The sequence below is a fragment of the uncultured Treponema sp. genome (genome assembly GCF_934725225.1).
Classification (GTDB): domain Bacteria; phylum Spirochaetota; class Spirochaetia; order Treponematales; family Treponemataceae; genus Treponema_D.
The window spans coordinates 1-102,857 of record NZ_CAKVAM010000007.1 but is presented as its reverse complement, the minus strand read 5'-3'; the positions used below and the strand labels follow the sequence as shown (position 1 = coordinate 102,857).

Sequence of the window (102,857 nt, the reverse complement as noted above, 5' to 3'; positions counted from 1 at the left end):
ACCCGCATAGCGGGTGGTTATCTGTGAAAATATTCCGCTTCGCTTCATATTTTCACCGGCTCACGAGCCGTAATAATCGGATTAGTGCGGTTGTGTCAACCGCACTAAGTGTATACACTTAGTGCGTGAAAATTTTGGCTTTAAAATTCTCATTTGTATAGAAGAAACTCAATAATAGGTCAAAATTCGAGTTTTGCAACAGATGAACAAAACGGAAAGAACCACTTCTGTGCTGATTCGAAATTTGACCTATTAAAAAAAAGTATTTATATTACAGGGAGAGAAGAATCAAATTCTCTCAAAACAATTTATAATTTCATCTTTGAGGTAGAAAAAAAAATGAAGAGCTTGAAAAAATGTTTTATTTTGGGTGGCGGCCGCAAGAGCGGACTTTTTTTTGCAAAGCTGTTTTGCGCATTTGCTATGCTTACAGTTCCGCTCTATATTTCGTGCGGAGGTTGACGTACAGAAAGTTCTTGAAAAGGGAAACTACAAGGCAAGAGATTTGATGATTGCAGTTCCTGGACAGAATTTTTCTATTCTTGCAACAGAAGTTACGCAGGAGCTTTTCGAATCTGTAATGGGATACAATCCAAGCAAGTTCTATGGAGAAAAGAACCTTCCTGTGGAAAGTCTTCACTGGATGGAGGCTGTTATGTTCTGCAATAAACTGAGCAAAAAGGAAAACTTAAAACCGTGCTACTCATATCGGGGCGACACAGACGCTGATAAATGGGAAATTGAAGACGGCGAGTGGGTTCATTACAACAGAAACCTTAACTGCGACACAACAGCCAACGGCTACCGCCTGCCAACACTAGAAGAATGGCAATATGCGGCAAAAGGAGGACAGGAATTCAAGTACGGCGGCAGCGACAATCTGAATGACGTAGCCTGGATCGACGAAGAGAGAACGCATCCTGTAGCACAAAAAGCACCTAACGGCTATGGTCTGTATGACATGACCGGCAACGTATGGGAGTGGTGCTGGGACATCGCTATTACCGGAGAATACTACATGAGTGGCATGCTTCGCTATATCTGCGGTGGCAGCCTCAACTATGGAGGTAACGACGTATACTACGAGGTGGATCATAAGAATTGGTTCGAGCCCACAAAAAGATTCATAGACATAGGCTTCCGCGTTGTCAAATCTAAATAAAAAAAAAAAGAACAACGAGTCTGCCTAAATACCCGTAATAATATGCTGTATTTTTGGCAGGCTTCAAAAAAGTAAAAACTAAGCAGCATGCGCTTCATTATGATTAAGGTATGGGCATTCCTCTTTCATAACATTTTTTTAATATTTTCTATTGTTGAAAGAAGAATTATGAGTTATTATTGATGTATGGCAATCGTTACAGCTCAGGTTATCAATCGCTATTACGAAAATTACAAAGACACAGAAATCACCTTTTCAAAGGAAATAATACATACTCTAAAAATGGATCCGCGTCAGGTTTATATAAAATGCAGCGGACTTCAATGGCCTTGTATTATAAATTCAACGTCATTCAATCAGGCAAAAATAATCCTCGGAACTAAAAGCGGAGCCTATGCAGTGCTTTCAAACAAATCCGCGCCGCCAGTAAGCTTAAGATTTTGCTTTTACCAGCCAGACGGTCAGCTGATGAGTTTTTTTGTTACGGCGAAAGTCTGCTTAATCGAACCGTACATGAACAGCACGGATCTTTCTATTATTACGATTCAGTACACGCAAAGGCCGCCGGACGACTTGATTCTGATGATTGGCAACATTCTTGATGCTAATTCCAACGCGGCAAGAAGAAAAGAAGAGCGTATTCTCATAACTCAGGAATCAATGCGCAAGCTCGGGCTTCAGAAAAAGGAAATTGTAATTTACATACAAAATGTTCCGCGCCATTGCATTTTGCAGGACTTGTCATTTGGAGGCGCAAAAGTCGTTCTGCTTGGGCTTGCAAAATTCCTTATAAACAAAGAAGCTCTTATTCAGCTTGAATTTGAAGATCCTCACGAAACAATTTCAATCCGCGGAATTATCGTTCGGACAGATTTTATAGAAGGCAGAAAAGACATTATTTCAGCAAGCATAAAATTTGCGGAAGATTCCATAAGCCTTGCGTATAAAGTCCACATAAACAAATACATTGCAAACACCAAGCGCAAAGAGCTGGACAATAAATTCACAGCCGGAGAACTCGAAGATATTCAGCCTGCGGAAGAGCAAAAGCCCGCAGCTCCTGTTCAGCCGGAAAATTCAGCAACATAATTTTTACAAGGAAAAAAATGGTTTCTACAAATTCACTGGATTCTATCTATTTTATAAAGCTGCCGGAAGGTTCGGTGCTTTCCCCAAAGGCAATGAAAATCGACCCTGAAATTCCACTGCCTGTTCAGAAAAAAAATCCGGAAGATCCAGTTGAGCAAGACGCGGCAAAACTTTCAGAAGAGCAGATTCTTTCTGGCATTTTAACAGTTCTTGCTTACGATAAAAAAAATGAAAATTCAGAATATTACCGCAAACTGATTACAGATGTCCGCCCCGGAATAAAAAAGGAGCTGGCAGAAGCCGCAATACTAAAAGCCCGCAACGAAGACTGGGATTTGGCAGAAGAAATTTGGCTGGCTGTAAACGGAATTGACCCGCAAGACAAGGCGATAATTCTGAACATGGCGATTTTCTTTGACCAAAAAGCGGACAGCTACCGGCGCAATTCCCTGAACGAAGACGCAGATGCCTACGATGAAGCCGCGCTTGACTACTACAAGCAAGCAATGGACAGCGACGAAGAAATTCCAGACGCATATTTTAACGCAGGCTTTTTTTACTTGAAAAAACGCGACTACGGCGAAGCGAAAGGCTGCTTTGAAAGCTACCTTGGACTTGTCGCAGATGCAAAAGACGAAGAGCTTGGTGAAAACGGAATTTACAAAAAAGAACGCGCTCAGGAAATCATCAATAAAATTTCAAACCGCAATTTGGAAAACGACAGATTCCGCGACGCATACAAACTGATTTCTGAAGGTCAGGAAGAAAAAGGACTTGAGGAAATCCGAAAATTCATAAGAGACAATCCTGTTGTCTGGAACGCATGGTTTTTGCTTGGCTGGGGACTCAGGCGGCTTGGACGTTTTGAAGACGCAAAGCAGGCATTTCTAAAAGCAAGAGAATGCGAAGGCGGAGACGAAAACGCGGACACATTAAACGAGCTTGCAATCTGCCAGATGGAAACAGGCGAGCTAAAAGAAGCAAAAGAAACTTTGGTAGACGCGCTTTCAATGGATTCAGAAAACACAAAAATTATAAGCAACCTAGGCTGCCTGTGCCTAAAAATGAATCAGAATGAAGAAGCAAGAAAATATTTTGAAGTTGTCCTTGAAATCGACCCGGATGACAAAATTGCCGCCGCGCAAATAGCAAAGCTAGACGCTGAGATTTAGCACACTTTAATCCACAGCAACTTTATCGCCAGTTTTTATTCCGGCTTTTTCAAACCAGCCCTGCGGAACTTCCAAAGCATATCGTACAGAACGAGTGCTTTTTACAGGCGCAAGACTAAAAGGCGTCATGTCAAAAATATTTTGAATTGCTCCAGTTCTGTCAATGTACGCAATTGAAAGTGGATGCGGCGTGTTTTTCATCCAGAAACTTAAAACCTGATCTTTTTCAAAAACAAAAAGCATTCCGGTTCCTTCTGGAATATTCTTGCGGTTCATAAATCCGTAATTGCGCTCTTCTTCTTTTTGGGCAATCTCGGCTTTTACAAAAACGGAATTTCCTGCGGAAGTCAAGATTTCAATTTCTTTTACAGGAAGATTAAATTTTTTATTCTGACACGAAACAAAAACAGGAACAAAAGCACAAACTGCAAAAATCGCAAAAAACTTAAATTTTCTCATAAATCAAAGTCCTTCAAGAAATTCATCCCGCGCCATTTCTTCCGCGCTTTTATTTACAAGAGCCTTTGACTGTAGCTCCTCAAAAATTTTCCTGTCAGTATATTTTAAAGTCAGCGGACGTTCCAGCGACATAATCACGTTGTCGTCCTTCCATTCGGATTTTTCAGGATTAAGCGAAGACGGATTCCCATATTTTTCAGTTAATGAAGAAAAAACAGAATAATGGTCAATTTTCGAGCGGCGCAAGTTCAGTGTAATTGTGTAAAGTTTGTCTTCGTAAAACTGAAACCAGCAGCGGTCAAGAAACGAATACGGAGCATTTTTTGAAGTGTCGGTTTCTATTAAAGTTCTGTTTTCTCCAGGCAAAAGCGAAACGTCTCTGTCGCCACGGTAGCCAAAATTCAAATCTTTTTTCAAAGCCTCTTTTACCTGATCCACAGACATTCCAAGCTGGATTCCGCGGTAGCCAAAAGGAAGCGAATCTTCGGCAAAAAAAGGAAAAGTCAAAAGCAATGCAAAAAGCCAGATAAAAAAAATTTTAATTCGCATGTTTTGAACTCTGTTTTCTATAGAACGCGGCTTGTTTTATAAGCTCCTCAACGTCAGGCACATCAATTTTTCCGCCAACAATTTTTATGTTCTGGTCATACTGAATCTGCCGGCAAGCTTCACCTTGCTGTTCACGCGGAATTGCGCAAAGCTTAAACACATCCGTCAAAGAAAGCCCGGAATGGTAAACGCTGCCCTTCACCAAAGGAACTTTTTGCTTTTCAATCTGAAGCGAAATCATGTCGATAAGTTTTTCTCTCAAATCGCCGAGCTGAGTATTTGCAAGCTGACGATGCATTGCCCAAAGTCGTTCAGCAAACATCATCGTAAGTTTTGAAATCATCTGCGGCTGGGTTGTTACCATCTGATTAAAGTTCGCCATGTTCACAACCATAAGTCGGCAAGGCTCGTGGGCAATCGCACTTGCAGAACGCGGCTTGTTTTCTAGCAGCGCCATTTCACCAAACATATCGCCTTTCTTTAAAAGCGCAAGAGTAACTTCGTTTCCGTCTACAACTTTTGCAATTCTTACAGAGCCTTCCTGAATTATAAACATATCCGCGCCTTTCTGGCATTCAGAAAAAATCATTGAGTCGGCAGGATACTCTCGGAAAGTTTCATTCGACGGCTCCAAGTAAGCAGCTTTTGCTCTTTGTCGCAAAGCAATAAATTTTCGCTTGGCATTTTCAATGTTGATTCCAGTCGGGCACTGCTTTAAATACTGATAATATCCGTACAAAGCTATATTGTAATGACCTGATTTTTCGTAATATTCCGCTATAGAAAAAAGTGACTCCGGAGAATCCAAAATAATATTTTTGAGCGTAAGTTTTGTAAGCTGGTCATTTACAATTCTCATGTCGCGGGCAAAAGAACGCACAATTTTCATAGCAACTGGCGTGTTTTTCATAATCAGCTCTGGATACTGGCTTTTATGAACCATGATTGCAACAACAGGAGTCAATGCGACAACATTTTTAGTCTGCCCATGCCCGGACATACAGGAAACAACCCCAATAAAGTCACCCGGACCTAAAACTTCAGGAGCCGCTCCTGGAATTGCAACCTCATTAAAGCACTTTACCCTTCCGCTTTGGATAATAAAAAATCTGTCATTTGCAGAAGTTCCTTCAACAAGGATATATGAGTTCTGCTTAAAATTCACAAATGAAAGCTGAAGCAATTTCGAACCACCTTCTAAACAAAAACAACTTCACATTCCAGCATAAAACCAGTCCGCTCTTTCACTTTTTCTTGCGCAAGCTGAACAAGTTTTTTTATATCGGAGGAAGTTGCGTTTCCTGCGTTGATAATTATATTTCCATGCCAGGGAGCTATTTGCGCCCCTCCGATTTTTGCACCTTTCAAGCCGGCTTCATCAATAAGTTTTCCGCTCGGCTCTCCAAAATCCCGGTTATTTTTAAAAACACTTCCAGAACTTGGAGCTTTAAAATGTCCTTTTTGCTCTCTGTCTTTTATAAAGCTTTCGCACGCAGCTCTAAGCTCAAAAACTTTTTCAGGCTGACATTTTTCCGCTTTAAAGGCAACTTTTGTTATAACAGCGGATTTTTCCATAAACGGCGAATGTTTATAAGCCCACTGCGCACAATCGTTGTTATTATGATACATTTTTATATGTTTCTCAAGAAATTTATAGGAATTTTCATCAAAATTTTCCAAGTCAAGATATTCAACAAATTCAATTCTTGAGCTTATATCGTTTGAATAGCACCGGGCATTCATGTAGCAAGCTCCGCCGCAAGTTCCGGGAAGCCCCGCAAAAGATTCCATTCCGGAAATTCCATTTTCCGCAAAAAATTCCACGGCGCGATTGGTTTCAACTCCAGAACCGCAAACTACAATCCCGTTTTCAAATTTAATAGAAGAAAACGCATTCATTGAAATAATAACGCCGCAAAATCCTTCATCGCTTACAATCAAATTGCTTCCGCCGCCAAGAATAAAAAAATCCACGGAATTTTTCTTGCATTCTGAAATAACAAGCGCAAGTGAAAAAACATCTTCCGGCTCAGCAAAAAGCTCAGCATTTCCGCCGACTTTCATTGTTGTGTGAAGGCTCATCGGTTCGTCAGGCAAAAGCCGCCCTTTGTACAAGTTCTTGATATTTTCAACTATTTTGCGTATTCTGTTAGTCATTGCATTTCATTTTATAGAAAAAAAATAAAAAAATCGATAGTGAAAATCAGGCACTTAATATAATGCGCATAAGATTTTTCAATGGAGGAAAAAAATGGCGTTGAGACTGTACAACACAATGGGCCGCAAGATAGAAGAATTTGTTCCGATTCACGAAGGTTTTGTGGGATTTTACGGATGCGGACCGACCGTCTACAACTACGCGCACATCGGAAATCTCCGCGCCTACGTTTTTCTTGACACGCTTGACCGCACACTCACTTTCCTCGGATACGACAAAAAGCACGTGATGAACATAACAGACATCGGGCATCTTACCGGAGACGCAGACGAGGGCGAGGATAAAATGCTCAAGACGGCTCAGGAACGCCACCAGTCGGTTCTTGAAGTTGCCAAATTCTACACGGACGCATTTTTCAAGGACATCGACAGACTGAACATAATCAGGCCGGATGTCGTCTGCAAGGCAACTGAGCACGTCCAGGACATGATTGAGCTTATCAAGAGAATCGAAGCGAACGGACACACCTATATGTCCGGCGGAAACCTCTACTACGACGTTACGACTTATCCAGACTACGGAAAGCTCGCCAACCTGAACCTTGACGATTTAAAAGCCGGAGCAAGAATCGAAGTTGACCAGAACAAGCGCAATCCTTATGACTTTGTACTTTGGTTCACAAAATCAAAATTTGAAAATCAGGCCCTAACTTGGGATTCACCTTGGGGAAGAGGCTATCCGGGCTGGCACATTGAATGTTCCGCAATGAGCATGAAATACCTCGGCGAGCATTTTGACATCCATACAGGCGGAATCGACCACATCCCGATTCACCACACAAATGAAATCGCCCAGTCAGAAGGCGCAACCGGCCACAAATGGGTGAACTACTGGCTTCACAATGAATTCCTTGTAATTGCAAAAGACAAAAAAGCCGCAGAATCTGGTCAGGCTGAAAAAATGTCAAAATCCCACGGTAACTTTTTGACGCTTCAGTCATTAACAGACAATGGCTACGATCCGCTCGACTACAGATTTTTCCTTCTGGGAGGACATTACCGCAAGCAAATTTATTTCAGCTGGGACGCAATGGATTCAGCAAAAAATTCAAGGGCCGCTCTTGTTCAGCGTGTTGCCCGGCTTGCTCAAAATGCAGGCGGCGCAGATTCTCTGAACTGTTCCAAAATATATGCAAAAGGCGAAGCTTCAAAAACTGAAAATCTGTCTGAAAAAGCAAAAGAATACATGGAAAAATTCCAGGCCGCTTTGGAAAACGACCTTTCAACTCCAGTCGCATTGAGCTGCATTCAAAAAGCAGTTAAAGACGGCTCTTTAAAGCCTGAAGAATCACTTGAACTTGTGCGCAGAATGGACAGCGTAATTGGCTTGAATCTTGTAAAATCTGCCGCGGAATTTCTTGCTGAACAGGAAAAAGAGCAGAAAGCTTCTGTTCCAGACCATTCAGGAGACCCGGAAGCACAGGAAATTGACGCGCTTGTTGCAGAAAGAGTTGAAGCGAAAAAAGCAAAGAATTTTGCAAGAGCCGATGAAATCCGCAATTTGCTTTCAGCGCGCGGAATCGTCATAACAGACACGCCAAATGGAGCAGTTTGGAAGCGTTCTTAAAAAGCAGAAAAAAATGTAACTAAACAGGACTTATTGTGTTTTCTTTTAATAAAAGTGAATCAGGCTCGATAAATTGCGCGGATTCAAAAGACTTTAGAAAATTATACGACTCTGCAATGGAACTTTTGTTCAAAGTTTCGTTTAAAATTGTAGAAGATGAAGAAGCCGCCGAAGATTTGGTTCACGACTCATTTATAAAGGCAAACGAAAAAGCAATGGTTTTTCCTTCTATAAATGACGCAGTTTTCTGGCTAATTAGAGTTGTAAAAAACGCTTCGCTGAATTATGCAAAACGGAAAGTCAGAGAGGCGAACGCTTACCACAAGGCGCTTTATGAAGGCCGTCAGCAAATGGAAAGCGGCGAAACTGAACTTTTAAAAAAGGAAGCAAAAAAAATTGCGCTCGAAGCCTTAAACAAGCTTCCTGGCAATTTAAAAGAAGTGCTTATTCTAAAAGAATATGCCGATATGAACTACAAGGAGATTGGCCGCCAGCTCGGAATCACAGAGGGGAATGTAAAGGTGCGGGTTTTCCGGGCAAAGGCACAATTACTAAAACTGATAGGAGAAGAAGATGTTTACTTGTCCTGAAGATGACATTCATTCTATCTATGCGGACGGAGAACTTCCTAAGAATTATGTTGCAGAATATGAAGCGCACGTAAATTCCTGCCCCAAATGCTCCGCCAAGCTAAAAAAATTCCTCGCGATTAATTCGGTCTTTGCTGAAGACAAAGAGGCCTTTCATTTTTCAAAGGAAGATTTGGATTCTAGTTTTCAAAGGCTTGAAGCACGGCTTTCCTACAAAAAAGTTACTCAGGCAGGAAAAAACACATTTAAATTTCCAAAGCCAAGCAGCGGCATAAAATATTTCGCAGCTGGAATTGCGGCGGCGGCAGTTTTTGCATTTGTTGTTCCAGGCGCAAAAAAAGGAAATCCGTTTGAAGGACAAGTTTCCGCATTTCAGCCTGTAGCGCGCACTTCAATTTCGTCAACGGCAAATCAGGTTAGCTCCGACGGAAATATCGATGTTTCAGTTTTGAATTCGATTTTGGCTTCCGACAATTCAGACAAAAACTTTTACACGTTGCCAGTTTCTTCAAATTCAGTTTCGGCAGTTCCTGTTCTAATAATCGGCGGTTCGAATTTCAAGAAAATCGCAGTCATTCCTTCGTTAAAGAACTACGATGTTTTTTGTCCGCAGGGCGAAAATTCAGAGCAACAGGACAGAAACAACGGATTTGCATTTCATGTTTCCTACCCTTTTTCAAATTTAAACTCAGGAAAATGAATTGGCAATTTTAAAATCTTATGCGAATCTCCTTAGAAGTTCTCCGCTGGCAAGAACGATAAGCTGGATAATTGTTGTTGCTTCCGCAATTTTCATTTTGGGAATTTTAGGACGCAATGTAAAACGCAAGCCGGTGATAGATTCAATAACTCCGATGATTGGCTCGCCGGGCGATGAAATGACAATAGAAGGCAGCGGCTTTGGAGATTCAAGAGGAACTTCAAGCGTAGAAATCGCAGGCTCAAAAATCACTGCAAGCGGATATTCGCTTTGGTCGGACAAAAAAATCAAATTTATAATTCCATCAAATGCGCAGGACGGACTTGTAATCGTAGGAACTTCCGCAGGAAAATCTGAGCCGGCATTTTTTGCAAATGAAAACGGAATTCCAGTCGCGGCAATCACATCGCCTGTAACTTCAGTTCCTGTAATCGCATCAATTTCCGCAGAAAACGCAGTTACCGGGCAGACAATAACAATCCGCGGTACAAATTTCGGACCTTCAAAAGGAAAATCAAAAATTTATTTTACCGCGAACCGGGACGAAACTTCATCTTTGCACAGCTCAGAGCAAAATGAAAATCAGGACAAAAACAATATTTTTATTCCGGCAAGCGAAACTGACTTTGACTACATCGCCTGGACAGATTCTGAAATTTCTGTGAAAATTCCAGACGGAGCTTCAAGCGGTTCGATTTTTATAGAAACTCCGCACGGAACAAGCGCGGCAAAAAAAATCAATGTAAATTTTCCCTACGGAAAAAAACAATATTCAAACAGAAGAACTTACGTAATTCAGATTGCCGCCGATATTTCAAATCACGTTGCTTCTCAAGAAAGCTCGATTTTGCTTTACATTCCAAAGCCCGCGGTTTCTTCGTTCCAGCCTTTTGTCGAGCTGAATGAAGTTTATCCTGAGCCGTTTATAATTGACGACACTTTTGACATAATCCACAACAAGCAGCTGAACAAAATCACAAACAACAAGCAAAGATTCAGCCAGACTTTTATTGTGAGCACTTTCGGAATAAAAGGAAATTTCAATCCAAGAAATTTGGGGCAATACAAAGACAAAGGCGGAATTTTGTACACAAAAAATACTTCCGCGGATGCCTGTGTTCCGTCGGACTCAAAAGCAGTTTCTTCGCTTCTTGAAACAATTGTCGGACGCGAAAAAAATCCGTACAGGCAGGCAAAACTTATTTACGATTTTATGACGGAAAATTATGAAGTTTCTGAAAAAATCCGCACTGGAAATATTTCACCGCTTGATTTAATCCGCAGAAAAAAAGGCGACGCTTACGACTTTGCAATTCTTTACACGGCTTTGTGCAGAGCGGCTGGAATTCCTTCAGTTCCAGTGGCGGGAATTCTTGCGCAGGACAAATCGAATGTAACGCCGCATTGGTGGACAGAAATTTATTTTGAAGGATACGGCTGGCTGCCTGTTGACGTTTCGCTTGGAGCCGGACTTCCATTTTCTTCATTTATTGAAATATCTGATCCAAAAGAATTTTACTTCGGAAATCTTGACAATCAGCATATCGCGTTCAGCAGAGGCTGGCATCAGATAAAGCAGTCGTCTTTAAACAGCAAAATTGTTTACAGACCGCGCACTTATGCTTTACAATCTTTATGGGAAGAAGCTGGAGACAAAACTTCAAGCTACAGTTCTTTATGGAACAATCCTGTTATTCAAGGAATTTACTAAAATATACGGAGAAAAAAATGACTACAAAAGTTTTAAGCGTAGGCGGTTCAATAATCGCGCCGGACAAACCAGATGAAAATTTTCTTTTTGAATTCAGCAGCATGATTTGCTCCTGGCTTTCTGAAAATAAAGATGCTCGACTGATTCTTGTAGCTGGCGGCGGCGGACCCGCAAGAAACTATCAGAATTCATACAAAGCGGTTTCTGCAAAATTTGATGAAAACCAAAAGAAACTTTCAGCGTTTGAAGATTCAGAAAAACTCAACTATGCCTGCGACTGGATTGGCATAATGGCAACCCGGCTAAACGCTCAGCTTTTAAAGACTGTATTCGGCTCTTTGTGCAGCCAAGATGTTGTAACAGATCCTACAAAAGTCAGCGACTTTACAGGAAGAATTCTTGTTGCTTCCGGCTGGAAACCTGGATTTTCAACAGACAATGACGCTGTTCTTCTTGCAGAGAGATTTGAAGCAGACACAGTTGTAAATCTTTCAAACATCGAAAAAGTTTACACAGACGATCCGCGCAAAAATCCTGACGCAAAACCAATCGACAATATTTCTTGGAGCGACTTTAGAAAAATGGTTGGAGACGAATGGGTTCCGGGAAAAAACTGTCCGTTTGATCCAATCGCTTCAAAAAAAGCACAGGAGCTTAGCTTAAAAGTTATTTGCGCAGGCGGAAAAAACATCGGGAATATAAAAGCTGTTCTTGATGGAAAAAATTACATAGGAACAACAATTTCGTAAACATGAAAAAATTTCAATTGCCGATTTTTATATTTTGCATTTTGCTGACAGCAGTTTCGTGCGTTTCAACAAAAGGACAAAAAGAAATTTCAAGGAATCTTTCTGGTCAAGGAATAAAATCAGAAAAACAGCTTTACAATTTTTTTATGAGCGCAAATCCTTCAGCAGACAAAAAAGAAGTCGCACGGCTCGCAGCTCTTTACATTGAAGAAGCAAATGCGGAAGGAATAAACAGCGACTGCGCTTTTGTCCAGATGTGCCTCGAAACCGGCTTTTTAAGATTCGGAAATCTTGTTACGCCGCAAATGCACAATTACTGCGGACTTGGCGCAATCGATGCAGAACATCCGGGAGAAACTTTTGCAACGGAACAGCTCGGAGTAAGAGCGCACATTCAGCACCTTCACGCTTATGCGACAAAAGATATTCCGCTGAACAACGAATGTATTGATACTCGGTATAAGTATGTGAATCCGCGCGGAAAATCCCCGACAATAGAAGGGCTTGCAGGAACTTGGGCAGCAGACAAAAGCTATGCAGTAAAACTTGAGCAGCTTTTAGTTCGCCTTGAATCTTTTTAAGCACTGAATTCTCGTCCGCCAAAAATTCTTCAATGTTGTAACTTTTTGATTTTTAAACTATCATAGCAAGCATGAAAGTTATTGTTGTAGGAAACGGCGGACGAGAGCACACAATCGCATGGAAATTAGCACAAAGCAATTTTGTTGAAGAAGTAATTTGCGTTTCAGGAAACGGCGGAACAGCCTTTGAAAAAAAATGCAGAAACATTGATTTTTCAAAATGTGAATATCTTAATGGCATCACTGGAAACGACGCATACATAAAAGTTGCCAAAGAAAACAATTGCGACCTTGCCGTTATCGGGCCGGAAAATCCGCTTGCGGAAGGACTTGCAGATTTATTTTGGAACGCAGGAATTCCAACTGTAGGACCAAAGTTTCAGGCGGCGCAACTTGAAGCCAGCAAAGATCTTGCAAAAGAATTCATGCACAAATACAACGTTGCCTGCGCAAAAAGCAAAACTTTCACTTCAAAAGAAGAAGCTATTTCGTACATAAAAGAACAAGGCGCGCCGATTGTCGTAAAGGCAGACGGACTTGCAGCCGGAAAAGGCGTTGTAGTTGCAAAGACTTTGGAAGAAGCAGAAAACGCAGTTGAGCAACTTATGGACGGCTCTATCGCTGGTGAAGCCGGGAAAAAACTCGTAATCGAAGAATATCTTCGCGGAACTGAAATTTCAATTCTTGCGGCTGTAAGCGTTACAAAAGAATTTTCTGAGCAAGGAAAATCCTGCATAGTTCCATTCTTGAGCGCAAGAGACCACAAAAGGCTTTTCGACGGCGCAAAAGGTCCAAACACAGGCGGAATGGGCGCAATCGCTCCTGTTGATGACGCAACTCCTGCAATAATTTCCCAGTTTGAAAAAAATATTCTTGAGCCAACATTAAAAGGTCTTGAGGCTGAAAATTATGACTACCGAGGATTTATTTTCTTCGGACTTATGCTTACAGAAGACGGACCGAAATGCCTTGAATACAATGTGCGCCTTGGAGACCCGGAAACTCAGGCTGTACTTCCGCTCATGGACTTTGATTTTGCAAGCCTTTGCAAATCTATAACTGACGGCTCTTTAAAAGATTTCAAACTTGAATGGAAAAAAGGCTACCAAGTTGCACCAGTTGCAGTAAGCGGCGGTTATCCAAAATCCTACAAAAAAGGATACAACATAGTAATTGATGAAAAAAAAATAAACAAATCAAATGCAAAAGTTTTTATAGCCGGAGCAATGGAAAACAGAAGAATCCGAAGCCCAGAAGACACAAAACTTGTAACTAGCGGTGGACGAGTTTTAGCTTGCTCTGCTTACGGAACAACTTTTGACGAAGCCTGGAAAAACGCTTATGAAGCAATGGGCGGAATAAAATTCACCGATATGTTCTACAGAAAAGACATAGGACTTCCGGGAGCTGCTGAATCTAATTAGCTTTGATTTTTACCTACTGTCATTATCAGGCTTGACCCGATAATACTTTTCTTAAACTTTTATTCCCGCATCAAGTGCGGGAATAACAATGAAAATAGTTCTAATCAAGCTGGAAATTCAAAATGTCAATGAAGGAAAATCATTCCCAAGATTCCAACCGGAATTAAGTAGCAGGCAAACCATTCAAGCCTGCCTTTTTTTATAAGCTTCATAAGCCAAGAAAGCGCAATGTATCCGCTTGCAAAAGCCGCCGCGCAACCAGCAATGACAGGCTCTGCTCCAATTGAAGAGGAAACTTCGCCCAAATCTTTCAGTTCAAGAATAAACGCGCCCAAAATAGCCGGAATAGAAACAATAAATGAAAATTCGCCTGCAACATCTCGTTTGACTCCGCAAAAAAGAGAGCCCGCAATTGTTGAGCCGCTTCTTGAAATTCCAGGCAAAGTTCCAATTCCCTGCGCCAAGCCGATTACCAAAGACTGCTTCCAGGACGGAGATTTCAAAGAAGTTTCAGAATAAGATAAATGTTTCTTTTCAATAAGTGAAGAAAAAATCAAAAGCAAGGCTGTAACAACAAATCCAGCGCAAACAAGTTTTACAGAAATCTCAGAAATGACTTTTGAAGAAAAAATTCCAAGCACACCGGTAACAAAAGTAGCAAGAATAATAGCAACAATGTATTTTGTGTCTTCGTCTTTTTTTTCAATCTGGACGGCGGAAGGATTTTTTACAGGAACAAAAATTCTTGCAAAACTGCAAATCAGCTCCCATATTTTTTTCCTAAAATACAAAACAACGGCAAGCAAAGTTGCAACATGAAGAAATACATCAAACAAAAGAGGCACTTCTTCAAGCCCAAATAAATTCTGCGCAACAATCAAATGTCCAGAAGAAGAAATCGGCAGAAACTCAGCAATGCCCTGAAGAACTCCCAAAACAATTCCTTGAAAAATTGACAATTTAAATCTCCAAAAATAAATTTTTGATACTCCAGCATTTTAGTTCATCTTGATTTTTCTGTCTATAAAAAACAGCTTTTACTTTCCGCCATTTTCTTAGATTGAACACAGCGCGAAGTTTCATGTATAATTAAAAAAATGAACATAATGATAATCGGCGCAGGCTTTACTGGAGTTCAGCTGGCAAAACGCCTTATAAACGAAGGCAACATTGTAAAAATAATCGAAAGCAACGAAGACATTGTTGAGCACGTAAGCAATCGTCTTGACTGCGAAGTTATAAATGCAGACGGAAACAACCTTCAAGTTTTGGAAGAACTTGAAATCGGTAAAATGGATGCGCTTGTAACTTTGACTGACAGCGATGAAATCAACATGATTACCTGCTCTCTTGTGGACGCAGTTTATCCAGACGTGTTGAAAATTGCGCGTGTAAGAAACTACGCCTACTATGCAAACACAAACACAACAGCGCGCCAGCATGCGGAAACTTTCAAGGGAAATCATCGTCCGCTTTATGGAATTGATTACATGATTCATCCCGATGTAGAAGCGGCGCAGGCAATTGTAAAAGCTGTTGAGCACGGGGCAATAAGCGACATAGTTGATTTTGGCGAAAACGGTGATTTTGAAATCATTGCTCTTCAAATTGAAAAAGGAAGCAAACTCGATGGAGCCGCATTAAAAAACATCCGCTCGCTTACAGACAAAAAATTTCTTATAGTTTATCAGGAAACAAAAGAAAAAGATTCAGACAACATGATTTCAGCCTTGCCATCCGGCGAAACGATTTTAAATGCAGGAGACAGAATCGGAATCATAATTGAAAAAGAAAACATTCCGTTCATACTTGAGCTTTGCGGAATCAAGACAGACACAATAAAAAAAATCGCATTAGTTGGAATCGGAAGAATCGGAACAATCGTAGCAGACAAAATTATTGAAAAAGACAAAGTTTCGTTTTTAAGAAAAATTTTCAGCGGAACAAAAAATATTTCTCAGACATTCACAATCATAGACAGCGACAAAAATCTTTGCAAGGAAGCTGAAAAAAAATTTCCGCAGGCGCAGATTTTCAACGCAGACATCACAGACGATGTTTTTATAGAAGAAGAAGGAATTCAAAAGTACAACCTTGTAATTTGCGCCACGCACAATCACGAGCTGAACATGGTTGTTTCCGCTTACCTTGAATCTCTTGGCGTGGAAAAAACAATCGCGCTCGTTGCCCAGTCTCAGTTCGGAAACATTGCAAGAAAGCTTGGAATCGATGTCGCAATTCCTATGAGAGACACTTTGGTTGATTCAATCATAAGCCATCTGCACGGAAAATCAGTAACTGGAATTCATACAGTTTCAAACGGCGCATTTGAAATCGTGGAATGCGATTTGCCTTCATCAAGCAAATTTATAGGCAAGCAGCTGAAAGACATTGCAAGTCCAGGCGAATATCTGATTCTTCTTGTAAAAAAAATTGGAAGTGAAAAATTTGAACTTCCGCAGGGAAACACGACATTTTCCGTGGGCGACCATCTGGTTATAATAGAAAAAACTGGAGACAAAAAAATTCTGGAAAAATTCAGCAAATAGGAACTTTCAATGACATTTACAGTTTGCAGAATAATTTTTTTTATAATTTCAATAATCGGACTTTCATTTTCAATTCCAATCGCAACGGCAATTTTCTGCCATGAATATTTTGTACTTCCATCTTTTTTAATTCCAATGGTTGCAAGCTTGATTCTAGGTTTAATGACGATATTTTTTTTCCGCAACAAAAAATCAAGGCTTACGATAAGATCAAGTTTTGCAGCTGTCGCTCTCGCCTGGATTTCCGCAAGCGTATTCGGAGCAATTCCGCTTTACTTTAGCAAGGCAATTCCAAATTTTACGGATGCGTTTTTTGAAAGCGTAAGCGGATTCACAACAACAGGCGCAACGATTCTTTCTGAAATTGAAAAACTTCCGCGCAGCATAAATTTATGGAGATGCCTTTCGCACTGGATTGGCGGAATGGGAATTGTGGCACTTACGGTTGCGCTTATGCCAGTTCTTGGAGTCGGCGGATTTCAGCTTATAAAGGCGGAAACTACAGGCCCTGAAAAAGGAAAGTTCACGCCTAAAATAACAACCACCGCAAAAATTCTTTGGTTCATTTACCTTGGAATGACGCTTGTTCAAACTGCTCTTTTAAAAATTGCGGGAATGGATTTTATAGACGCGCTTTGCCACGCATTTTCAACTTTGGGAACAGGCGGATTTTCTACAAGAAATGCAAGCATCGGCGCATACAATTCCGCTTCAATCGAATGGATTTGCTTTGCGTTTATGTTTTTAGCAGGAATAAATTTTTCACTTTATTATTATTTTTTCATACGGAATTTCAGCGAAATAAAATGCAACTCGGAGCTAAAAGCGTACATCTGGATAAACGTCATTTCAATCGCCGCAATCGCAATTGTTCAGTCTTCTTCTTACGGCGGATTTTTTAAGTCGCTCAGATTTTCTGCATTTCAAACAGCAAGCATTTTAACCACAACAGGCTTTTCCACAGCCGACTACACAAAATGGAAAAGTGCAAGCCAAATTGTAATTTTGATGCTTTTGTTCATAGGCGGAATGTCCGGTTCAACTTCCGGCGGAGTAAAAGTCATAAGATGGGTTGTTCTTTACAAGCAGTTCAAAAATGAAATACTAAAAATGATTCATCCGCACGGAGTTTTTTCAATCAGGCTGAATCAGCAGGCAAGAAGAAAAGATGTTGTTTTTTCAGTTTCGGCTTTTTTCTTTTTGTATTTTTCTTTTGCGATTTTAACAGCTTTCTTTACATCACTCTTTGGACTTGATATGCAAACTGCTTTTACCGGAGCTGTAACAATGGTCGGAAACTGCGGACCTGCATTTGGAGCGTTAGGACCAAGCAACAATTGCGGCTGGCTCGCTGCCCCTGTAAAATGGTGGTACAGTTTTGCAATGATTGCCGGCCGTCTGGAACTTTTTACGCTCTTTATTTTTCTTACACCAGCTTACTGGAAAAAATAAAGACCGCAACTTGGTCGGCGTTCGTTTCGGTACTCGGTTCATGTTTTACATAAAAAAATAAAGACCACACTTCATTTTAAGTGCGGTCTTGTACTTTAGCCAACTCCCGGACTTGAACCGAGTACCTGCTCGTTACGAGGGAGCTGCTCTACCAGGTGAGCTAAGTTGGCAAGTGAAAGAATGTTAGCAAAAATGAATAAATCAGTCAACAGAAAATCCGTAGCCCGGCAAAGCGAGCCACGGATATTTTTTATTAGAGCGGAATATTTCCGTGTTTTTTTGCAGGAACTGAATGCTGTGTTTTTTGAGCAAGGAATTCAAGGCTGCGGGCAACACGTTGTCTTGTTTCTTCAGGATTTATAATTTCGCTGATGTAATCACGCTGAGCCGCAATTGTCGGAGTCATAATTGTATCTTTGTACTCCTGAGACTTCTGGGCAACAAGAGCAGCCTGAGCAGGGTCTTTCATTTCCTTTGCATAAAGAATTCCAAGAGCGCCTTCCGCACCCATAACTGCAATTTCAGCCTTTGGCCAAGCATAAACAAAGTCCGCGCCAAGATGTTTTGAGCACATCGCAATGTAAGCTCCGCCGTAAGCCTTGCGTGTAATAACTGTAACTTTTGGAACAGTCGCTTCGCTGTATGCGTAAATCACTTTTGCACCATGGCGGATAATTCCCTTTTGTTCTTCATCAGGACCAGGTAAGAATCCCGGAACATCAACAAAAGTAACAAGCGGAACATTATAGGCATCGCAGTAACGAACAAAGCGCGCAATCTTGTCGGAAGCATCACAGTTCAAAAGTCCGCCCCAGACAGCCGGATTGTTCGCAACAACGCCAACAGATTTTCCTTCAATCTTTGCAAAGCCGACAACTGCCATCTGAGCAAATTCTTTCATCACTTCAAAGAAACTGTCATCGTCAACAACGCAGTCAATTACATTGCGGATGTCATAGCCTTTTTTGCTTTCTTCTGGAAGAACTTCCGCAATTTTCTTTGCCTTTTTCTTTTCGTCAAACTTGAATTTGGCTTCAGCGACAATTTCCTCGCCGTAATAATGCGGAATGTAGTCCAAAAGTTTTCTTACAGCTTCATAGCATTCAGGTTCTGAAGAAGCCCTAAAATGAGCAACGCCGCTTTTCTGCGCATGAATGGAAGCGCCACCCAAATCTTCCGCGGAAATATCGAGCGAAAGAACGCTTTTTACAACTTTTGGTCCGGTGATAAACATCTGACTGATTGTGTCAACTGCAAAAATAAAATCAGTAATTCCCGGCGAATAAACCGCACCACCAGCGCAAGGTCCTACAATAATTGAAATCTGCGGAACAGTTCCAGACGCGCGCACATTCTGATAAAAAAGCTCGCCGTAACCGCAAAGAGCATCAACGCCTTCCTGAATACGCGCTCCGCCTGAATCGTTAAGACCAATAACCGGGCATTTTGCCATAATCGCCTTGTCGATAAGCTCCGCGATTTTCTGTCCGTGAACTTTTCCAAGAGAGCCGCCCTGAACTGTAAAATCCTGAGCGTAAATGGCAACTTTTTTTCCGTTGATTTTTCCAAAGCCAGTAATTACGCCGTCATAAGGAATTTCCTTTTTGTCCATTCCAAAGCTTGTGCAAGTATGACGCGCAGCTGAATAAATTTCATAAAATGAGTCTTTGTCGCAAAGATTGTTGATTCTTTCAATAGCGTGAAATTTTCCCTTTGCGTGCTGTTTTTCAAGATTATAATTAGAAGCCATATTTCCTCCAAAAAACAAAACGATTCTTTATTTGCAAGCCAGTTACAAATAGCAAACTTTTGCAACCGGCTTCTTATAATATCGTGAAAATTTTCTAAAGTCAATATGACAAAAAACGTAAAACTGTCATTTCATTTGCTGACAGGCTTCAAAAACACAAGGCTCTGCTCTTCCACATATTTTTCAGCATCTTTGATTTCTTGGTCGGAAGGAATAAAATCGTACTTTTGGCGCAAAACGGAAGCGCAGGCAAAAACATCGCCGCCGCAGTTTTCCATTGCAAAAGAATATTCCGCCTTTATCTCGCTGAATTTTAAAAAGCGGCTTTCAATTTCAGTTTGAATATCAAAAATAATCCAGCGGTCTTTTTTAAATTCCAAGGAAACTTTTTCCTTTTGAAGCGAAACGCAAAGGCTGTCTTCTCCAAGCGAATCAAAAATAAAAAATTCAACGTGATATTCTTTTTTTTCGCCGGGGAAAATTTTCTGTCCATTTTCTTCCGTAATAGCAGCTGGATTTTCTTTTCTGCGCTGCCCCTTAAAAAAAGTTCTGCAAGGATTTCCGTCAACCGTAAAATTGGAAATTCCGTAAATATTGTGGTTAAGCTGATTTTTTACAAGCCAGACAGAAGGCGGAACAAGGTCGTTGCCCGCGTTGTACATCGAGCTTGTTTTTCCTGTAACAAAAATATTTGCAAGTCGGTCTACTCTTCCGCCAAGAGATTTTGCGGAACTTGCCCGGGCAGAATCTATGTCCAGCAAATTCACCGCGCTGTAGTACATTTCCAAAGTTTGAAGCGAAGTAAGCCCTTTTGTCGTCCGCTTTTCCAAAAAAGTCCTGTAAAGCGAAACAAAAACCGCAATTGCAAAAACAAAAACCGCAACGCAAATTTTTATCGCCGTGGATTTTGCCCTAAGCCACCTTTTTAAACGAACTTTTTTTTCTTGATGCAAAAGAAATTTTTGAGATTCAGCATTGAATTTTTCCAAATCCGAAGAAGAAGGCTCTTTTAATTCAAGTGTGGAAACTTCTTCTTTAGGGAACGCGCAATTTTTGCCTGCAAAAGCGTTTTCAGTGAACAGAAGAATTTTTTCATCAACTCCAAAAAACGCATAGCGCAACGGACAATAATTCAAATCCCGGATGTCAGTTTCCCTTGCAGAAGAAGATTTTTCAGCAAACGGAACTTTTCCGCAAATAGCCTTGTAAACAATTGCCGCCTGCAAAAAATGAACCGCAGCTTTTCCAGAAAACACAGGATTCAAATAGCTTCCATATAATTCCAAAAAATTTTCCTCTCCAAGCGAAGACAAAGAAATTTCAAGCAGATTCTTGGGCAAAAATAAAACTTTAGAAAAATCCTTGGAAACAATAATTCCTCCTGCGCCAACTAAAGAAAGAACTACTTTGCTTTCATCCAAAGCATCAAGCGCATTGCAGACAAGTGAACAGGCTTTTATGGAATCTTTTTTCTGCAAGGATTCAAAGCATTCACTAAGCGCAAGACCGTCAAAGCAAGAGCCTTCAAGAAAAACAGTTTCATCTTTGCCTTGTGCAAATTCTTTTAAATCCTCAGAAGAAACTGTGCCGTCAAAGTTCCATAAAGAAAAATTCCAAGCTCCGTCATTTAGCTCAGCAAGCAGTCCGTTTTCTCTGATTTTTCCGGCAAATCCGGCTTTTACAAAAACATTGCTAGCCATCCGGCTGTCTAAAAAAATCTTTCCTTTGTAAAGAAAAACTGTTTTGGAACTCATTGACGCTTTCCATCTGAACTGTACAAATATTTAAAGTAGTCCATTTTTGTGCTGTACGTAACATCAAAATTGCCCATTGTATTTTTGTACGACTCAAGACTTTTCCAGAACTCATAGAACTTAGGATCGCGCGTGTAAGACTGAGTGTAAATTGCCGCAGCTTCCGCATCCGCCTTTCCTTTAGTTTCCTCGCTTTTTCTGTAGGCTTCTGATTCGATTGTGCGCTTTTCGTTTTCAAGTTTTCCAAGCCATTCGGACTTTTTTCCTTCGCCAAGAGAACGGTACGCCTGAGCCACCTGGTTGCGCTCCTTAATCATTCTGTTGTAAACGCTTTCTGTAAGCTCATCCGAATATTTTATCTGGCGCGGAACAATGTCAATCAGCTCAATTCCGTATTCGCCCACCATTTTTCTTGCGTCGTCAGCCATTTCCTGGCAAAGCGCGCTTCTTCCCTTGGAAACACTCTCGTTGTTTGAATTCACATTTACCAAAGCCTCAATTTCCGCGCTGTCCTCGCCTTCGATTCCTGCAAGCTGATTTGAATCCGCAATGTCCTTTTCCTCATTTATAAGATTGCTGCTTCTTACAATTTCGCTAAGCCGGTTGCGCGTGATAATCGTCCTAGTTGAAGAATCAATCACATCGCTAAGCTTGTTGTACGCCGCATCCAAAGTCTTGAACGACTGATAAAACAACGCAGGATCTGAAATTTTCCAGCGGCTTGTAGTGTCCACAATTATAAACTGATTTTCCTTTGTGGGAATGCGGGCCTGATCTCCTTCAAGCGAAAGAATTTTTGCAGGATAAAAAGTGACGACATCAAGAAACGGAACTTTAAAATAAAGCCCTGTGGAAGTGCATGACTTTACAATCTGACCGAATCTCGTAACAACAGCCTGATCGCCTTCATTCACAATATAAAAAGGACCTGCCGCAAGCAAAATCACAATGACGGCAACAAAAGCCACAAGCCTAAGATAAAATTTATTCTGCTTTGCCATTTTTTCCTCCAAGATTCTTAAACGGAAGCACATTGTCAAGACCGCTGTCTATTAAAGCCGGATTCTTGTCTGCGCCGGAAGCAAAAATTTCTTCCATAGTTTCAAGATAAAGACGTTCCCGGGTAACAGCAGGAGCTTTTCTGTATTCTTCATAAACTGAATTGAACCTTGCCACATCGCCCTTTGCCTTGTTAACACGCTCAGCCGCATAGCCTTCCGCCACTTGAATTTTCCGGTCAGCCTCGCCTTTTGCCTTTGGAATTTCTGAATTGTAGCTTTCTTTTCCTTCATTTATAAAGCGATTCATGTCCTGAATAGCCTTGTTCACGTCCTCAAACGCATCCTGAACTCCTTCCGGCGGAACAATATTCTGAAGCTTAACCGCAAAAACGTTTATTCCAAGTCCCAGCTGCGAAAACTGCTCGTTCATCATGGAAACCGCAAGATTTTCAATGTTGCTTCGCTCGCTGCTCATAACATCCAAAATCGCACGGTCGCCAACCAAAGTATTTATTACAGAACGGCTAATGTCGCGGATTGTCTGATCTTTTTCCTGAACTGTAAAAAGCCAAGCGCGCGGATCAACAATTCTATACTGAATAATCCATTCAACATCCACGATATTCAAATCGCCGGTCAGCATAGTTGATTCACGCGTAATATTGTTCTGATACTGATTCATAGAGCCGCTTTTTGTGGTTTTAAATCCGAACTGCTCCGTCTGGACGACTTTATTTCCCGGAACAATAAATTTCTTATCTATAAGCGGAATTTTATACTGAAGCCCCGGTCCCAAAGTGGCATAATATCTTCCAAATCGAGTGATTACAGCCTGCTCCGCCTGATCAACAACAAAAAGACTAGAGCCAGCCGCCGCAAGCAAGACAACGCCAATAATAGCCGCCACAACATAAGATGGCTTTTTAAAAAAGTTCCTGATTTTTACTTCCAAATCTGACATAACTAATAAATTAATGCAAATCCGCTTAAAAAACAACGGTATCTAGCAGCAAATCTTTTATATTTACCGCGTTGACTTTGATTTTTTCATCCTTGGCATAAACCTTTAATGGAAAATTCTCACGGCTGTTGCATATAATATATGAAGAAAGAGGCTCTAGCTCCGCAGGAATTTTTGGAATTGAAAGCACTCGCTCATAGAACTTTTTTATTCCGGCGGCATCATCAGACTTTGGATTTTCTGTAAGCTTGGATTCTATCAAACGGCAGCCTGCGCCAATCTCAAGAAAATCAATTTCTGTCTGAGAAACATCACGGTAATAATAAAGCTGCTTTTTGCTTCCATTCAGCTTGTTGTTTTTCCTTAATTCAGCAAAAACCGCAGTTTCAAAAATACTTCCTGCAAAAGGAGAAGTTTTCAATTTGTCTTTTTCAATTCCCAAAAGCCAGCACAAAAGCCCGGTGTCATTAAAATAAACTTTTGGAGTTTTTACAATTCGTTTTCCAACATTGCCAAACCACGGCTGCAAAAATGTAATTTGCCCTGAAGTTTCAAGTACGCTAAGCCATGAAGCAACCGTTTTTGAACTTATGCCAAGTGAATTCCCTATTTCAGCCATATCCAGCATTTGAGCATTCCGAATTGCAAGCAGACGAATAAACTGTTCAAAAGTCCGCAAATTTGAAACATTGACAAGCTGGCGCACATCGCGCTCAAGGTAAGTCGCAAGATAACTTGAAAAAAACATATCAAGCGGAAAATCCGGTTCACGTGTAAGTTCTGGAAATCCACCGCGGAAAATAAAAGTTTCAAAACTAGCCGGATTTTCATCCGAAAAACACGGAGCATTTTTGTATTCCGCCCAAGAAAGACCTTCAAGTTCCATTACACAAGTTCTTCCAGCAAGACTTTCTGAAATATTTTTCATCAGTTCGAACTTTTGGCTTCCAGTAAGAACAAGCTGTCCCATATTATGCCGCTCGCTATCAAGCCGTTCCTTCAAAAACCTGAAAAGTTTAGGCGCATACTGAACTTCATCAACAATAAGAGGACTTTTGTATTTTTCAAAAAAAATTTCAGGAGTTTCATCTGCAAGAGCCGCAATGCTCGGCAAATCAAGAGAAACATAATTGTATTCCGGCAGCAGAGAACGCAAAAGTGTTATTTTTCCTGTCTGACGAGCACCAGTTAAAGTTACACACGGAAAATACTCCAATGCTTTTTTTACTTGAATTCCAAATTTTCTGTCAATCATACTTCGGATATTATGGAATTCAATTCCCGATTTGTCAATAAAACAGTTCCTGAATTTTCGGTTTCTCTCTAATAACTTAAATCTGCAACCTACTCTTCCCTGTACACGTCAAGCCTCCTGCTGTGTCCTTGCAACCCCCTCTGCCTAACGCTGGGCAGACCCCTTGACGTGTGCATGTCAGCACCCCTTGCAAAGAATTTTAGGCAGGCTGTCTGAAAAAACAGCAAAAATCATGCAATTTCTGCCTGAAACAGAGTCCAAAACCTCCTCCTCCCCAAGATTTAAACATAAGGAGGCTAAGAGATGAAAAAGACTCTTATCGCGGTCGCAGCGGCTGCCGCACTTACAGCAACTTCTGCTTTCGCAGAAATCACATTCGGAGCATGGCTTCGCAGCATCACAGGCGTAGCGTCTAACGGCGAGGACATTCTTACTGGAACTTCCAACTCTTGGGGCGGAATGAGACCTTCAAGATTGAACGTTGCAGGCACATCGGAAGACGGAAACGTTGGATTCAAGCTTGATATGTACTACAACACTGGAGACAACATTCAGGTTGGCGACAATGCATACATTTGGGTAAAGCCTGCCAGCTCAGTTCAGATTGCTCTTGGTAAATTCGATGGCGGCGAAACAGGACTCCGCGGCGACTTCTGCTACGGCTCATGGAACTGGCTCAGACCGGGCAACTGGATTGCAGATGGCGAAGGACTTACTTTCAACGGAAGCCACACAAACGGTCTTATGGCAAAAATCACTCCTGTTGACGGTCTTGTAGCAGTAATCCAGCTTCCTGTATACAATGCTAAGTGGGGTGGAAACAACGATTCTTATGTTGCTAAAACAGCCACAGAAGATGCAAAAAATACTATTGAAGACACATTCAAGAACGGTATGTATGCGGCGGCTTACACAATCGAAGGTCTTGGTACTCTCAAGGCTGGATATTTCGGAAGCTATGCTGAGAAAAACAAGAAAGACACAAAGAAAGTTTATGATCCTTCAAAATTGAGCGGAACTTATGATTCATGGGAAAAAGCTCTTGAAGCAATGGAAAAAGAAGTATCTGCCGAAGTTACAAAAGACAGCAAGCAGATTGGAACAGTAAACGTTGCATTCGACTTCAACGCAGTTGAGAATCTCTTTGTAACTGTAGGCGCAAGATTCGGAATCGCAGACAAGGAATTCAACACCGACAACGAAAAGATGAAGTTCACAGCTGGCGCTTCTTACCAGGTTTCTGACGCTATGAAGGTCTCTGTTTCTGGTGGATATGTTCAGTATCAGGACAAATGTGTTGGAAAAGCTGGTGATCAGAAAGACAACGCATTCGGAATCGGTGCTGGTGTTGACTATGTAATCATGGACGGTCTTAACGCAGCAGCAGATGTTCGCTACAAGAACATTGGATACGGAAAAGACAAGGATGACGGAGCAATCAGCTTCCTTGTTGGAGTTACAAAGAACGTATCAAGCAACGGCTACATCGGAATTGGCTTCCAGGGCGCAACAAACGGCTGCGGACTTGCAGGAATCTCTGCTAACGCAGGCGATGACTTCGTATGGGCAATCCCTGTAGCATTGCAGGTTGGTTTCTAGTCAATCGCGCATAGCGCAAATGCTGGCGAGTTTGCCTTGCAAACTCGGTCGAATCTGACAGTTTTGTTAGCAAGACTGTCGGGGCAATCACACGTGTACGGCGCACTAGATGTGCTGGACAAGCAGAAAGCCTCCCTTATGGGAGGCTTTTTTTGTGTGTTTAAGACAAAACTCTGTGAAATCAACAAGTTTTTGCAACAGAATGCAAAAACTTGTTGATTTTTACGCTTTCTTGCATTAAAGTGAAATTACTATGGAAGAACTGCCTGATATACAGAGAGAGAGCTTCTTAGACCGCCTTCGAACCTTTAAGGATAAGCAGCTCATAAAAGTTGTTACAGGAATAAGAAGATGCGGAAAATCCACACTGCTTGCCCAGTGGCAGAGAATCCTGCTCAAGGAAGGCGCAGAGGAAAATCAGATTGTCTCAATCAATTTTGAAGACTATGAATTTAAAAATCTTTGCAACAATGACTCGTTCTACGCCTATGTAAAGGAACGTCTGATTCCCGGCAGGCGAATGTATCTTTTCTTTGACGAAATTCAGCGCGTGCCGCAGTTTGAGGAAGTTGTAGATAGTTTTTTCATAAATCCTCTTTTGGACATATACATCACAGGCTCCAATTCAGGCATTCTGTCCAGCGAGCTTGCAACCTATCTTTCCGGCCGCTATGTGGAAATAAAAATGCAGCCTCTTTCATTTAAGGAATTTGTGCATGCCAAAAAACTTGAGCAGAATCTTCCAAATGCCTACAGGCAGTATCTGGAAAACAGCTCTTTTCCTTATTCGCTCTGTATTGAGAGGGCTGGCATAAATGACTACTTGGAAAGCCTATACAATACAATTCTTGTGAAAGACATTATCTCAAGAAAAAAAATCACGGATGTCTTCCAGCTCCAAAGCGTTGCTGAGTTTGTCTTTGACAATATCGGTCTCGAAGTTTCCAGCAAGAAAATCGCAGACACAATGACAAGCAGCGGCCGCAAGACTGACTCGCGCATGGTTGAAAACTATCTTTCGTCCCTCGTGGAAACATATATCGTCTATAAGGTCAAACGCTATAATATCAAGGGAAAAGAATACTTGAAATCACTTGAAAAATATTATGTGGCGGATATTGCCCTGCGTTCAGCCTTGATAGGAAAAAAGTCAATGGACGCCGGTCATATTCTGGAAAATATAGTTTATCTTGAGCTTGTCCGCCGCCGCTACAATGTATATGTAGGAAAAATTGACGAGGCGGAAGTTGATTTTGTAGCCCAGTCGCAGGACGGAAACACATATATTCAGGTAGCTGCCACTGTCCGCGATGAGCAGACTTTGGAAAGGGAGCTGCGTCCGCTGAAGGCAATAAAAGATAATTATCCTAAAATGATTTTAACTTTGGATGACGATCCGCAAGGTGATTATGACGGAATTATCCGTAAAAATGCATTGGAATGGTTAATGGAAGATTTATAATAAAAGTATTGCAAACTGCATTTTCTGCAGGATAATGACCAAGCATAAGGAATGGCTTTTTGCATTCTTTTTCCGCAAGAAGAGTAGAAGTTTCAGCAGTTTGTCTTTATTGGCGAGAAGGAGATGTTCAGATTATACCCTATGGACTTTGCAATTTTAATCAATGTGTCTATTGTCGGGTTTCCGTCCGGAGACAGGGCTTTGTAAAGTCCACTGCGGGAAATTCCTGTTTCCTTTGCGGTCTTGGACATTCCTTTTGCCCTTGCGACTGTCTTTATTGCTTCGATTAGCTCTTCCGGCGTGCCTTCTTTTGCCACATAGTCAAGGTAGCCTTTCTGAAGCTTCTCTGTGTCCAGAAACTCAGCCGCATTGTAAGCTGTAAGCTTTATTTTTTCCATAATTCAGACCTCCTTTGCCAATTCCTTAGCCTTCTGTATATCAGTTTCTTGTGTGGATTTGTTTCCGCCTGCCAAAAGGATAATAATTTCCTTGTCCTTGTTTGTAAAATAAACTCTATATCCTTTTCCTGTGTCAATTCGCAATTCAAAAACTTTTTCACCAACGCTTTTAGAATCGCCGAAGTTGCCGTTTTTAAGACGTTCTATTCTTAAGATGATTGCATATTTTGCCGTGCTGTCGCGCAGCTTCTTGAACCATTTTAAGTAGTTTTCCGTTTTAAAAATTTGATACATATTTTTAATGTACACTATAATAAACACATGGTCAATATTAAAACAAGGAAGCGTCTGTTTAATAAAGCTGAAACAAATTATCAATTGGCTTTTTTTAAACATCGTAGACCAAGCCGGACAATGACTGGGAGCATTGTATTCTTGTATTTTCATTTAAACACAAAAAAGCCTCCCTTTTGGGAGGCTTTTTGCCTTGTCCAGCACATCCACTGTGCCGGACACTCGCATTGCGTGTGATTGCCCCGACAGTTTTGCCGTGCAAAACTGCCAGATTCGACCGAGTTTGCAAGGCAAACTCGCCAGCATTCGCGCTATGCGCGATTGCCTAGAACCAAACGCTTACAGATACTGGGATTGCCCAAACAAATGCGTCTGAATCACCATTAGCTTCGCCAGCTGTATAAGACTGACCTGCAACAATTCCTGAACCGTCATTTGTTACAAGACCGCATCCGTTTGTTGCACCCTGGAATCCAATTCCGAGAGAGCCGTTGCTTGATACAGACTTGTTAACTCCAACGAGGAAGCTGATAGCACCGTCATCGCCATTCTTTCCGTATTTGTTGCTCATATAGCGAACATCTGCAACTGCGTTGAGTCCGTCCATTACAGCGAAGTCTACACCTGCTCCTACAAAGAAGAGGCTGTCGTCATCAGCATTGAACTTGTCCTGATACTGAACATATCCACCATCTGCAGAGAACTTCATCTGCTCAGAAACCTGATAAGAAGCGCCAGCTGTGAATGCCATCTTAAGGTAGTCAGGTGCGAGATCTTTATCTGCGATACCGAAGCGTGCGCCAACTGTTACATAAAGGTTTTCAACTGATGTAAGGTCGAATGCAACACCGATTTTTCCTGTTGTCTTGTCTTCATCTTTCTTGCCAGCAGCATTAGGAGTTGTATCATGACGTACAACATCACCATCATCATCGATGTACCAATCTCCAAGTTTGTCGTCTTTCTGAGTATAGCTGTAGTCACCGATGAACTGAGCCTTGAGCTTACCAACGCCCTCGATTGCATATCCGAAGCCAGCCTGAATATTGCGGTAAACTTCCTCTGCGCTTGCATAGCTAGAAGACATTGGAATAACTGCGAATGCGTGGAGTCCTTCCATTGGATCAGCCTCTAACATAAGACCGTTCTTTGAAACTCCGTCAAATGTAAGTCCTTCGCCGTCGAATGCCCAGTTGAAAGGTCTGAGCCAGTTCCATGAGCCGTAGCAGAAGTCGCCGCGGAGTCCATTTGTAGGTGAGTCAAACTTACCTACAGAGATTTTTACAGTGTCAACAGGCTTAACCCAAAGGTATGCGTCGTCGCCCTGTCCGAGTCCGCTCTCGAAGTCGTTGTAAACGCCCATTACGAATCCGGCCTTTCCGTCCTCGGAAGTTCCGTTGATGTTGATGCGGGCTGTACGTGCGCCCCATCCCCATGAGTTCTCAACGCCGGCGATGATGTCCTCGCCTGTTGAAGCTACTGGCGAAGCAAGAACACGAAGCCATGCTCCGAATGTGATTTCTGCGAAAGCAGAAGTTGCTGTAAGTGCGGCAGCCGCTGCGACCGCGATAAGAGTCTTTTTCATCTCTTAGCCTCCTTATTTTTTGCGATACCATACGATATCATATCGTTATTCTACCCCAAGACAATCTATAAGTCAACAAAAAAAAATAAAATTTTTGTAACCTTTAGAAGTGCCTACGGTTTGTAGAAGCAACGCTATATTTTCGGCAAATTCCGCGGAATTCTTTAGTGGAATCTACGCTTCGCTGGCAAGCTTTTTCACCTGTTCCAGCGAAAGGCCAGTGCACCTTGCAACCACTTCCGGCGCAATCTTTTCCGCAAGCATATTTTTTGCAGTCTCCTCAACTTTTTCAGCTGCCTGTTCTTCTGCTATGGCAGCAGTTTTTTCTTCCACCATTTTTTCGGCCATTTCTGTTGCCATAGACTTTGCCATTTCCTTGGCTTCTTTTTCCATATCTTTTCTTATGACATTAACTCTATCTTCCGCAATTTCATTTGCCATTTCTTTAGCTTCTTTTTCTATATCTGCCCTCATAGCATTAACTCTGTCTTCAAACATTTCTTTTGCTAAATCTTTAGCCATTTCTTTTGCAAGCTGTTCGGATTTTTCTTTTACTTGGATTCGCATTTCCTGTTCCCACGTCATAAACTTATGCCTCCATTGCGCATTTGCCTTGGCGTACCTCACTTTCTGCTCAAGCTGGTCTGTAAAGTCCGAGGCCGCGTTCAGTCCGTTAAGGAATTTAAAGAATTCCCTTAGGCTTTCCGTGGGCATTTTATCATATTTTGAAGCATTGAAGAAGACTTTGTGAGTTCCGTCGTTAAATAAAATGTCAGAATTCTGCTTGCAAACCTGATGAAAATCATACACAGGCAGTCCGTTTCCAAAAGCGTCTTCCATGCACAGAAAAATCACGTAGCTTTCATTAAGCTCGCTGTAATCCGCGCCGGAAACAAGGCTGTCAACGTCCATAAGCCCTTGGTAGTACCTTGCGCGCTTGGCAAGATTTGTTCTGTTTGTAGTCTGAATTTCAATATCAAAGCAGCGGCCGGTTCCGTCCTTTACATAGACATCAAACCGGATTCCCTTTGAATCGTAGTCAACTTTAAAGCTTCTTTCAGCCACAGGAATTTCAATCCGCTCAATTTTTATGTTGAGCAAAAGTTCCAGAAGCTCCTTGCACAAGTCAGGGTTTGCCGTCATAACTTTGCAAAAGATAAAGTTGTCTGCCAGTGTCGCTTGCTCCCATTTTTCCGCGGGAGTCAGTTCATGCATTTCTTTCATAAATCCTCCGCATATTTATTGCAGAAAATTATCAAAAAATGCACGTTTTCAGCTGAAAAGAATCAGTTTTTTAGCAAGGCAAGAATTATTGTTGAACAGGCGAGCAATGTCAGGAACACAGTATAAACTGCGCTAAACCATTTTTTCTTGCCTTTGTTGACAATCAGCATTACAAATCCAAGCAAAGTTGCAATGCAAGTAAGAAGACAGAGATTTACGGTGGCAATTAGATTTTTAGAAATGGTTTCTCTTGCAAATGCCTGAATGTTCACGCTTACAAGTGTAAAAATTGAAACAAAAACGCCCATTATTGTAAGAACATTTCCGTAAATCTTTTCTTTTAAAGATTCAAGGTCTTCTTTTGCGTCTTTGTATTCTTTCATAAGTTTGTCGTATTCAGGCTGATATTTTCCAACTCCTACAAAATCCTTTTCGTTTCTGAATGAAGCGTTGTGCTGCTTATCATAAGTCTGCTCTGGAATTTCACTTAGCTCCTCAAAGGCAATCTGAGCAATTCCGAATCCTTTTGCAATCGTAAGAACAGAGTCAGAAATATTTTGAACGCGCAAAAAGCAGAATGTTCTGTGTCCCGGAATATACTGCGGACCGTCAACTTTAAGTCCCATTCTCATAACTGAATTTCTTTCAATAATCCGAGCAGTAAGCTGAGGCGGAAGTTCTATTTCTTCATTTGTCTTTATGTAAACCACATCTCCAGGTTTCATTTCAAAAGACAAAACGCTGTTTTTTTGAGAGTCATATATGCAATCAACAGAAAGTTCGTAAGCAATTCCTTTTAGATTTTCTTCTTTATAGCCTGAAACAATAAGTTTTCCCTGCGAAACCAGTTTTTTTATATTTTTGTCAACTAAAAGCATAAAAACCTCTTTGATATGGATTCAAGTATATTCCCTATCGTTTTTATTTTCAACAGTTACGCGTTCTTTCAGTTTTTTAGTTTCCGATTTTCCATCTGTTGCCTTCGCGGACAAAGCGTTTGGCGTTCACTTCGATTATGCGGCCGTCTTCGCCAAGCATTTTTACCATGGAAGTTATTGGATTCACTTCGATTACGCGGAAATTTGTGTCGTCGTAAAAAAGCCTTATGCCTTCGTTCGGGAGTTTTTTGCGCGCTTCGGAATACCAGTCGTACTCATAGCTTAGGCAACACAAAAGGCGTCCGCACTGTCCGCTGATTTTCATGGAATTCAGGCTTAAGTTTTGTTCCTTTGCCATTTTTATGCTTACTGGCCGGAGTTTATCGCTTATGCTGTTGCAGCAGTAAGGTCGTCCGCACACGCCAAGTCCTCCAGTAATCCGGCATTCGTCGCGCACTCCAATCTGGCGCAGTTCAATTCGCATTTTAAAGATTGAAACAAGGTCTTTTACAAGCTCGCGGAAGTCAACCCGGTTGTCGCTGGAAAAAAAGAACAAGGCTTTTTGCTCGCCCACAAGAAAATGCACGGAAATAAGCTTCATGTCCAAATGATGATGCTCAACTTTTTCGCGGAATACTTTGAATGCGGACTTTTCAGTTTCCGCAAGAGAAGAAGCTTTTTCAAGGTCGTCATTGTTTGCCTTGCGAGCAATCTGCACAACGTCGCCGGGCTTTATTCCAACAGGAACTTTAGAAATTCCAAGGTTTTCTGCAAGGTCAAGTCCGTAGCGCGTGGGAACAATAACTTTGTCGCCGCCATTCAGTTTTCCACCAGGAAACGTTGCGTAAATTCCTTCAAATGAATAGACCAGCTTAAGCTTGTAAAGTTCCTTGGGAAAAACAAAATTCCTTGAGTCGGTGCTTTCTGATTCCTGCGAATCTTCAAGAGAGGCAAGATCTTCATTTTCTTCATATATATCGTTTTCAAAAATATCAGACATAAAAACTCCAGTTGTCTTAGTTTATCAATTATGACGCCATAAGGTCTACAAGCAGGCCGCTGATTTCATTTACTCGGGCAAGCATTGCGAACGCTTCCTTGTGCGAACTTAAAAGCCAGTTTGCCATTTCGTCCAGTTTCTGATTTATGACGACAATCTTGAACTGCGGATCAAGCGGTTTTCCTTTTCTTGTGAATCCGCGCCGTTCTCTTTTTTTTACTTCAAAGTTGTTTTTTGCAAGGTATCTTAAAAACTGCGAAACTTTTTTTCTGTAGTCAGCGAATTCTTCCTGGGTCTGTTTTTCCTTTAGACGGTCTGCCGCCATGTCAGCCTGATCTTTTAAGTAGATTGCCGCATCTTCCGTGTCCAACCCCGCAATTTCTTTGGGAAATCCGTCTTTTTGCAGGGCGAATTCTTCCCGGGCCTTTTCCATTGCGCTGGAAAAAAGCTTCCGCCTTGCTTTGTCTGTCTTTTGGGATTTTTCGTCTTTTTGGGCTTTTTGAGCCTGAGCGTTCGCTATGGAAGCCGCCGCGGAAAAATACAGGCTTGAGGATGTGCCTTCAACTTCCATTTTAAATCCTTATGGACATTGAAGAGATTGCCTTCATGTTTTCCTGCCGTGAAACTGCGGATGCAAATTCCGCACTGTCAGAAAGCGAAATACAGTGGCCGTGCAGCACAACGTCTTCTTCTGAGACAAGTTTTTTTGTCTGCAAGTCTCCGATTACTACGCTTGAAGAAAGAAGCTTTATAAAGTCCGGAGCAACAATGTCGCCTAAAACAATTCCGCCTATGACTGTTATGGATTTTGCTTTTATGTTTCCGCGGATTCTGGCATTTTCGCCGATTATAACATTTCCGCTAGCTTCTATGTTTCCGTCAATATCGCCGTCAATACGAGCAAATCCGTTTATTTTGACATCGCCTTTTACAGAAGAGCCTGCGCCAAGGATGCTGTTAATGGAAATATTGTCGTTAAAAATAGCCATATTATTTTACGTTGATGTATTTTGCAGGATCTACTACATCTGAACCTATGTGGACTTCGTAATGAAGGTGAGGTCCTGTTGTGATTCCTGTGTTTCCGATTGTTCCAATTATCTGGCGCTGAGCAACCATGTCGCCTTTCTTTACGCGTGTTGTGCCAAGATGGGCGTAGCGTGTGTAAATTCCGTGCTTGTGCTTGATTATTACATTAAGACCAAAGCTGTCATCGTAGGCAACTGTAACAACCTGACCGTTTGCAGTTGCAATAACAGGATCTCCCTGCCTCCAAGTACTAAAGTCAAGGCCTTTGTGAATGTACCATTGCTGTGTGATTGGATGGATATTCTGTCCAAATTCCATGGAAATATGTCCAATTCCATTTTTTACAGGCCAGACATTCGGAATGTCAGAAAAAAGCGCGCCTTGGTTTTCAAGCATTTTTCCAATCTGCTCAACTGGGCGAACTGCGCTTTCCAAATAAGCCGTAAGCTGCTTTATGTCGGAAGTTTCCTTTAAAGAGCCTGAAGTTATATCCTGCGTGTCAAACAAAGATGAAAGATCTGAATTTTTTCCGGCTGATTTTGAAGTTCCTGTGTTCTGGTTTATTCCCAAAAGTGAAAGGGACTGGCTTAAAGTTGACTGGAATTTTTTTGCAGTCTGAAGAAGATTGTTGTTTTCGTCCCTAAGCTCGTCAAGGCTTGCAAGAGTTTCTCTGTTTTCGTCCCTAAGCCGTGAAATTTCAAGTCCGGAAGAAGCGTTTTTCTGATTAAAGTAAACAAATGAGCCTGTAATTCCGACTGCGAGGATAATTCCAAGAACAAGCGCAAAAACATTTGTCTGCACGCTGAAAACTTTTCCCTGCGAATGCGGAACAATCATCAAAGTAAGTTTTCCGTCAAAGAATTTTACGACATTTGTGCAAACTCTGCCTATAGAAACAAAAAAAAGTCTAAAGGCATGCATAATACGGGAAACTATATTTTTTTCTAATCTCTTGTATTTGCGAGAACGCGCCACAAAAATCTCCGTAAAAAACTTTATCCGAAAAGTAGCAAAAGAGCTTCAAAACTTGACTTTTAAAACCACTTCCGAATTACCGAACAAACAGTATATCAAAGGACGTGTATGCTGTCAAACGGACTGCGCTGGCAAAAAAATCCAAGGCAAATTATGTTTGACTTCAAAGCGTTCCTATGTTATCTTATTAATAATATATCGGATAGTTAATTAAAAAATATTAAAATTTTCTAGGGAATCTTCTTTAGAAAAGTCTTTCAAGTTTTTAAGGAAAAGCCATGCAGTTTTTTGATACTCACGCCCATATAGGGTTGATTTACAACGACCCTGTAAGACAGATTAGCGTTATTCAGCAGGCAAAACAAGCCGGCGTTACAAGAATTATAAGCATAAACAACAGCATTCTCGACTTCAAAAAAGAATATGCGTTCCTAAAGTCGCAGAAAGGCGTTTACCATGCCGTTGGAGTCGGTCCGTCGGAAGTAAACAATCCGGGTGCAGATTGGATTAAGATAATAGAAGAAAGTGTTTCGCTTCCGAATGTTGTTGCAATCGGAGAAACTGGACTTGACTATTTTAAGCAGTACGGAGACAAACGCCGCCAGATTGAGCTTTTTATAACTCAGCTTGAACTTGCCCAAAAACACAATCTTCCTGTAATAATCCACAATCGCGACGCAGGAAAAGACATTTTTGAAATTCTTCAGGACAGATTGCCGGAAAAAGGCGCGATTTTCCACTGCTACAGCGAAGATGCTCCTTATGCAAAAAAATGCCTTGACGCAGGAATGAATGTCTATTTTTCTTTCGCAGGAAACTTGACTTACAGAAACGCCCGCAACCTGCATGAAACAGTTCTTAACATTCCGCTAGACAGAATTCTTTTGGAAACAGAAAGTCCTTTTATGATTCCGGCTGAATTCCGCGAGCGAAAAAGAACAATGCCTGCATATTTGCCTTCAACTGCAAGATTTTTGGCGGAAATGCTTGAAACGGACTTGGAAAAACTTTCTGCCCAGCTTTGGACAAACAGCTGCAAAGTCTTTAACTTGCCGGAAGAATGAGCCTTTATCATCCAGTAGACATTGGAACTCTTCATTTAGACGGAAATCTCTTTTTGGCTCCGATTGCAGGCTATAGCGACATGGCGTTCCGTTCGCTTTGTGTTGAATACGGAGCATCGCTTTGCACCACGGAAATGGTTTCTGCGGAAGCTCTTGTGCGCGGAAATAAAAAAACAGAGCTTCTTATGCGCCGTGCCCCGAATGAAAAAGTTTACTGTGTTCAGATTTTCGGCGGAAATGCGCAGACAATGGCGGAAGCTGCAAAAATTGTCCTTGAAAAAACAGACTGCAACTGCATAGACATAAACGGCGGCTGTCCTGTTCCCAAGATAACAAAAACCGGAGCAGGCAGCGTGCTTACAAAAGAGCCGGAACGACTTTATTCAATAGTAAAATCCGTAAAAGAATCTTCTATAGAATACACTTCATTGCATCCAGAACGCGGCAATGTTCCTGTAACAATAAAAATCCGAAGCGGCTGGGATTCTTCCAATATAACATGGAAAGAATGCGCAGACGCAGCTTTAGAAGCCGGAGCAGACGCAATAACGATTCACGCGCGGACAAAAGCCCAAGGTTATTCTGGAAAAGCCGACTGGGAAATTCAAAAGCAGCTGGTTGATTTCGTTGCAAAAAGAATTCCTGTTTTTGGAAGCGGAGACGCATTCAGCCCGGGAACCGCAAAACTCATGCTTGAGCAAACTGGCGTAGATGCCGTAATGTTTGCAAGAGGCGCAATGGGAGATCCGTTTTTATTCCGAAGGACAAAACAATTTCTTACAGAAGGAAAATACGAAACAGAAACTCCAAAAGAACGCCTTGAAGCAGGACTTCGCGAGCTGAAAATGAATGTCGCAGAACACGGAGAACGAGCCGCCTGTATGCTGATGAGAAAAAAATTCTGCGCGTACAGTTCAGGAATAAAAGGCGGCGCAAGGCTGCGGGAACAAATCGTGAATTCTGTTTCTATAAAAGATTACGAAGAACTTTTCCAGCAATTTTTGTGAAAACCATTGCGCAAAACGCATTTTTACTGCACTTGAACAAATCCTTGTTTATCCATAAAATAAACTATTATGGGGCTTTTTCAAATAATTGCAGAGTTTTTCAAAACAATATTTTCTCCTACATCGCCAGAAAGCCTCCAGAGACAGGCAGTTAGAAAAATCGAATCCGAACTGAAAAATCTTGCGCCGGGACTTTACAAAAATGGTCTTGTAATGCCTGACTTTGCGGAAGCCTTGCGCGTGCTTTTTGTAAATACAACTCCAATTTTTGATATTCTTTCGGAAACTTACTGCTCCACAGATTTAGATACAAGCCGCCATTTTGAAGAGCAGCTTATTTTTACCGGATTTGACAACGAAGCCCGGGAAATTCTTGAAAACCTTCTTTCGTACGAAAATAGAAAAAAAAGCGCGATGGAAGCTCAGTCGCTTATCCGGCATTTTGAAAGCGAGCACAGGCAGCTTGAAAAAGTTAAAAAGGAACTGAATTCGCCTGCATTTATAAAAATTGAAGAAACTTTGGACAAAATAAAACAGCTGAATGACATTTGCAAATTCAGCTACATAACTGCCCTTAAACTTTTTGATCCTAGCTACAGCACAAAAGATTCCTACACGCCGGAATTCCAGCCAGTGCCAATTGAATTGCTGGAAAATTCCTTGCTGGACTTGTATTTTGTGATTGCGGAAATGGACGTTACGAATTCGCTTTACAACGCGGTTCTTGCTCTTTTCAGGCTGAAGAAAGGCGGAAAAATTTCAGACAGGGAACTTCAAAGCTTAAAAGAAAATTTCAAAAAAATTCAGTACATTGTAAAGCATATTTTTACCAAGGAAATTCTTTCCTGCATGATTAGAATTTCAAAGAAAAACTACGAGCTTGTTCCAGAACGCGCGGTTTACAACGGAAATTCGCGGCAAAAATACGCTGAATATCTTGAAACAAGATTCCGCACAGACGAAGCCCGATTAAAAGGCGAAATTCAAGACGCGGCAATAAACAATGAAATAAATCAAATTTTCGGAGGCGCGCCGCTTGCAGCAGTTCAAGGCTACAGCAAGGACTTGGATTTTCAGCTTAGACAAAGCACGCCGTTTTCTTTTGCTTGGATTACGCCGCTTCAGCTTTTAAAGAATTTTATTTCGGTTTTCTATGAAGAGCACGTAAAGCCGCTTTTAAATGACATTGTAATAGAAGGTTTTTTCAATAATCCTGCGTATAAATCTGAATTTTCGTCTTCCGTGTTTACTTGCAATGATTCCCTTGAACGAATAAGCGCGTTTGAGTCCAAATTTACGCGCGGAAATGAATTCGACGAAACAAACATCACTTCGCTCATAAGAGACAGCCATAAAGACGCGACATTTGAATCAACGCTGAAAAGCCTCATCGACAGAATCAACAGGCAGGCAAAAGAACTGATTCAGACTGAAACGACGAATATTTTTCAGCTTTACAAAAAAATAAACGATATTCTTATCGAATCCAAAAAACCAAGTTCCGAGGTTATAACGAATTTAAAAGTTCTTATGATTTCTTCAAGAAACAGAGACAATTCCGACTGCATGGAAAACCAAAACGGCCAGTGGAAAGTTTTTCTTGAAATAATGAAGAATTATGTTATAATCGGAAATATAGAGAAGAAATAAAATGGCTAAAAAGAAAGCGGTTTCTGCAAAGACTCAAACTCCAGCGGCAAAAGAAAAACAAGTCATTGCCGAGTTTGAAAAGCATATTTACGATTTACAGCAGATGCTTGAAATTTCAAAGTCATTTTGTTCAACAATCGAATTTTCTCCGCTCATTGAATCGATTCTTTATGTGGCGATGGCTCAGATGCGCGTTACAGGAGCTGGGCTTTTTATTTCAGAAGAATTCGGCAGCGAATATTTTAAGCTTTCAGAAAATTATTCGGGAATCGCAATAGACCCGACAATCGAATACAAAATCAGCATAGATTCTCCGCTAATTGAATTTTTGTCCAGCTCTTCAGCCGTTTTTGACTTGCGCGAGCTTTCTGAAAAATTCCCGGAATCTCAAGAAATAAAAGTTATAGAGTCGCTGAATCCGTCGCTGATAGTTCCGCTTATGCTGAAAAATCACTTGAACGGAATTCTTGTTATGGGCGAGCGGATTTTCGTGGAAAATCTTTCCGCCGACTACACAACTTATGAGCGAAACGAAATTCAAACAATTGCTTCTCTTGCTTCGGTTGCGGTTCATAATGCGTCTTTGATTGACCAGTCCACAACTGACATGATGACAAAGCTTCGACTTAAATTTTACTTTTATAATATTCTTGAAGACAAGCTTGATTCAGCCTTTTCGAACGAGCAGACACTAAGCGTTATAATGTTCGACATCGATTTCTTTAAGAAGTTCAACGACACTTACGGACACGCCTGCGGAGATTATGTTCTAAAAAAAGTTGCGGAAATTATAAGCGACAGCATCAGGGAAGGAGACCTTGCTTCAAGATACGGCGGAGAAGAATTTACAGTTCTTTTGTGCAATGCCGGAAAAGATGAGGCGATGCTTGTTGCAGAACGCATAAGAAAACGGATTGAGCAGACAACAGTTTTCTATGAAGGCCACAATATGCAGATTACAATTTCCGGCGGAATTTCTGTTTTCAATGTGGAAACAAATCCTGTGCGCTCTGCAAAAGTTTTAGTGGACCAGGCAGACAAAGCTCTTTACGTTTCTAAAAGAACTGGAAGAAACAGAGTTACAGTTTTTGATCCTTCTTCTCAAAATGAAAATTCCGCAAAAGAAACAGAATCCATTTTAGAAAAAACAAATTCATGAACATAATCCGCAAACCTTTCCGCTACACTTTTTTTAACGCAACCTCTATAATAATTGCTTTAAATCTGATTGTTTTTTTCTTGACAATGATTTTTCCGCGGCTTCAAGTTTATCTTGGAATGTCGTATTTTGGAATTTTGCTTCATTATTATTGGCAGCCGCTTACTTATCTTTTTGTGCATTCAGGCTGGAGCCACATTCTTTTTAATATGCTGGCTTTGTTTTTCTTTGGAATTTCCGTTGAACGTGCGGTTGGCTCTAAGGAATTTCTGCTTTTTTATTTTTTGTGCGGAATTCTTGACGGAATTATTTCTACGGTTTTGTACCGTCTTCTTGGAATCACTGTTCTTCTTGTGGGCGCGAGCGGAGCTGTTTACGCGCTGCTTTTTGCCTATGCCGTTATTTTTCCGCGGAATGTGATTTATATTTGGGGAATAATTCCAGTGGCTGCACCGCTACTTGTTTTTGTTTATGCGCTGATTGAAATTATAAGCCAAATTTCAGGCGGTTCAGGAATTGCACATCTTGCGCATTTGGCAGGATTCGCTGTCGCTTGGATTTACTTTATTGCAAGAATGGGAATTCATCCTTTAAAAGTATGGAAAGACGCATGGAGATAAAAAAGCCGCTTTTTTTTTGCGTTCTGTTTTTATTCAGCTTGAATATTTTTTGCCAGGCTCCGCTGCAGAATGAGCAGATTAGAATTCAGGTTTGGGCGGAACTGGATTCTTTCCCCGGAAAATTTGAAGAAGAAAATTCAGTTCAGGAGCAAAAATTTTCCAAGCAGGAAGAAAAATCCGACTTTGAAAAACTTTACGGATTTGCAATTGAGAGGACAAAGCAAGTTGCGCCTTTTTTAATGGAAGGACTTTTGTACGGCTGGAATTTTGACTACACGCCTTATGACAAAAAACGCGGAGTTCAGGAATACTGGGAATTTTCCGAAGTCAGAAAATTTGATTCTTCTATAAATCGCCTTGAATATCACAATCCAGTTCCCAAAGACGGAAAACTTTTAAGCTGGGTTTACTGCGACAGAACTTCAGCCCAGCAACTCGAATACAAAAGATGGACTTCTATAATTCACCCAAAAGTAAAAGGCTGCGGTTCAGCTTCGGTTCAAGACGGATTTGAAGGAATAAAGCAGGCGTGCAGCAATGCGGCGAAAAATGCAGTAAGAGAATATTGGCGCACAATGGAAAAAAACAAGCCCAAGGAAATTTCCGGGACTTTGCTTTTAATCCGCGACCCAAGAATTTTCATAAAAAACGGACGCTATGAAGTTGACCTTGATTTTTTCTTGGAAACTGATAGAATAGTTCCGTATACTTACTATTGACGCTACTTGAAAGGAGGTATCGCATGAAAAAGATATTTATATTGGCAACAGCAATTATGCTTGCAGCAGGAACAGTTTTTGCACAAGAGGAAGAATCATTAGAAACTAAAATGGCTTTAGATCCATTGGAAGCCGCAAACAGCTATGCGGATACAAAAACAAAAATTCTTCCTATAGAAGACAAATATTCTAGCTTGCATCCAAAAGCTAAAAGTGTAACTCTCCAGCTTGAATTTACTCCGCTCACTGGCGAAGTTATTTTCACTTATACTTGTATGCAGTCCAGCTTTGATTTGGGCGAAGCAATGAATGTTGCAATTGCAGTTTATGAAGATTTTGCCGTGCAGAATCAGTTCAAGCATTATACTTACGCGCAGAAAGACAGAAAAAAATATTTCAAAGATGACAAAGGCGTAAGAATGGCAACATACACTTCAAAAGTTATCTTTACAAAATAATTTTTGCTGAACAGTTATTTTCACTTGCCTGTTAGGTGATTTTCATTTTGCTCCGGTTTGCAGTACAGGTTTTGCAGCCGGAATTTTTTGGTGCATATAAAATTGGCAGACTTAAAAACTTTAATTAAAAATCTTCATCCGCTTGAAACAAAAGTTCTTCTTCACTACAGCTTAAAAGACGAGCTTACTTCAACAAGGCTTCAGACTGAATTGGGATACAAGGAAGGCCACGCAAATCAGGCGTTCAGCTGGCTTGCCGGAAAAAAACTTTTGGCAGAAACTTCCCGAACTCCGCACACATATTTTGAGCTTACAGATTTTGGCCGCAAGATTTTTAAAGACGGTTTTGCAGAAGAAAGAATCGTTTCTTATTTGAAGGAAAACGGTCCAAAGCGTCTGCCGGAAATTGCAACTGCCCTTGGAATTGAAAACAAAGATGTTGGCTCGGCATTCGGTTCACTTAGCAAGGACAATGTTCTTGCCATGAATGCAGAAAAAAAAGCTGAATACACAGGCGCGCCGATTCCAGAAAGATTCGCAGTTGCAAAATCACTTATAAAAAAAGCTTCCGAAGCGGAAAACTGCCAGCTTGATGCCGCAAATCTTACAAAGTCCGAAATTGAAATAATGGGCGGACTTACAAAAAAACGCGGAATTTCAGAAACACCATTTAAAACAATTGAACGCGAAACTGTAATTTATAAACTTACAGAAGCATTTAAAGGCGTGGCTGATGCTCTTAGAAATTCAGGAATCACAGGAAATGAAATTGGAGAAATAACTCCGTCAATGCTTGCTTCAGGTGAATGGAAAAAAGGAACTTTCCGCGGATACAATATTTCAATTCCGCCGGCACGAATAATTCCGGGGCGCACAAATCCTTATGTTCAGTTTTTGGAGTCAGTAAAGGACAAACTTTGCTCGCTCGGATTTCAGGAATTTGACGGTCCGCTTGTAGAAACTGAATTCTGGAACGGAGACGCTTTGTTTATGCCTCAGTTCCATGCGGCGCGCGATATTCACGATGTTTACAGATTGAAATATCCGACGCACGCAAAATCAATTGAAGAGCCGTATCTTTCAAATGTTGCGGCAGTCCACAGAAACGGTGGAAACACAGGAAGCCGCGGCTGGAACTACAACTTCGACAACGAATTTACACGCCGCCTGATTATGAGAAGCCAGGGAACAGTTCTTTCTGCGCATCAGCTTCACAAGGCAGAAGTTCCTGGAAAGTATTTTGGAATTGCAAGATGTTTCCGCTATGATAAAGTTGACGCAACTCATTTGAGCGACTTTTACCAGACAGAAGGAATTGTTCTTGGAGAAGAAGTAAATTTAAAGACACTTCTTGGATTCCTTGAAATGTTCGCGGTGGAAATTGCAGGCGCAACAGATGTAAAATATGTGCCGGGCTATTTCCCGTTCACAGAGCCTTCAATTGAAGTTCACATAAAGCATCCGAAACTTGGCTGGTTTGAGCTTGGCGGTTCGGGAATTTTCAGACCGGAAGTTACAAAGGCAATGGGCGTTGATGTTCCTGTTCTTGCTTGGGGAATCGGAATTGACCGAATGGCTTTGATGGCTTTGGGACTTAACGATTTGCGCGAGCTTTTCTGCGAAGACATAGAAAAAGTAAGACTTAGAAAAGCAAAGTTCTAGTTTTAATAATTGCAAAGTAATCCTTCAGGCAAAACTGAAGGATTTTTTATTATATAGCCTAAGGAACTAGCAAGTAGGTAAAAAAAATAAATCAAAAAAAGCATTTTTTACAGGCAAACAGTCTATTTACCCTAGGTAAACAATATATTTACCTGTGGTAAATAGACTATTTTCCTAAGGTAAATAAGCTATTTGCCAATGGAAAATAACGTATTTACTCAAGGAAAATTCTTTTATTTAGCCCAAACTTCTCTAAGACTCGAAATTCGGGCTATTTACTTTCCGCAAAAAGGCATTTTATAAGGTCTTTTATAGTTTCTACTTGAGTTGCTCCGGCTTCGGATTCAGGAACAATAAATTTCTGAAAACCAAGATCACGCGCAGCTTTTATTCTTTGCTTTTGTTTTGTAACAGGGCGGATTTCACCGGCAAGGCTTATTTCTCCCACAATCGCAGTTTTTTCCGGGAGCGAAATGTCTGTTCTTGCTGAATAAAGTGCTGCCGCCAAAGCTCCGTCAATCGCGCTTTCTGAAAGTCTTATTCCGCCGGCAACATTTATATAAATATCCTGATCGCTGAATTTTATCCCAATCCTTTTTTCAAGAACCGCGGCAACTCTGCTCACTCTCGCAGAATCGATTTTTTCTGAATAAACACGGTTTACAGCCGCCTTTGCCGGAACAGTCAACGCCTGAATTTCAACAATGAAAACTCGGCTTCCTTCAAAAACACTGGCGCAGGCAATTCCAGCCGGAGTTTCTTTTTTTCTTCGGGTTATAAAAAGCGAACTTGGATCTGCAACGCACTTGAGGCCTTTTTCATCCATTTCAAAAAGTCCAAGCTCATCAACAGAACCAAATCTGTTTTTTTGCGCACGCAGAAATCTAACTTCATCGTTCGTCCGTTCAAAAGACAAAACTGTGTCAACCATGTGCTCAAGGCTTTTTGGCCCGGCAATGTTTCCGTCCTTTGTAACATGAGCGGTCATAAACAAAACGCTGTCTCTTTCTTTTACCCAGCCAATCAGTTCGTTGCTGCAATATTTCAGCTGCGTTATAGTTCCCGGCACAAGTCCTGCTTCCACGGAATAAACAGTCTGAATCGAATCCACAATGACGACCAGAGGATTCAGCGAGTCAAGCGCATCAAGAATGTCTTCAAGGCGCATTGTGCATAGAATTTCCAAAGAGCCAGCTTCAAGGTTCAAGCGGTTTGCGCGGCTTTTTATTTGTCCTGCTGATTCTTCTCCGCTGACGTAAAGAATTTTTCCTTTGGGAAGAAGACTTGCCGCCGCCTGCAAAAGGAGTGTTGACTTTCCGATTCCGGGTTCGCCGCCGACAAGAATTGCGCTGCGTTTTGTAGCTCCGCCGCCAAGCACTCGGTCAAATTCCTCGTTGCCAGTTGAAATCCGTGAATTATTTTGCTGCGAAACTTTTTGCATTGGAACTGGCTTTGCTTTTAAAACTGTTCCGTCAGATTTTAAAGACGACTTTGGAGCATTTGAATCCAAAATACATTCTTCAAGGGAATTCCATTCGCCGCATTCAGGACATCTTCCAAGCCAGGCAGGTTGCGTGTAGCCGCACTTTGAGCATTTGTAAACAACAGATTTTTTCGCCATATTTTTCCTACTATATTCAAAATCAGCCAAAAAGTCATTACCGAAAAACGGCGCAGATTTTCAGCATGAAAAATACATTTATTGCTAAAACAGCAAAAATCTTCTATAATAAATTTATTATGAGAATTTCAAATAAATTCACACTTTCCAGAATTATTTTAGCGCCGATAATTTTTATAATATACAACATTCCACGCTGGTTTGGACTTGAAAACGGAAGTCCTGCCGCCATCGCTTCGGTTTGCATTGCGATTCCTGTTCTTGCTTTTGCGGAACTCACGGATTATTTTGACGGACACTTTGCGCGCAAGCTGAACGATGTGAGCGACTTTGGAAAAATGTTCGATCCTTTTGCCGATGTTTTTCTTCATCTTTCAATGTTCACCTGCTTTGTTTTTTCTGGATATATGCCGGTCGTTTGCTATGTTCTGATTCTTTACCGTGAATTCAGCCAGAACTTTTTAAGAATGGTCGCAGCAAAACAAGGAACTGCAATTGCGGCAAGAAAAGGCGGAAAAATTAAAACTGTATTTTATGTGGCTTCGTGCTTTGTGGCTTTGATACAAGAAGCGTTGATTCGCACAGAACTTGCTTCAATTTGGAACTTAGACATGAAACTTTTGCTTCATGTAGGCCAGGCATTTTTTGCCGTGTGCGTAATTTTGGCTTATGTTTCGTTTATAGATTACTTAAAAAATTTTGGAAGCATACTGAAAAAGGCAATGTAAATTTTACAAATATTTTTTTATTGTAGGAGGAAATATGAAAAAAATTTTTGCAATTGCGGCTGCTCTTGTTATGGGAACTGCGGGAATGTTCGCTCTTGACTTGAAGGATATTCATGGAACTTGGCAGGATTCAAACTGGGATGCAAACTGGACTTTTAATGCAGACGGAAGAATTGTTCTTACAAAAGCTTCCAGCGGAGAAACAGTTTTCACTTTTGATGATTCAAATGTAGAGAACTTTGAAATTCTCCCAAGCGCTTCTGGTGTAAGCATTTCTTTTGATTGTGAAGAAACAGAACGCTCGTACAAGTTTACAAAGCCGATTACTCTCAATGCGGATTTGGATATGCACATTGAGCCAAAGTGGACTTCTGAAAGCTACGACGTTAAAATTAAATTTCAGAAATAAAATTTAACAGTCATTTCTCAAAAAATAAATGGCATTCTCTAAAATGGGAATGTCATTCTGTTTTTAAAATCACGATAAATTCTTCTTCGTTTCCTGTGAATTCGGATTTGTCAAAGTCGGCAAAAAATTCCGCGCTTTTAAAACCAGCGTCTTCTGCAAAATCTTCTATTTCGGAAGGAAGCAAAGGATAAATTGGAATGTCTTTTACGATTGGAAGAAGCTTGCCGTTACCAGTTTCAAGATTCATGGAAAAAATCTTGGAATTATCTTGCGCAGTCATTATTTCAGAAAAAAGTTTGGCTCTCATGCTTTCACGGCATTTAAGCTGAAAAAATGTTTCATCTTTTTTGTTTTCAAAATTGATGCACTGAATTACAAGAAATCCGTCTGGCGACATGAGTTTTTTGCAGTCAAAGAAAAACTGCCGGATTTTTTCCCGTCCGCCTAAAAAAAGCAAGCGGCTGTTTAAAATGGAAACAACGTTGTAAAAATTCTTGCCCAAGAATTTCGTCATGTCCTCAACTTCCATCTGAAAAAAACGGATTGACATCAGCTGATTTCTTCGGCGTAAATTTGCTGTGTGCAAAAGTTCATCGCAGTTTTCGATTCCTGTTACATCGTGTCCTTGCTTGGAAAGCGAATTTTCAAAAAGTCCGGAGCCGCAAAAAACTCTCAAGAATCTGACAGGCGAATTAAAATTTTCGCACAATTCCGTATATAAATTTTTTTGAGCTTCTGAAACTTTAAAAAGCTCATCGTAATATTCAACAAGATTCTGAATAAACTTCATTCTTCTATTATAAAAGCAGTTTTGCTATTTTGCAAATTATAAATAATATGATACAATGTAAATAATATTTTTATTAGGAGAGATTATGAATCCAAGAATTTTTTTAGGAATTTTAAGCGCGGTTGTCGGACTTTTGGCTGTTATAAATCCCAAGTCAAGCATTGAGGCAATTGTAATTCTTATCGGAATCGGCGCAATCGTAAACGGAATCAATTCCATTTTAAAAGTGAAAAGATTTTCGCTTTCGCCTTATTTTGAGCGCACTGTAATTATAAAAAGCGTCGCAGGAATTTTAGTCGGAATTCTCGCGGTAATTCTTCCGTTTGCATTTTTCAGCATGATTCAAAAAATTGTGCGGATTTTTCTTTATATTCAGGCTGCGTTTTTGCTTTTGTCGGCGATTGCACAATTCATTTTGGTTTGCGGCACTGAAAATTCCGCTCCGTTCATAACAGAAGCCATTTGCTCAATTTTTATTGCGGTTTTGCTTTTTATGCTTCCTGCCGACTTTGGCGTAAAACTTGTAAGAGCAGCCGGAGTTCTGATTTTAATTTCCGGAATAATTTTTGCGTTCAGGGAATGGAAGCATTCTCCAACTGAAGTCGAAGCAGAAATAATAGAATAGATTTTTTTAAAGGCTGCCCAATAAATTTTGAACAGCCTTTTTTATTTTAAAGCTGAACGCCTGTTTTGATTTTTTCGTTGAACCTTTTCAGTTTCTTTTCGTCCTGAATTGGATTTTCCTCGCCGTCCAAAATTTTGCGCAAGGCTTCCATTTCTTCGCCGTTAAACGAAACAGCTTTTTCCATTGTGTTTTCAAATGAATTTACTGCCATCGGACAAACGGTTTTTATAATCTCAAGAATTTTTTCTGCGTACAAGCGGATTTCATATTGGGCGTGGCTGTCGAGCCTGAGCTTTAAAAAGTGGAACAAATTGTGCAAATCCATCTGCCAGTAAAATTCCGTGTACAACGCAAGCGGAAGATTTATGCGGGCAATTTCCCTTGCAATTCCTTTTTCAACCATGCCTTTGTAAACTTCGTAGGCTTTTTGCTGGCCTTCAATAAATTCAGCCTGAAATTCTTTTGCCTGCTGCTCTTCAAAAACTTCTCCGCGGCCCTGCTTGTTATTAGTTGACTGCTTTGAAATGCACGAATTTTCCGGAACATAAAATTCATCTTTCATAATGCTGTATCTGCCGGAAACTTCATTCATTCTGCCCATTCTATGCCGAACCCACTGGCGCGCTACAAAAATCGGCATTTTCAAGTGGAATGTAAAAACAACCTGCTCAAAAGGAGAAGTGTGCTGATGGCGCAAAAGATAATCTATCAACGCTCCGTCCTGGCTTACAGTTTTTGTTCCTTCGCCATAGGAAACGCGGGCCGCCTGTACGATTCTTGAGTCGCTGCCATAATAGTCAACCATGCGGACAAAGCCTTTATCTAAAACCTGAAATTCCTTGTCCAAAATTTCTTCTGCGGCAGGAACAATGCAATGTGCCATAAATACCTCTTTTTATTAAATTTTTATTTGCTGCGTTTTGCTTCGATTGCTTTTTTTACGCCTTCTGCAAAAAGCTGATTTTGGTCTGAACGCTCTGGAACAGAAAATAAAGGTCCGCCGTCTTCTTCTGAAATGCGGTAAAGCTTTGAAGAGTTCGCATCGTAAGCCGGACTTGAAGGATTGTTTATCCACCAGTCCAAAACTGAAACAACACAAAGCGTGTACTTTATAAGATTCGCATTTGTGGCGGCAGTAACATCGTCATCTCTTTTTGCGCCAAGAAGCACATCAATTCTCTTTGAAACCGCATTTGGCAAATCGAACGTGTAACGGTCCCACGGATTCAAAACTCCAAGCACAGTTTTCTTTCCGGCGGAATTCTCATCGATTCTGCGGACAAGAGTTGTAAGAACACTTCTCATGTAGTCGGTGCGAGCGGCAAGCGGTCTGTACTTTGAATCGTTCACAGGCTTCTGCAAAACCGGCGCATTGAACTTGTAATTTGGAAGAAAATAAAATTTTATGCGCCACAAAATATTGTTCAAGTTTTCCTTGCCGAATTTACTTTGCGCGTATTCCTTCTGCGAGTAAATCGAATTCACATAGGAACGCAAATAATCTCCAAGTTTTTTTGCAAACAAATCTTCATAATAAGAAGCCCAGTCTTCCATTGCAGAATCAAGCTTGTCTGGATAAGATGCAAGTTTTTCGTCCGCTTCAATATTGAATTTTATGTTCCGGCAGCCTTTTAGGAAATCCTCGATAATCAAAATAAGAACAATTGTTACCTGCAAAGGATTTTCCGGCGCAATAACGTTGAATCCGTCTTCAAAGTTGTAAATCGGATTAAAGTACGGGAACAAATCCGGATGCCGCTCCAAGTGAAGAAATCCTGCCTGCGGAAAAAGCTGGTCAAGAATTCTAAGTCCCATATTTACAATTTCGTTTTTTTCGCCCGCAATATGGTGAGTTTCCTGCTTTTTCTTTTCCTGAGCTTCCTCCTGCTTTTTTTCTTTTTTCTTTTTTTCGGGAAGAAGAAGGTCGAACTTTGAAATTCCAAGGAACTTAAGAATTTCCACAATCTTGACTTTAAAGAAATCCGGGAACTCAACAAATTCATCGGAAGACATTCTCATCAAAAGCGGATACATTCCCTGAATAATCTGGTCATGCACGTAAAGCCATTCCGTAACGCCCTGCTTTACCAAAGTCTGAAGCTTCGCCTTGTCCGCGTTCGGAAATTCTGCAAGATCCGTGTAAATGTCTTTGATTAAAAGTGAAACCTGCTGCTCGCCAATGTAGTAAACGGTAAGAAGCTGCCTGTAAACCGCCCGCACAAAAGGAATGAGCATTGGAACAGTCAGATAGTCCGAAGCGTTTTCAACATCCATTGCAAGAAGCTTGATGTCGCGTAAAGTCCATTTGCCCACGGTTCTAAGAAACTTGAACTTAAGGTCGGTTTCCGTGGCAATTTTGGCTTTGTATACGTCCGGGGAAATCTGAATGAAAGTTTTTATTGTGCCAATAAAAGACTGAATGTGGTCAACGTGGCGGCGCACAATGTACTCGCCGAATTTTTTCTGCACACGCTCGCGGTTTTTGGCGGACATTCTATAGAAGAAATTGAACAAGCCAAAGTCCGGCTTAATGTCGCAGCCAGGAGCCATCATGGTTTTGTCCATAAGCTTTAAGTCATGCGCGGAAATCTCAGGCAAATCTTCGTCCGTGCGGATTTTTTTTGCAGAAGCCTTGATTCCGCCCACAGCAGCCGAAGAAAATGACGAGCCGAACGACGCGCTTTGGGACGAAATATCCGAAGCAGATCTTCCAGACGCTTTTACCACAACATCCTGCCTTCTTTTGTTTGCCGGCATATTTGAATAGTCCGCTGGAGATAATTTTTCGCGGAGAACTTCCCCGCCAAGTTTTTTCTGCATAAAAAGAGCCTCATTTGCATCTATTGGTCCGATATTTTTCCGGGTTTTGTCAAGCGTGCCGGGTTCAAGCGTCCGCTTTGGGCGGTTCTCATTTTCCATAAATACTCCATTTTGCCTTCAAACTGAAATACTCCTCAAGAACTGAAAAAAGTTAAAGACGTATCAAGTAATTTTCGGAAATTCCTGCAAGAGATTTGAATGAAACTTTTTCACCGCTGGCAGTAATTAGAGTTCCTTCAAAGTTGCCGTATATTGTATGGTACACGCTGCGCACAATCAACGCATTCACATTGTTAACGCAGATTGAAACAGGCGTAAAAGTAAGGTCAACCATGTTTTCCGTGTCTTGAATGACCCACTTTTTGTCCATGCCTGAATAATGCGAAATTACAACAGGCGGAAGCGGTGTGGCTTTTCCATCGTAAAAAAGAACATTGCAGTTGTATTTGTCCGTGTCCACGCTTTCATGCGACTCGGAAGCAAGCTTGAACGCAATTTTCTTTCCATTAATTTCCCCGAATCCAAGCACAGATTTTCCATGCGAACGGAATTTCATGTAAGTGCGCGTCATGTCGAACGAGCAAACTCCGTCAGATTCCGACATGGTTTTAGTTTCGCCGCTATTGTAAGAAAGTGTAAGAGAGCCGTGCAAAGGAAGAACAGAACTGTAGCTTGCATAGCTTCGCCTCAAAGTAGGATTTGGACGAACAGAAGTAAGTTCTGCAAACTGAACATCGTTGAACACTGCGGAAAAAGCTCCACGCGCGGAAGGACGCACAGAATCTCCCTTCAAGTCGAATATAACCGAAAGCCTGTTCTGCTCTCTGTTCCAGCTGATTCTTGTGTAGCGCCGCTTGCTGTAGTTTGAAGTTGAAGCCGCTTCAAGGCTGTGCGGAATAAGTCTTTTTCTTGGTCCCATGAGCGAATGGTAGGCAAAACGCTGCGAAGTATTTTTGTTCCAGAACACAACTTCAGAAAATCCGGCAATTTTTGCATCTATAAAACTGATTCGCCCGATGTATTCCCCGATATTAAACGAAAATATAAGGCGGCTCTTTATGCGAAGGTTTGTTATAAAAGTCGGAAGCGGAATTACTCCATAAGGCCTATAAACTCCGCGGATGTCAAAACGCTTAGGATGCCCCCGGAACGTGCCGAACACCGGCCGCCCATTCTGAACAAATGACGGAGGAATTTCCTGCAAATCTCGTGTGTACATATATGTAACTATTTTAACATTCCGTGCCGCTAAAGTCTATGGAGGGAGGAAAACCAACTAATTCGTAAGCGAAGCGATGTAATCGCCGTTTCTTCCCTCCATACCACCCTCCTTTCCTTGCAACGCTTAGGGCTGCCGCCCTAAGAACCCGCTTTGGCATTTTTATAAATACCTGTCATTGCCGTGCTTGACACGGCAATCTATTCAAATACGACAGTTGTATTTTTACCGGGCTTTTAGGGCGGCTCTTGCTATGCGACGGGAACTTCTTGCTGTTATGGCAGGATTTATGCAGAGCATCGGGCTGTAGTCTATGTCGTTTTTTAAGACTGTGTAGATTATGTTAAGCAACTTGTGGCAGACAAAGCCCATTGACTGAAAATGCGTTTTTCCCTTGGAAACCTGCGACTTGTAAACAATCGTTATTTCACGGCAATGGTTCACGGAAACAAATGAAGCCATCCAAAGGCATCGGCGAAGATAGCCGGAACCGCGCTTGGACATGTGGTTTTCGTTCCCTAAAAACTGGCCTGACTGCTTTACCGAAGGGTCTATTCCAGCATAAGCGCACAGTTTCTTTGGATTTGCAAAACGGCTTATGTCGCCAATTTCGCTTAGAATAGAAGCTCCAAGAACTGGTCCAATTCCGGGAATCTGCGTAATTTTTGTTCCGAACGACTTAAAATGCGACGATATGTGCTTTTCAAGGATTTCAATCTGATTTTGAAGAAGTTCCATCTGCTCCATCATCTGCTTTACAAGAAGCGAAAGTGTCTTTGAAGAAAGCCGGGCGGCAAAAGAATTGCGGGCAAGGCTTATAAGTTCCTGGGCTTTTTTTAGTCCGAACTTTCCGTTGGAAGCCACCTGAAGAAGCTGCGCAAGATTGTCTTCTCCGAACAACGTGATTTCTTCCGGGGTTGTGCAGTGCTTGAGGATTGCAGTAGAAGATTTTCCGAACGTGTCTGAAAAAAATCCTTGGTATTCCGGGAAAATTCTATCCATCATCACGATTATTTTGCGCTTTAAATTTGCAACCATGTCCACAAGGAAAAACCGCTGGCGGCACAAGTCGCGCATCATAAGCATACGGTCATCAGCAAGCTTGGTTTCTGAATATTGCCCGATTCTGATTACCTGCGCGATTATTTTTGCGTCCACGGAATCTGTTTTTGTTTTTCTGATGTAAAGATTTCGGAGCGCGTCTGACTGGAGCGGATTTATTACATGAACTGTTGCGTTCTTGTCTGCAAGCCAAGTGTACAAGTTAAGCCAGTAGTGCCCCGTGGCTTCCATTCCGAATTCAAAATTTTCAAGATTGGAATCTACCGCCGCAAGCTTGTCCATAAGAAACTCAAACCCTTGCTTTGTGTTTGTGAACCTGAATGACCTACCCACAAGAGTTCCGTCCGGCTTCATTATTGCCGCCTGATGTGATTTTTTTGCGATGTCGATTCCAACTATGTACATATTTGCCCCTTGAGTTTAAAGATTGAAGTTTGAAACGGGACTATCCTGCCCGAAAGTAGCCGAGCTAAAGTCCTATTCTTATGTGCGGGCTCAAGTCCCAAGGAGGCGATTAGGATTCTTCCTGGATAATCCAGTTCAAACAGTTTCATAATATACCAAAACGCCCGGGCAAAACAATAACGCAATCGCTTTTCTTCTATATAAAAGATATTTTTTGTTTAGTTTTGGTATGCACATCCTTTCGCCAAGAGATATACACAGTATTGATTCATGCTTATTCCTTCACTTTTTGATTCTTCTGCAAGGCGTTTGTGAAGGCTTTTTGGCAATCGCAGCTTGAATTGTCCTGAATATTTTTCAACAGGCAAAGGTTCGTTTATTGAAATTCCGTCTTCAATTGCAGCCTCAAGCCATGCTTTTGCGCATCCTTTGCATTTGCCACAGCTTGCTGAATATCGCCGCCTGACGAAATGCATCCGGGAAGCTCAGGAAATGAAACAACAAATCCTCCCTCATCTGAATCCGGTTCAATTTCCATTCTATATGGAAGCGACATATATTCTTCAATGCTTTTTATTTTATTTTCCCACTTCGACATAAAAGAATCCCCCTACAAACAATATAAAAGGTGTCTCCAATGGTGTCAACTCTCTATGAATTTTTCTGAAATTCTCGCTGGGGAACCCCAAGATTTAAACATAAGGAGGCTAAGAGATGAAAAAGACTCTTATCGCGGTCGCAGCGGCTGCCGCACTTACAGCAACTTCTGCTTTCGCAGAAATCACATTCGGAGCATGGCTTCGCGTCCTTGCTTCGCCAGTAGCACACAATGGTGAAGATGCAATGGTTGGCGTTGCAAACTCATGGGGATGGGGCGCACGTACAGCCCGCATCAACATCAACGGAACTTCTGAGGACGGAAAGACCGGATTCGTAATGGGCGTTTACAACGACTTCGAGAGCGGACTCGGACAGGGCGATGATGCATACCTCTGGGTTAAGCCTGTTGACATGGTTAAAATCTCTGTTGGTAAGTTCGACTCACCTACAAACGGACTCCGCGGCGACTTCTGCTACGGCTCATGGAACTGGCTCAGACCTTACAACTGGGCATTCGACGGCGAAGGACTCACATTTGACGGAGTTTCAAAGAACGGTCTTATGTTAGAGGCTGACCCAATCGAAGGACTCCACGCATTCGCAGTTATTCCAATGTCTTCTACTTATGCAAAGGCTGAAGATGTATACAAGAACATTCAGGTTGGATTTGGCTACACAATTGAAGGTGTAGGTAAATTCAAGGCACAGTACATCGGTGATTATAAAGATACAAAAGCTACAGCTGATTCAGTATCATGGTCATTGGGAAACAAGTATGACAATGACGGAAACTGGGTTCTTGATAACGAAGTAAGCACAGTACCAACTTACAACTTAAATGATGTTGACGGTGAAGTAGCAAGAAAGACAACAGGACAGATTGGAGTTGCATTTGATCTTAATGCTGTTGAGAACCTTTCTGTAACAGTAGGTGCTCGCTTTGGTATAGCAGACAAGGACTATGCTCCTGACTACCTCAAGATGGCGTTCACAGCTGGCGCTTCTTACCAGGTTTCTGAGCAGATGAAATTCTCTGTAGACGGCGGATATGTTCAGTATCAGGATGACTGTGTTGCAAGAGACGGTGAACTTGTTGACAATGTATTCTTTGTTGGTGCTGGTGTAGATTATGTAATCATGGATGGTCTTAGCTTGGCTGCAGATGTTAGCTACATGAGCAACGCAAAATCTGCTGAAAAGGCATATGACATAAAGTCATACGGAAAAGACGGCGATGAAGGCGCAATCAGCTTCCTCGTTGGAGTTAACAAGTCTGTTGGAAGCAACGGTTCTCTCGGAATCGGATTCCAGGGCGCAACAAATGGCTGTGGATTCACATGGGGAACACCAGGTGAAAAAGGTGATGGCGTAAGCGGACTCAAAGCTAACGCAGCTGATGACTTCGTTTGGGCAATCCCAGTATCTGTAAGCGTTTGGTTCTAGTCGATAAAACGAAGCACGCTTCGTTTTATCTCTGCTAGTTTGCATGGCAAACTAGCGGTGAAACAGCGCGTAGCGCGAATGCCCGGTGCACTGGATGTGCTGGACAAGCAGAAAGCCTCCCGAAAGGGAGGCTTTTTTGTGTTTAAATAAAAGAACAGTCTGCATAAAATATTTTTTTACGGCAATAAAATACATAGAATATGCAAGGAGGCTCTATGTATTTTATTAAGCCGGTGGAGGAACTGAGGTTCACAGATGATTTTATGTTCAGCTATGTAATGAGAAACAAGGATATTTGCCGCGAGGTTATAAGAAGGCTGCTTAAAATCGAGGCAAGGGAAATAAAATTTCCTGAGGCGCAGAAGACAATATCTCCAATTTACAGCGGAAAGGGCATAAGGCTGGATGTCTACACGGAAACTCCAGACGAAGTGGTTGACATTGAGATGCAGTCTGGAAGCTACGCCGCAATTGCTCAGAGAATGCGTTATTATCAGTCCATACTGGACTCAGACAGCCTGCTGAAGGGAGCTTCGTATGCAATGCTTAAGAAAAGCTATGTTGTGTTCCTGTGCATAGATGATCCCTTGGGACACGGTCTTCCAATATATACATTTGAGTCATTTTGCAGGGAAAACAAAGACATTCAGCTTGAAGACTTCTCTCAAAAGATAATCTTTAATGCGGCAGCATGGGAAAAATGCGGTGATATTGAAATCCGGGCGTTTCTGGAGTATCTTAAAAGAAGCAAGGCAACGGACAAATTTTTAAGGAGGCTCGACATGACGGTGGACAAGATTAAAGAAGTGCAGGAATTTGTAAATTCATATTTGGCATACAACCTTCATGAATACGATGTTCAGGAAAAAGGCAGAATTGAAGGCGCCGCAATGCAGAAAGCCAAGGACGAACGCCTGATTAACCAGCAGGCAGAAGAAATAGCTCGCTTAAAAGCTCTTCTCGCGGAAAAAGACGCACTGAAATAACACACAAAAAAGCCTCCCTTTCGGGAGGCTTCTGCATTACTAAGTCAAACGCAAATTGCAGCTAGAATTAGAATGAAAGGTTGAACATAACTGGAACGCACCATGTGAATGCGTCTGTCTTTGCAGCGTCAAATGTTGAGAATCCGCCGCCGTTTGTTGCTCCTTCAAATCCAACTCCAAGAGAAGCGTTGCTTCCAATAGTCTTTGCAGCTGCAACAAGGAATGAAAGTGAATCATCTTCACTACCATTGCCGTTAACTTTTGTTTCGCTCATGTAGCGGATGTCAGCATTAACTGTAAGACCGTCCATAACTACATAGTCTACACCAGCACCGATTCCCCATTTTGGATCATAGTCATCGTTCTTGAAGAGTTTTATACCGCCAACCATGTTGAATGTGATAGCGTCTGAAACATTGTAAGAAGCCTTTGCTGCAAAGTAAGCCTTGTTGCCATCAGGATCAATTTCTTTGTCGGAAATATCGAACTTAGCGCCAATTGCCAAGTTAAGATTTTCTACAGCAGAAAGATTGAAAGCGATTCCAAGATTTCCTACATCATTATATTTCTTTGTGCCAACTTCTTCTTCTTCGCTTACATTTGTCCAAAGAACTTTCAATTCTCCAACACCGTCGATTGTGTATGCTGCGCCAATCTGTGTCTTCTTATAGATGTCGTAAGCGTGCTTTACATACTCAACTTCTGTTCCTTTATCATCTTTCCAAGTTTTTGCTTCACTGTCGTAAACCCAGTTATGAACTTCCTTTTTGTACTGAAGGAATGGAACGTTTACCATAACTTTGAAGCCTTCAATCGGGAAGATTTCTGCCATGAAGCCGTCTCCGCCAATAGAATCCATGATTCCGTCATCACCATTGAAGAACAAAGATGTTGTTCTAGATGGGCGTACATAGTCCCAAACACCAAATCCTGTTCCCTGTCTGAATCCGTTGTCTCCGCCGTCAAACTTACCAACAGAAAGCTTGAGCTGCTCAATTGGCTTGAGCCATGCCACTGTGCGGTCACCCATATTGATTCCTTCGCCAGCCTGGTTACGGATTTCAAATGTGAATCCAGCCATTCCGTCTTCAGAAACGCCGTTTACACCAAGAACTGCAGTACGCGCTGCTCCGCCCCATGACTGTGTAAGTCCTCCAAGGTAATCCTCGCCATCATAAGCTACAGGAATAAGAGCAGAACGAAGCCATGCTCCGAATGTGATTTCTGCGAAAGCAGAAGTTGCTGTAAGTGCGGCAGCCGCTGCGACCGCGATAAGAGTCTTTTTCATCTCTTAGCCTCCTTATGTTTAAATCTTAGCGGTGCTTCAGCATCGATAAGATTTAAACAGGCTGTTTTGCAACGCAGTGAAAAAAAAGCAGTCAATTGAACAAGTTTGCCACCGGGCAAACTTGCAGTGCAGTTTTTGACGCTGTTTAAGGCAGAAACTGCACAACTTATGCTTTAAATCTTGGGGAGGCGGCAGTTTTTGACGCTATTTTAGGCAGAAAATGCACAGCTTATGATTTAAATATTGGGGGCTAATGAAATGTTTTCTGAGTTAAAACACAATATTTTTTACTTTAAAACAAAGTGTTTTTTGGGAAAAAACAAAATGTTTCTTTTGGAAAAACAAGTCATTTTCAAGCTAAAAACGAGCTGAAATTAATTTAATTGGTTAAAAATCAAGACTTGATAGAGACAATCGTTTTAGTGTCTGCTACCTTTTTTTTGTTCTGCATTTTCCTGCAATGGTAATCTAGCAAGTCTTTCAACATAAAAGAAAAAAATTGAGAAAATCGCAAATCAGGTTTATAATTAAAGACAGGCAGTTTTTTAGCATTACATCAGGAGGCTTTTATGGCAGTTACAGCATATTCACTTGGAGCGGCAGAAGAAGTTACAGGAAGCCGGCATATACTTGAAATTGACGGACGCAGCATAATGGTAGACTGCGGAGCTTTTCAGGGGCGGAGAGCGGAATCAGATAAAAAGAACAGGGAATTCAGTTTTCCGGCGGATAAAGTTGAAAGCGTTGTTTTGACCCATGCGCATTATGACCACTGCGGGCTTCTTCCGGTTCTTATGAAAAACGGATACGACGGAACAATTTACGCAACTCCGGCAACACGGGATCTTGCAAACATCGTTATGATGGACAGCGCGCGCATTCAAGCTCGAGACGCGGAATTTCTTGCAAAGCAGGCAAAAAAGAAAGGCGAAGCTTTTACCTGGAAGCCTCTGTATAACGAAGCGGACTGCGTAAAGGCGGCAAATCAGATTGTTACGCTGGGCTACAACCGCAAAATGTACATTGCCCCGGACGTTCAGCTTGAATTTTTTGATGCAGGGCACATTCTTGGAAGCTCCCTCGCCTACTTTACAATTACCGGGCAAAGAAAAAATCAGCAGGGAACAAAAGCAACCACAGGAAGCGGCATAAAACCAAAACTTTGGCACAAGCTGTTCGGCGCAAGACTTTCTTTAAAAAATGAACCATCTCAAAACGCAGACGGAGAAAACGAGCTTAGAGTTCTTTACACTGGAGACTTGGGAAGACGGAACAAGCCAATCATAAAAGACCCGGCAACAAATATGCCCGCTCCTGACTATATCTTCATGGAAAGCACTTATGGCAACAGGCTTCATGCGGAAACTTCAAGCACAATGTACGAGCTTGAAAAAGTTGTGCGCCAGGCAATCGACTCAAAGGGAAAAATAATCATTCCAACATTTGCAATCGAGCGCGCGCAGGAAATTGTCTATTATCTTCATCTTTTAGTTGACCAAAAAAGAATTCCGCAGATTCCTATTTACATGGACAGTCCTATGGCGGTAAACGCAACCGGAATTTATCAGCTTCATCAGGAGTGCTACGATGCGGCAACACAGGAAGCGTTCCTTGCGCACCACAAAAATCCGTTCGGCTTCAACTCGCTTCAGTTCATTACGAGCGTCGATGAATCCAAGGAGCTGAACAAGAAAAGCGGTCCGATGATAATTTTGAGCGCAGACGGAATGTGCGAAGCCGGACGCATTCTTTACCACTTGGCGAACAATATTTCAAATCCGAACAACATAATTCTGATTGTAGGCTATATGTCCGAGCATACTTTGGGACGCAGAATTCTTGAGGGCGAAAAAGAAGTGAAGATTCTTGGCGACTGGTACAAAGTGAACGCTCAGATAAAGCAAATTGACTCGTTTAGCGCGCACGCCGACTATAAGGAAAGCACCGAATGGCTCAAGCTCATAGACACAAGCAGGCTCAAAAAGATTTTCCTTGTGCATGGAGAAAAAGATGCGCAGGCACATCTTAAAGGCTATCTTGCAGAAAACGGATTTCCGAATGTTGAAATTGTAAAGTACGGCGAAACATACGATTTGGAATAGTTCAAATGGAAAAAGAAATTGAAGAAAAAATAATCAGCCTTGAAACAAAGCTTGCCTATATGGAAGACTTTGTAAACCAGCTTCAGGCGGTTTCTGTTGAGCATACAGAAACAATCGAGCGGCTCAGAACTGAAAACAAACTTTTGTCTCAGAAGCTACATGAAGTTTCTGACATTCTTGAAGGCGACATTCCAAACAGAAAGCCGCCGCATTATTAAAAAATTCCCCGGTTGCAAAAACAGCCGGGGATTCTATTTCTAGTTTTATATTTTACTGTCATTATCCAGCTTGACTGGATAATCCTCTGCAATAGCGAAAGTATCCAAATTCAAAGATTGTTGTACCAAGTATGACAATGACATTCCGATTTATTGAATGACACTTAAACTGATATTTTTATCAAAGAATTTCAGTTTATATAAGGTTATAAATTCCAAAGAAAACCAGAACCGCGGCTCCAATCGCAAACAGATGGAAGATGCTGTGAGTCCATTTGAAATTCCGCATCATAAAGAATGCAAAGCTTATTCCGTAAGCGGCCGCTCCTGCAAACAAAAATACTTTGCTTGAAAAATTTAATGCAACAGCTCCAGAGGCTGCAAGACCCACAAGAATCGCCGCAAAAACTATGTATGTAAAAACAGAAAACGAATGAAGCCTTGCGCCGAACACCGCGTACAAAACCAAAAGGAACGCAAGAATTCCCCAAAGAACAGCGCAGGCAGTTGTGGCAGGTCCAGACATTTTGGTAAGCAACAAAGGTGTAAAGATTCCGCCTATAAAAAGATAAATCGCGCAATGGTTAAAAATAGAAAATACTTTTTTTGCCTTTGAAGGTGAAATCGCATGGTAAAGCGTCGCCATAAGATGAAGCACAAAAAGGCTTGAGCCGAACACCGCGAATGTTGAAATATAAGTGCTTTTCTGCGCAGCCGGAGCATAAAAATACGCGCGGATAACCAGAAGAACAATAGCCGAAACACTAAGCCCTGCTCCGATTCCGTTTGCAATTGAACTAAGGACATCTTCGCCAAGTGTAAATGGACGCGGCTGACGTGCATTGTAAGACAAGCGGGCGTTTGCTTTTTGCGCTCTAAGCTCACGCTTGCGCTCTCGTTCAGCCGCCTTTTCCTTTTTCTTTTCTGCATCCATAGAATAGTCAACTTTTATCTGATGGATTTTTTCCTTTGCCTGCGCCTTTATAGTTTTTATGGCTGCTTTTCTTTTTGCCTTTAAGGATTTTCTTGTGATTCTGCGGGTAATATCGCCCATGACAAACCTCGTTAAAATTAATTGAAACCTCTAAAAACTTAAGTTCTTTTGAGGAAATTCTGTGCGTGTATTATACAACATTCCAAGTCTTTTTTAAATACATCAATTCAAAGTGAAATCAGCGTTAAAGCTTCAATATAAAAACACCCGGCATCTTTTTGGACACCGGGCAAAATGAAAGGAGGAAAAAATGAATAAGAATTAACTTATTTTGAGCTGCTTCTTTTCTTTGAAACAACATCAAAGATTACAGCAAGCAAAAGAACAAGACCTTTTACCGCGCGCTGCCAGTTAGCATCAACACCAAGGATTGACATACCGTTATTAAGGATTCCCATAAAGACAGCACCGATTACAGCACCGCCAACAGTTCCTGTTCCGCCGTAAGCAGAAGCTCCACCGATAAAGCATGACGCAATCGCATCCATTTCATAGCTTGTTCCAACTGTAGGAGCGGCAGAGTTCAATCGAGCGGCGCAGACAAGTCCGGCAACAGCAGCAATGAATCCCATGTTTGTGTAAGCAAAGAACATAACGTTGTCTGTGTTTACACCGGAAAGACGGGCAGCTTTTTCGTTTCCGCCGATTGCATAAAGATAGCGGCCAGGAACTGTATTTTGTGTGTAGTAAGAATAGATTCCGACAATAACCGCAAGAATCACAAGAATAAGCGGAAGTCCTTTGTCCTGGGCAAGAAGCCAGCCAACAAGCATAATCACAGCACACAAAACAACCTGCTTTCCGATAAATGAGCCTGCAGAAGACACAGAATATCCCTTTCTCTTTTTTGAAGCGCGGCTATAAACTGCGGAAGCAACAGTAACAAAGCAGCAGATAACGGCAATAATCAAAGTTACAATCAAAGTAATCTGGGCATTCTTGTCAACAAGAGCATAATAGGCATCTTCTGAAGCTTCAAAAAGCTCGTCTGTAGCCTGCTCAAGCGCAAGGTCCGGAAGATAGCTGTTGAAGATGTTCATGAACGTTGAAGGGAACGGAGAAATTGTCATTCCGCCAAGAAGAATCAAGGCAACTCCGCGCCACAAAAGCATTCCAGACAAAGTGCAGATAAACGGCGGAATATGCACATAGGCAATAAAAAATCCGTGCCATGCGCCGATTGCTGTTCCGACAATAAGACATACAATAATTGAAGGAATAACTGGCCAGCCAAGGTTTACAATTAAAATTCCTGCAACTGCACCAACAAGACAAATTACAGAACCAACAGAAAGGTCAATGTTTCCGCCGGTAAGAATACACAGAAGCATACCAGTTGCAAGAATTACAACCCAGGCGTTCTGGTTTATAAGGTTTGTAATATTTTCCGGAGCAAAAAGCGAGCCTTTTCCGAATCCAACAATCAAAGCCTGAAAAAACAGCATGACTGCCAGAAGAATAAAAATCATCGTGTTGCCCTTAAGCATTTTCTTTAAGCTGTTTGTGTTAACTGCCATATTTACACTCCTAATAAAGTTTGGCTATTTATTTTCCGAGCTGATGATGCATGACATGATTTTTTCCTGGCTTGCATCCTTAGCGTCCATTTCTGCAATCATGCGGCCTTCATTCATAACATAAATGCGGTCGCTCATTCCAAGTACTTCCGGCATTTCAGAGGAAATCAAAATTACTGATTTTCCTTCTGCAACCATACGGTTTATAATGCAGTAAATCTCGTACTTTGCGCCAACATCGATTCCGCGTGTCGGCTCATCAAGAATCAGAATATCCGGGTCGGCAAAAAGCCATTTTCCAAGAAGAACTTTCTGCATATTTCCGCCCGAAAGATTTCCTACAGCTTCATCTACAGTTGCGCATTTTGTACGCATTTCCTTTGCTGAATTCTGGGCAACGCGTCTGCATTCGTCAAAGTTGTAGATTCCGTGCTTAGAAACTTTTTCCGGCTTTGCTGAAACTGTGTTCTGCGTGATTGTTTCCGAAAGAATAAGTCCGTTGCCTTTGCGGTCTTCTGTTACATAAGCAATCTTGTGGTTGATTGCCGACTTTACATTCGGAAGATCAATTTCTTTTCCGTTGAGAAAAATCTGCCCGGAAATATTCGCGCCATAGGAATGTCCAAAGATGCTCATTGCAAGTTCCGTGCGTCCGGCTCCCATAAGCCCCGAAATTCCAAGAACCTCGCCTTTGCGCAAGTTGAAATTCACATTGTCGCAAACCTTGATTCCATCGAAAACAGGATGGTCCACGCACCAGTTCTTGACTTCAAAGCAGACATCTCCAACTTTTGAAGCGCGCTTAGGAAATCTATCTGTAATATCACGGCCAACCATCGCCGCAATAATTGTATTCTCTGAAAAATCGTCTTTGCTCTTGTCGAGCGTTTTTATTACAGCGCCGTCGCGGATAACTGTAATTTTGTCAGCAACATAAGAAATTTCATTCAGCTTGTGGGAAATAATAATTGAAGTCATTCCCTGCTTTTTGAATTCAAGGAGCAAATCCAAAAGATGCTTGGATTCGTTTTCGTTCAAGGAAGCAGTTGGCTCGTCCAAAATCAAAAGCCGAACTTTTTTTCCAAGTGCCTTGGCAATTTCTACAAGCTGCTGCTTGCCAACGCCAATGTCCTTTATAAGTGTATGTGATGATTCTTTAAGACCAACTTCCGCAAGAAGGGAATCAGCCTTGTCGAATGTTTCTGCCCAGTCAACCTTGAATTTTGAGCCGCGCTCATTTCCAAGGAACATATTTTCTGCAATCGTCAGAAGAGGAACAAGAGCCAGCTCCTGATGAATAATTACAATGCCCAGCGATTCGCTGTCTTTTATTGTCTGGAATTTGCAGAGTTTGCCGTCATAGATAATATCGCCGGAATAAGAGCCGTATCCGTAAATGCCGCTTAAAACATTCATAAGAGTAGACTTTCCAGCTCCGTTTTCGCCGCAGAGAGCATGAATCTCGCCTTCTTCCACAGAAAGCGTAACGTTGTTCAGAGCTTTGACGCCAGGAAACTCTTTTGTAATATTCCGCATTTCCAATAATGCTTTTGCCATTGGAATCTCCTATTTTAAGCCGATTATAAACTTCTAAAAAAGACGGGGCTTTTGACCCCGCCTTGACCATTTTAGCTTTTGCTATTTAAGCTGAGCTTCTGTGTAGTATCCAGAATCAACAAGGAGAGCCTTGTAGTTTGAAACATCAGCATAAACTGGATCACAAAGGTATGAAGGAACGATTCCTTTTCCATTGTCGTAAGTCTTTGTGTCGTTGATTTCTGGTTTTGTTCCCTGAAGAAGAGCGTCAACCATTCCAACAACTTTTTCTGCCAAAGTGCGAGTGTCCTTGAATACAGACATTGCCTGAGTTCCCTTGAGCATGTTCTTTACAGAACCAATGTCGCAGTCCTGTCCAGTAACAATCGGGAAGTTTGCCTTTGTGTAGCCAGCCGCAACAAGAGCGTTTGTGATTCCCATTGCAACAGAGTCGTTTGAAGAATAAACAGCGTCAAGTTTTGTTCCGCGTGGACCGTATCCGTTTGAAGTGATAAGGTTTTCCATGCGTTTCTGTCCTTCTTCTGTAGACCAGTTCAAAGTTGCGCACTGTGCTTTTGAAGTCTGTCCTGAACGGCAAACGAGAACTCCGCTGTCAAGGTAAGGCTTGAGTGTGTCCATTGCTCCGCCGAAGAAGAAGTTGATGTTGTTGTCATCTGGAGAACCTGTGAAGAATTCGATGTAAGCAGGATCAGATTTTGTGCGGTTCTTAAGATTCAGCTTGTCAACAAGATATTCACCCTGAATTGTTCCTACTTTGTAGTTGTCGAATGTCGCATAGTAAGAAACTGAATTTGTGTTCATAATCAAGCGGTCATAAGCAATAACCGGAATTCTCTTTTTCTTTGCACCGTCAAGCGCGTTTTTAAGAGCTGAACCATCGATAGAAGCAACAACAAGAACGTTGCATTTTCCAGTAATCATGTTTTCAATCTGGGAAACCTGAGTTGCAATGTCATTGTTAGCATACTGCAAGTCAACAACATAGCCTGCTTTTTCCAGCTGAGCCTTCATGTTTGCTCCGTCCTGGTTCCATCTCTGCAAGTCTTTTGTAGGCATAGAAACACCTACTTTTGTTCCTTTCTTTTTTGCTGCGAAACATGGAAGCACGAGCGCGCAAGCCAAAAGAACAGCGATAATTTTTTTCATAAGATAAACCTCCTTAAAAATGCATATCTTATTTTTTTTAGTTAACAGAACTCCAAAAATGTTCCGTTACTTTCTAACTTGATTAAAGTATACAATATGAAACGTTTTCTGAATTCCCGATTTTCTTGATTATTTTGTTAATTTATGTGATTTTTTGAATAAATCTATAAAAAATAAAAGAAAACTATTAGGATTTTTTTGTTGTAAGAAAAATGCAGAATGGAAAAACGCAAAATATTCCCTGAAACAAAAAACTCCGGGCAAGGAGGCTTACATTCCTTTTCCCGGAGCATATTCTACAAAGGTCTCGAGGTTGAACCCTATTGTATAAAAATTAGTTTTGTCATTCCCATGCATGACACTTTGTCATTCCCCGACTAATCGGGGAATCTTTTATTTCATTATCAAGCCAAGCCCAACAATGACATTCCAGCTATTTCACTCTCTTGTAGCCGTAAACCGCCAAGTCTCCAAGTTCTTCTTCTATGCGCAAAAGCTGATTATACTTTGCCATGCGGTCTGAACGAGATGCAGAACCTGTTTTAATCTGTCCTGAATTTGTTGCAACTGCGATGTCGGCAATTGTTGAATCTTCAGTTTCGCCGGAACGGTGAGAAGTTACGCTTGTATATCCGTGGCGGTGAGCCATTTCAATTGCATCAAGAGTTTCTGTAAGAGAGCCAATCTGATTTACTTTTATAAGAATTGAATTTGCGCATCCAAGCTCAATTCCTTTCTTAAGATATTCAACATTTGTAACAAAAAGGTCATCGCCAACAAGCTGGCATTTTGAGCCGATTTTATCAGTAAGAAGTTTCCAGCCTTCCCAGTCGCTTTCTGCCATTCCGTCTTCAATTGAATCGATTGGATATTTTGAAATAAGATCCGCAAGATAATCAGCCTGCTGTGCCGAAGTAAGTTTTTTTCCGTCCGCGCCTTCTTTCCAAGTATAATCGTAAATTCCGTTTTCATAGAATTCAGATGAAGCGCAGTCCATTGCGATTTTTACATCTTTTCCAGGCTCATATCCAGCTTCTTTTATAGCCTTTACGATTGTGTCAAGAGCGTCTTCTGTTCCGTCAAGCTTTGGAGCAAATCCGCCTTCATCGCCTACAGCAGTTGAAAGTCCGCGTGCCTTTAAAACAGCCTTCAAGCTATGGAAAACCTCTGTTCCCATGCGGATTCCTTCTTTAAATGAAGAAGCTCCAACCGGGCGAATCATAAATTCCTGGAATGCGATAGGAGCGTCTGAATGCTGGCCGGCATTTATAATGTTCATCATTGGAACTGGCAATGTGTAAGTATTTGTTCCGCCAATGTAACGGTAAAGAGGAATGCCAAGGTAAGCTGCGGCTGCTTTTGCCACTGCAAGTGAAACTCCAAGAATTGCATTTGCTCCAAGCTTGGACTTTGTTTTTGTTCCGTCAAGCTCAATCATTTTTTTGTCAATCGCACGCTGCTCAAGTCCGCACATTCCGATAAGAGCCGGGGCAATTACTTTGTTAACATTTTCAACTGCCTTGAGAACGCCTTTTCCCAAGTAGCGTTTTTTGTCTCCGTCGCGCAATTCAAGAGCTTCATTCTCACCAGTAGAAGCTCCAGAAGGAACTGATGCTCTGCCAAACGCGCCGCTTTCCAAAGTAACGTCAACTTCTACTGTAGGATTTCCGCGAGAATCAAGAATTTCACGTCCGACAATTTTCTGAATTTTACAACCGCCCATAATTTCCTCCTGGGATAAAAAGAATAGTTAGCTATTGCTAATTTCTTTAAATATAATAAAATCTATTAAATTTTTCAAGTTAAATTCAAAAGATTTTCAAGAACCTTCATTTTTGTGCCACGACACTTGTCATTCCCTAACTTGATCAAGGAATCTAGCAAAATTTGTAACATAAGATTATCGGATCAAGTCCGATAATGACATATCAAAATACAAAACTCTACATTTATCCTGCAACTCAAAATTATTGAAACAAACAGGCAAAAAAGCTATAATTTGCAATCATGATAAACCCATTAGCACAAGAATTAAATGACGCGCTCAAAGGCACAACGCCAGGCGAGCTGCTTTCTGATGTTGGAACAAGACTTTACTTTCCAAAGGGAATAATCGCACAAAGCGCAGAAGCCAAAAAACTTGGTAAAACTGCAAACGGAACAATCGGAACCACAGTTGTTGAAGGCAAACCTATTATGCTTCCTTCTATAAAAAAATATGTGCCGGACTTAACTTCTTCAGAACTTGTAGGATATGCGCCGACAGCAGGAAATCCGGATTTGCGTGCAATGTGGAAAGAATCAATTATCCGCAAAAATCCGCTTTTAAAAGATAAAAAATTCTCATTGCCGGTTGTTGTTCCTGGCCTTACAGCGGGAATTTCCTACCTTGCAGACCTTTTCCTTGATGAAACAAAGCCGCTTGTTGCAGCAGATCCGTCTTGGGACAATTACGTTCTTATTGCCGAAGCAAGACGAAACGCAAAATTCGTTCAGTTCAAGATGTTCAAGGATGGAAAATTCAACATTGAAGGATTGAAAGAAACTATGCAAAAACAGGCTGAATCTGGCTCTGTCCGCATTCTTTTGAATTTTCCGCAGAACCCTTCAGGCTACAGCCCGACTTCCGACGAAGCAAAACAGCTTGTTTCAATTGTAAAGGAAATTGCGGAAAAAGGCGCAAAAGTAATGGTTTGGTGCGATGATGCGTACTTCGGACTGAACTATGAAGACGATATAGAAAAACAGTCGCTATTTGCATATCTTTGCGACCTGCACGAAAATGTTCTTGCCGCAAAAATCGACGGACCTACAAAAGAAGATTTTGCCTGGGGATTCAGAACTGGATTTATAACTTTTGGCTGCAAAGGACTTTCTGACGCGCAATACGAAGCTCTTGTAAAAAAACTCATGGCTGCAATCCGCTCGTCAGTTTCATGCGCGGCAACTCCATCTCAGTCGCTGATTTTAAAAGCGGCATCAGACGGAAAACTCGAAGAAGAAAAAGCTGAATTCCGCAAAATTCTTGAACGCCGTTATAAACTTGTGCGCGAATTTGTTTCCACACACGAAAGCAAATTTATAAAGCCGCTTCCATTCAATTCAGGCTACTTTATGTCTTTTGACACAATGAGCATTGACGCAGAAAAATTAAGGCAGAAACTTTTAAACGACCGCGGAATCGGAACAATTTCCATAGACGCAAAAACTTTAAGAGTTGCCTTCTCAAGCCTTGATGAAGAAAAAATCAACATTGTTTATCAGGCGATTTACGACGTTGCGGATGAACTTGGAAAATAAAAAATTTCTTGCAATTATAACCGCGCTGATTTCTCTTTTGCTTGCCTCCTGTAAAAATTCGGGAAGCAAGCCGTTGATTATCTGGACAGACAATGCGGAAATTGTTTCTTACGTTGAACTTTTTAACGCCACGCACGAAAACATAAGCGCATTTGCAGTCTACAAAGAGGAAGCGGCGCGTTCACTTCCGCCTGCAAAAGACGAGCTTACCCCGGATTTGGTTGTAGGCTCTTGGCTTAAAAATTCCGCAACACGAAAATATTTTCAGCCGCTGGATTATCTTTTTCAAGAAAAAAGCCTGAACCGCACTTTGTTTTACAAGCAGTTTCTTGAATACGGACAAATAAACGACAAGCAATATCTTATTCCAATAAGTTTTAATTTGCCCGCAATGATTTTCAGCAAAAAAAATGAAAGCTTTGTAGAGTCAGAGCATTTTTTAAATCTTGAGCAGATAAGGACTTTTTCAGCAGCATTCAACAAAAAAAATAAAAACGGAACATATACAGCGATGGGATACGCGCCTTCCTGGGACACAGACTTTATGTATCTTGTAACAAAACTTTACGGAGCAGCCTACCACGAAAAAGGAACAAGCTTTATATGGAACGAAAAAGCGATGGAAACTTCAATTTCCGAAATGCGCCAGTGGACAATCGCACGCAATTCCAGCACTTCCGCAGAGCAAAACTTTCAGTTCCGCTACCTTTATATGCCGGGCTACAAGCAAATTGCCACAACACGTTGCCTTTTTTCGCACACAACCAGCGACAAGCTTTTTACACTCACGGATGCGCAGATTACAGATCTTTCATTCAGGTGGATTGAGCAGGACAATAAAATTCCAGTTGAAGACAATATTTTAAGCATCGGGCTTTACAAAAAATCCGAGCATTCGGCGCAAGCCGAAGAATTTATTTCTTGGTTTATGAAAATTGAAACTCAAAAGCTTTTAATTGAGCGCACGGAAAAAATGAAGCTGGACACCGTAAATTTTGGAATCGCAGGCGGATTTTCTACATTGCGCGAAGTAAACGAAAAATTTTACCCGGCATTCTACAGACATCTTTTGGGAAATATGCCGCCGGAACAATTTATAACATTGCCGAATATTCTTCCGTATAGATGGAACAGCTTAAAATCAAACGTAATAATTCCGTATTTAAAAGACAGCACAAAAACAGAAAATTCAGGCGCAGTTCAGTCGCTTGAAGAACGAATTGCTGAATGGACAAAGCAGTTCTACTAACAGCAAAAGCCGGCTAAACTTTTTATTTTAAATTCCGATACATAAGATAGTGTAAAGAAAATTGCTTGCACTAAACTGAGGGTAGACTTATGTATTCAAACGGAATCAGCCTAAACGCGGCATCTTATAGAACTCTTTTCTCTACTTCTTCAGGCTCGCTCTGTGTTCCAGTAAAGCCTAGCGCGGTTATATATTCTCAATTTGACTACGTACATGGAACTGCAACCGAACACGGACAGCGCGGAGTTCCAATAAACCGCCTGCGCATTTTAAACACACTGATTTCACAGCTTGTTTCCATGAAGCAAAAGCCAGCCCTTTCCGAAGAAGAAGCCACAGGACTTTCCGAAGAACAAAAAGACGAGCTTATAAAAAGCTACCAGCAGCAAATTAAAACTGCAATTGCCGCTAGTAGCGCACAAGGACAAGCAGCTTACGGACTTGCAGGTCTTATGCCGGAAGCAGGCGCAGTTGTTTCAGTTTCAGCATAAAAATTACGCCCAGATAAACCAAAGCAAAGCAGATGCGGCGGCCGTTGTAATAAGCGTGAACGGAACTCCGATTTTAAGCCAGCCAGAAAATTTCATAGGATAATTTTCTTTCTTTAAAATTCCCATTGCAACAATATTCGCGCTCGCACCAAATGGCGTAAGGTTTCCGCCGAGGCAGCTTCCGACCAAAAGCGCAAACATAAAAAGCTCCGGGTTTATTCCGATTTGTGCCGCCATTCCGCCAGCAACAGGAAGCATCGCGATTATATAAGGAACATTGTCAACAAATCCGCTTACAATAACAGAAATCAAAAGGATTATAAAAAAGCCCGCAACTTCGGAACCGCCTGTAACATTCACAAGCAAATCAGCAAGGTCATTCAAAAGCCCAGTCTCTTTTATTGCGCCGATTACAACAAAAATTCCAAGCAGGAAAAAAATAGTTTCCCAGTCAAGTTCTTTTACAACTTTTGCAGTTTCGGCGTTTGTTTTTTTCTGAAACAACTTGAACCAAAGCAAGCACAAAATTCCAATCGACATGACCAAAGTTCCGCTCAAATACTCAAACCGGGTATTCACAAACGAAACTCCGGCAAGTCCAAAAATCATAAGCAAAAGGCAAACAAAAGGAACCCAGGAAATTACTTTTTCACTTTCAACCTGAACTTTGTTTTTTCTATTTTTCGCAAAGAAGAAATAAAAGAAAACGCATCCGGCAAGCATTCCAGCCTGAATTATAAAGAAAATTGAAGGTTTCCCCAAATAAAAAAAGAAGTCGTTGAAATTGTATCCGGCGTAGCTTGCAAAAATCATTGAAGGCGGATCTCCAACCAAAGTCGCAGTTCCCTCAAGGTTGCTCATAACGGCAAGTCCCATCATAAAAAATGTAGGATTTATTTTCAGCTTTGAGCAAAGCGCAAGTCCAATCGGAGCCATAACAAGAACCGTAGCGACATTTTCAACAAAAATTGAAATTATTCCCGTCATCGCAAGAATCGCAACCATCGCAATGCAAGTGTTCCGGCTGCTGTTCACAATTTTGTCAGCGATTTTTACTGGAACTTTTGAATAAATAAAAAGCGAGGCAATAATCATGCTGCCAAGATAAATCATAATAACGTTCCAGTTTATGATTTCAAATACAGAATGATAAAGCGCGTATATTCTCTGCGGAAACTGTCCTTCAAGCGCAACTACATCCTGCGGAAGCGGAAAAATCTGCCCCGGAAAAAAAGTCGCAATAATAACAACAAGAACTGCCGCTCCAGTTGTAAATAAAACTTTTTTGTTCTGAAATAAAATCACAAGCGCATACATCAAAAACGCAATAAGCGCAACCAAAGTTTTCATATTAAGCATAATTTCTCCAACTATCTATTTAAAATATCTTGCAGTAAGAGCATCAGCAAGACAGCGTGCTTTTCGTATTGTCTGAAGAACGAGCGGCACAAAAACTGGAATTATCGATTTTAATTTTTTTATTCCTTTTGCGCTGCCAAATGTTCCGCGGATAATCTGTGTTTTTATAATGCCCGAAAATTCATCTAAAAGCAACGGTATAAATCTAAAAATAATTCCAACTATCAAGACAACGCATCTGACAGGAAATTTAAAGAAATTCAGCGGCTTCAAAATAGCGGCGATTCCGTCCATAACCTGCCGTTCATCCGCAGTAAAAATATAAGTTCCAATCGCAAAAATGGCGCAGATTGAATGAACAAAGGAAGCTGCAAAAAGCAAAAGTTTCCGCGGCGTGACGAAAATCATTTTCCAGCTGAAAAGAATTTTGTCTCCTTCATAAACAGGAAAAAGAATAATTCCGAGCAAAGAAAAAATCACAATCCAAGGAATGAGTTTCGCAATTATTTTAAAAGAATTTTTTAGCGGCGATTTTGCAAGAACGGAATACAAAATGTTTATAAAAATCATCGCAATGCAAGCCGGAAACGGAAGCAAAATTGAAACAAAAAACAGAATCAAAAATAAAAATGTTTTCTTGCCTGCGGAAAGCGAATTTACAAACGAAGGCGGAATTTTTTCAGGCGCAGAAAAAACTGAAGCCGCTTTGGAAATTTTTTCAAGAAGTGAAGCATTTTCAATTAGCTCCATTTCCTTTAAATTGCCCAAATCTGAATCTGAATTTTTTTCAGGCTTGGAAATCAAATCTTCCCAGCGAAGTCTGAAATCAGCAGCTTCCGCTTCTTGAAATCTATGCGTGCTAAACAAAACAGTTTTTCCGCTTTCAGTGAGTTTTCTAAAAGATGCAAGGAGATTTTTTCTTGAAACCGGATCCAAGCCAGCAGTCGGCTCGTCAAAAATCAAAATGTCGCTGTCAAGTGCAATAAGCCCCGCAACAGAAAGTTTTCGTTTTTCACCGCCGCTAAGCGAAACAACCGGAAGATTTCCGTATTTTTTGTAATCAAGCCCAGCAAGTTCCATGGATTTTTTTACACGCTCAAAAAGTTCCTTGCCTTTTATATTTTTATTTTTAGGACCGAACGCAACGTCATCCGCGGAATATGGCTCAAACAATGCAGCTTCGCTTTCCTGCAAGCCAAGCACCGGCCGGCTCAAAGCATAAATTTTTCCGCCTTGATTTTTTTTAAGACCAGCAAGACATTCAAACAACGTTGATTTTCCGCAGCCGCTCGGTCCTGTCAAAGCAACAAGAGTTCCTTTTTTAAGCTCAAAAGAAATATTTTTAAAAACTGAAAAATTGCCATAAGAAAACGAAAGTTCCTGAACTTTTAAAGCCGTTTTTTCAAATTTATTTTTTTCTGAATTTAAATTTTTAAACGAAGTGTATTCACCGTCAATTCCAAAAATCGCTTCAAAAATATTTTTGTTTTCTTTAAATTCTTTTGGCGAGCCGTCAAAAATTATCTGTCCCTGCTCCATCACAACGATTCTTTTTGCAGCCAAAGCTTCGTCCAAATCGTGCGTAACAGAAATAACGGTGTGCCCTTTTTTGTTCCAAGCGTTTACAAATTCCACAAGCTGATTTTTTGAATCCGGATCAAGCATTGCCGTGGCTTCGTCAAGAATCAGCAAATCCGGAAAAAGCGCAAGGATTCCGCTGAAAGCAAGCCGCTGAGTCTGCCCCAAAGAAAGCTCAAAAGTTTTGCTCAACGCTTTGTCCACAAGAGAAACGACAGAAAGACATTCGATTGTGCGCAGTTCAATTTCCGCTTCCGTCATGCTAAGATTCTGCGGACCAAAAGCCGTGTCGCGCTCAACGATTCCGGCTACAATCTGCTCTTTTGGCTGCTGAAAAACAATGCCGGGAAGAATTCCATTTTGCTTTATAACTTCACCTTTTGAAGGCTCAAAAAATCCTGCAATAAGTCGGGCAAGCGTGCTTTTTCCAGAACCGTTAAGCCCAAGAACCGCAATATATTCGTCTTTGCTCACAGAAAAATTTATATTTTTAAGCGCAATTTTATTTGAACGAGGATATTCATAGTAAACATTTTTTAGCTCAAGCAACGGCATTTTCAAAAAGTCCTAGCTGGAAAAAACGGTTTGCATCCCAAACTTGAAAGTTCATAAAAAATACATTCAAATCCGATGTTTTTTGTTAAATTTAACATCGCAAATGAAGGTTTTTGTCCGCCGCGAGGTCTAAAACAACTTCCCGGATTTATAGTAAAAATTTCACCAAGTTTTTCTGCTGCAATATGAGTGTGGCCGTAAAGCGCAATTTTGCAGTTGTTTTTCTTTGCCGCGGAAACAATTTCACCAGTGCCAAGATAAAGAGAATTTCTGTGTCCGTGCGTAAAAAAAATTCTTTGTCCGCAGGCTTCAAGCACGTTAAAAATCGGAACTTTCAGCTGAACATAATAAGGCTCGTCGGAAAGAACATTTCTAACAGGATAAAGGTCAGCGTCATTGTTTCCTTCGACAATTCCAATTACAGGCGGAATAATAGCTTTAACTTCAGCTTCATCAACGGCATTTGAAATCAGATTGGAAATATCGCAAATTCCATCGCCGCAAAAAACAAGGGCATCGCTTATAACTCCAAACTGACGCAAAATCAGCAAAAGATTAGAATACGCGCCATGAGAATCCGACACCACAAGAATCCGCGCAGAATCTTTTATTGCGAGTTTTTGTATTTCTTCACGGCTGCCGATAAGCAAAGATTCGTCTTGTAAAAGTGTGTTCAATTTATTCCGCCGAATTTAAAATTATAAAATGATTTCTTGACTGAATTCCAGTTTCGCTATCAACGTAGCGGGCAACTTTTCTTTTTCCTGCCACAGCCTGAACATGATAATAAAGGTCGCTGTCCTGCGGAAGAACAAACGGAAGCTCCGCGGCATATTCAACAGCCGAAATCAAAAGCGCCAAAGTGTCGTCGTCTTCATTTTTATTTTCTTCGTCGCCAAACTGAATTCCAGCCGTATATTCATGGTCAATCACAAAACTGCAAGTGAATTCCTGTCCCAAAACATCATCCTGCGGAAAAATCGAAAAAACATTGAACGGCGGATTTCCATTCCACTCTTCTTTTATTCTTGCAAGCGGAGAATGCGTATTTTCTGGCGCGCCAAGAAGAACAATTCCATGCACATTGTTTTTTTCAATTATATCACGCAAACTTGAAATTCTGCCATGCAAATCATCTGGAAAAACAATCGGAAGAACAAGTCCGCCGTTTTCAGCAAGTCCGAATTTTTTCTCCAAGGAATTTATCGCCTTTTTTACAAAATCATCGTCATTAAAACCGTATCCAATAAGCACGCAGACAATTCCATTTTCACTTGTCCAAAAATTTTCTTTTAGCGCAGAAGAACTTTCGCGCGGCTGAATTTCAATAGAGTCGTCTGAAGCAACTTTTATGCTGGGAACATTTTTTTCTTTGCAGCCTGAAAAAATAATCGCAAAAGCAAAAAAAAGAAGTTTCCACATTAAAACAATTTTCTTTTTTAATTTCATTTTTTAAAATTCCATTTTATAAAACAAACGAACCCCGCTGCAAAAATAACAACGGGGCGCATTTTGGGTTACTTTACAAAATCACAAGTTTTTCGTTAATAAATCAATCTCCCCAGTTAATATTAATCTTAACTGCACCTGTTGTTTTAGTAGAAGGTGTAGGAGTAGTGCCAGGTTTTGTGCCGGAAGAACTTCCTGAACCGGAAGAACTTCCTGAACCGGAAGAACTTCCTGAACCGGAAGAACTTCCTGAACCGGAAGAACTTCCTGAACCAGATGAACTTCCTGAACCAGATGAACTTCCTGAACTTGAAGAATCTCCCGAAGGAGCTGAATCTCCTGAAGTACTCGTTGATGAATGACCAGCATCGGTCTCTGCGGCAATTGCATTAGCTTCACCAGAAATTAAATTTATTCCCATAGATTCGCTTCCAAAAGAACTTCCTGCGCTTGACACAACTTTTTCTGTATGAGGATTTGAAGGTCTGCTTGCTATAACATCAGACTTGCTGACCTGGCCTGCAAAAACTGGAACTCCATTTTTTTCTCCAACTTCTGCGCTAGAAGTAAACGGAGTTGATTTTGGATGTTCTTCGGCGGCAACGTTTCCGTCAGAAGTTTCATTTGCAGAAGCAACTGTTCCTGCATTGCTTTCTTCAGATGGAGCGATGTCAGTAGAATTATCCTCGGATTTAGCAACTTCCGCAGAAGAAGCTTCAGGACCGCCAAAACTTACAAGTCCCTGCATAACAGAAAGGCGTCCAGAAGAAGTAACTTTGAATTCCGTTCCTCTTACCGAAGCCGTTGCAACCGCTGAACGAACTTTGAAGCCGACTTTTCTTCCATCAGAAGAAGAAACATTTGCTTTGAGCGAGCCTGAATCAATATAAATCTGAGTTGAATCCTTGTTTTCCATTGCGACCATGTTCTCAATTGTAATTCTTGTCAACGGTCCCAATGTAAAATTTGTTCCTTTTACAGAAACTACAGCATTCGATTTAAATCCAGTTGAAATAACGGCGCCCTTTTCCTGAATAATATCGCCCTCTTCAACAGGAATCCACATTCCGCCTTCCAGAATTTCAACTTTGCCTTCAATGCTTACAAATTTCGCTTCCAAAGCAGAAGCTGAAAAGCCCGCAAAAGCTGCAAAAGCAAGCAACGGCAAAAACTTAAAACTCAATTTCATACAACACCTCCTAAAATTTTACGGTTAAAACGAAATAACCGCATTAAGCGCAATTTCTGTTCTGCTGGAATCACTTGAATCTCCTGCAAAATGGCTTGCAGAAAGCGTAAAAGCAACATCAGAGAACAAGTAATACTTTGCATTTCCATAAACTTGGAAACCATAATAATCAAACGCACTATCATCTCTGTCAAGGAAAACAACATCTCCACCAACAGCACAATAAAGCTTGTCAATTGGAACTATAGATGCTGACAATCCAGCTTTTGAAATTCCTTTATAAATAGTTTTGTCTAATAATCTTGATCCTAATTCTGATCCGCCTGAATAAGTCGGTTCATCAGCTGAAAGACAGGCTGTAACCTGTGTAAATCCAATAAACGGAACAAAAGGACCTCTGTCTCCAGAAGCATAAAAAGCAGAAAGCGTAATAGAAGAAGACTTAAAATCCGGGAACAAAGAAATATTTGCTTTTCCCAAAAATCCAAAATCAGAAAAATCTGTAGAACAGGCAGTTCCGCTCAAGCCGTAAAAAAGCATAGGAGCAAGCGGTCCGTCCAAGCGCAAAGTTCCGTAAAAACGGTTGTCTTCATCTTTTGGAGAATCAGCAGGACCTTCTGTGTCCCAAAATCCAAGGCCTTCCAAAGAAATTGTCTGGTTGAGCAACAAATACGGAAAACTGATTTTTACTCCGCCTGCTATGTAAGGAGCGCAAAAATCATAGAAGTCATTTTCATCATCTGGAGTCCATTCGTAGCCACTGCTGTTCATAATGGAAATATTCTTTAAATTCAAAAGCCCTGTGTATCCGCCAAATACAGAAACATCAAGCCAGGAAGCAGAAAACTGCGCAGAAGCTCCGTCAAGTGATTGGGCAAAAACAGTTTGCGAAAGATCTGACAAGAAAAGGCGGCCCGCATCCAAGAAGAATTTTCCAGCAGAACATTCTATAATAGAAGAAAACTTCAAAGTATTTAAATCTGCAATAAATTCATTTTCGCTATTCTCATGGTCGCCAAAGATTTTTTCATAGCTATGGCTAAGGCTGGCTTCTAAAGAAAGAAATGTTGTGCCTTTTTTATTGAAAGGAATTTTTGCAAGCGCAGAAAAAGCCTCGCTCTGCTTTAATCTAGGCTCACTGTATTCTTCGCCATCAAATTTCAAGTCTGTGTTATCGCCCAAAAAGAAAGAAAGTTCAGCAGAAAAAGCAAATGCAGTGAAAACTGAAAATAAAACGGCGGCAAAATATTTTTTTATATTCATGCTAGTTTCTCACCTCATAAAAATCAATGCAGTCTGTAACAACATTAAGAAATTCCCTGCCAGTCGGAATGCGCTTTGGATCAAAAGAAAATGGAATTACGCCGCCATTGCGAAGCTGCTTAAAGGCATAGCGCGGACTTGGAAAAAGCTTCATCATAAGGCTGTCTGGAACATCCCAAGTAAAATAGCACAGCCAGGCAAGATTTTCAAAATTGATAAAATCTTCCGCGGAAATCTCTGCTTTTATGGCTGGTTTAGAATACTCTTCTCCTATTTTTTTCCAAGCATCAACAGCGTCTTCTTCTGAATCGTCATCTGAAATATAGCCCATTGCGACTGCTGTAAAATATGCGGCAGTTCCGTAAGTGAGCTTTTCAGCAGATACAGTTTTCTCCACCATTTCCGCAGACTGAGAAAAAACAGCCGAAACAGAAATGAGAGCAAACAGAAAAATCGAAGTAAAAAATTTCATATCACTCCTCTAAAAATAATATTCACAAATGTTCATTTACAAGAAATTATACTATATGATATAGTTTTTGTCATGGTAATGAAAAATAAATTCAAAGAATTTTTTAAAACTAAGACAGAACTGATTATTATGGCGGTTTTTGCGCTTTTGAGCGTACTGGCAATTCAGACAAGCCTTTTTCAAAAGCTCGACTACAGGCTTTATGATTCAATGCTGAAAATAACAAAAGGAATCGAGGCGCATCCAAACATTGTAATTGTAGATGTTGATGACGAATCTCTTGGAAGAGTCGGCTCTTGGCCTTGGACCCGAGATATTTTGGGAAACGCCTTAATCCGCATGAAGGAATTCGGCGCAAAACAAGCTGTATTCGATATTGAATACATTTCACCTTCTTCAAAAGGCGTAAACGAAAATTTAAGCGACACAGTAAACAAGACTTTTATAGACGGCGAGCAGGCGATTTCAAGTTCAATTTCGGAATTTGCGAGCGGAATTGAAGGCGGAACGGTAAACGCGAAAAATGCTCAGGAACACGCAGAAAATCTTATTTCAAATGAAATCGACGGAATTCTTTACGAAATGCAAAAGGAAATCACTTCCGGGTTTGAACTTGACTACGATGATTTCTTTGCAAGATGCGTTCAGTTCTTTGGAAACACTTCGCTGACCGTAAACATGAGGCACATTGCGCAAAAAAGCGATGAATCCGAAGAAAATTACGCCAGAACACGCTTTCTTTTTAACAATGTAACAGACGAAAAAAATCTTATTCAAAAAGGAAACATTTATTCAGTAAAAGAAGAAGCAAGCCAGGAACTTGGATTTACTCCGGCGATTCATAAAATTCTTTCACGCGCGCAAGGACTTGGATTTACAAATGTTATTGTAGACAAAGACGGAATCAGGCGCAGAATTGAACTTTTGAATTTTCAGAACGGAAAATATGTCGGGCAGCTTTCGTTTGCGCCGCTTATGAAGCTTTTGGATGTTCAGTCAATGGAAAGAACTTCAAATTCAATAATTCTGCAAGGCTTAAAGAATCCAGACTCAGATTCAAGATACAGCATTTCAATTCCGCTGGATAAGCACGGACGGATGCTGATAAACTGGCTTCACGAAAGTTACGTGGACAGCTTTAGGCACGTTCCGGCGTATTTGCTTTACAACCTTGATCTTGCGGAAAAACTGATAATAGAAAATCTTGCGAATATAAAAAATGCGGATTTATCTTCGCTTTCAGAGGAAGATGCAGAATATATTTTGAATTCCATGTATTTTGAAGACGAATACGAAAAACTTTCAAATTCAAAAAAACGTCTTCTATTAAAGTGCCGCGGATTTGACGAGGAAGGAAAAGCAATAAAAGGCGGACTTTCTGAAGAAGATTACGAAAAATATTTTTCAGCCAGAACAGAATTCTTTAAAAACCTCAAGGAATTTTCTGATTCATTTGCAACAGTTCCGGGATTTGAGCAGATTCCTGAACTTGCGGAACTTTCAAAAAGCATTGAATTTTATCTTCGCGACTTTGAAATGTTAAAAGGCAGCATGGAAGGCGCATTTTGCATAATCGGAAACTCGGCGACATCCAGCACAGATTTGGGAGTAACGCCATTTTCCAAGCAATACGCAAACCTTGGACTTCACGCAAACGTTATCAACACAATTCTTCAGAAAAAATTCATACGCGAAATTGATCCGCTTTGGGGACTTGCATTCTGCGTGATTTTCATTTTGCTTGCAATGCGCATAACGGCAAAATTCAGCACAGGAAAGAAAAACTTCACAAGATTTTTGTACGTAGTTGTTCCGCTTGCGCTGTTTTTCATTTTGATGACGCAGTTCAATATTTATGTTCCGTTTGTAGTTCTTTTTGCATTTTCGTTTCTGAATTATTTTTCGGGAATTATCGTAAATTTCCATGCGATAAATTCGGACAAAAAATTCCTCCAGTCAACATTCAGTGCTTATGTTGCTCCTGCCGTTGTAGATGAAATCATCAAAAATCCGGAAACTGCAAAACTCGGCGGAAACAGCAAAAACATAACCGCGCTTTTTTCAGACGTAAAGACATTCTCCGGATTCACGGAAGCTGTAAACAATGCGGAAGGCGAAAGCAAAGGCGCTGAAAGGCTTGTTTCAATTTTGAACGGATACCTTGGAGCTTTGAGCGATGCGATAATGGACTGCCACGGAACAATCGACAAATATGTAGGAGATGAAATTGTTTCGTTTTTTGGCGCGCCGGTTGACGACAAAGAAAATGCGTTCCATGCGTGCCTTGCAGGAATAAGAATGCTTCAGGCGGAAGCAAAATACAACGAGGAAAACAAAGACAAGCTTCCGATAAATCCGCGCACAGGAGAACCGTTCTATTTGAATTCCCGCGTAGGAATAAACACAGGAAACATGGTCGTTGGAAACATGGGCACAAAAAAGAAGCTCAATTATACGGTCATGGGAAACAACGTAAACCTTGCGTCCCGTCTTGAAGGAACAAACAAAGTTTACAATTCCTGGATAATGTGCTCGGACAGCACTTGGAACGCCGCGGACAACGGAGAAAACAAAGGACTTTTAGTCGCGCGGAAATTCGACTTTGTGCGTGTTGTGAACATTGAAAATCCTGTTCAGATTCACTGCATTTTAGGACTTAAAGACGAACTTCCGGCAAAGCAAATTGAAGCCGCGGAAATTTTCAATGAAGGAATCAAATGGTATTTAAAGGGAAATGATTTCCCTGAAACTCCAAAAGATCCAGAGGATTTCAAGAAAGCGTACCAGTTCTTTAAAAATGCAAAGGAATGCTTCCCGCAGGATATGTCGTCCGATGTGTTTATGAAACGTTGCAGCTACTTTTTAAAATACGGTTCCGGCGAAAAATGGGACGGCGTTTTCACAATGAAAGAAAAATAATACGTCTGGTCAAGGTACGCTTACGCTCAAGACCTTGACTCAGCCGTTTTTAGGGTTTTGATAAACCCTAAATATTGATTCTCGCATCAAGTGCAAGAATGACAGAAAAACTGTAAAAAACAAAAACTCCGTGCCAGTGAAATTGGCACGGAGTTTTTTCAAGCTATTTAATTAGAACTACATTCTTTTTAAAGTAAAAGTATCGCCTGAATCGTCACCAACAAAAACAATCTTTTCGTCAGACAACGAACCAGTCATCGTTTCATTACCTTCACCTAGTGTCAAAATGCTTCCTGAAACAGTGCCATTTCCAGCCTCAGTTGATTCTTGAGGAGAAGCATTGCTTTTGAATATATGAGATTCAAAAGTGCAAGACGCGCCGTTAACAATTACTATATGAGCTTTTGCTAATATTCTTTTTTCATTTGATTCAGCTTCTGCAAGGGCATAAAGATTTCCTTTGAATTCTTTCATTGCAGAACCTTTTTCATCTTTTATGCTTCCGTCAGAATTAATTGTACAAATTAAATCTTCGTCATCGCCGTCAGCTTTTACTGTCAAAGTTGAACCAGAAACTGAATAATCATATTCGCCAGACTCGATAATATTGTTCTTTTTTTCGTCAACAGCTCCATTTTTAAAGTCATACTTAAGTCCAGTGAATTTTACTTTTTGTCCATTAGAATCAAAAGCAAGCATACTAACCCGGATTTTCACCTTGTTAGTTAACTCTGAGGTATATTCCTTTTTTTCAAATTCAATTGAATAATAAGTTTTTCCTGCAAGGATATTTTTTGTAGAAGAAGTTCCATTGCCTTCATTAGTTTCTATAACTGTTTCCTTTACTTCAGTTTTAGTTTCATTTCCGTCTTTGTCTTTTATTGTTACAGACTCGGAAGTATCAACTTTTCCATCTGAGGTTGACTTTGCTTCTGTTGTATTTCCTTTGCTGTCTTTAATAACAATTTTTCCATCTGCCTTTGTATACGTTCCGTTAGAAGTCGTTCCATCCGATGCTTTTATTATAACAGTGCCATCGTCATACAATGTAACAACATCTCCGTTGATTACAATTGCCTGAATAGCCGCCTTAGCGTCATCATCGTCATCACTGCTAGAATTGCAACTTGCAAATGCAAGCGCAAAGACCATAGCTGCCAATACAGCTGAAATTTTAGCAAACTTTCTCATAAGTTCACTCCTTAAAATAAATAGATTCCGCTGAAAAAATTCAGCAACGCCTATTTTACCCCCCCCGGGATTTGTCAAGTACTTTGAGGAATTTTTATGATTTTTTTTGCAGATGAAATTTTACGGTCAAGCCGGATAATAACAAAACCATTAAGTCCTAAGATTACACTTTTTCTGCGCAACTGTTGCTCAATTTTTCATTTTTCCTAATGCACAGACTTTCCCTTGCAAGAAAAAAACTTGACATCTGCCATTTGTGAACTTAAACTGATTTTTAAGATTCCGCAGAAAATGCAAATCTTTTAAAACACACAAACCAACTCAAGGAGGCTTTTTAATGGAAAAGTTTTCAAACATACCGGAAGTCAAGCTCGGAATAATCGCAGTAAGCCGGGACTGCTTTGTAATTTCACTTTCTGAAAAAAGAAGAGCGGCAATCGTAAAGGCATTCGGCTCAAAAGGAAGCCTTTATGAAGCAAAGACAACTGTAGAAAACGAATGCGACATGCTGAAGGCGGTTGAAGAAGTAAAACAGGCTGGCTGCAATGCTCTTGTTGTTTTCCTCGGAAACTTCGGACCGGAAACTCCAGAAACTCAAATCGCGCAGAAATTTGACGGACCTTGCATGTTTGTTGCCGCCGCTGAAGAAACTCAGAACGATCTTATAAACGGACGCGGAGACGCTTACTGCGGAATGCTGAACTGCTCATACAATTTGAACTTGCGTAAAATTCCTGCCGTAATTCCAGAATATCCAGTTGGAACAGCAGACGACATCGTAAAAATGATTGAAGAATTTATTCCTGTCGCACGCGCAATAATCGGTCTTAAAAATCTTAAGCTTATCACATTCGGACCGCGCCCTCAGGACTTTTTTGCTTGCAATGCGCCAATCAAAGGACTTTACGACATCGGAGTTGAAATTCAGGAAAATTCGGAACTTGACCTTCTTGTTGCATACCGCGCCCACAAAGACGACAAAAGAATTCCAGAAGTTGTCGCCGACATGGAAAAAGAACTTGGTTCAGGCGGAAACAACTTCCCGGATCTTCTTCCACGCATGGCGCAGTTTGAGCTTACACTTCTTGACTGGATTGAAGCAAACAAGGGCTGCAAAAAATATGCGGTTCTTGCGGACAAATGCTGGCCGGCATTTCCTAAGGAATTCGGATTTGAGCCTTGCTATGTAAACAGCCGCCTTGCTTCCCGCGGAATTCCAGTTGCCTGCGAAGTTGATATTTATGGCGCGCTTTCTGAATATATCGGAACTTGCATTTCAGGCGCTCCCGTTACTCTTCTTGACATCAACAATTCTGTTCCGCAAGATATGTACGATGAAAGCATCAAGGGAAAATTCTCTTATCCTTATGTTCTTAACGATACGTTCATGGCGTTCCACTGCGGAAACACTCCGTTCTGCTGCATGAACAAGGCTTGCAATCCTGGAGTCAAGTACCAGCTGATTCAGCACAGACTTCTTGAGCCAAAAGATTCCACGCCGGACTTTACACGCGGAACTTTGGAAGGCGACATAATGCCAGGTCCAATCACATTCTTCAGATTGCAGTCAACTCCAGATACAAAGCTTCAGGCTTACATTGCGCATGGTGAAATTCTTCCGGTTGCAACTCGCTCATTCGGCGGAATCGGTGTATTTGCAATTCCTGAAATGGGAAGATTCTACCGCCACGTTCTTATCCAGAAAAATTATCCGCACCACGGCGCAGTTGCTTTTGGCCACTACGGAAAGGCGTTGTTCACACTTTTCAAGTATCTTGGAATCGCTGATGTTGCGTACAATCAGCCAAAGGGAACTTTGTATCCATCGGAAAATCCGTTTAACTGATTTGCAATTTAGCATTTAGTTTGGGAACAAAAAAAATCCGTCTGTATTCGTGCAGGCGGATTTTCTGTTTTACGGCTGAACTGCTGATTATGCGTTCGGCTGTTTCTATTTCTGACCGTAGTAGGCGTTCGGGCCATGTTTTCTCATGTAGTGCTTTTCAATGATGTAGTCCGGAAGCGGCTGCTGCGATGGATTAATCTGAAGCGTATTCATCGCCATGTGGCTCACTTCCTCAAGAACTGCGGCGTTGTAGACGGCTTTGTCCGCGGTGGCTCCCCAAGCGAAAGGTCCGTGTCCGCCCACAAGAACCATGTTCACTTCATTCGGATTCAGCTTGAGAGAGCGGAAGTGGCTTACGATGAGATTTCCGGTTTCCTTTTCGTAGTCATTCTGGACTGCCTCGCGGCTAAGATACGGTGTGCAGGGAACTTCCGTCTGGATGTGGTCGGCGTGAGTTGTTCCGAACAGAGGAACCGGCTTTACCGCCTGCGCCCAGCTCACTGCGTAAGTTGAATGCGTGTGGATTATTCCGCCGATTTTTGTTCCGTCCGAAACAGCAAATTCCTTGTAGATAACGGCGTGTGTCGGAGTATCGCTTGAAGGCCTAAGTTTTCCTTCAACGACATTTCCGTCAAGGTCAACAATCACCATGCTTTCGGGCGTAAGTTCCGGGTAAGGAACTCCCGAAGGCTTGATTGCAAACACGCCGGCCGCCTTGTCGAACGCGCTGACGTTTCCCCAAGTGTAGAGCGCAAGGTGCTGCGCCGGTATCTGCATATTCGCCTCGTAAGCTTCTCTCTGTAATTCCGTGTATTTTCCCATGAATTTTTCCTCCATTTGTTTTTGTGTCATTGCCAGGCATAGACCCGGTAATCTCTAAATAATTGCAATATATGCATTTAGATTTTCGAATCAAGCCCGAAAATGGCAGAAAAGACACTTATTGCCCCGATACTGATTATTTCACGTTTTCGAATGCGGTGCGTTCTGCTTTGAGCGCAGACTTGTAGCCTTCAAGCCATTTGTCAAATCCTGCGGCATCCGCTGCGTCCGGTTTTACGGTTTTCTTCTGCGCGTTCGCAAAAACTTCGGTTTCAAGCCAGTCGCCCAGATTTTTTCCCTTTGAGTCCGCGGTGTATGATGCAAGAAGCGCCATTCCCCAGGGACCGCCCTCGCCTGCTGTTTCCATCGCGCTGATCGGAGTGTGCATTGCCGCCGCCATCGTCTCAAGTCCCACACCTTCCGTCTTGAAGTATCCGCCGTGGCCAGTCATCGAGTCGATCTTAACGTTCTCGGCAAAAAGAACGTCCATTCCGAGCCTAAGCGTTGCGACCGCCGAATAAAGCTGGCTCCGCATGAAATTCGCAAGGTTCAGCTTTGAATCCTGGGAGCGCACAACCATCGGCCGTCCCTCGCTAAAATCCGTAACGCTTTCTCCCGAAATGTAGTTGACCGTATAAATTCCGCCCGCGTCCTTTTCTCCGTCCTTTGCGCAGCCTAGAATCGTGTCGTAAAGTTTTCCGGCATTGAATTGTGCGCCAAGAAGTTTTGCAGCCTCGCCAATCAGCTCGACCCACTTGTTGTATTCGGCGGTGCAGGTGTTCACGTGAACCATCGCAGTCGGCTTTCCGTCCGGAGTTGTAACAATGTCTATTATTCCAGGATATGCTTTTGAAAGAGCCTTCTCAAGAACGACCATCGCGAATACGGAAGTTCCCGCGGAAACGTTTCCTGTCCTGGGAGCAACCGCGTTTGTCGCCACCATTCCGGTTCCGGCGTCTCCTTCAGGAGGAGCGCACAAAATTCCGTCGCAAAGCTCACCTGTAGGGTCAAGCCACAATGCGCCTTCCTTTGTAAGCTTTCCGGCATCAGCCCCGGCAGGAAGCGTCTTCGGCAGAAGTTCCAGAAGTTTTTTCGCACTTCCCTTTCCTTCAACAAGAGAATCGAATTTTCCGGCCATGGACTTGTCGTAGCTTCCGGTCTGCGGATCAATCGGGAACATTCCGCTAGCGTCTCCAACTCCCAGAACTTTTTTTCCTGTCAGCATGAAATGCGCGTATCCTGCAAGCGTCGTAAAAAAATCCACCTGCGGAACATGAGCTTCGTTGTTCAGAATCGCCTGATAATAATGCGAAATGCTCCATCGCTCAGGGCACGGATAATTGAAAAGCTCCGTAAGTTTTTTTGAAGCCTCGCCTGTAATCGTGTTCCTCCAGGTTCTGAACGGAACAAGAAGATTGTTTTCCTTGTCGAACGCAAGATAGCCGTGCATCATCGCGCTGATTCCGAGGGCCTTAAGATTTGAAAGCCTGACGCCGTATTTTTCAAGAACATCTTTTTTTAGCTCCGAATATGCGGCAACGATTCCGCCATGAATTTCTTCCAGACTGTACGTCCAGATTCCGTCCACAAGTGAATTTTCCCAAGTAAAGCCGCCCTGAGCGACCGGATTTTTTTCAGAGTCAATAAGAACTGCCTTTATGCGCGTCGAACCGAATTCGATTCCAAGGACAGCCTGACCGTCTTCAATTTCTCTGGCAATATTTTCTTTCGTCATGTTTTACCTCTGATTTTATAGTAACTGACATTGCGAAAAAAACAAGTGGCGGTTTCCCCTAAAAAATGCCCAAAACTATCACCAAATACGAATTTCCGAACAAAATGATAGGAAAGTCCAGAAATCGGGAACAAAAAAACTATTCCTTTCTTTTGGATTCGGGTTGATAATCATAATCACAAGGGGTGCAGAGGACATCCTTAAATCCAAACACACAGAGGTGCAGAAATGAAAAAGAATTTAGTTTTGGCTGCTGTAATGGCAATGATGGTTCTTCCTACATTCGCGGCAAAATTGGTAAAAGTCGGAATTATCAACAATGACCCGAACGAATCAGGCTACCGCACTGCGAACGTCAACGACATGAAAAAGACATTCACAAAGAAGAACGGCTACAAACCGACTTTCTTCTACAGCCTTAAAAACGACGAGCAGATTGCCGCCGCACGCAAGATGGTTCAGGACGAAGTTGACTACCTTCTGATTTCCGCAGCAGGAACTTCAGGATGGACATCAGTTCTTAAGGACGCGCAGGATGCTGGAATCAAAGTAATTCTCTTTGACCGCACAATCGACGCTGACGAAAGCCTTTACGAAGCTTCAATCGTTTCAGACATGGCTCAGGAAGGAAAGACAGCCGTAAACTGGCTCGCAGGACAGAATCTCAAGGAATACAACATCATCCACATTCAGGGTGTCATGGGTTCAGCGGCACAGATCGGACGCTCAGGCGCGCTTGACGAGAAGGCAAAGGCAGAAAGCAACTGGAACATCGTTGCCCAGCAGACAGCTGAATGGAACGCCGAAAACGCACAGCAGATTGTTCAGGCTGTAATCGATTCAGGCAAAAAATTCAACGTAATCTACGCTGAAAACGACGACATGGCAAAAGGCGCGGTTGCTGCTCTTGACAAGGCGGGAATCTCTCACGGAGTGGGCAAAGATGTAATCGTAATGGGATTCGACTGCAACAAGTGGGCGCTTGAAGAGCTTCTTGCAAAAAGATGGAACTACGACGGCCAGTGCAATCCGTTCCAGGCAGCTTACATCGACGACATCATCAAGAACGGCGCAAAGGAAAAGACAGTCATCATGGACGAGAAAGGATTTGACGCCGCAACAATCACAAAGGCTGATGTCGCAAAATACGGTATCTAAGCGAAGTTATTACCGGATTCTTCGATAAACAACAGAAAAATTTGCTGGAGAATCCAATACCTTGGACACGGGGTTCGGATTACCTTGAAATCTGAATCCCGTGTTTTTTTTGGAGGCATAGCATGGAAGAAAAATCAGTTCTTGAAATGCGCGGAATACACAAAAAATTTCCCGGTGTATACGCATTGCAGAATATTGATTTTACTTTGCGTGAAGGCGAAATTCACGCTCTTATGGGAGAAAACGGAGCCGGAAAATCAACATTGATTAAGGTTCTGACAGGCGTACATCACAAGGATGAAGGCCATGTTTTTGTAAAAGGAATCGGAGCGGTCAACATCCGTTCCCCTCAGGATGCCCAGAACGCAGGCATCTCAACTGTTTATCAGGAAATAACTCTCTGCCACAATCTCACCGTAGCGGAGAATATGTATATAGGAAGAACAAAAGGCCCGTTCACAAGCTGGAAAAAGATGAATGAGGGAGCCGAAAAAATTCTAAAGGATCTTGACATTCCGTGCGAGGCCGAGCAGCAGCTTTCTAGCTGTTCAATCGCCGTGCAGCAGATGGTCGCAATCGCGCGAGCCGTTGACATGGATTGCAAAATTCTCATTCTTGACGAGCCGACTTCTTCCCTTGACGATCAGGAAGTCCAGAAGCTTTTCCGCCTTATGAGGAATCTGCGCGCAAAGGGAGTCGGAATAATTTTCGTTACCCACTTTCTTGAGCAGGTTTACGAAATCTGCGACAGAATCACCGTTCTGCGCGACGGACAGCTTGTGGGCGAATACGAAATCCGCGACCTTCCGCGCCTTGAGCTTGTATCAAAAATGCTCGGAAAATCAGTCGAGAATCTTGACAAGTCGTCCAAATCTGCAGAAGCTCCGGTATTCTCCGCGGATGAAGTTCCGGTCTACGAGGCGGAAAATCTTTCAAGCACGGGCGGCGTAAAACCGTTCAACTTCAGGATTTACAAGGGCGAGGTAAACGGATTCACAGGACTTCTCGGATCGGGAAGAAGCGAGAGCGTGCGCGCGATATTCGGTGCGGACAAAGTTCTCGGCGGAAAAATAAAAGTAAACGGAAAAAGCGTGAACATCACAAAACCGATTCATGCGATGAAAAACGGAATCAGCTATCTGCCTGAAGACAGAAAACGCGACGGCATAATCGGCGACCTTTCCGTGAGAGAAAACCTGATTCTTGCGCTTCAGGTGATGAGAGGCTTCTTCAAACCGTTCAGCCGGGCGGAACAGGAAAAACTTGCGGACGAATACATCAAGCTTCTTGAGATAAAGACAGCTTCCGCGGAAACTCCGATAAAATCCCTTTCGGGCGGAAACCAGCAGAAAGTTCTTCTTGCGCGCGCCTTGCTCTCAAATCCGCAGTATCTGATTCTTGACGAGCCTACACGCGGAATCGACATCGGAACAAAAACGGAAATTCAGGAGCTTGTTCTGAAGCTTGCGAAGGAAGGCAAGAGCGTTACGTTCATCTCATCAGAAATTGACGAGATGATTAGAACCTGCTCGCGTCTTATCGTCATGCGGGATCTCAAGCAGGTCGGAGAGCTTTCCGGCGATGACCTGAACCAAACAAAAATCATGGAAACTATCGCAGGAGGAGAAAAACAATGACTTCTAAAAAAATCACGGACTTCCTTCTTGGACTTGTAAAAAAGCAGATTTTCATTCCGATTGCGGCGCTGCTGATTCTTGTAATATTCAACCTTGCCGCAGATCCTTCATTCTTCAAGATTACGCTCGGTCAGAACAGCGAAGGCTTCCCTGTTCTTTCAGGCTATCTGATTACGATTTTGGACAACGCTTCAGAGCTTGTGATTCTTGCGATTGGAATGACGCTTGTAACGGCTGCTTCCGGCGGACAGGATATTTCCGTGGGAGCTGGAATTGCGATTGCAGGCTCGGTGATTCTGCGTGTTCTGTGCGGAACGGATGCGCGCCCTGAAACTCTTCAGGCTCCGATTTTTGTGGCGTTTCTTGTCGGCTGCATTGTGAGCATGGCGTTCGGCGGATTCAACGGCGTTCTTGTTTCATATTTCAAGATTCAGCCGATGGTCGCAACTCTGATTCTTTTTACAGCCGGACGTTCAATCGCCGCCTGGATTAACGACAACGCGCTTCCGATTGTTGTGGATCCGGTTTTCGGCTACTTCGGAAACTTTATTCCGGGAATTCCTGTTCCGACTCCGGTTTTCATCGCGATAATCTGCATAATAATCACGATGCTTGTTCTCAAATTCACGAACCTGGGGCTTTACACGCAGGCGGTGGGAATCAACAGCAACTCGTCAAGGCTGAACGGACTTGACCCTCAGTTCATCAAATTCATCACCTATGTGATTATGGGACTTTGCGTTGCGGTCGCCGGATTCATCAAAGTCTGCCGAATTTCTTCTATTAATTACTCCGTTATCGCAAAGGATATTGAAATGGATGCGATTCTTGCGGTCGCGCTCGGCGGAAATGCTTTGAGCGGCGGAAAATTCAATATGTGGGCTTCGATTCTCGGAGCTTACGTAATCCAGTTCCTTACGACAACGCTGTTCAAGTTCAATGTCGCTTCAACCGCGCTTCCGGCTTACAAGGCTGTCGTAGTCATCATTCTTGTTGTAATCAGCGCTCCGGTATTCCGCGAAAAAATGTCGCAGCTGGCAAAACAGATTTCCGGCGCAAGAAAACACGCTGTGGCGAATGGAGGCTGTTAAATGAATTTTCTAAATAAAAACAAGCAGAACGAAACTGCGCTTGCAAAAAGAAAACCGCTTTCAGACACGAATCTTCTTCTTGTGATTACGATTGCGGTTTTCGTGGCGATGTATCTTCTTGCGGTCATTTTTCTAGGTTCGGGATTCAGGAAGCCTCAAACTTTCTTCAACCTGCTGAACGAGAACGCTTCGCTCATAGTTCTTTCGTGCGCGCTTAGCCTTGTAATGATTACCGGTGGAATCGATATTTCCGTGGGAACTGTAACGGCTCTCGTCTGTATGTGCTGCGCTGTTCACTTGGACAAAAACGGCGGAACAATTGCGGGCGCGGTCGTTTACGCGCTGGTCATCGGAGTAAGCTTCGGTCTTGTGCAGGGATTCCTTGTCGCCTTCCTTGACATTCAGCCGTTCATCGTCTCGCTTGCGGGAATGTTCTTTGCAAAAGGAATGACGACAATCGTAAACGCGACTCAGTTCAACGTAAAGCATGAGGGATTCGTAAAGCTCATAGAAACAAGAATATACGTTCCTGGAATGGGCTCGGTGAACAAGGTCGGAAAATACATTCCGGCTTATGTGGAACCGGGCGTTCTCGTGGCGCTCCTTGTTGTTGTGATTCTTTTCCTTGTGCTCAGGTGGACAAAGCTCGGACGCAACTTCTATGCGGTGGGCGGAAACCAGCAGAGCGCGAATATGCTCGGAATCAATGTTCCGATGACAAAATTCCTTGCGCACTTCATCTGCTCGGTTCTTGCGGCAATCGGCGGATTCGTATACTTCATGCACGTAGGCTCAGCCTCTCCAAGCCATGCAAGCGGCTACGAAATGAACGCAATCGCATCTTCGATTATCGGCGGAACAATGCTCACGGGCGGAGTCGGAAACATCGCGGGAACGTTCTTCGGCGTGCTTTCACTTGCGACAATCAAGAACATCGTGTCCTCTCTCGGACTTGATGACGCCTGGTGGACAAACATCACGGTTGCCTTCATGATTTGTCTTTTCCTCCTGATTCAGAGCGTGGTTCTTTCAAGGAAGAATTCAAAGCAATAAACTTAAGTCTTTGACAAACCTGACGATTTGATACAAAATTACGGCTGCCCCTGAAAACTTGGAGCAGCCGTTTTTAAAAGCCTTGAAATGGCATTTTGATTTTTGTAAAAACAGATGAAAATAGACTTTGCCGGAGCATTTTACAAGAAAACCGAAGAATCCTCTTTTAAAATGAAATTTGTCTCAGGAACCAAGGAATGTGTTCTTCTTCATTTCTACAATCCCATGGTCATCACGCTGGACGGAAAACAGATTGAAACCCAGGCGAATGCGTGCATTCTTTACAGGCCCGGAACTCCGCAGATTTACTGGTGCAAGAACAACGAATTTGAAAACGACTACATAAAATTTCTTCCGGCGGATATGGCGTTTTTCAACGACTTTCAGATTCCGTTTGACGAGATTTTTTACGTGACCAACACGGACATAATCAGGCGCGAGATGACGGACATCACCTATTTTCTGACGGAACGCTACGAAAACCACGATCACGAGCTTTTAGACCGCCTGTGCAAGGTTCTGTCCAACCTCCAGAACAACCGGCTTTATCCGAGCATAAAAACAAAGCGCGAAAGTGAAACCCGCTTCAGGCTGAATCAGCTCAGAAAAAAAGTTTCGGAAAATCCTGAAAAATGGACAGTCGATCTTATGGCGGACAATTTCTTTCTTACGCGCTCGCATTTTTCAGTTTTATATAAGAAGACTTTCGGTGTCACGCCGCAGTCCGACATCCATTTTTTTGTGAACGAAAAAGCCCTCCGCCTCCTGAACACAACCGAACTCACAGTCCAGGAAATCTCCCAGAAATGCGGCTACAACGAATGTGAGAATTTCATCCGCGCCTTCAAAAAAATGAACGGAGTTTCCCCGCACCAGTACCGAAAACAGAAAGGGGAATAAAAAAAGCTTCCTTAAAAGTTTTCACTTCTAGGGAAGCTTTCGTTACGCAGATTTTACGCTGCTTTCAATTCTACTGGAGAAGAGAAAGAACGTTCTGTGAGCTCTGGTTTGCCTGTGCAAGCATCGCTGTTCCAGCCTGAGAAAGAACCTGGTTCTTTGTAAAGTCAACCATTTCCTTTGCCATGTCTGTATCGCGGATGCGGCTTTCAGAAGCCTGAAGGTTTTCTGCGCCAATATCAAGACCAACAACTGTCTTTTCAAGGCGATTCTGGTATGCACCAAGGTCTGCGCGCTGTTTGTTAATCTTCTTGATTGCTTCATCCAAAGTTCCGATTGCGCGGTTTGCTTCGTCTGGGCTTTCAAGAGTCATAATCTCTTCTGTTCCAACTGCACGGAGTCCAAGAGCAGCTGCGCTCATTGTTCCAATATATACCTGTGTGCGCTGATCCATGTTTGCGCCAATATGAAGCCACATAGAAGCTGTAACACTGTTTTCACCTGTTGGGCGTGCAAAGCGGCCAGTAAGCATGTTCATGCCGTTGAACTGTGCGCAAGAAGCAATGCGGTCAACTTCAGCGATGAGTGAAGAAACTTCAACCTGAATCTGCATGCGGTCTTCGTCAGTGTAAATTCCGTTGCTTGACTGAACTGCAAGCTCGCGGATGCGCTGAATAATGTCTTCAGTTTCCTGAAGGTATCCTTCTGTTGTCTGGATGAAAGAAATGCCGTTCTTTGCGTTTGTAGAAGCCTGATTCAATCCGCGAATCTGGGATCTCATTTTTTCTGAAACAGCAAGTCCAGAAGCATCATCACCGGCGCGGTTGATTTTCATTCCAGAAGAGAGTTTTTCCATGTTCTTCTGGTTGTTCAAATCAGTCAAACCCTGTGAACGCTGTGCAAACATTGCACTCATGTTGTGATTGATAACCATAATTTATCTCCTATGATCAAGATACTGGAGTTCTAAGCAAACATTTTGTGCCTGCTTCCCCTGCTTTGGGTTTACCACCCTATATTTTGATTGTCGGAGTTTGATTTTTTTACTTTAGATTTTTTTTAGATAAATTGCTATTTTTTTCCTTTGCAGCATGAATTGCAGCCAGTTACAATAACGTGTTTTTTCCCTTCAGTTTTATTAAAAAGCCGGGCAACAAGATGACCATCCGCAAGAGGAATTTCTTTATGGCAAACAGGACAAATTCTTTTTAATCCAGGCTCAACTCGTGGATAGCAATGCGGACAGCCGTTTATCGTGCAAAGCTGATCCGGAACATTCATAGGTCTGTAAACTCTGCTGACCAAATCTTCACCCGGAAGAAGAGAAGAACCGCAAATTGGACACGAAACCAAAAGTCCTTTTTTCTGTGCATTTTCACTGCGGATTTTTCTAGCTTTAAGTTCTGAATTTTTATTTTCCAAGGATTTAAATTTTATATAAAGATTCAGCAAAAAAATTATAAGCGCAAAAGCAGCAACGGCAATAAAATAAGTCAGCATAAAGGCATTATAAATTCTAAAAAATTTTATTTCAACAAAAAGCGGCGCAGCTACAGCAAAAGGTTGTTTTTGATAAAATCACATGATATAATCTGAACGGAAATAAAAATATGACAAAAGTATCTTCTGACTTGAAAGAAAAAATTCCTGTAAACGAACGGCAGCAGCGCGGAACTTCGCTTTTTCCGTTGCAGTACAATTTTTGCAATACAGAAAATCCGTACTACGACTTGTGGCTTCACTGGCATACAGAATTTGAGCTTATCCACATTCTTTCTGGAACTTACAATCTTTTTCTTGGCGACCACGAAATTGTTTTGAACAAAGGAGATTCCTGCATCATTCCCGGAAAAATTGTCCACGGAGACGCACCAGACAAAGGCGCAAGCAAATACGAATCCGCGGTTTTTGACATCGAGCTTTTGCGTCAGCATGGATTCAGCCCGGACAGTTTTATAAACGACATTATATTGGAAAATATTTCGCTGAAAAATTATATTCCGGCGGAACAAAAAGATATTTTCACAACAGTTGAATTTTTATTCGACACAATCCGCGAGCAAAGAGAAGGCTGGGACATAATTGCTTCCGGCGCGCTGATTGTTTTTTTTGGACTTTTAAAAAAGAATCATTTTTATTCTGAAAAGAAAATTCTTCCGGCGCAAAAAAGAGCCAGAAACAAAAAGCTTGACCTTGTTTTGGATTTTATAAAAAAGAACTACGGAAACGACATTTCGCTTGAGCAGCTTTCTGTGGCAGCCGGATTTTCTCCAAAATATTTTTGCCGCGTTTTTAAGGAAATGACAGGACGCTCTCCAGTTGAATATTTAAACTGGTTTAGAATCAGCAGAAGCTGCGCGCTTTTACGAGAATCCAACGACAAGCTTTTGAACATCGCTCAAAAATGCGGATTCAAAGATTTCAGCTACTTTATAAAAATGTTCCACAGATACAAAGGAATGACGCCGCTCAAATACAGAAACATGGAATTAAAGGCAAACAAAGCTTCAGAAACTGAATCCGCGCAAAAGGAAAATAAAATATGCTGAAAGACAAAACAATTTTAATCGGAGTTACAGGAAGCATTGCGGCATACAAAGCGGCAACTCTCGTAAGCATGCTTGTAAAAACAGGAGCTGAAGTCCGCGTGCTAATGACAAAAAACGCCACAAACATAATCAATCCGATTACATTTGAAACTTTAAGCGGACACAAATGCCTCATAGATACTTTTGATAGAAATTTTGAATTCAAAGTAAGCCACGTTTCACTTGCGCAAAAAGCGGACATTTTTTTAATCGCGCCGGCAACCGCAAACACAATCGCAAAAGTTGCAAACGGAATGGCAGACGATATGCTGACTTCTGTTTTTCTTGCAGCAAAATGTCCGAAGATAATTTGCCCTGCGATGAACACCGCAATGTACGAAAATCCAATAACGCAAGACAATCTTGAAAAATGCAAAAAGTTCGGATTTAAAATTCTTGAGCCGGAAACAGGACGTCTTGCCTGCGGTGAAAACGGAAAAGGAAAAATGCCCGAGCCTCAAGCAATATTTGAATTTATTGAAAATGAAATTTCATTTGAAAAAGATTTTCTAGGAAAAAAAATTCTTGTTACAGCCGGACCAACTCAGGAAGCAATAGATCCTGTTCGGTTTATCACAAACCATTCATCCGGAAAAATGGGCTATGCGATTGCAAAAATAGCGGCAGCAAGAGGCGCGCAAGTAACTTTAATTTCAGGACCAGCATCGCTTAATCCGCCGCAAAATGCAAAGACAATAAAAATCACCAGCGCAAAAGAAATGCTTGAAGCCGTAAAGGAAAATTCGCAGAATTCCGACATAATAATAAAATCCGCGGCAGTTGCAGATTTCCGCCCCCAAAATTTCAGCGCAGAAAAAATAAAAAAATCAGGCAAGGAGCTTTTTATAGAACTTGAACGCACGGACGACATTCTTGCTTTCCTTGGAAAAAATAAAAAACCGAATCAAATTCTCTGCGGATTTTCTATGGAAACTCAAAACTTAATTGAAAATTCCAAGAAGAAACTTTCAGCAAAAAATTTGGATTTAATCGTTGCAAATAATTTAAAAACTCCGGGCGCAGGATTTCAGACGGACACAAACCAAGCCACAATAATTTCAAAAGATTTTCAAAAAGAACTTCCGCTGATGCAAAAAGAAGAACTTGCAAGCCGCATACTTGATGAAATAAAATCACTTTTATAGAAGGAAAATTCATGGAAGAAAATTTTTCGCAGGCAATTGAAAAAACAAAAAGCATTTTGCACACAGACGAATTTATAAAATATTTCACATTTGAAAACATATTGAAAATTGCAATAAGCGTTGTTTCCGTCATAATTTTCTATATTGTCTATCGGCTAATAAAAAAATTCATAAGAAAAAAAGCGGCGGCAAAGCTTGAAAAAAACACAGCGGTTCTTGTAAACAAAGCCATAAGCTACAGTTTTTACGTTTTAATCGGAATGTACATTTTGGGACTTTTCGGAATCAACTTAAAAGCAATCTGGGGCGCGGCAGGAGTTGCGGGACTTGCAATCGGATTTGCGGCGCAAACAAGCGTCAGTAATTTTATAAGCGGACTTTTTGTGCTAGGCGAAAAATCCATGAAAATCGGCGACACAATTTCTGTAAGCGGAACAAACGGAACTGTAGAATCCGTAGGACTTTTAAGTGTAAAAATAAAAACGCTGGACAATCAGCTAGTAAGAATTCCAAACAGCAGCATAATAAATTCCGTGCTGACAAATTACAGTAGCTACAAAACTACAAGACAGACTTTTGAAATTCACATAAGCTACGAAGCCGACTTACAAAAGGCAATGCAAAGAATAAAAGAAATTGGTTTGAGCTGCCCGGCAGTTCTTAAGTCTCCGGAACCGCAAGTTTTTTATGACGGACTTGGAGGTTCCGCAAAATTAAAACTTATAGTCTGGATAAAAAATGAAGATTTAATTCAAGCCAAAAACTGCATTTTAACCGGCATTGTAAAAAACTTCAGGCAGGAAAATATAAAAATAATGTAAAGATTGAACTTTTTCTGCAATTTTTTTTATTCTGCGGATATATAATAAGCATGAAAAACTTTTTATTTATCTGCCCGGTCATTTTATTTTTTTCCTGCGAATTTTTCAGCTACACAGAAAATGAAAAATTCAGTCTTCCGTATTCTGGCGAATGGAGCGTAAAAACAAGCCGCCAGCCGGATTCAGAAGAAATATTTGTCATCGGAAGAAATTTTTACTCTGAAGTAAACAAAAACGAAGCTACAGCCTTGCTCGCCTATTCGCATTCAGATAAAAAAATTTACGGCGCAATCTATCCATACGGAAACAATTTGACTTATTTAGATGGATTTGCCGCGGAAGTTTTGTTTTCAATTTCAGCCGCCGCAGTGGATTCCGATTCATGCAAAAATGAATATCTTTCAAAATTCAACTGGCAAAAACTCATGGAAGAATGCCGCGTCTTTGAAGAAAATGTCTGGAAGCTTGACAAAGAAAGAATCATGAAAAAAATTTCTTCAGGCAATTTCAAAAAGAGTGATTTAAAACTATTGGAATGAAAAAGAATTCGTTGTATCATAAAATGGATTTTAAAATAAGGATTTAAAATGAAAAAAATATTTTTCAAAATTTTCATCGCGGCAAATTTAATATTTCTGTTTTCTTGTGCTGAAAAAAATAAAACTGCCGCAACTGAATTGCCGACTGTAAAAATCCATAACTGGTACTATTTTTCAAATGAAGGATTTCAAAAAATCGATTTGCCGCAAAACGCTCCAGAAGTTTACGAAAAGCCTTGGACAGAATCGGTGCGGATAACAAGCGCGGCAAGTTTAGTAAATTTGGAAAATAAAAGTTCCGAATTTTCTGCATTCGCCTTGGTCAACAAAAAAGGACTTATTTGCTTTAACGACGACAAAATAGAACTTTACTGCGACAATTCAATTTTTTTGCCGGACACAGCGGACACTTTGGTTTTCAGCGACGGAAAGCCAGTTTTTTACTTGTACAGAAGCAGTTTTTTTAATTCAGACTTAAACCAAAGCACAATTCACAGCACGCGGCCTTTTCTAGTTGAATTCGCGCCAGACTCAAAACTTTTTTATCCAATAGTTTCCTATTCAAATTTAAATCTTAAAGATGAAGATCAAATTACAGGATATTTTTGGGACGGAAAAACTTGGGCTTGCTCTGCAAAAAAAACGTTAAAAAACGGCGTTGAATTTTCATACTTCTGCTGGCAGCCTTTAGTTCCGTTGACAGAAGCCTGCCCTGCGCTCGGACAAGAAATTTTTAAGTTCAATCCATTGACGGAAGACGGCTACAAAAAAATGATTCTGCCCAAACTTTTTGAAGAATCGCCAGAAGAACTAAAATCGCTGCTTGCCTCCATTCCCGAAGAATTTTCATTTTATATTTCATGGAAAAATCCATCTGGAACAAGTCCCGAAAACTACAGTCACATTGGAACATCCGACAATTTTTTGAGCGCGCACGCAGGATTTTCATCTGGAAAAAAATACGTAACGGCAGTTTTTTCAGACGGCACAACTTACATAAAAAAATCATCAGAAAATTCTATAAAAGCATTCAGGCTTCCGCTTTTGCCAAAAGGATTTTCTTATGGCGAAATGGCAGTTTCTGGAGACACGCTTTACGTCGCCTGGGAAGAAAGTTCTTTTTTCAAAACTGCAAGAGCCGGCTTTATCAGCGTAAATTTAAAGGAAATAATAAATTAATAGCGGACTAAGTTCGGAACTTTTGAAAACGGAGCTGGCTTTATGTAAAGATATTTCAGCGGATGAATGTCAAGTCCGTTTACTTTCCAGCCGCCAATTTCGTCAGTATTAACAAGATGCGCGCTTACAGGATGCGAAACAGGAATTAGAACACTTTCATCCAAAAGAATTTGTTCAGCCTGCGCCATAAGTTTGTAACGCTCGGAAATATTGTCAATCCGCGTAGCTTCTTGCAAAAGTGAATCGTAAGTTTCGTTTTTAAATCCAGAAACATTCAGCGAAGAATTTCCGCGGAAAAGCTCAAGAAATGCCAGAGGATCCGCAAAGTCGCCAATCCAAGAATAATAGAACAAGTCTGCTTTCCAAGACGGAATCGAAGCGTTGTATCTGTCAAAACTTGTTGTCTGAATTTTAAAATCCACGCCAAGTGATTCCCAGGCATTTTTCAAAATCTGCGCGCACTCTGAAAGATAACCATCTCCAGTCGAAGCAAAAAGCAAAGTCAGTTTTTCTTCCTGCGGAATTCCATTTTTCTGCCGCGCTTCATTCATCATTTTTAAAGCGTCATTTTCATCATAATCAGAAATTCCTGCGACTTCAGGATAGCCCGGCAAAGGATAAATAAAAGTTTCAGCCTTTATATTGAATTTTTCACGCAACTTGTCATAAGGAATCGCTTCAAGCAGCGCATCGCGGAATTCTTTTTTTGCCCAGACATTGTCTTGTTTTTTAAAGAAAAAATAAACAGTTCCAAATTCCGTGCCAATCAAAAGTTTTGACTTGTCGATTATTTTTGCGGCTTCGGCATTTCCCATAATCCAGTCGATTTCGCCATTGTTGAATTTGTGGGAATTTTCAGAATAATCATCGCTTAAAGAAATTTTTATTTCAGGAATTTTTACATTTTCGGAATCCCAGTAAAATTCATTTTTCTTAATCAGAATTTCATTTCCGTCGTAAGATTCAAGCACAAAAGCTCCGCTGAAAGCATTTTTATTTTCACTTACAACACTGAAAGCATGATGGCACAAAATTTTCGGAAGATGGCCAGCCGGCTCAGTCAAATGAACAACAACTGTAAAATCATCTCTCGCATCGATTCTTACATCCTGCGCAGAAATTTTTCCCTGCCTGAAATCAGACGCGCCTTCTATGCAGTCCAAAAGCGAAGCAAACGGAGCGTTCGGAGTTTCCAAAAGTGAAATCCAAGAATTTCTTACATCGTTTGCAGTAATCAAAGTTCCATCGCTGAATTTCGCATCGTTGCGCAAAGAAAATGTCCAGCGTTTTTTATCACGCGAAATTTTATATGACGAGCAAATCGCAGGCAAAGGCGCAAGATTCACAGGATCATAAGAAAAAAGCCCTTCGTACAAGCCGGTAAAAAGCTGAGCTTCGGCAGTAAAAGCGGCCGTATGCGGATTCATGTCATAAGAATGAAGCGGCGCGCAAATATTTACTCTGCGCTGTTTAGGCAAATCCTGCGCAAAGGAAAATGCGCCAAGACAAAAGAAAATTATCGCTGCAAAAACTTTTTTCAAATTAAACCTCGACAAAACTCATGAAATTCCAAGTTTTTTCATCTGTTCCTGCTCTTCAACATAGGAAAGATATTCTGCCCGCTTCTGGTTGAATTTGACAACAATATTTTTAATTGTCATAAGCTCCATTGACAAGCCTTTGATTCTTGAGCGGTCAACAGTTTTTGAAGTGTTCTTGAAAAATTCATCAAGTCCATAAAGCTGCGCAAAAATATGATTGTTCTCAACCATCTGCTTGTTCAAATATTCAAGAATCGCGGAATCATTCTGGTTGTCGGCTTTTTTATATCCGGGCGAATTCGGACTGCTAAACGAAGCGTAAACTCGTGTTTTTTTCTGAAGAGTTGCATAAAATTCGTTGTATTTTATTGTTTCCTTTTTTTTTGTGTCAGTGCGCTTGTCAGTAATAAGAATATCGTAAGAAACAGGCGGCTCTTCCAATCCGAAAATATTTCTCAAAAATCTAAGAATCGCATCTTTTAAAGTTTTCTTTTCACTCTGAAGAATTTCATGGTTCAAGTTGACTTTTTCAGCAATCGCATTGAACTGTTCGCCAGTTGAAGCCAAAATCCGCAAAGCGTCCATTATAATTGCGTGAGTGTCAATTGTGGACTTTTTTTCTTCCTGAGATTCTTTTACTTTCAATCTTTCGTACAAGGAATTCTGAAGTTTTTCTTTTTCCGGCGAAGTTTCCTCCGCAACCAATTCTGAAACAAGCTCATTATTAAAAGATTTTCCCGGAAAGCAAGATGGAAAAAGCCGTTTTATTTCACCAAGCAATGCGCCCGAAGAAGCAAACGCCTTTTCCTTGTCAAACGACGGATTTGCAAAGACTTTTTTTCTGATTTCAATTTTATAACGTTCACGCTGAAAATCCGCAAGATTCTTCAAGCCGCTATCAATTTCAGCCATCGCAGTTTGCGTTTTTGCAACACTGTCTTTTAGAAGACTTTGAACAATTGGCTGAACTCCGCTTTTAAGTTCATTCATTGCAATTGCAAGCGCGCGCGTATTCGGCCGAGTTGAATTAACGCTCAAGTTTGCCCAAGAAAAAGTATTGTTCAGCTCAAGCATTTTTTTAATTTTTCCGTTGTCAAGCTGCGAAACAGAAAACTTCATAAAGTTACAAACATAATCCAGCATCGTTTCATACTGGCTGAGCCTTATTCCAAGAACAATTGAACGCTCGTTATCTGCAAAAGATGAAGTTTCAGGCAAGGAAATTGAAGTAATGCGGCTGTCGTTTTTATACGGATCTGGAACAACCAAAGATCTTTTTACAAGATTATCAAAAATATTCCTCAAGCAGGAAAAATGAAGCCTATAATCTTCCAAAAGCTTAGGAAGCTCAACATTATCAAACCATTGCTCCCGCTCTTCTGCAGCTGAAATAATTTTCTGATTAAAATTTTCATTCTCGGTCATATTTTTTTCCATAAGATATTAGCACAGCGGAGCAAAAGGAGCAATTCCAATTAAAAGACTTTTTTCCGCAGAATTACCTTACAACGCTGATAAACATTTTCTTTTAAATTTCGGAAAAAAATAACCGTTACTTAATAAAGTTTTTTTGCTCACAAACGATTTATTAAGCAAGCCGTGTCTTTTCCACATTTTCATGCTGAACTTCAAGAATGTCCATGATTTTATCTATCATTTTCTGCTTAGGATCAGGCTCGTTTTCTGGCAAAGTCGAAAGATATTCACTGCGGAATTTTTTACATTCAATAACAGGACTTGAAGTGAACACAAGTTTATCCGGACCAACAAAATCGCTCAGCATATCTTCTTTTCCGTCTTGAATTTCAAGAATTGAGCCGTTTATGCTTACGCAAATTGCAATGTCAAACAAACGAAGATAACTATCAATTTCCCTTAAACCGCGTTTTGTTTCTGGATGTCCCGGACGGTATCTTGTTCCCGACGGAAAAACCAAAATAACTTCGCCGCGTTTTTTGCAGTCGTCCATTGCGCGCATTGCAGCCAAATTGATTTTTCTTGCCTTGAGCATTTCTTCCTTTGCTTCTTCTTCAGACTGAGCCTTTTCTTCATTTTTTGTGAGGCTTCTAGTAGGATAAATTACAACTCTCGTGAAACTTTCAGCGAACGCACGGACAATTGGATTGTCTTCATTCAATTTCATGCCTGCAATTGCAACTGTCCGTTTTGAAAGATCAGCCAAATCAGAATTTCCGCTGTGCTCAAGCATATAAAGCAACGCCGGCAAATCTGTATTTGAATAATGCTCCATTAAAATCAGTCCGCTTTTTCCTGATTTCACCTGATTATAAAAATCCAAAAAATTTTCAACGTTTCCCAAATGACTTTCTGGCAAAAGATTGTCTTCAACCAATTTATCCATCAGTTTTCTATTTTTTGGGTTTGCAAGCTGATAAACATTCGAGCTGTCAATTTTAGCAGCGGCAACAGAATTCAATGAAAGGGCTTTAAAAAAGTCAGCATAAGCTTCACGGATAGTTTTCTTTTCCATGGAATAACCTCTAAGAAAAATAAAAAAGTGATTTTATATTTTAAATGCAAAATGGGAGTATGTCAACAAAAGGATGCAGGAAGCCGCCAGAAGAACTCGATGGAAACTCTCCTGCGGAAAATCCTGCGCGCAGCAAAAAAAAGAGCCACCCGCGCTTGGCGGGAGGCCCTATGAAGAGAGTATGGAAAAAGCCGGCCGCGTCCTAGTTTCCCGCCAGTGGCAGTATCATCGGCGCAGGGGAGCTTGGCTTCCGTGTTCGGGATGGGAACGGGCATGTCCTCCCCGCCATGGCGG

90 protein-coding genes, 1 tRNA gene, 1 rRNA gene and 1 pseudogene are annotated in these 102,857 nt (G+C 41.4%); 44 read left to right on the top strand and 49 right to left on the bottom strand.

What is annotated here, in order from left to right; all coding sequences use genetic code 11:
* The first annotated feature begins 418 nt into the window (after window positions 1-418).
* The 3 genes from Q0H92_RS11055 to Q0H92_RS11045 all read left to right on the top strand — a co-directional run bounded on the left by Q0H92_RS11055 (window position 419) and on the right by Q0H92_RS11045 (window position 3,423).
* Window positions 419-1,162 carry an SUMF1/EgtB/PvdO family nonheme iron enzyme gene (locus Q0H92_RS11055; protein WP_296015015.1) on the top strand — a complete coding sequence of 248 codons (744 nt, stop codon included), beginning with the start codon at window positions 419-421 and terminating at the stop codon, window positions 1,160-1,162.
* Between the two features lie 186 nt (window positions 1,163-1,348).
* Window positions 1,349-2,251, top strand: a complete 903-nt coding sequence (locus Q0H92_RS11050) for a PilZ domain-containing protein (protein WP_296015012.1) — start codon at window positions 1,349-1,351, stop codon at window positions 2,249-2,251.
* Between the two features lie 17 nt (window positions 2,252-2,268).
* Window positions 2,269-3,423, top strand: coding sequence for a tetratricopeptide repeat protein (locus Q0H92_RS11045; RefSeq protein ID WP_296015006.1), 1,155 nt, complete (start codon window positions 2,269-2,271; stop codon window positions 3,421-3,423).
* A 6-nt stretch (window positions 3,424-3,429) separates the two neighbouring features.
* Here the strand turns inward: Q0H92_RS11045 and Q0H92_RS11040 are convergent, their stop codons facing one another.
* The 4 genes from Q0H92_RS11040 to murB are packed head-to-tail and all read right to left on the bottom strand — an operon-like array spanning window position 3,430 to window position 6,588.
* Complete coding sequence (locus tag Q0H92_RS11040; protein WP_296015004.1) at window positions 3,430-3,882, bottom strand: DUF192 domain-containing protein; 453 nt, start codon at window positions 3,880-3,882, stop codon at window positions 3,430-3,432.
* Window positions 3,883-3,885: 3 nt separating this feature from the next.
* Complete coding sequence (locus tag Q0H92_RS11035; protein WP_296015002.1) at window positions 3,886-4,431, bottom strand: hypothetical protein; 546 nt, start codon at window positions 4,429-4,431, stop codon at window positions 3,886-3,888.
* Entirely contained in the window at window positions 4,421-5,614 is a 1,194-nt protein-coding gene (locus tag Q0H92_RS11030) for a cyclic nucleotide-binding domain-containing protein (RefSeq protein WP_296014997.1), read from the bottom strand. Before Q0H92_RS11030 ends, Q0H92_RS11035 begins: the two co-directional genes overlap by 11 nt.
* 14 nt (window positions 5,615-5,628) lie before the next feature.
* Window positions 5,629-6,588, bottom strand: a complete 960-nt coding sequence (murB, locus tag Q0H92_RS11025; protein WP_296014996.1) for a UDP-N-acetylmuramate dehydrogenase — start codon at window positions 6,586-6,588, stop codon at window positions 5,629-5,631.
* Between the two features lie 94 nt (window positions 6,589-6,682).
* On the opposite strand from murB, the gene cysS reads away from it, so the two are divergent.
* The 7 genes from cysS (at window position 6,683) to purD (ending at window position 13,970) form a co-directional block, all read left to right on the top strand.
* Window positions 6,683-8,215: a cysteine--tRNA ligase gene (cysS, locus tag Q0H92_RS11020; protein ID WP_296014994.1), complete on the top strand. Its 1,533-nt coding sequence runs from the start codon at window positions 6,683-6,685 to the stop codon at window positions 8,213-8,215.
* Between the two features lie 35 nt (window positions 8,216-8,250).
* A complete protein-coding gene (locus Q0H92_RS11015) occupies window positions 8,251-8,805 on the top strand; it encodes a sigma-70 family RNA polymerase sigma factor (RefSeq protein ID WP_296014989.1) in 555 nt (184 codons plus the stop codon).
* Complete coding sequence (locus tag Q0H92_RS11010) at window positions 8,789-9,505, top strand: hypothetical protein (protein ID WP_296014986.1); 717 nt, start codon at window positions 8,789-8,791, stop codon at window positions 9,503-9,505. Before Q0H92_RS11015 ends, Q0H92_RS11010 begins: the two co-directional genes overlap by 17 nt.
* A gap of 1 nt (window position 9,506) precedes the next feature.
* Window positions 9,507-11,216 (top strand): transglutaminase domain-containing protein, encoded by a 1,710-nt coding sequence (locus Q0H92_RS11005; protein ID WP_296014982.1) that lies wholly within the window; start codon window positions 9,507-9,509, stop codon window positions 11,214-11,216.
* Between the two features lie 17 nt (window positions 11,217-11,233).
* Window positions 11,234-11,965: a UMP kinase gene (gene pyrH, locus Q0H92_RS11000; RefSeq protein ID WP_296014978.1), complete on the top strand. Its 732-nt coding sequence runs from the start codon at window positions 11,234-11,236 to the stop codon at window positions 11,963-11,965.
* A gap of 2 nt (window positions 11,966-11,967) precedes the next feature.
* Window positions 11,968-12,546, top strand: a complete 579-nt coding sequence (locus Q0H92_RS10995; RefSeq protein WP_296014973.1) for a glucosaminidase domain-containing protein — start codon at window positions 11,968-11,970, stop codon at window positions 12,544-12,546.
* Between the two features lie 71 nt (window positions 12,547-12,617).
* On the top strand, window positions 12,618-13,970 hold the full coding sequence (purD, locus tag Q0H92_RS10990; RefSeq protein WP_296014970.1) for a phosphoribosylamine--glycine ligase: 1,353 nt from the start codon (window positions 12,618-12,620) through the stop codon (window positions 13,968-13,970).
* Between the two features lie 125 nt (window positions 13,971-14,095).
* Here purD and Q0H92_RS10985 read toward each other — a convergent pair whose 3' ends face one another.
* Entirely contained in the window at window positions 14,096-14,929 is an 834-nt protein-coding gene (locus Q0H92_RS10985; RefSeq protein ID WP_296014965.1) for an undecaprenyl-diphosphate phosphatase, read from the bottom strand.
* 138 nt (window positions 14,930-15,067) lie between these two features.
* Here Q0H92_RS10985 and Q0H92_RS10980 point away from each other — a divergent pair, with 138 nt between their 5' ends.
* Both Q0H92_RS10980 and Q0H92_RS10975 read left to right on the top strand, forming a co-directional pair.
* The gene (locus Q0H92_RS10980; RefSeq protein ID WP_296014960.1) at window positions 15,068-16,519 is read left to right on the top strand and encodes an NAD-binding protein; all 1,452 of its coding nucleotides are present in this window, start codon (window positions 15,068-15,070) and stop codon (window positions 16,517-16,519) included.
* Window positions 16,520-16,528: 9 nt separating this feature from the next.
* A complete protein-coding gene (locus Q0H92_RS10975) occupies window positions 16,529-17,971 on the top strand; it encodes a TrkH family potassium uptake protein (protein WP_296014957.1) in 1,443 nt (480 codons plus the stop codon).
* 97 nt (window positions 17,972-18,068) lie between these two features.
* On the opposite strand, the gene Q0H92_RS10970 is transcribed toward Q0H92_RS10975, so the two are convergent.
* The 6 genes from Q0H92_RS10970 to Q0H92_RS10945 form a co-directional block, all read right to left on the bottom strand.
* Window positions 18,069-18,141: transfer RNA gene (locus tag Q0H92_RS10970), tRNA-Thr, on the bottom strand.
* Between the two features lie 83 nt (window positions 18,142-18,224).
* A complete protein-coding gene (locus tag Q0H92_RS10965; protein ID WP_296014952.1) occupies window positions 18,225-19,721 on the bottom strand; it encodes an acyl-CoA carboxylase subunit beta in 1,497 nt (498 codons plus the stop codon).
* Window positions 19,722-19,852: 131 nt separating this feature from the next.
* Window positions 19,853-21,475 carry a hypothetical protein gene (locus Q0H92_RS10960; RefSeq protein WP_296014950.1) on the bottom strand — a complete coding sequence of 541 codons (1,623 nt, stop codon included), beginning with the start codon at window positions 21,473-21,475 and terminating at the stop codon, window positions 19,853-19,855.
* Entirely contained in the window at window positions 21,472-22,476 is a 1,005-nt protein-coding gene (gene hflC / locus Q0H92_RS10955; RefSeq protein WP_296014945.1) for a protease modulator HflC, read from the bottom strand. Before hflC ends, Q0H92_RS10960 begins: the two co-directional genes overlap by 4 nt.
* Window positions 22,460-23,437 carry an FtsH protease activity modulator HflK gene (gene hflK, locus Q0H92_RS10950; protein WP_296014942.1) on the bottom strand — a complete coding sequence of 326 codons (978 nt, stop codon included), beginning with the start codon at window positions 23,435-23,437 and terminating at the stop codon, window positions 22,460-22,462. The genes hflC and hflK overlap by 17 nt, the downstream gene beginning before the upstream one ends.
* A 25-nt stretch (window positions 23,438-23,462) precedes the next feature.
* Window positions 23,463-24,692: an ATP-binding protein gene (locus Q0H92_RS10945; protein ID WP_296014938.1), complete on the bottom strand. Its 1,230-nt coding sequence runs from the start codon at window positions 24,690-24,692 to the stop codon at window positions 23,463-23,465.
* A gap of 303 nt (window positions 24,693-24,995) precedes the next feature.
* Here Q0H92_RS10945 and Q0H92_RS10940 point away from each other — a divergent pair, with 303 nt between their 5' ends.
* The gene (locus Q0H92_RS10940) at window positions 24,996-26,291 is read left to right on the top strand and encodes a hypothetical protein (protein ID WP_296014934.1); all 1,296 of its coding nucleotides are present in this window, start codon (window positions 24,996-24,998) and stop codon (window positions 26,289-26,291) included.
* Between the two features lie 253 nt (window positions 26,292-26,544).
* Entirely contained in the window at window positions 26,545-27,753 is a 1,209-nt protein-coding gene (locus tag Q0H92_RS10935; protein WP_296014929.1) for an ATP-binding protein, read from the top strand.
* A 92-nt stretch (window positions 27,754-27,845) separates the two neighbouring features.
* On the opposite strand, the gene Q0H92_RS10930 is transcribed toward Q0H92_RS10935, so the two are convergent.
* The 9 genes from Q0H92_RS10930 to Q0H92_RS10890 form a co-directional block, all read right to left on the bottom strand.
* A complete protein-coding gene (locus Q0H92_RS10930; RefSeq protein WP_296014923.1) occupies window positions 27,846-28,151 on the bottom strand; it encodes an addiction module antidote protein in 306 nt (101 codons plus the stop codon).
* Window positions 28,152-28,154: 3 nt separating this feature from the next.
* Window positions 28,155-28,445, bottom strand: a complete 291-nt coding sequence (locus Q0H92_RS10925; RefSeq protein WP_296014918.1) for a type II toxin-antitoxin system RelE/ParE family toxin — start codon at window positions 28,443-28,445, stop codon at window positions 28,155-28,157.
* Window positions 28,446-28,770: 325 nt separating this feature from the next.
* Window positions 28,771-30,030 (bottom strand): hypothetical protein, encoded by a 1,260-nt coding sequence (locus Q0H92_RS10920; protein ID WP_296014914.1) that lies wholly within the window; start codon window positions 30,028-30,030, stop codon window positions 28,771-28,773.
* A gap of 174 nt (window positions 30,031-30,204) precedes the next feature.
* Entirely contained in the window at window positions 30,205-31,254 is a 1,050-nt protein-coding gene (locus Q0H92_RS10915; RefSeq protein ID WP_296014908.1) for an Rpn family recombination-promoting nuclease/putative transposase, read from the bottom strand.
* 62 nt (window positions 31,255-31,316) lie between these two features.
* Complete coding sequence (locus Q0H92_RS10910) at window positions 31,317-32,132, bottom strand: hypothetical protein (protein ID WP_296014906.1); 816 nt, start codon at window positions 32,130-32,132, stop codon at window positions 31,317-31,319.
* Window positions 32,133-32,208: 76 nt separating this feature from the next.
* Entirely contained in the window at window positions 32,209-33,132 is a 924-nt protein-coding gene (gene ricT, locus Q0H92_RS10905) for a regulatory iron-sulfur-containing complex subunit RicT (RefSeq protein ID WP_296014903.1), read from the bottom strand.
* Between the two features lie 28 nt (window positions 33,133-33,160).
* Window positions 33,161-33,703: a YaaR family protein gene (locus Q0H92_RS10900; protein ID WP_296014900.1), complete on the bottom strand. Its 543-nt coding sequence runs from the start codon at window positions 33,701-33,703 to the stop codon at window positions 33,161-33,163.
* A gap of 1 nt (window position 33,704) precedes the next feature.
* On the bottom strand, window positions 33,705-34,121 hold the full coding sequence (locus tag Q0H92_RS10895) for a polymer-forming cytoskeletal protein (protein WP_295799004.1): 417 nt from the start codon (window positions 34,119-34,121) through the stop codon (window positions 33,705-33,707).
* A 1-nt stretch (window position 34,122) separates the two neighbouring features.
* Complete coding sequence (locus tag Q0H92_RS10890) at window positions 34,123-35,136, bottom strand: M23 family metallopeptidase (protein WP_296014896.1); 1,014 nt, start codon at window positions 35,134-35,136, stop codon at window positions 34,123-34,125.
* Between the two features lie 278 nt (window positions 35,137-35,414).
* On the opposite strand from Q0H92_RS10890, the gene Q0H92_RS10885 reads away from it, so the two are divergent.
* The 8 genes from Q0H92_RS10885 (at window position 35,415) to Q0H92_RS10850 (ending at window position 43,475) form a co-directional block, all read left to right on the top strand.
* On the top strand, window positions 35,415-36,200 hold the full coding sequence (locus tag Q0H92_RS10885) for a TatD family hydrolase (RefSeq protein WP_296014893.1): 786 nt from the start codon (window positions 35,415-35,417) through the stop codon (window positions 36,198-36,200).
* Window positions 36,197-37,207 carry a tRNA dihydrouridine synthase DusB gene (gene dusB, locus Q0H92_RS10880; protein WP_296014889.1) on the top strand — a complete coding sequence of 337 codons (1,011 nt, stop codon included), beginning with the start codon at window positions 36,197-36,199 and terminating at the stop codon, window positions 37,205-37,207. Before Q0H92_RS10885 ends, dusB begins: the two co-directional genes overlap by 4 nt.
* A gap of 69 nt (window positions 37,208-37,276) precedes the next feature.
* Complete coding sequence (locus Q0H92_RS10875) at window positions 37,277-38,857, top strand: DUF5312 family protein (protein WP_296014886.1); 1,581 nt, start codon at window positions 37,277-37,279, stop codon at window positions 38,855-38,857.
* A 1-nt stretch (window position 38,858) separates the two neighbouring features.
* Window positions 38,859-40,016 carry a diguanylate cyclase DgcA gene (dgcA, locus tag Q0H92_RS10870; RefSeq protein WP_296014883.1) on the top strand — a complete coding sequence of 386 codons (1,158 nt, stop codon included), beginning with the start codon at window positions 38,859-38,861 and terminating at the stop codon, window positions 40,014-40,016.
* Window positions 40,013-40,636, top strand: a complete 624-nt coding sequence (locus Q0H92_RS10865) for a rhomboid family intramembrane serine protease (protein WP_296014880.1) — start codon at window positions 40,013-40,015, stop codon at window positions 40,634-40,636. The genes dgcA and Q0H92_RS10865 overlap by 4 nt, the downstream gene beginning before the upstream one ends.
* Window positions 40,627-41,355, top strand: coding sequence for a hypothetical protein (locus tag Q0H92_RS10860; RefSeq protein WP_296014877.1), 729 nt, complete (start codon window positions 40,627-40,629; stop codon window positions 41,353-41,355). The genes Q0H92_RS10865 and Q0H92_RS10860 overlap by 10 nt, the downstream gene beginning before the upstream one ends.
* Window positions 41,356-41,378: 23 nt before the next feature.
* Entirely contained in the window at window positions 41,379-41,813 is a 435-nt protein-coding gene (locus Q0H92_RS10855; protein WP_296014874.1) for a hypothetical protein, read from the top strand.
* A 102-nt stretch (window positions 41,814-41,915) separates the two neighbouring features.
* A complete protein-coding gene (locus Q0H92_RS10850; RefSeq protein ID WP_295800579.1) occupies window positions 41,916-43,475 on the top strand; it encodes a phenylalanine--tRNA ligase subunit alpha in 1,560 nt (519 codons plus the stop codon).
* A 271-nt stretch (window positions 43,476-43,746) separates the two neighbouring features.
* On the opposite strand, the gene radA is transcribed toward Q0H92_RS10850, so the two are convergent.
* Complete coding sequence (radA, locus tag Q0H92_RS10845; RefSeq protein WP_296014870.1) at window positions 43,747-45,096, bottom strand: DNA repair protein RadA; 1,350 nt, start codon at window positions 45,094-45,096, stop codon at window positions 43,747-43,749.
* A gap of 119 nt (window positions 45,097-45,215) precedes the next feature.
* Between radA and pgsA the strand changes: the two genes are divergently transcribed.
* Together pgsA and Q0H92_RS10835 are read left to right on the top strand one after the other, a co-directional pair.
* Window positions 45,216-45,824 carry a CDP-diacylglycerol--glycerol-3-phosphate 3-phosphatidyltransferase gene (gene pgsA, locus Q0H92_RS10840; RefSeq protein ID WP_296014867.1) on the top strand — a complete coding sequence of 203 codons (609 nt, stop codon included), beginning with the start codon at window positions 45,216-45,218 and terminating at the stop codon, window positions 45,822-45,824.
* 34 nt (window positions 45,825-45,858) lie between these two features.
* Window positions 45,859-46,233 carry a hypothetical protein gene (locus Q0H92_RS10835; protein ID WP_296014864.1) on the top strand — a complete coding sequence of 125 codons (375 nt, stop codon included), beginning with the start codon at window positions 45,859-45,861 and terminating at the stop codon, window positions 46,231-46,233.
* 52 nt (window positions 46,234-46,285) lie between these two features.
* On the opposite strand, the gene Q0H92_RS10830 is transcribed toward Q0H92_RS10835, so the two are convergent.
* The gene (locus tag Q0H92_RS10830; protein WP_296014863.1) at window positions 46,286-47,023 is read right to left on the bottom strand and encodes a methyltransferase domain-containing protein; all 738 of its coding nucleotides are present in this window, start codon (window positions 47,021-47,023) and stop codon (window positions 46,286-46,288) included.
* Window positions 47,024-47,108: 85 nt separating this feature from the next.
* On the opposite strand from Q0H92_RS10830, the gene Q0H92_RS10825 reads away from it, so the two are divergent.
* Complete coding sequence (locus Q0H92_RS10825) at window positions 47,109-47,648, top strand: DUF308 domain-containing protein (protein WP_296014860.1); 540 nt, start codon at window positions 47,109-47,111, stop codon at window positions 47,646-47,648.
* A gap of 46 nt (window positions 47,649-47,694) precedes the next feature.
* Here Q0H92_RS10825 and thyX read toward each other — a convergent pair whose 3' ends face one another.
* From thyX to Q0H92_RS10800, 5 genes and pseudogenes are all read right to left on the bottom strand, one after another.
* A complete protein-coding gene (thyX, locus tag Q0H92_RS10820; RefSeq protein ID WP_296014857.1) occupies window positions 47,695-48,531 on the bottom strand; it encodes an FAD-dependent thymidylate synthase in 837 nt (278 codons plus the stop codon).
* Between the two features lie 23 nt (window positions 48,532-48,554).
* Window positions 48,555-50,567: a hypothetical protein gene (locus Q0H92_RS10815; protein WP_296014855.1), complete on the bottom strand. Its 2,013-nt coding sequence runs from the start codon at window positions 50,565-50,567 to the stop codon at window positions 48,555-48,557.
* Window positions 50,568-50,619: 52 nt separating this feature from the next.
* Complete coding sequence (locus Q0H92_RS10810) at window positions 50,620-51,687, bottom strand: DUF2804 domain-containing protein (protein WP_296014852.1); 1,068 nt, start codon at window positions 51,685-51,687, stop codon at window positions 50,620-50,622.
* 225 nt (window positions 51,688-51,912) lie between these two features.
* Window positions 51,913-53,154 (bottom strand): IS110 family transposase, encoded by a 1,242-nt coding sequence (locus Q0H92_RS10805; RefSeq protein WP_296014849.1) that lies wholly within the window; start codon window positions 53,152-53,154, stop codon window positions 51,913-51,915.
* 218 nt (window positions 53,155-53,372) lie between these two features.
* Window positions 53,373-53,731 (bottom strand): annotated as a pseudogene (locus tag Q0H92_RS10800) (toxin-antitoxin system HicB family antitoxin).
* A gap of 137 nt (window positions 53,732-53,868) precedes the next feature.
* Between Q0H92_RS10800 and Q0H92_RS10790 the strand changes: the two are divergent.
* Together Q0H92_RS10790 and Q0H92_RS10785 are read left to right on the top strand one after the other, a co-directional pair.
* Window positions 53,869-55,197, top strand: coding sequence for a hypothetical protein (locus Q0H92_RS10790; protein ID WP_296014839.1), 1,329 nt, complete (start codon window positions 53,869-53,871; stop codon window positions 55,195-55,197).
* Between the two features lie 215 nt (window positions 55,198-55,412).
* Window positions 55,413-56,183: an Rpn family recombination-promoting nuclease/putative transposase gene (locus Q0H92_RS10785; RefSeq protein ID WP_296014836.1), complete on the top strand. Its 771-nt coding sequence runs from the start codon at window positions 55,413-55,415 to the stop codon at window positions 56,181-56,183.
* Window positions 56,184-56,250: 67 nt separating this feature from the next.
* Here the strand turns inward: Q0H92_RS10785 and Q0H92_RS10780 are convergent, their stop codons facing one another.
* Window positions 56,251-57,471: a hypothetical protein gene (locus tag Q0H92_RS10780; RefSeq protein WP_296014831.1), complete on the bottom strand. Its 1,221-nt coding sequence runs from the start codon at window positions 57,469-57,471 to the stop codon at window positions 56,251-56,253.
* A 569-nt stretch (window positions 57,472-58,040) separates the two neighbouring features.
* On the opposite strand from Q0H92_RS10780, the gene Q0H92_RS10775 reads away from it, so the two are divergent.
* Window positions 58,041-59,573, top strand: coding sequence for an MBL fold metallo-hydrolase (locus Q0H92_RS10775; protein WP_296014829.1), 1,533 nt, complete (start codon window positions 58,041-58,043; stop codon window positions 59,571-59,573).
* A gap of 5 nt (window positions 59,574-59,578) precedes the next feature.
* Entirely contained in the window at window positions 59,579-59,791 is a 213-nt protein-coding gene (locus Q0H92_RS10770; RefSeq protein ID WP_296014825.1) for a SlyX family protein, read from the top strand.
* Between the two features lie 196 nt (window positions 59,792-59,987).
* On the opposite strand, the gene Q0H92_RS10765 is transcribed toward Q0H92_RS10770, so the two are convergent.
* From Q0H92_RS10765 to eno, 5 genes are all read right to left on the bottom strand, one after another.
* A complete protein-coding gene (locus tag Q0H92_RS10765) occupies window positions 59,988-60,845 on the bottom strand; it encodes a hemolysin III family protein (protein ID WP_296014821.1) in 858 nt (285 codons plus the stop codon).
* A 206-nt stretch (window positions 60,846-61,051) separates the two neighbouring features.
* The gene (mmsB, locus tag Q0H92_RS10760; protein WP_296014817.1) at window positions 61,052-62,302 is read right to left on the bottom strand and encodes a multiple monosaccharide ABC transporter permease; all 1,251 of its coding nucleotides are present in this window, start codon (window positions 62,300-62,302) and stop codon (window positions 61,052-61,054) included.
* A 24-nt stretch (window positions 62,303-62,326) separates the two neighbouring features.
* Window positions 62,327-63,859 carry a multiple monosaccharide ABC transporter ATP-binding protein gene (mmsA, locus tag Q0H92_RS10755; RefSeq protein ID WP_296014816.1) on the bottom strand — a complete coding sequence of 511 codons (1,533 nt, stop codon included), beginning with the start codon at window positions 63,857-63,859 and terminating at the stop codon, window positions 62,327-62,329.
* An 81-nt stretch (window positions 63,860-63,940) separates the two neighbouring features.
* Complete coding sequence (gene chvE, locus Q0H92_RS10750) at window positions 63,941-65,005, bottom strand: multiple monosaccharide ABC transporter substrate-binding protein (protein ID WP_273352073.1); 1,065 nt, start codon at window positions 65,003-65,005, stop codon at window positions 63,941-63,943.
* A 433-nt stretch (window positions 65,006-65,438) separates the two neighbouring features.
* Window positions 65,439-66,728 carry a phosphopyruvate hydratase gene (gene eno, locus Q0H92_RS10745; RefSeq protein WP_295797881.1) on the bottom strand — a complete coding sequence of 430 codons (1,290 nt, stop codon included), beginning with the start codon at window positions 66,726-66,728 and terminating at the stop codon, window positions 65,439-65,441.
* Window positions 66,729-67,012: 284 nt separating this feature from the next.
* On the opposite strand from eno, the gene Q0H92_RS10740 reads away from it, so the two are divergent.
* From Q0H92_RS10740 to Q0H92_RS10730, 3 genes are all read left to right on the top strand, one after another.
* Window positions 67,013-68,305, top strand: a complete 1,293-nt coding sequence (locus Q0H92_RS10740; protein ID WP_296014814.1) for an aminotransferase class I/II-fold pyridoxal phosphate-dependent enzyme — start codon at window positions 67,013-67,015, stop codon at window positions 68,303-68,305.
* Window positions 68,289-69,554 carry a hypothetical protein gene (locus Q0H92_RS10735; protein ID WP_296014812.1) on the top strand — a complete coding sequence of 422 codons (1,266 nt, stop codon included), beginning with the start codon at window positions 68,289-68,291 and terminating at the stop codon, window positions 69,552-69,554. Before Q0H92_RS10740 ends, Q0H92_RS10735 begins: the two co-directional genes overlap by 17 nt.
* Before the next feature lie 89 nt (window positions 69,555-69,643).
* Window positions 69,644-70,045, top strand: a complete 402-nt coding sequence (locus tag Q0H92_RS10730; RefSeq protein WP_013702454.1) for a hypothetical protein — start codon at window positions 69,644-69,646, stop codon at window positions 70,043-70,045.
* A 3-nt stretch (window positions 70,046-70,048) separates the two neighbouring features.
* On the opposite strand, the gene Q0H92_RS10725 is transcribed toward Q0H92_RS10730, so the two are convergent.
* From Q0H92_RS10725 to Q0H92_RS10695, 7 genes are all read right to left on the bottom strand, one after another.
* Complete coding sequence (locus Q0H92_RS10725; RefSeq protein ID WP_296014810.1) at window positions 70,049-71,404, bottom strand: SLC13 family permease; 1,356 nt, start codon at window positions 71,402-71,404, stop codon at window positions 70,049-70,051.
* Window positions 71,405-71,419: 15 nt separating this feature from the next.
* Window positions 71,420-73,537, bottom strand: coding sequence for an energy-coupling factor transporter ATPase (locus Q0H92_RS10720; RefSeq protein ID WP_296014808.1), 2,118 nt, complete (start codon window positions 73,535-73,537; stop codon window positions 71,420-71,422).
* 2 nt (window positions 73,538-73,539) lie between these two features.
* Complete coding sequence (locus Q0H92_RS10715) at window positions 73,540-74,214, bottom strand: YfcE family phosphodiesterase (protein WP_296014807.1); 675 nt, start codon at window positions 74,212-74,214, stop codon at window positions 73,540-73,542.
* Between the two features lies 1 nt (window position 74,215).
* Complete coding sequence (locus Q0H92_RS10710) at window positions 74,216-74,986, bottom strand: hypothetical protein (protein WP_296014805.1); 771 nt, start codon at window positions 74,984-74,986, stop codon at window positions 74,216-74,218.
* A 103-nt stretch (window positions 74,987-75,089) separates the two neighbouring features.
* On the bottom strand, window positions 75,090-76,175 hold the full coding sequence (locus Q0H92_RS10705; RefSeq protein ID WP_296014803.1) for a FecR family protein: 1,086 nt from the start codon (window positions 76,173-76,175) through the stop codon (window positions 75,090-75,092).
* 24 nt (window positions 76,176-76,199) lie between these two features.
* Window positions 76,200-77,438 carry a hypothetical protein gene (locus Q0H92_RS10700; protein WP_296014802.1) on the bottom strand — a complete coding sequence of 413 codons (1,239 nt, stop codon included), beginning with the start codon at window positions 77,436-77,438 and terminating at the stop codon, window positions 76,200-76,202.
* Window position 77,439: 1 nt separating this feature from the next.
* Window positions 77,440-77,910 carry a hypothetical protein gene (locus Q0H92_RS10695; RefSeq protein ID WP_296014800.1) on the bottom strand — a complete coding sequence of 157 codons (471 nt, stop codon included), beginning with the start codon at window positions 77,908-77,910 and terminating at the stop codon, window positions 77,440-77,442.
* 72 nt (window positions 77,911-77,982) lie between these two features.
* Between Q0H92_RS10695 and Q0H92_RS10690 the strand changes: the two genes are divergently transcribed.
* Window positions 77,983-80,829, top strand: a complete 2,847-nt coding sequence (locus tag Q0H92_RS10690; protein WP_296014798.1) for a CHASE2 domain-containing protein — start codon at window positions 77,983-77,985, stop codon at window positions 80,827-80,829.
* 177 nt (window positions 80,830-81,006) lie between these two features.
* On the opposite strand, the gene Q0H92_RS10685 is transcribed toward Q0H92_RS10690, so the two are convergent.
* Window positions 81,007-82,020, bottom strand: a complete 1,014-nt coding sequence (locus Q0H92_RS10685) for a hypothetical protein (protein ID WP_296014797.1) — start codon at window positions 82,018-82,020, stop codon at window positions 81,007-81,009.
* A gap of 337 nt (window positions 82,021-82,357) precedes the next feature.
* Between Q0H92_RS10685 and Q0H92_RS10680 the strand changes: the two genes are divergently transcribed.
* Window positions 82,358-83,866 (top strand): L-fucose/L-arabinose isomerase family protein, encoded by a 1,509-nt coding sequence (locus Q0H92_RS10680; RefSeq protein ID WP_296014795.1) that lies wholly within the window; start codon window positions 82,358-82,360, stop codon window positions 83,864-83,866.
* A gap of 105 nt (window positions 83,867-83,971) precedes the next feature.
* Here Q0H92_RS10680 and araD read toward each other — a convergent pair whose 3' ends face one another.
* Window positions 83,972-84,688, bottom strand: coding sequence for an L-ribulose-5-phosphate 4-epimerase AraD (gene araD, locus Q0H92_RS10675; RefSeq protein ID WP_296014793.1), 717 nt, complete (start codon window positions 84,686-84,688; stop codon window positions 83,972-83,974).
* Window positions 84,689-84,824: 136 nt separating this feature from the next.
* A complete protein-coding gene (locus tag Q0H92_RS10670) occupies window positions 84,825-86,423 on the bottom strand; it encodes an FGGY-family carbohydrate kinase (RefSeq protein WP_296014792.1) in 1,599 nt (532 codons plus the stop codon).
* Window positions 86,424-86,651: 228 nt separating this feature from the next.
* Between Q0H92_RS10670 and Q0H92_RS10665 the strand changes: the two genes are divergently transcribed.
* From Q0H92_RS10665 to Q0H92_RS10645, 5 genes are all read left to right on the top strand, one after another.
* Window positions 86,652-87,581, top strand: coding sequence for an ABC transporter substrate-binding protein (locus Q0H92_RS10665; RefSeq protein WP_296014791.1), 930 nt, complete (start codon window positions 86,652-86,654; stop codon window positions 87,579-87,581).
* Between the two features lie 122 nt (window positions 87,582-87,703).
* On the top strand, window positions 87,704-89,218 hold the full coding sequence (locus tag Q0H92_RS10660; protein WP_296014790.1) for a sugar ABC transporter ATP-binding protein: 1,515 nt from the start codon (window positions 87,704-87,706) through the stop codon (window positions 89,216-89,218).
* The gene (locus Q0H92_RS10655; RefSeq protein WP_296014789.1) at window positions 89,215-90,309 is read left to right on the top strand and encodes an ABC transporter permease; all 1,095 of its coding nucleotides are present in this window, start codon (window positions 89,215-89,217) and stop codon (window positions 90,307-90,309) included. Before Q0H92_RS10660 ends, Q0H92_RS10655 begins: the two co-directional genes overlap by 4 nt.
* On the top strand, window positions 90,310-91,362 hold the full coding sequence (locus Q0H92_RS10650) for a sugar ABC transporter permease YjfF (protein WP_296014787.1): 1,053 nt from the start codon (window positions 90,310-90,312) through the stop codon (window positions 91,360-91,362).
* Window positions 91,363-91,476: 114 nt separating this feature from the next.
* On the top strand, window positions 91,477-92,262 hold the full coding sequence (locus tag Q0H92_RS10645) for an AraC family transcriptional regulator (RefSeq protein ID WP_296014786.1): 786 nt from the start codon (window positions 91,477-91,479) through the stop codon (window positions 92,260-92,262).
* Between the two features lie 70 nt (window positions 92,263-92,332).
* Here Q0H92_RS10645 and Q0H92_RS10640 read toward each other — a convergent pair whose 3' ends face one another.
* Both Q0H92_RS10640 and Q0H92_RS10635 read right to left on the bottom strand, forming a co-directional pair.
* Complete coding sequence (locus tag Q0H92_RS10640) at window positions 92,333-93,193, bottom strand: flagellin (RefSeq protein ID WP_273355447.1); 861 nt, start codon at window positions 93,191-93,193, stop codon at window positions 92,333-92,335.
* A 137-nt stretch (window positions 93,194-93,330) separates the two neighbouring features.
* Entirely contained in the window at window positions 93,331-93,759 is a 429-nt protein-coding gene (locus Q0H92_RS10635; RefSeq protein WP_296014785.1) for a hypothetical protein, read from the bottom strand.
* Between the two features lie 110 nt (window positions 93,760-93,869).
* Here Q0H92_RS10635 and Q0H92_RS10630 point away from each other — a divergent pair, with 110 nt between their 5' ends.
* The 5 genes from Q0H92_RS10630 to Q0H92_RS10610 are packed head-to-tail and all read left to right on the top strand — an operon-like array spanning window position 93,870 to window position 98,531.
* Complete coding sequence (locus Q0H92_RS10630) at window positions 93,870-94,808, top strand: AraC family transcriptional regulator (RefSeq protein ID WP_296014784.1); 939 nt, start codon at window positions 93,870-93,872, stop codon at window positions 94,806-94,808.
* A complete protein-coding gene (coaBC, locus tag Q0H92_RS10625; RefSeq protein ID WP_296014782.1) occupies window positions 94,802-95,992 on the top strand; it encodes a bifunctional phosphopantothenoylcysteine decarboxylase/phosphopantothenate--cysteine ligase CoaBC in 1,191 nt (396 codons plus the stop codon). The genes Q0H92_RS10630 and coaBC overlap by 7 nt, the downstream gene beginning before the upstream one ends.
* A gap of 11 nt (window positions 95,993-96,003) precedes the next feature.
* Window positions 96,004-96,813 (top strand): mechanosensitive ion channel family protein, encoded by an 810-nt coding sequence (locus tag Q0H92_RS10620; RefSeq protein WP_296014781.1) that lies wholly within the window; start codon window positions 96,004-96,006, stop codon window positions 96,811-96,813.
* Window positions 96,814-96,863: 50 nt separating this feature from the next.
* Window positions 96,864-97,352 carry a hypothetical protein gene (locus tag Q0H92_RS10615; RefSeq protein ID WP_296014780.1) on the top strand — a complete coding sequence of 163 codons (489 nt, stop codon included), beginning with the start codon at window positions 96,864-96,866 and terminating at the stop codon, window positions 97,350-97,352.
* A gap of 48 nt (window positions 97,353-97,400) precedes the next feature.
* Window positions 97,401-98,531 carry a hypothetical protein gene (locus Q0H92_RS10610; RefSeq protein ID WP_296014779.1) on the top strand — a complete coding sequence of 377 codons (1,131 nt, stop codon included), beginning with the start codon at window positions 97,401-97,403 and terminating at the stop codon, window positions 98,529-98,531.
* Here Q0H92_RS10610 and Q0H92_RS10605 read toward each other — a convergent pair.
* From Q0H92_RS10605 to rrf, 4 genes are all read right to left on the bottom strand, one after another.
* Window positions 98,528-100,072: a peptide ABC transporter substrate-binding protein gene (locus Q0H92_RS10605; protein ID WP_296014777.1), complete on the bottom strand. Its 1,545-nt coding sequence runs from the start codon at window positions 100,070-100,072 to the stop codon at window positions 98,528-98,530. The two genes, Q0H92_RS10610 and Q0H92_RS10605, sit on opposite strands and share 4 nt — an antisense overlap.
* 18 nt (window positions 100,073-100,090) lie before the next feature.
* On the bottom strand, window positions 100,091-101,497 hold the full coding sequence (locus Q0H92_RS10600) for a hypothetical protein (RefSeq protein WP_296014776.1): 1,407 nt from the start codon (window positions 101,495-101,497) through the stop codon (window positions 100,091-100,093).
* A gap of 163 nt (window positions 101,498-101,660) precedes the next feature.
* Entirely contained in the window at window positions 101,661-102,563 is a 903-nt protein-coding gene (locus Q0H92_RS10595) for a 1-acyl-sn-glycerol-3-phosphate acyltransferase (RefSeq protein ID WP_296014774.1), read from the bottom strand.
* Between the two features lie 189 nt (window positions 102,564-102,752).
* Window positions 102,753-102,857: ribosomal RNA gene (gene rrf / locus Q0H92_RS10590) — 5S ribosomal RNA — on the bottom strand; the annotation flags it as partial.

Excerpts from the sequence above, each read along its gene's own strand:
- Q0H92_RS10860 (WP_296014877.1), top strand. The coding sequence starts at position 40,627 with ATGGAGATAAAAAAGCCGCTTTTTTTTTGCGTTCTGTTTTTATTCAGC.
- Q0H92_RS10640 (WP_273355447.1), bottom strand. The coding sequence starts at position 93,193 with ATGGTTATCAATCACAACATGAGTGCAATGTTTGCACAGCGTTCACAG.
- dusB (WP_296014889.1), top strand. The coding sequence starts at position 36,197 with ATGAGCCTTTATCATCCAGTAGACATTGGAACTCTTCATTTAGACGGA.
- Q0H92_RS10930 (WP_296014923.1), bottom strand. The coding sequence starts at position 28,151 with ATGGAAAAAATAAAGCTTACAGCTTACAATGCGGCTGAGTTTCTGGAC.
- Q0H92_RS10885 (WP_296014893.1), top strand. The coding sequence starts at position 35,415 with ATGCAGTTTTTTGATACTCACGCCCATATAGGGTTGATTTACAACGAC.
- Q0H92_RS10635 (WP_296014785.1), bottom strand. The coding sequence starts at position 93,759 with ATGCTGACTTATTTTATTGCCGTTGCTGCTTTTGCGCTTATAATTTTT.
- Q0H92_RS11010 (WP_296014986.1), top strand. The coding sequence starts at position 8,789 with ATGTTTACTTGTCCTGAAGATGACATTCATTCTATCTATGCGGACGGA.
- Q0H92_RS10730 (WP_013702454.1), top strand. The coding sequence starts at position 69,644 with ATGTATTCAAACGGAATCAGCCTAAACGCGGCATCTTATAGAACTCTT.
- Q0H92_RS10610 (WP_296014779.1), top strand. The coding sequence starts at position 97,401 with ATGAAAAAAATATTTTTCAAAATTTTCATCGCGGCAAATTTAATATTT.
- pyrH (WP_296014978.1), top strand. The coding sequence starts at position 11,234 with ATGACTACAAAAGTTTTAAGCGTAGGCGGTTCAATAATCGCGCCGGAC.
- Q0H92_RS10790 (WP_296014839.1), top strand. The coding sequence starts at position 53,869 with ATGAAAAAGACTCTTATCGCGGTCGCAGCGGCTGCCGCACTTACAGCA.
- Q0H92_RS10935 (WP_296014929.1), top strand. The coding sequence starts at position 26,545 with ATGGAAGAACTGCCTGATATACAGAGAGAGAGCTTCTTAGACCGCCTT.
- Q0H92_RS10965 (WP_296014952.1), bottom strand. The coding sequence starts at position 19,721 with ATGGCTTCTAATTATAATCTTGAAAAACAGCACGCAAAGGGAAAATTT.
- radA (WP_296014870.1), bottom strand. The coding sequence starts at position 45,096 with ATGGCGAAAAAATCTGTTGTTTACAAATGCTCAAAGTGCGGCTACACG.
- Q0H92_RS10685 (WP_296014797.1), bottom strand. The coding sequence starts at position 82,020 with ATGAGAAAGTTTGCTAAAATTTCAGCTGTATTGGCAGCTATGGTCTTT.
- Q0H92_RS10835 (WP_296014864.1), top strand. The coding sequence starts at position 45,859 with ATGAAAAAAATTTTTGCAATTGCGGCTGCTCTTGTTATGGGAACTGCG.
- cysS (WP_296014994.1), top strand. The coding sequence starts at position 6,683 with ATGGCGTTGAGACTGTACAACACAATGGGCCGCAAGATAGAAGAATTT.
- Q0H92_RS10645 (WP_296014786.1), top strand. The coding sequence starts at position 91,477 with ATGAAAATAGACTTTGCCGGAGCATTTTACAAGAAAACCGAAGAATCC.
- Q0H92_RS10995 (WP_296014973.1), top strand. The coding sequence starts at position 11,968 with ATGAAAAAATTTCAATTGCCGATTTTTATATTTTGCATTTTGCTGACA.
- pgsA (WP_296014867.1), top strand. The coding sequence starts at position 45,216 with ATGAGAATTTCAAATAAATTCACACTTTCCAGAATTATTTTAGCGCCG.
- Q0H92_RS10780 (WP_296014831.1), bottom strand. The coding sequence starts at position 57,471 with ATGAAAAAGACTCTTATCGCGGTCGCAGCGGCTGCCGCACTTACAGCA.
- Q0H92_RS10975 (WP_296014957.1), top strand. The coding sequence starts at position 16,529 with ATGACATTTACAGTTTGCAGAATAATTTTTTTTATAATTTCAATAATC.
- Q0H92_RS10700 (WP_296014802.1), bottom strand. The coding sequence starts at position 77,438 with ATGAATATAAAAAAATATTTTGCCGCCGTTTTATTTTCAGTTTTCACT.
- thyX (WP_296014857.1), bottom strand. The coding sequence starts at position 48,531 with ATGGCACATTGCATTGTTCCTGCCGCAGAAGAAATTTTGGACAAGGAA.
- Q0H92_RS10740 (WP_296014814.1), top strand. The coding sequence starts at position 67,013 with ATGATAAACCCATTAGCACAAGAATTAAATGACGCGCTCAAAGGCACA.
- coaBC (WP_296014782.1), top strand. The coding sequence starts at position 94,802 with ATGCTGAAAGACAAAACAATTTTAATCGGAGTTACAGGAAGCATTGCG.
- Q0H92_RS10710 (WP_296014805.1), bottom strand. The coding sequence starts at position 74,986 with ATGAAATTAAAAAAGAAAATTGTTTTAATGTGGAAACTTCTTTTTTTT.
- Q0H92_RS10940 (WP_296014934.1), top strand. The coding sequence starts at position 24,996 with ATGAAAAAGACTCTTATCGCGGTCGCAGCGGCTGCCGCACTTACAGCA.
- Q0H92_RS10825 (WP_296014860.1), top strand. The coding sequence starts at position 47,109 with ATGAATCCAAGAATTTTTTTAGGAATTTTAAGCGCGGTTGTCGGACTT.
- Q0H92_RS10720 (WP_296014808.1), bottom strand. The coding sequence starts at position 73,537 with ATGCCGTTGCTTGAGCTAAAAAATGTTTACTATGAATATCCTCGTTCA.
- Q0H92_RS10855 (WP_296014874.1), top strand. The coding sequence starts at position 41,379 with ATGAAAAAGATATTTATATTGGCAACAGCAATTATGCTTGCAGCAGGA.
- ricT (WP_296014903.1), bottom strand. The coding sequence starts at position 33,132 with ATGTCTGATATTTTTGAAAACGATATATATGAAGAAAATGAAGATCTT.
- Q0H92_RS10690 (WP_296014798.1), top strand. The coding sequence starts at position 77,983 with ATGGTAATGAAAAATAAATTCAAAGAATTTTTTAAAACTAAGACAGAA.
- Q0H92_RS11045 (WP_296015006.1), top strand. The coding sequence starts at position 2,269 with ATGGTTTCTACAAATTCACTGGATTCTATCTATTTTATAAAGCTGCCG.
- mmsA (WP_296014816.1), bottom strand. The coding sequence starts at position 63,859 with ATGGCAAAAGCATTATTGGAAATGCGGAATATTACAAAAGAGTTTCCT.
- Q0H92_RS10865 (WP_296014880.1), top strand. The coding sequence starts at position 40,013 with ATGAACATAATCCGCAAACCTTTCCGCTACACTTTTTTTAACGCAACC.
- Q0H92_RS10615 (WP_296014780.1), top strand. The coding sequence starts at position 96,864 with ATGAAAAACTTTTTATTTATCTGCCCGGTCATTTTATTTTTTTCCTGC.
- chvE (WP_273352073.1), bottom strand. The coding sequence starts at position 65,005 with ATGAAAAAAATTATCGCTGTTCTTTTGGCTTGCGCGCTCGTGCTTCCA.
- Q0H92_RS10910 (WP_296014906.1), bottom strand. The coding sequence starts at position 32,132 with ATGCTTTTAGTTGACAAAAATATAAAAAAACTGGTTTCGCAGGGAAAA.
- Q0H92_RS10925 (WP_296014918.1), bottom strand. The coding sequence starts at position 28,445 with ATGTATCAAATTTTTAAAACGGAAAACTACTTAAAATGGTTCAAGAAG.
- Q0H92_RS10650 (WP_296014787.1), top strand. The coding sequence starts at position 90,310 with ATGAATTTTCTAAATAAAAACAAGCAGAACGAAACTGCGCTTGCAAAA.
- Q0H92_RS10630 (WP_296014784.1), top strand. The coding sequence starts at position 93,870 with ATGACAAAAGTATCTTCTGACTTGAAAGAAAAAATTCCTGTAAACGAA.
- Q0H92_RS11035 (WP_296015002.1), bottom strand. The coding sequence starts at position 4,431 with ATGCGAATTAAAATTTTTTTTATCTGGCTTTTTGCATTGCTTTTGACT.
- mmsB (WP_296014817.1), bottom strand. The coding sequence starts at position 62,302 with ATGGCAGTTAACACAAACAGCTTAAAGAAAATGCTTAAGGGCAACACG.
- Q0H92_RS10660 (WP_296014790.1), top strand. The coding sequence starts at position 87,704 with ATGGAAGAAAAATCAGTTCTTGAAATGCGCGGAATACACAAAAAATTT.
- Q0H92_RS10665 (WP_296014791.1), top strand. The coding sequence starts at position 86,652 with ATGAAAAAGAATTTAGTTTTGGCTGCTGTAATGGCAATGATGGTTCTT.
- Q0H92_RS10920 (WP_296014914.1), bottom strand. The coding sequence starts at position 30,030 with ATGAAAAAGACTCTTATCGCGGTCGCAGCGGCTGCCGCACTTACAGCA.
- Q0H92_RS10960 (WP_296014950.1), bottom strand. The coding sequence starts at position 21,475 with ATGAGTTCCAAAACAGTTTTTCTTTACAAAGGAAAGATTTTTTTAGAC.
- eno (WP_295797881.1), bottom strand. The coding sequence starts at position 66,728 with ATGGGCGGTTGTAAAATTCAGAAAATTGTCGGACGTGAAATTCTTGAT.
- Q0H92_RS10785 (WP_296014836.1), top strand. The coding sequence starts at position 55,413 with ATGTATTTTATTAAGCCGGTGGAGGAACTGAGGTTCACAGATGATTTT.
- murB (WP_296014996.1), bottom strand. The coding sequence starts at position 6,588 with ATGACTAACAGAATACGCAAAATAGTTGAAAATATCAAGAACTTGTAC.
- Q0H92_RS10915 (WP_296014908.1), bottom strand. The coding sequence starts at position 31,254 with ATGAAAGAAATGCATGAACTGACTCCCGCGGAAAAATGGGAGCAAGCG.
- Q0H92_RS10600 (WP_296014776.1), bottom strand. The coding sequence starts at position 101,497 with ATGACCGAGAATGAAAATTTTAATCAGAAAATTATTTCAGCTGCAGAA.
- hflC (WP_296014945.1), bottom strand. The coding sequence starts at position 22,476 with ATGGCAAAGCAGAATAAATTTTATCTTAGGCTTGTGGCTTTTGTTGCC.
- dgcA (WP_296014883.1), top strand. The coding sequence starts at position 38,859 with ATGGCTAAAAAGAAAGCGGTTTCTGCAAAGACTCAAACTCCAGCGGCA.
- Q0H92_RS10670 (WP_296014792.1), bottom strand. The coding sequence starts at position 86,423 with ATGACGAAAGAAAATATTGCCAGAGAAATTGAAGACGGTCAGGCTGTC.
- Q0H92_RS10655 (WP_296014789.1), top strand. The coding sequence starts at position 89,215 with ATGACTTCTAAAAAAATCACGGACTTCCTTCTTGGACTTGTAAAAAAG.
- purD (WP_296014970.1), top strand. The coding sequence starts at position 12,618 with ATGAAAGTTATTGTTGTAGGAAACGGCGGACGAGAGCACACAATCGCA.
- Q0H92_RS10980 (WP_296014960.1), top strand. The coding sequence starts at position 15,068 with ATGAACATAATGATAATCGGCGCAGGCTTTACTGGAGTTCAGCTGGCA.
- Q0H92_RS10815 (WP_296014855.1), bottom strand. The coding sequence starts at position 50,567 with ATGGAAAATGAGAACCGCCCAAAGCGGACGCTTGAACCCGGCACGCTT.
- Q0H92_RS10680 (WP_296014795.1), top strand. The coding sequence starts at position 82,358 with ATGGAAAAGTTTTCAAACATACCGGAAGTCAAGCTCGGAATAATCGCA.
- Q0H92_RS10810 (WP_296014852.1), bottom strand. The coding sequence starts at position 51,687 with ATGTACACACGAGATTTGCAGGAAATTCCTCCGTCATTTGTTCAGAAT.
- Q0H92_RS10945 (WP_296014938.1), bottom strand. The coding sequence starts at position 24,692 with ATGATTGACAGAAAATTTGGAATTCAAGTAAAAAAAGCATTGGAGTAT.
- Q0H92_RS10705 (WP_296014803.1), bottom strand. The coding sequence starts at position 76,175 with ATGAAATTGAGTTTTAAGTTTTTGCCGTTGCTTGCTTTTGCAGCTTTT.
- Q0H92_RS10735 (WP_296014812.1), top strand. The coding sequence starts at position 68,289 with ATGAACTTGGAAAATAAAAAATTTCTTGCAATTATAACCGCGCTGATT.
- Q0H92_RS11040 (WP_296015004.1), bottom strand. The coding sequence starts at position 3,882 with ATGAGAAAATTTAAGTTTTTTGCGATTTTTGCAGTTTGTGCTTTTGTT.
- Q0H92_RS10620 (WP_296014781.1), top strand. The coding sequence starts at position 96,004 with ATGGAAGAAAATTTTTCGCAGGCAATTGAAAAAACAAAAAGCATTTTG.
- Q0H92_RS10770 (WP_296014825.1), top strand. The coding sequence starts at position 59,579 with ATGGAAAAAGAAATTGAAGAAAAAATAATCAGCCTTGAAACAAAGCTT.
- Q0H92_RS10725 (WP_296014810.1), bottom strand. The coding sequence starts at position 71,404 with ATGCTTAATATGAAAACTTTGGTTGCGCTTATTGCGTTTTTGATGTAT.
- Q0H92_RS10805 (WP_296014849.1), bottom strand. The coding sequence starts at position 53,154 with ATGTACATAGTTGGAATCGACATCGCAAAAAAATCACATCAGGCGGCA.
- Q0H92_RS10830 (WP_296014863.1), bottom strand. The coding sequence starts at position 47,023 with ATGAAGTTTATTCAGAATCTTGTTGAATATTACGATGAGCTTTTTAAA.
- Q0H92_RS10775 (WP_296014829.1), top strand. The coding sequence starts at position 58,041 with ATGGCAGTTACAGCATATTCACTTGGAGCGGCAGAAGAAGTTACAGGA.
- hflK (WP_296014942.1), bottom strand. The coding sequence starts at position 23,437 with ATGTCAGATTTGGAAGTAAAAATCAGGAACTTTTTTAAAAAGCCATCT.
- Q0H92_RS10875 (WP_296014886.1), top strand. The coding sequence starts at position 37,277 with ATGGGGCTTTTTCAAATAATTGCAGAGTTTTTCAAAACAATATTTTCT.
- araD (WP_296014793.1), bottom strand. The coding sequence starts at position 84,688 with ATGGGAAAATACACGGAATTACAGAGAGAAGCTTACGAGGCGAATATG.
- Q0H92_RS10895 (WP_295799004.1), bottom strand. The coding sequence starts at position 34,121 with ATGGCTATTTTTAACGACAATATTTCCATTAACAGCATCCTTGGCGCA.
- Q0H92_RS10695 (WP_296014800.1), bottom strand. The coding sequence starts at position 77,910 with ATGAAATTTTTTACTTCGATTTTTCTGTTTGCTCTCATTTCTGTTTCG.
- Q0H92_RS11050 (WP_296015012.1), top strand. The coding sequence starts at position 1,349 with ATGGCAATCGTTACAGCTCAGGTTATCAATCGCTATTACGAAAATTAC.
- Q0H92_RS10765 (WP_296014821.1), bottom strand. The coding sequence starts at position 60,845 with ATGGGCGATATTACCCGCAGAATCACAAGAAAATCCTTAAAGGCAAAA.
- Q0H92_RS10595 (WP_296014774.1), bottom strand. The coding sequence starts at position 102,563 with ATGGAAAAGAAAACTATCCGTGAAGCTTATGCTGACTTTTTTAAAGCC.
- Q0H92_RS10900 (WP_296014900.1), bottom strand. The coding sequence starts at position 33,703 with ATGGAAGTTGAAGGCACATCCTCAAGCCTGTATTTTTCCGCGGCGGCT.